Genomic DNA, 110,846 nt, shown 5'->3' on the forward strand with positions numbered 1-110,846 from the left:
CCTGTCCCATGGCTCTCCTCCAGCTCTGCCGGAGGCCTAACGCCGCCGGTGGGTTGGAGAGCCGTCCACAGCATCAAGAGCGAAGGCAAGTCGATCACCGAACTGGTGGAGACGATGCTGGCTGAGCGCATCGCGGCGGACGAGGCTCGAGCCTCCGACGACAGGGAGAATCGTCGCGCGGCGGTCGAAGCCATCCTGGCTCGCGTCAGCGCGATGCCGAGATTGGCGACATGGCCAACGGACGACGATTTTTATGACGAGGACGGCCTTCCAAAATGATCGTCGTCGATGCGTCGGCTTTGGTCGTCATCTTGGCCGGAGAGCCGGAGGCAGACGCTTTTATAAAGTTGCTGGTTGAAACACCGTCGCTGTTGTCGCCGCTCGGGTTTTGGGAGACGACAGTCGCCGCGCGCCGCGTCCTCGGCCCCGACGGCCAGCAAAGTCTGCTCGCGCTGATGGATGCTCTTCGCATTGAGATCACTGCCGCAGGCGGAGAGACGGCGCGGATCGCGGTGGAGGCCGAGACAAGGTTCGGCAAACGCACGCCAGCCAGGCTGAACCTGGGCGACTGTTTCGCCTACGCCCTGGCGAAGGAACGCAACCTGCCCCTGCTCTACAAGGGCGACGATTTCAGCCGGACCGACATCGAACCGGCCTTGCCCGTCTGAGATCAGTCGTCGCGGTGGACGCGTTCGCGGCGTTCGTGGCGTTCCTGGGCCTCGACCGACAGGGTCGCCGTCGGGCGGGCCTCGAGACGTCCCAGGCCGATCGGTTCGCCGGTGTCCTCGCAATAGCCGTAGGACCCGTCCTCGATCCGACGCAGGGCGTCATCGATCTTGGAGATCAGCTTGCGTTGACGATCACGGGTGCGCAACTCAAGCGCGCGATCTGATTCCGACGAAGCCCGATCCACCAGATCGGGGTGGTTTTCGGTCTCGGCCTTCAGATTGACCACCGTGCCCTTGGACTCTCGAAGGATGTCGTCCTTCCAGTCCAGAAGCTTTTTCTTGAAATAGGCAAGCTGCCGTTCACTCATGAACGGCTCGTCGTCAGACGGCCGATACGGACCGGTTTCGTCGGACACAACGGACGCCAAAGCGTTCATCGCACTCACGCTCTCTAAGCACGCCCCCCTGTGGCGTATGGGCCGTATAGTGGGGTCCGCGAGTCCCGGCAACGGCGTTCGCGATTCCGTGATCATGATTAGGCGAAGCGTTGAACCGCGTGACATTTGGCGCGCAGTTTTCGCGCTCCGATTTGAAATACTGAAGCTTTCAGCTTTCGGAGCTGCGGCGGCGCATCTCCGCCTTGGCCAGTTCCACCGATGCTCTCAGGTCGATCTGGTCCAGCAGGTCGTTCAGTCCTGCATCCCCGTCATCGGGCCGATCCTCGCGCAACGTCCGGGAGAGTTGCTGCAGCACGGCCTCGTCCGGCTCGCCGGACAACAGGGCCATCTTCATCTCGTCCAGCCGGTCCAGCAGACCTGCGCCCCGTTTCACCGCGCGGCGTCGCTTCTCCAGCGGTCCCTCGATCCCCTGGAGCGCCATCAGGGCCGAGACGTCATTGACCCCCGATGTCGCCGCACTGGCGGAGGCGGCGGACGGCGCGGCGGTCGCGCCGGTCTGGCCCAGCGAAAATCCGGCGCTGGCGCGCGCAGGCTTGCCGCCCGTCGGCGCGCTGGGTCCCGTAGTCCCTGTGACCTTCATCGGCGGAGGCTCCGTCTCATGAGGCCACCCTTTGGCGAACGGAATGACCTTTTGGTTAACGCCCAGGCAAAAACTGCCGCCGCTCCCGCTCTCACCACAGAACGAAGTCAGTTATTTCAGCAACTTGAGCCACGGCACGATCTTCGCATCATAATGAATGAAACGCCTTTGGGACGTCCGACCGATGCAGAATCTGCTTGCCCGCCTTGTCGCGCCTCTCACCGCCTTTGCTGCGCTGGGCCTCGTCGCGTCTCCAGCCCTGGCCCAGTCACGAATCAAGGATATCGCCGCCGTCGAGGGCGTTCGCGGCAACCAACTGGTCGGATACGGCATGGTCATGGGGCTGAACGGAACCGGCGACTCGCTCCGCAACTGCCCCTTCACCCGTCAATCGCTGGAAGGCATGACCGAACGTCTCGGGGTCAATATCCGCGGCGCCAACGCCAACACCAAGAATATGGCCGCCGTCATGGTCTCGGCCGAGCTGCCGGCCTTCGCTACGCCCGGCTCGCGCATCGACGTCAATGTCTCATCCATGTGCGACGCCAAGAGCCTCCTGGGCGGGGCGCTGGTCGTCACCAGCCTCCAGGGCGCCGACGGTCAGGTCTATGCGGTCGCCCAGGGTTCGGTTCAGACCGGCGCCGTCTCGGCTTCGGGCGGTTCAGGCTCGTCGGTGACGCGCGGCGTGCCGACCGCCGGCCGCATCGCCTCGGGGGCCTCGGTCGAGCGCGAGACCGGGTTCGAGATGTCCAATATGAACGAGGTGCGCCTGAACCTCCGCAACCCCGACTTCACCACGGCCCAACGCGTCGCCGCCGTGGTCAACGCCGCCTATCCCGGCACGGCCCTGGCCGAGAACGGCACGGTCGTAACCCTGCGCGCGCCCGGCCAGCTGGGCATGGCGGGTTTCATCAGCCGCGTGGAGAATCTGGCGGTCACGGTCGATTCGCCGGCCAAGGTGATCATCGACGAGGTCAACGGCGTCATCGTCATGGGCGATGCGGTGCGGATCTCGCGCGTCGCCATCGCCCAGGGCAATCTGACCATATCGGTCGATGAACAACTGTCCGTCAGTCAACCTGCCCCCTTCAGCCAGGGCCAGACCGCCGTCATCCCCGACTCCCAGGTCAGCGTCGAAGAGGATCTGGGCACCCAGATGCGGATCGTCGGCGGTGGAACCAGCCTGTCCACCCTGGTCAACGGCCTGAACGCCCTGGGCGTCAGCCCGCGCGACATGATCAGCATCCTGCAGGCCATCAAGGCGTCGGGCGCCCTGCAGGCCGACATCGAGGTGATGTGACCATGACCGACCTGTCTGTCCCTACCGACCTGATCCGCCCCGTGCAGGGCCTGGCCGCCGGCGTCGGCGATGCGACCAAGGCCAAGATCAAGGAAACCGCCGAGGCCTTCGAAGCGTCCTTCCTGTCGCAGATGCTGAAGCCGATGTTCGAAGGCCTGTCGACCGACGGCCTGTTCGGCGGCGGTCAGGGCGAAGCGACCTGGCGCAGCTTCCTGCTGGACGAGATGGCCAAGAAGACGGTCGCAGCGGGCGGCATCGGCCTGGCGGGGCCGGTGATGAACGAAATGCTGAAGATGCAGGAGGGCGCGCAATGAGCGACGCCGAACTCGCCACCGCCCGCGTCCGCCAGTTGCTCGACTTGACGCGCCGCCTGACGGATCGCCTGGCCGCCGAAACGCGGGCCTTCGAAGAAGGCAGGCCCCAGGACGTCGCCGCCAGCCTGGCCGAGACCCAGGAGATGGCCAACCTCTATCGTCGCGACTCCGGCCATGTGAAGGCCAATCCCGCCCTGCTCAGCGGCGGCCTGGCGACCGATCGGATGGCGTTGATCGAAGCCACGCGCGCCTTTGACGCCGTTCTGTCTCGCCATGCCAGCGCAGTCGAGGCGGCGCGGAAGATATCGGAAGGCCTGGTGCGCGCCATCGCCCATGAGGTCGCCGCCGCCCGCACGCCCGCCTCGGCCTATGCCGCCGACGGCCGCGCCGCACAGGGCGATGGTCGCGCCGTCGCCTTCAACCGCAAGGCCTGACTTCGGCGCGTTTCGACAACCGCGGTCGTTGTCGCCGTTGCCGATTTTTTAAGCGCCGCCATGCATGCTGTCGGCATGTCGATGACTGCTCGTCTTCTGGGTCTGGCCTTTGCATCTGCGGATGCGCTCGTCGAGATCGACGCCAAGGGATCCGTGGCCTTCGCCTTGGGGGCCGGACCGTCTCCGGGCCAGGATGTCGGCGCCCTGTGGACCGGCAAGCCGCTGCTCGATTTCCTGCATGAAGGCGCAGGGGCCGTCGAAACTCTGCTGGCCACCAAGCCGGGCGGGCGCAGTCCCGCCACACAGATCCTGATCCGCGTCGGAACGGACCGGGTTCGACGCGCCTCGCTCCGGGCCTTCATCCTGCCTCAGCTGGCCCCCGCCATATCCTGCTCGATCTCCTATGAAGGTCCCGCCATCGCACTGGCGGACGTCGAGACCCCGCCCCTGTCGGATGCGGAAGGATTTCTGGCTCAGGCGGCCTGTATCGTCGAGGGCGCCCCAGGTCTGTCTCTGGCCTTTCTTGATATCAGAGGCCTCGAATGCCTCGGCGGCGAAGTCGCCGACAAGGTGTATCGCCGCATCGAGGCGACGCTGCAGTCCGCCGCCGCGCAGGGCTCCTCAGCCGCCCAGATCACGCCTGAACGTTTCGCCGTCCTGCGTCCCAGCGGCGACACGCGTGACCTGGCGGCCGAGATCGTCGAGGCTGGCCGCGCGGAAGGCGTGGACCTGGGCGCCGAGTCCTTTATCTCCAGCGTTCCCAAAGGCGCCGACACCCTTTGCGTGTTGCGCGCCATGCGGTTCGCCATCGAAGGCTGCCTCAAGGATGACGGCCTGGCCAATCCGCAGATCGCTTTCTCGGACTCGCTGAAACGCACCTTCCGAGACGCCGAGGCCTTCCGCAGCGTGGTCAAATCGCGTGAGTTCCAGGTCCACTACCAGCCCATTGTTCATCTCGCCTCTCGCTCGGTCCACCATTTCGAGGCCCTGGCGCGGTTCAGCTCCAACAACAACGGCCCGGCCAACGCCATCCGCATGGCCGAGGAGCTGGATCTGATCGAATCCTTCGATCTCGCCGTCGCCGAAAAGGTGCTGAAACGCATGCGGGCGCCGGGCGCCGGCCTGCTGAAGATGGCGATCAACGTCTCCGGATCCTCCCTGGGCGACGACACCTATGTCGAACAGTTGCTGCACATGACCGCCGGATCGCCGGCAGAGCGCAAACGCCTGATCGTCGAGGTCACCGAGACGTCAGCCCTGGCCGACATAGAGGCGGCCAACCGCCGCCTGGCCGCCCTGCGCGAAACCGGGATCAAGGTCTGTATCGACGACTTCGGCTCCGGCGCCGCTTCCTACGACTACCTCCGCAAGCTGACGGTCGATGCGGTCAAGATCGACGGCTCCCTGGTGCGCGATCTCGAGACGGACGAATTGGGCCGCGACTTGCTGCGCAATATCGTGGAGCTGTGCCGTTCCATGAAGCTCGAGACCATCGCTGAAATGATCGAGACCGAAGGCGTCGTGACCGAGTTGAAGGCGCTCGGCGTGGAATACGGCCAGGGTTGGCTGTTCGGCCGGGCCGAGGCGGAGCCCCGCACCCAGTTGGCCAGCGCCGCGCCCGTCCGCCGCCGTGGGGCGGTCGAAGCCTGGGGCTGAGATCAGGGATATGACGTATTGACCTGATCAGTCTTCATCGGGCTTGACGCGAATCGCTCCATATACCATCGGTATGCGCGGCCAAGTCCGGGTTGGATGCAGGCCTGAAAACGGCCCGTTCCGAACCTTCATTGGCTCCGGGGCGGGCCGTTTTGCATGACCTCACAGACGCCTTGTTTCACAAGGCCGCCCTTAGTGGGCCGCCGCCGTCGGCAGGTGTTCCTTCTCGAACCGGCCCACCTGATCCACCAGGGTTCGGGCGGCCTGGTTCATGCCGATGACCTCCACCTGGGCGCCCTGGCGGCGATAGCGGAAAACGACCTTGTCCACGGCGGCGACGCCGGTCAGGTCCCACAGATGGGCGTCGGTCATGTCGATCTCGACGCGCTTGGGATGGCCGTGGTGTTCGAAGCTGGCGGCGAACAGATCGGCTGAGGCGAAGAATAGCTGGCCGGTCACGCGATAGCGCAGCACGCCCTCCTCCGGGGTCTCGATCTCGGTCACGGCGATGGTCTTGCCGACCTTGCGCATGAAGAAGACCGCCGAGAGCAGCACGCCCAGGATGACGCCCTTTGACAGGTCATGGGTGGCGACCACGGTGACGGTGGTGGCGATCATGACGACGGACGACTGGAACGGGGTCGAGCGCAGCTTCAGCACCGAGCCCCAGTCGAAGGTGCCGATGGAGACCATGATCATCACGGCGACCAGGGCCGCCATCGGGATCTGGGCGACCCAGTCGCGCAGCACCAGGATCAGGAACAGCAGGAACAGGCCGGCCCACAGGGTCGACAGCCGCCCGCGCGCGCCGGAGGTGACGTTGATGATCGACTGGCCGATCATGGCGCAGCCCGCCATGCCGCCGAACAAGGGCGACAGGATGTTGGCGATGCCCTGGCCGCGGGTTTCGCGATCCTTGTCCGACGGAGTGTCGGTGATGTCATCCAGCAGATTGGCGGTCAGCAGGCTTTCCAGCAGACCGACGAAGGCCAGGGTCGCCGAGATCGGAGCGATGATGGCCAGGGTTTCCCAGGTCAGGGGCACAGCCGGCAGGTGGAACATCGGCAGGGTCGAGGGCATCTGGCCCATGTCGCCGACGGTGCGGACGTCCAGCCCGGTCATCATGACGAAGACGCTGATCAGGATGATGGCGACCAGGGGCGACGGCACCGCCCTGGTCAGGCGCGGGAAGCCGTAGATGACGACCAGGGCGGCCCCTACCAGGGCGAAGGTCTGCCAGTTGGCGCCGATCAGCTCGGGAATCTGGGCCAGGAAGATCAGGATCGCCAGGGAGTTGACGAAGCCGGTCATCACGCTGCGGCTGACGAACCTGATGTAGCGGCCCAGTTTCAGCAGGCCGATGATGATCTGGAACACGCCGCACAGGATCGAGGCGGCGAACAGGTATTCCAGGCCGTGGTCGCGGACCAGACCGACCATCAGCAGGGCCATGGCCCCGGTGGCGGCCGAGATCATGGCCGGACGGCCGCCGACGAAGGCGATGGTCACGGCGATGACGACGCTGGCGTAGAGGCCGACGGCGGGATCGACGTCGGCGATGATCGAAAAGGCGATAGCCTCGGGGATCAGGGCCAGGGCGACGACGGTCCCCGCCAGCAGGTCGCGGCGAGGGTTGGCGAGCCATTGCTGGCGCGCGGAGGCGATAAGGGACATGTGGGGTTCATCTGGGGTCTGCCGCCGACCTGGCGCGCGGCCATGGGTCGTGTGCGGCGGGTTTCCCGGCGGATCGGCGGCCGGGATAGCCACCCGACGCTTCAATCAGGCCGGGTCCAAGGTGAGGCGCGCCTGATGCCCGGTCCCGGCGCGAAAGGCAAGCCGCCTATCCGGCGGTCGGCTTAGCCAGCGAGGGTCGCTCGGCGGCTTTGGCGGCGGCGGTCGCTTCGACGGCGCGCATCACACGCAGCAGGTTCTCGCCCGCCAACTTGCGGATGTCGGCCTCGGTCCAGCCGGCGTCCATCAGGGCGGCGAGGATGCGGGGATAGGCGTCCACCCCGGTCATGCCCTCAGGCAGGCTGCCGATGCCGTCGAAGTCGGCGCCCAGGCCGACGTGATCGATGCCCGCGACCTGACGCACATGCTGGATGTGGGCGACGACGTCGGCCAGGGTCGCCTCAGGCGTCGGGTGGGCGGCGGACCAGGCGGTCAGACCGGCCTCGACGGCGGTCGGATCGCCGGGGTTCAGGGTCTTCAGCCGCGCCTCCTCGCCCGCGCGGTCGGCGTTCCAGGCGCGGACCCGTTCGGAGACGAAGCCGGGAGCCAGGTTGATCATCACGATCCCGCCGTCTTCAGGCATCATCCGCAGCACCCGGTCGGGGACGTTGCGGGGATGGGCCGTGATCGCCCGGGCCGAGGAGTGGGAGAAGATGACCGGGGCGTCGGACACCCGCATGGCGTCCAGCATGGTGTCCTCGGACACGTGGCTGAGGTCCACCATCATGCCCAGGCGGTTCATCTCGCGCACCACATCCTCGCCGAAGGGGCTGAGGCCGCCCCATTTGGGGGCGTCGGTGGCGCTGTCGGCCCAGGTGGTGGTCTTGGAATGGGTCAGGGTCATGTAGCGGGCGCCGGCGCGGTGGAACTCGCGCAGCAGGGCCAGGGAGTCGTCGATGGAATAGCCCCCCTCCATGCCGATCAGGCTGGCGATCCGGCCCGAGGCGAAGACGGCGTCCACCTGATCCGCCGTCGTGGCCAGGCCGAAGACGTCGGGGTGGGCGGCGATGATCCGCTTGGCCGTGTCGATCTGTTCGAAGGTCTCCTCGACCGCCTCCAGCGGGGTCAGGCTGGCGGGGACGTAGACCGACCAGAACTGGCCGCCGACGCCGCCGGCGCGCAGGCGGGCGATGTCGGTGTGGAGCCGGGTCGTCGCCTCGAGATCGGTCGTCAGATCAACGGCGTAGACGTCGTTTCCATACTGCTGGCGCAAGGCCCAGGGCAGGTCGTTGTGGCCGTCGATCAGGGGGGTGGTCTTCAGGATTTCGAGCACGCGGGCCTCACCGGCCGACTGGGCGTGGGCGGCGGTGGCGAAGGCGGCGATGGCCACGCCGGCCAGCAGACGACGGATCATGATGCGACTCCCTGATGTTGCGACGCACACTGACAGACGTCTCAGCCTGCGCAAACCCGACAAACGCTTCCCTGAAATGACATGCGCCGATTCACCTTGATCGTTAGCCGAGCGACAATCACCAATCGTTCATTTCACACTCCTGGATTATTTCGGGGAAACGCGATGACCATTGCGAACACGATCACACTGGCGGTTGTCACCTTCATCGCCATCATAGCGATATGGGAAGTGTTTCGTATGCGCAGCCAAAGGCCTGCTCGCCACGCGCGCCCGAAATGGAGGGGCCAGTACGTCAAGCCGAGGCTGTCGCCCGATACAACTGTGAAACCGAACCTGGCGACGTCCCAGTTAGAAACGGTCATGTCGGCCAAGTTCGAGACGCGGCGGCTGATGTCGCGAAGCGAGGCGACGGTCTTCTATGCCGTTGAGCGCGCGCTCAGGCAATTGAACGTCAAGGGTCGCGTTATGGCCCAGGTGAGCATGGGCGAGATCTTGCGTTCGCCTGACCCCAACGCCTACAGCGCCATCAACAGCAAGCGCGTCGATATTCTGGTGATCTCAACCGACGGCCTCCCTCTAGCGGCCGTAGAGTATCAAGGCGAAGCTCACTATCAGGGCTCAGCCTATGCTCGCGACGCCGTGAAAAAGGCGGCGCTGCAGCGTGCGGGCGTCGCCTATGTCGAGATTACGCCTCAGCACGACGATCAAGACATCCAGCGCGATCTGGCGCGCGTTCTCAAGGCACGTATAGCGACCCCATCGACCGAGCCAGTCTAGCGACTAGCCCGCGCCGACCCTTCCCCCAGATGTAAGAGAAGGGCTAAGACGCACCATGAGCGACGCCGCCTTTTCCGATCCGCTCGACCTGAAGAAGGTCGAGACCCGCGCCTGGTTCGAGCATCTGCGCGACCGCATCCATTCGGCCTTCGAGGCGCTGGAGGATGCGGCGCCCGATGATCTGTTTCCGGGGGAGCCGGGGCGGTTCGTGCGGACGCCGTGGGACCGCGAGGCAGGCGGCGGGGGCGTCATGGGGATGATGCACGGCCGGCTGTTCGAGAAGGTCGGGGTCCATGTCTCGACCGTCCACGGATCGTTTCCGGCCGACTACGCCAAGACGGTGCCGGGGGCGGCGGAGGATCCCCGGTTCTTCGCCACCGGGATCAGCCTGATCTGCCATCCGGTCAGCCCCCGGGTTCCGGCGGTGCATATGAACACCCGTTTCATCGCCACGACCCGGAGCTGGTTTGGCGGCGGGGGCGATCTGACGCCGGCGCTGGACGCGGATCGGCGCCCGGACCACCCGGACACCCTGGCCTTCCACGCCGCGATGAAGGCGGCCTGCGACGCCCATGATCCGGACTGGCACGCCAAGTACAAGGCCTGGTGCGACGAGTATTTCTTCCTGCCGCATCGGCAGGAGCCGCGCGGGACCGGCGGCATCTTCTATGACCACCACGACAGCGGCGACCATGACCGGGACTTCGCCTTCACCCGCGACGTGGGCCTGGCCTTCCTGGACATCTATCCGAAGATCGTGGCCGGGCGGATGGGCGAGGCCTGGACGCCGGAGGAGCGCGAGGAGCAGCTGGTGCGGCGCGGGCGCTATGTGGAGTTCAACCTGCTGTACGACCGTGGCACCATGTTCGGCCTCAAGACCGGCGGCAACGTCGATTCGATCCTCAGCTCCATGCCCCCGGTGGTGAAATGGCCGTGAAGTCCCCCCTTGCGAAGATCCTGCTGCGCCCCCTGGCCACCTCGGCCCTGTTTGCGGTGCTGTACGGGATCTATCTGACCCTGTCGCACCAGCCGCAGATCCCGCTGACCCTGTTCGTTGTGATCGGCTTCTATTTCGCAGCCTCGCTGCTGCTGGAGCGGTTCGTGTTTCCCCGGTTCGGACTCTGATCGAAAAAAGACAGTCTAGATCGTCTAAATCGTCTGAATTCGGCGGCCCGCCCGCCCTTGAAACCGCGTCCCCGAATTGCACTGCGCCGGCGAAAACCGGTGCGATACGCAAAAGCGTGCAGTTTGGCGGCGTGTTTTCCGTTCGATTGTCAAAGACCTGGCGGCCAGTCTAACCGCGCCCGGAAGGGCGATGGGTCGATTGTGGGGATTTCATTGAAAGCCCTTAGAATTCAGAATGCGGTGGAGCGGAATTAGGGGTGCATCCCCCGTCCGCTCATTCCATGGCGGCGACAAAAGCGTCGCCCGCCTTGCTGCGATAGCGTTCGCGATGCCGCAGCAGGCGGAACGGGCGTTCCGGCAGGCTGAAGGCCGCCGTGACCAGACGGCCGGCGGCGACCGAACCATAGGCCACGCTTTCGGACAGGGCCGTGGCCCCCGCCCCCGCCTCGGCCGCCGCCAGCACCGCCTCGTTCGACGGCAGGGTCATGGCGATGGACAGGGCGGCGGGGTCCACGCCCGCGTTTCGCAGCGCCGCCTCCAGGGTCGAGCGGGTGCCGGATCCCGCCTCGCGCAGGACCCAGGCCTGGGTCGCCAGGGTCTGGGCCTCCAGTCGGCGCAGTCCGGCCCAGGGATGGTCGGGCGTGACCAGAACCGCCAGCCGGTCCGAGCCCACCACCGTCTGATCCAGCAAGGGCTGGTCGATCTCGCCCTCGACCAGACCCAGTTCGGCCGCGCCGCTCAACACCCCCTCGGCCACCTCGCGCGTATTGCCGATGGCCACGTCCAGTTCGACGCCGGGATGGGCCGCATGAAAGGCGGCCAATCGGCGGGGCAACCAGGCGCTGGCGATGGTCTGGCTGGCGAAGAGGGTCAGGCGGCCGCGCCGCAGGGCGCTCATGTCCGCAAGCGCCGCCTCGGCCGCCGCTGCGCGGGCCAGCACGGCCCTGGCCTCGGGCAGGAAGGCCTGGCCGGTCTGGTTCAGGACGACGCCCCGGCCGACCCGGTCGAACAGATGCACGTCATGTTCGGCCTCCAGCGCCGCGATGGCGTTGGAGACCGCCGACTGGGTCAGGTTCAGCGCCCGCGCGGCCGCCGTCACATGCTGACGCTCGGCCACGGCGACGAAGATGCGCAGGCGTTCCAGGGTCACGATCAATCTCCAAATCGGATTGAAACGACCATAACAATCCGTTGGACCGGGGTCGAGGGGCCGCCCATCAAGCTGGACCATGAAATCCGCTGCCCCTGACGCCGTTTTGAGTCCTCCCCTGCCCCGCATGATACGGTTGGGCGCGTTCGGGCGCGCGGTGTGGCCCGGCCTGATGATAAGCTTGGTGGTCGCCCTGGCGGCGGTGGGCCTGGGTGGCCTGGAACGCGGGGCGGTCGGCAAGGTCTGGCTGGAGCCGCTGGTGCTGGCCATCCTGCTGGGCGCCGGCGTGCGGGCGGCCTGGACGCCGGACGCCCGGTTCAGGGTCGGGATCGATTTCAGCGCCAAGATTCTGCTGGAGGTCGCCGTGGTCCTGTTGGGCGCCTCGGTCAGCGCGGCGACCCTGTCGTCGCTGGGGCTGGGGTTCGTCGCGGGCGTCTTCGCCCTGGTCGCCGCCGCCATTCTGGCCGGGTTCGGGATCGGACGTCTGCTGGGGCTGAACCCACGCATGGCCCTGCTGGTCGCGTGCGGCAACGCCATCTGCGGCAACTCGGCCATCGCCGCCGTGGCCCCGGTGATCGACGCCGATGGCGAGGAGGTGGCCGCCTCCATCGCCTTTACCGCCGTGCTGGGGGTGGTGGTGGTGCTGACCCTGCCGCTGCTGGGCGGGCTGATGGGGATGAGCGGTTTGCAGTTCGGCGCCCTGGCGGGGCTGACCGTCTACGCCGTCCCTCAGGTGCTGGCCGCCGCAGCCCCGTTCGGCGCGGTCGCGACCCAGACGGGGACGGTGGTCAAGCTGGCGCGGGTGCTGATGCTGGGGCCGGTGATCCTGGTGCTGTCGCTGATCTTCCGGGATCGGGCGGAGGGGGCGAAGGGGCCGGGTCTGCACCGGCTCCTGCCGTGGTTCATCGTCGGTTTTCTGGCGATGATCGCGCTGCGGAACCTGGAGCTGATCCCGCAGGCGGCGCTCGAACCGATGGCGGCGGCCTCCGGCCTGCTGACCGTGGCGGCCATGGCGGCCCTGGGCCTGCAGACCGACATCCGGGCCGTGGCGCGGGCCGGCGGGCGGGTGGTCGCGGCGGTGGTGTTGTCGCTGGCGGCCCTGGTGGGGCTGAGCCTGGGGCTGATCGCGGTGTTGGGGGTTTAGTCCCTTCACGTTCACCCCGAGGAACGAAGCTCTAGGAGATCGCGCGGCCTACAGACTGATCGTCTGCTCAGAATGATAAGCTGAGCCTAGCGCCGCTCGATCGGCCATTTCACAAAGGCCAGAATCCATAAGCCGACAACGTTGACGTAGGGGATCAAGGCGACCACGACCCACCAGCGCGAAAAGCCTATACGTTTCAATACTCGCGAGGCTGGGTAGCCCAACACGAACAGGACGACGCCTACGATAGCCCAGTGAGAAATGCTGAAAGTGCCCACGAAACGCTCTCCACGACCAACTGAGGCTTACGACAATCTTGAGCAGCTTCATGGCCCGCCTGGATTGAAAGCATGCTCTGTTAGAGGTGTCGATGTCCCCCGGTCTGCGCCGCAAAGACGCGGCTTGCCAGAGGATGACGAAAGTAAGGATCAGATCCCGCTGCCCTGGTCCTCGACCGGGGGCGGGGTCAGCAGCAGGAAGGCGCGGATCCAGGCGGTGAGGACGGCGCGGTCGTTGGGGCGTTTCAGGCTGTCGAGCGCGGCCTCGGCCAGGGGTTCGGGGATGCGCGAGCCGCGCCGGACCTCGACCAGGGCGGCGGCGTAGTCGGGCTGGAATTCCGGGTGACACTGGAAGGAGATGGCGTCCTGGCCCCAGGCCAGGCCGGCGTAGGGGGTGAAGCCGCTGGAGGCGATGACGCGGGCGTCGGGCGAGACGGCCACGACCTGATCCTGATGCGAGACGGGGATGGCGAGGGTGCGGGCGCGGGGGTGCATCCAGGGCTCGGTCCCGTGCACGTCGTAGCGGTGCAGACCGACGCCCCAGCCCTTGTCCGACTTCTCGACCGCGCCGCCGAAAGCGTGGGCCAGGACCTGATGGCCGAAACAGATGCCGACGATCCGGGTCCGGCCGCGCGCCGCGCGCAGCCAGTCGATCAACTGGGGAATCCACGGCAGGTCGTCATAGACGCCGGCGGCCGAGCCGGTGACGATCACTCCCTGAAAGGCGGCGGGGTCTGACGGCAGATGGCCGGACTGGACGTCGAACCGGGTGGTCGGGACGTTTTCGCCCAGCAGGGCGCGGAACCGGGCCGGATAGTCGTCGAAACTGTCCTTCAGGGCCTCGGGCGGATGGCCGGTTTCCAGAATGGCTATGCGGGTCATGACCCGACCATAGACAAGGGGCGCGCCGATCAGAAGGACCAGATTTCAGCCCGGCCGCCCGGATCGCCCAGACGCTCGGCGACCCAGCCGCACACCTGGCGCGCCGCGTCCTCGGCGCCCGGCGGCGGATTGACGATCACCAGGGCGCAGCCGTTCATCTTCATCGGATTGGTCAGGGGACGCAGGCGGGCCTCGGCGACCAGGGTCGGGCCGGCCTTGGGCTGCAGCCGGCGGATGAAGCCGTCGAAGGTCTCCAGATCCTTCAGCGGGGTCCAGATCGCCACGGTCGCGGTCGGGTCGCGGCGGACCACCGCCAGGGCGGTTTCGGCCGAACGGATATAGTCGTCGGGCTTTTCGAACGGGGGGTCGATCAGGATCAGGGGCGCCTTGGCCCGCGCCGCCTCGGCCGTGGCCAGGGCGTAGCCGTCGCCCTCGCGCGCCTCGGCGTTTGGGCGATCCGCGAGGGCCTGATCCAGCAGGGCGCGGACGGGCGGGTTCAGCTCATAGCCGACATAGGTTCCGCCCGCCCCGAGGGCGTCAGCGATCAGCAGGGGCGAGCCGGGATAGAAGCGGGCGCCGCCGTCGGGGTTCAGCGCCGCCACTCGGTCCGCCAGAGCCTGCATCAGGGGCGGCAGATCCGGGTCGGTCATCAGACGCGCGACTCCGGCCTCGGCTTCCTTGGACCGGACGGCGTCGCCGGACAGATCATAAAGGCCGGCGCCGGCGTGGGTGTCGAGCACCGTCAGCGGGCCCGCGGCCGCGCGGGTCTTCACCAGCCACAGGACCAGGGCGTGTTTGACCAGGTCGGCGAAGTTTCCGGCGTGGAAGCTGTGGCGATAATTCATGCCGCCTCGTGTCGCGCCGGGCGCGCGGGGTCAAGGGGAAGCGGCGGCTGGAACCCGGCGACCCCACCCGGCGTTCGTTGCTGGTCTTGGGGCGGGTCTGGGGCAAGCCGCTGAAAGACCAATGAAAAGGAAGGCCGCTGATGGCGGACGGATCGCACGGCGTCGATATTGCGGTCGAGGTTCCGCAGGGGCTGAGCTGGTGCAGCGACGACAACCCCGGCCTGACCCGCCGCCGCGCCGGCAAGGGCTGGTCCTATCGCGACCCCAAGGATCAACCGGTCAAGGACGCCAAGGTTCTGGACCGGATTCGCGCCCTGGCTATTCCGCCCGCCTGGACCGACGTCTGGATCTGCCCCAAGGCCAACGGCCATATCCAGGCGACCGGGCGCGACGCGAAGGGGCGCAAACAGTACCGCTATCACGCCGGCTGGAGTTCGGCCCGGTCGGAGAACAAGTTCGACAAGCTGCCGGCCTTTTCGCGCGCCCTGCCCCGGCTGCGCGCCCAGGTGGAGCATGATCTGGGTCTGAGGGGGCCGGTGAAGGACAAGGTGCTGGCGACCGCCGTGCGCCTGTTGGAGATCACCCTGATCCGGGTCGGCAATGCGGCCTATGCGCGGGAGAACCGCAGCTATGGGCTGACCACCCTGAACAAGCGGCATCTGGAGGTGGACGGCGCGGCCCTGACGTTCGAGTTCCGGGGCAAGAGCGGCAAGGACCACCGGGTCAGCGTCCGCGACCGGCGACTGGCGCGGGTGGTGCGGGCGCTGGAGGAACTGCCGGGCCAGCACCTTTTCAAATACCGCACGGCCGACGGGGAGCTGTGCCCCGTCACCTCGGACGATGTGAACGCCTATATCCGCGCGGCCATGGGCGACCAGTTCTCGGCCAAGGATTTCCGCACCTGGGCGGGCACGGTCTCGGCGGCGCGGGCCCTGCGCGAGATGGAGCCCCCGACCTCGCCGACCGACGCGAAGCGGAAGATCACCGTCTGCGTCAAGGCGGTGGCGGGCCTGCTGGGCAATACGCCGACAGTGTGCCGGACCTCCTACGTCCATCCGAAGGTGATGGCGCTGTACGAGAGCGGCGGGCTGAAGAACGCCCTGCCGGGACCGGACACCAAGGGGTTCGAGACGGCGCTGATCCGGCAGTTGGCCGCAGCCTGAGCGTCAGCCCTTCATCCGCCAGGTCGCGCCGTCGGGGCCGTCCATGACGACGACGTTCAGTGCGTTCAGGCGGTCGCGGATGCGGTCGGCCTCGGGCCAGTCCTTGGCGGCGCGGGCGGCGGCGCGTTGCTCCAGCAGGGCCTCGACCTCGATACGCAGGGCGTCGGAGACGTCGCCCTCCAGCCAGGCGGCCGGGTCGGACTGAAGCACCCCCAGAATGGAAGCGCAGGCCATGAGGCGGGCGCGGGCCTGGGCCACGGCGTCCAGATCGCCCGCCGTCATGCCGCGCTCGATCTCGCTGGACAGGGCGAACAGGCTGGCCATGGCGCCGGGGGTGTTCAGGTCGTCCTCGATGGACTTCATGAAGTCGACGGGGGGATCGAGATCCAGAACCTCGACGCCGTCGGAGCGGTGCAGGGCGCCGTACAGGCGATCCAGCGACTTCTTCGACTGGTCCAGCAGCCCCTGGTTCCAGTCCAGCGGCTGGCGATAGTGAGCCGACAGAAGCGCCCAGCGGACGACCTCGCCCGGCATGGCCTGGACCAGGTCGTGCAACAGCAGGACGTTGCCGACCGACTTGGACATCTTCTCGGCGTCCACGGTCAGGAAGCCGTTGTGCATCCAGTAGCGGGCGTATTCGTCGTGGGCCTTGTCGCCGTGGGCATGGCCGCGGGCGCAGACGCCCTGGGCGATCTCGTTCTCATGGTGAGGGAAGACCAGGTCGATGCCGCCGCCGTGGATGTCGATGGGCAGGCCCAGGGCCTGTTCGATCATGGCCGAGCATTCGATGTGCCAGCCGGGACGCCCCTCGCCCCAGGGCGAGGGCCAGGAGGGCTCGTCCGGCTTGGACGGTTTCCACAGGACGAAGTCGTGCGGGTTCTTCTTGTAGGGCGCGACCTCGACCCGGGCGCCGGCGATCATGTCGTCCAGGTTCCGGCCCGACAGGGCGCCGTAGGACGGATAGGAGGAGACGTCGAACAGGACGTGGCCCTCGGCCGCATAGGCGCAGCCGGCGTCGACGATGGCCTGGATCTGGGCGACGATGGCCGGGATATAGTCGGTGACGTGGGGGGCGAGGTCGGGCGGCGAGACGTTCAGCAGGCCCATGTCGGCGAGATAGGCGGCCTCGTAGCGGGCCGTGACCTCGCCGATCGGCACGCCCTCGCGGGCGGCCTTCTGGTTGATCTTGTCGTCCACGTCGGTGACGTTGCGAGCGTAGATCACATGATCCGCGCCATAGGTCCGGCGCAGCAGCCGCACCAGGACGTCGAACACCACCGGCGGGCGCGCATTGCCGATATGGGCGTAGTCATAGACCGTCGGGCCGCAGACATAGAGGGTCACCCGGTTCGGATCGCGCGGTTCGAACAGGCGCTTTTCACGGTGCAGGGTGTCGTGGATGTGCAGCGGCATAAGATAGGTGGACTTCGTTTTCTTGCAGGACGGAGGGTCCGTCCCATATAGCGGCCTGATATACAGTCCCGACGGATTGTAGAAGCTATACCGGGCGGCTCCGACCGCCCCGGCCGGAAAATCGAGTTCATGAGCGTCATCCCCGCCAAGCCCGTCCTCGTCAGCGACGAAACCGCAACGGTTCAGAAGTCTGGCCGCCCGTCGCGCGAGCAGGCGCTGGATGCCGTGCGCACCCTGATCGCCTGGGCCGGGGACAATCCGGACCGTCCGGGCCTGATCGACACGCCCAAGCGGGTGGTCGACGCTTACGGCGAATGGTTCGACGGCTATGAGGCCGACGCGGCCAAGGAGCTGTCGCGCACCTTCGAGGACGTGACCGGCTATGACGACATGGTCATCCTGCGCGAGATCGAGGTGGAGAGCCATTGCGAGCACCACCTGGCCCCCTTCCTGGGCAAGGCCTATGTCGCCTATCTGCCCGGCGAGAAGGTTGTCGGCATCTCCAAGCTGGCGCGGGTGGTGGAGATCTTCGCCCGACGTCTGCAGAATCAGGAAACCCTGACCAACGACATCATCGAGGCCATCGAATCGCACCTGCAGCCCAAGGGCGTCGCGGTGATGATCGACGCCGCGCACCAGTGCATGACCACGCGCGGGGTGCATCACCGGCATGTTTCGACCGTCACCACCCGGTTCACCGGCGCCTTCAAGTCCGATCCGGCCCTGATGGACCGTTTCCTGAAGCTGGCGAAGGCGTAAAGCCTCGCCTGTCGCGGGTAATTGACATTCCGGAACGCCGGATCGTTTAGAACCGCTTTACAAGCACGCATCGGGACGCCAAGAACCGAACAAGCTCTCGGGCGATCCATAGGGAAATGTCGGCGCGGATCGCGGCCGGCGGTAACGGAGATTAGGCATGGCTGCGAAGATCGGCGGTTCCGGTGGGGACAAGCACACGATCGAACAGACGGCGGATATCAACATCACGCCGTTCATCGACATTCTGCTGGTGCTGATGATCATCTTCATGGTCGCCGCGCCCATGGCGACCGTGTCGATCCGTCTGGACCTGCCGCCCGCACAGCCGCCGTCACCGGACAAGCCCGAGAAGGAGCCGGTGTACATCACCATCCAGGAAAACGGTCAGCTGTTCCTGTCGGACAAGCAGACCTCGATCGACAATCTGGCCGCCGACGTCTGCACCGCCCTGGGCGGCGGCGCCTGCCAGGAAGAGCGCGTCTTCGTCCGCGCTCAGCCGGAAGTGAAATATTCGCAGTTCATGGAAGTCATGAACAAGATGCAGGAGAACGGCTTCTTCAAGGTCGGCCTGCTGAACGAAGACATCGAATAGGACCGAGGTTCTATCCCGGATCAGGGCCGCGTTCCGAAAGGGACGCGGCCTTTTTCTTTGCGGCAAGGCTTGCTCCCGCGCACGCTGACCGCCTTGATGCCAAATCGGCTGTTCGAGGAGTCCGCCCATGCGTCGTCGCACCTTCCTGTCCGCCCTGCCTGCCGGAGCCCTGGCGGCGACGGCCGTCCAGGCGCGACAGTCGTCTCCGACCGCCAAGCCGACCGAGGCGGTCCCCGCCCCTGCCCGTCCCGCCGATCCCTATGCCGGCGTCGGCATGGGCGACCGGGTGACGGGACCGAAATTCATGGGCCGCTCGACCGTCTGGGGCGCGAACGGGGCGGCGGCGACGGCGCATCCGGCGGCCAGCCTGATCGGGATCGACACCCTGAGGCGCGGCGGATCGGCCATCGACGCGGCCATCGCCATCAATGCGGCCCTGGGCTTCCTGGAGCCGGTGGCCAACGGCATCGGCGGCGACGCCTATTGCCTGCTGTGGGACCCGAAACAGAAGACGGTGGTCGGGCTGAACGGGTCCGGCGCCAGTCCGCGAGGCCTCAGCCTGGAGATCGCGCGGTCCAAGGCCATCGAAGGCTATCTGCCGCGTTATGGGGCGGTGACGGTGAATGTGCCGGGCACGGTGGACGCCTGGTGGAGCGCGCATCAACGCTACGGCAAGCTGCCGTGGAAGGATGTGCTGCTGCCGGTCGCCGAGCTGTGCGAACAGGGCGCGCCCGTGCCCCAGGTCATCGCCTATTACCTGGAACGCAATATGGCGGCCTTCGACCGGGGCGTGATCCCCATCGAGGAGAACGACAATAGGAAGCGCATCTGGGCCGCCGGCGGGGCGACGCCCAAGGTGGGCGAGGTTTTCGCCAACCCCTTCCTGGGCCGGACCCTGCGGATGATCGCCGAGGGTGGGCGCGACGCCTTCTATGACGGCCCCATCGCCGACAGCATCGAGGCCTATTTCAAGCGGATCGGCGGCTGGATGACCCGCGCCGACATGGCCGCCCACCGCACCGAATGGGTCGAGCCGATCCGGACCAATTATCGCGGCGTGGACGTCTTCGGCCTGGGGCCCAACACCCAGGGCCTGTCGACCAATCAGATCCTGAACATCTGCGAACAGTTCGACCTGAAATCCATGGGCTTCCAGTCCGCCGCCTCGCTGCACGTCCAGGCCGAGGCCAAGCGGCTGGCGTTCGAGGACCGGGCGCGCTGGTTCGCCGACGACCGATTCTCCAAAACCCCGGTCGAATGGCTGAACTCAAAGGCCTATGCCGCCGAACGGGCCAGGCTGATCCGGCCGGACCGGGTGATGGACCGGGTCATGCCCGGCGACGCCCCGCACCATGGCGACACCACCTATTTCAGCGTGGCCGACAGCGACGGGATGATGGTCAGCTGGATCCAGTCCAACTATCGCGGCATGGGCTCGGGCCTGGCGCCGGACAATGGATCGGAGCCCCTGGGCTTCATGTTCCAGGACCGGGGCGAGCTGTTCGCCCTGAGCGACGGCCATCCCAACGTCTATGCGCCCGGCAAGCGGCCGTTCCAGACCATTATTCCCGGTTTCGCGGTCAAGGACGGCGAGCCCTGGATGGCCTTCGGCGTCATGGGCGGCGCCATGCAGCCCCAGGGCCAGGCCCAGATCATCATCAACATGGTCGATTATGGGCTTGAACCCCAGGCGGCGGGGGATGCGCCGCGCTGGCAACACTATGGCTCGTCCGAACCGACCGGCCAGGCGCAGGAGGGGACCGGGGTGCTGCACCTGGAGAGCGGCGTGCCCGAGGCGACCAAGGCGCAGTTGCGAGCGATGGGCTGGACCCTGGGCGAGCCGGACGGCGGGTTCGGCGGCTATCAGAACGTCATCAAACAGATGAACCCCGGCGGACGCTGGACCTATGGCGCGGCGACCGAGATGCGCAAGGACGGGATCGCCATCGCCTATTGAGGGCGGGGATGTTATGATCGGGTCATGAAGATCGGCGCTCAGGGTCAGGTCATTATTCCGGCGGAACTGGTGGAACAGGCCGGTTTCGGGCCTGACGACGAGTTGTCGGTCCGGATCGACAGCGGCGTCCTGACCATTCGCGCGGCCAACGACCGACCGCACGCGGCGAAAGACCGCGGGCGCGCACTGATTGAGCATATGCAACGGTATCGTTCCGCCCTGAACATGACGACGGACGACGTCATGGCGATGACGCGGGGCGAATGAGGGTTCTGATCGACAGCAATGTGCTGATCGACCTGATCGACGAGACGCTGTCTTGGCATGACTGGTCTGCGAGCCAAGCCTCAGCGATCCTGAATGCGGAAGGGACGCTGGTGATCAATCCGATCATCTATGCGGAGGTCTCAATTCCGTTTCTTAATGCAGACACGGTGGAAGCACTGCTGGCTCCGTTTGATCGCGAAGGCCTGCCGTTCGAAGCCGCCTTTCTGGCCGGCAAGGCTTTTCAGGCCTATCGTCGGCGGGGCGGTGTTCGGACTTCGCCCCTGCCTGACTTCTTCATCGGCGCCCACGCCCTGGTCGCCGGATACAGGCTGCTCACGCGCGACGGAGCGCGGTATCGTACCTATTTTCCCGAGCTTGAGCTGATCGCGCCATGACCCGTGACGAGGTCCGCGCCCTGCTGCTGTCGTTTCCCGGCGTCGAGGACGGCGTCTCCTATGGCGAGCCATCGTTCAAGGTGGCGGGGAAGTTCTTCACCTGGCTGCGTCCGAAGCTGGACGACAGTATCGTGGTGCATCTGGATAACCTGGATGAGCGCGAGCTGCTGATCGAGATGGACCCCGCGACCTTTCACTTCACCGACCACTACCGCGACCACCCGATCGTGCTGGCGCGGATCGCTGCGGTCGATCCCGTCTGGCTGAAGGCGGCGCTGGAAAGGCGGTGGCGCAAGGTGGCGCCGAAGCGGCTGGTGAAGGACCACGACGCCGCTTGACCTGACGTTGGGGAAACCATGCAGGGTCCGTTGAAAATAACAACGGACAGAAACGACATGGGGCGGGCGGTTGAGGATCGGGTCATCAAGGCTCAGGACGGCTGGCCGCTGGAGGCGACGCTGTTCCGGGGCGATGCACCGAGGATGGCGGTGCTGGTCTCGGCGGGCACGGGGTTTCCGCGCGGCTTCTATGCGCGGTTCGCGCGCTGGATGGCCGAGCGGGGCTGCGTGGTCCTGACCTATGACTATCGCGGAATCGGCGGGTCGCGGCCCGAGGATCTGGCGGCGATGGAGATGGACTATCCCGACTGGGGTCGGCTGGACATGCCGGCGGCGCTGAAGGCGTTGAAGAAGGCGGCGCCGGGTCTGCCGATCTTCCACGTCGGACACAGCGTCGGGGGCCATTTCGTCGGCTTCATGCCGAACCAGGCCGAGATCGGGCGGCACGCCTTCGTCTCGGTCGGGACCGGATGGTGGGGCGGACACCACCGGACCTATAATCCGATCGAGCTGTTCTTCTGGTTCGGTTTCGGGCCGCACCATCTGCGACGCCACGGCTATGTCCGCGCCGGCAGGCTGTGGCGGGGGACCGACCTGCCGCGCGGGGTGTTCGAGACCTGGAAACGGTGGTGCCTGAAGCCGGCCTATTTCCTGGACGAGCTGAAGTCCGGCGCGCTGGAGCCCCAGGGGTTCGATGCGGTCCGGGCGCCGATCCGGTCCTGGATCTTTCCGGACGACCCCATCGCCACGCCGGGCACGGGGGCGGCCCTGCTGAAAGCCTATCCCAACGCCCCGTCCGAGGTCGTGGTGCGTGACGGCCCCGACTATGGGGTGCGACGGGTCGGCCACGAGGGCGCCTTCCGCAAGGGGCTGGAGCCGCTGTGGCAGGAAATTCTGGATTGGTTCGACGCAGGGGTTACGAAGACCGGAGCCGGCGCCTAACTGTGCTGCTCCCGAAAACGAAGGATTTCCCCATGGCTTACGGCGATCAGCCCACAATCACCGTCGATGGCGTCGAGATCCCCCTGCTCGGCTTCGGCACCTGGCAGCTGGAGCCGGCGGACGCGCGCCGGATGGTCGCGGAGGCCCTGCGGATCGGTTATCGCCACATCGACACGGCCTGGATCTACAAGAACGAGAAGGCGGTCGGCGAAGGCATCGTGGATTCGGGCGTGGCCCGCGAGGACATCTTCCTGACCACCAAGATCTGGGTCGAGCATTTCACCCATGACGCCCTGCTGAAACAGGCGAAGGAATCCGCCGAAAGCCTGGGCACGACGCCGGATTTGCTGCTGCTGCACTGGCCCAAGCCGACGCCGACGTTCGAAGAGACTCTGGGGGCGCTGAACGAAGCGAAGGACCAGGGTCTGACCAAGTCGATCGGCCTGTCGAACTTCCCGTCCAAGGAGTTCCGGCAGGCGCAGAGCCTGTCCAAGGCGCGGCTGATCACCAACCAGGTCGAACACCATCCCTATCTGGGGATCGACCAACTGGTGGCGACGGCGGCCGAGCTGGGGTCGTCGATCACCGCCTGGTCGCCCCTGGCCCAGGGCAAGATCGCCGACGACAGGACGATCTCCGAAATCGCCGAGGCCCACGGCAAGACCAACGGCCAGGTCACCCTGCGCTGGCTGATCCAGAACCGGATCATCGCCATTCCGCGCACGACCAAGGAAAGCCGGGCGCGTGAGAATTTCGACATCTTCGACTTCGAACTGTCGGGCGAGGAGATGCAGCGGATGGACGCCCTGGATCGCGGCGAGCGGCTGGGCGACTGGCTGGATCCGGCTTACCAGTGGGACAAGGCCGCCGCTTGATCAGGGGAGGCGCGCATGTTGCGTGAACGGGATCGCCCGCGTCTTTGGCGCGCCGCCTTCGCCGTGACCGGCTGGGCGGCGCTGGTCCTGCAGTACCTGCTGATGGCGGGGCCGGCGGACGGCTGGGCGGTGGTGACGCGCACCGTCCAGTACTTCAGCTTCTTCACCATACTGACCAACATCCTGGTCGCCCTGGCGCTGACCGGGCCGTTGCTGAAGCCCACAAGACCCCTGGCGCGCTGGACGGCGTCGCCGGCCTTCCGCGCCGCCGTGACGACCTACATCCTGATCGTCGGGGTGGTGTATCATTTCATGATCGCCCCCTACTGGAGCCCCGAGGGGCTGACCCTGGGCGTCAATCTGGTGCTGCACTACGTCATGCCCGCCGCCTTCCTGCTGGACTGGCTGTGGTTTACGCCGAGAGGCCGACTGCGATGGATCGATCCGGTGAAGGCCCTCGGGTTCCCGCTGATCTTCGGCGTCTGGACGCTGGTTCACGGACTTATGACCCACTGGTGGCCCTATGGGTTCGTCAATGTTGATGAGCTGGGACTGGGCCGGGTGCTGGCGATCTTTGGCGGGCTGCTGATCTTTTTCCTGGGGGTCGGGCTGGCGCTGGTCGGGCTGGATCGAATGTTCGGTCGAACGGTGCGTGACAGTTCAGCGCCGGCGCTTTAGGCGGAGGCATGGCCTACAAATCCCTGCGTGACTTCATCGACCAGCTGGAAGCCCAGGGCGAGCTGGTGCGGGTTTCCGAGCCGGTATCGACCGTGCTGGAGATGACCGAAATCCAGACCCGCCTGTTGAGGAACGGCGGGCCGGCGGTGCTGTTCGAAAAGCCGGTCATGCCGGACGGCACCATCAGCCCCATTCCCTGCCTGGCCAATCTGTTCGGCACGGTGAAGCGGGTCGCCATGGGGGTGACGCTGGAGGGCAAGAACCGGACGACGACCGGGGAATTGCGCGAGGTCGGGGAGCTGCTGGCCTTCCTGCGCAATCCGACCCCGCCGCGCGGCCTGAGCGACGCGATGGAAATGCTGCCCCTGGCGCAGACCGTCATGTCGATGCGACCCAAGACGGTGAAGAAGGCGCCGGTGCAGGAGGTGGTGCTGAAAGGCGACCAGATCGACCTGACCGCCCTGCCCGTCCAGTCGTGCTGGCCCGGCGAGCCGGCCCCCCTGATCACCTGGGGCCTGGTCGTGACCAAGGGGCCGAGCGAGGATCGCGAGGACGACTTCAACCTTGGCATCTACCGGATGCAGGTCCTGGGCAAGGACAAGGCCATCATGCGCTGGCTGGCCCATCGCGGCGGGGCGCAACACTATGCCCGGCACAAGAAGGCCCGGCCGAAGGAGCCCCTGCCCTGCGCCGTCGTCCTGGGCGCCGATCCGGGGACGATCCTGGCGGCGGTGACGCCGGTGCCGGACACCCTGTCGGAATATCAGTTCGCCGGCCTGATGCGGGGCGCCAAGGCCGAGCTGGTCCCGTGCAAGACCGTGCCGCTGATGGTGCCGGCCCAGGCCGAGATCGTGCTGGAGGGCCACGTCCTGCTGAACGAGTTCGAGGACGAAGGCCCGTACGGCGACCACACCGGCTATTATAATTCGGTCGAGAAGTTCCCGGTCTTCCAGGTCAGCGCCATCACCATGCGCAAGGACCCGATCTATCTGACGACCTTCACCGGCCGGCCGCCGGACGAGCCCAGCGTGCTGGGCGAGGCGCTGAACGAGGTCTTCATTCCGCTGCTGCGCCAGCAGTTCCCCGAGATCGTCGACTTCTGGCTGCCGCCCGAGGGGTGCAGCTATCGGATCGCGGTGGTGTCGATGAAGAAGGCCTATCCGGGCCACGCCAAGCGGGTGATGCTGGGCGTCTGGAGCTATCTGCGCCAGTTCATGTACACCAAATGGGTCATCGTGGTGGACCACGACATCGACGCCCGCGACTGGAAGGACGTCATGTGGGCCATCTCGACCAAGATGGATCCTGCGCGCGACATCACCGTGATCGAGTCGACGCCCATCGACTATCTGGACTTCGCCAGCCCCGAGAGCGGCCTGGGCTCCAAGATCGGCCTGGACGCCACCGACAAATGGCCGCCCGAAACCAAGCGCGAATGGGGCGAGGAAATCCGCATGGATGAGGCGGTGATCGAGCGGGTCAACGACCTGTGGGGCCGGCTGGGTCTGCCGGGCGACGGGACGCCGATCTGGAAGTAACGCGGCCGCCATGTTATAACTTTGTTGTAACGGAGCGCGATCATGACCAGCAAGGTTCGCAAGATCGGGAATTCGGCCGGGATCATCCTGCCCAAACCGGTGTTGGCCGCGCTGGGCGTCAGCGAGGGCGCCGCCGTCGAGTTCGTCTATGAGCCCGGCAAGGTCACCATCGTGCCGGTGAAGCGCAAGGTGCGCGAAGGCTGGGCGGAAGACTTCGAGGCCTTGGCCAAGGAGGGGCTGACCGAAGAGGATCGGGAATGGCTGGATGCCGACCTGACCAGCGAGACGGACGATGAGTGGGACGCCTCGTCAGAAGAGGATATGGCGCGCATAGAGGCGCAACTGCGGGCTGACGGCGTGGTAAAGCCCTGAGATGGTCCAGCGGGGCGAGATCTGGTGGATCAAGCTGGATCCGACCGTGGGGCATAAGATCCGCAAGACCCGCCCATGCGTGATCGTGTCGCCGGATGCGATGAATCGTAGCGGAGCTTCAATCATCGTGCCGCTCACGGGCAGTGGAGCGCATCGGCGGTTTCGCGTTCCCGCCTCCGTTCAAGACAAGCCGGGCTCAGCCGCCGTCGATCAGGTCCGCACCGTCGACCATACGCGTCTGGGACGACGGATCGGCGAGGCGGACCCGCGCCTGTTGCGTGAAGTTCTCGCCGTCCTGCGTGAGATGTTCGAAGATTAGGTCGCAAAAGGGCGCCCGCGCTGGGCGGCGCGGGTCATACTTGTCAGGCCGAGGCAATCGGCTCACGAAAGGCCATGCGATCCACTTCCCTGATTGCGGCCCTTCTTGCCGCCCTTGCCTGTAGCGTGAGCCCCGCCATGTCCCAGACGCTTCCCAACACCGCGCCGTGGGACCAGGCCTTCCTGCCGCCCGCACCTCAATGGAACGGGGCGTCCAAGGCCTTGCTGCGCGACGCCTCCGATCCCTGGGTCACGGCGTTCGAGGCCGATCCGGCGCATGATTTTTCGCCCAACTACGCCGACACCCGGGCCTGGTTCGACCGGCTGGATCAGGCGAGCGACCTGATCCGCATCGAACAGTTCGGCGTCTCGCCCGAGGGTCGGCCGATCTATGCAGTGATCGCGTCCAAGGATGGCGCGACCTTAGATCCGGCCAAGCCGGTGCTGATGGTCCAGGCGGGCATCCACCCCGGCGAGATCGACGGCAAGGACGCGGGCATGATGGTGCTGCGCGACATCGCCTTCTACGGCAAGGACGCCCTGCTGGACCGGGTCAATCTGATCCTGATCCCGATCCTGAGCGTGGATGGCCATGAGCGGGCCAGCGCCTATTCCCGCCCGAACCAGCGCGGGCCGCGCATTCAGGGCTGGCGCAATACGGCGACGAACCAGAACCTGAACCGCGACTATCTGAAGCTGGACCAGCCCGAGATGCGGGCGGTGCGCGGCCTGATCCTGAAATACCGGCCGGACCTGTATGTGGACGTCCACGTCACCGACGGCCTCGATTACCAGTACGACGTCACCTACGGCTTCAACGGCGAGGACGGGACGTTCAGCCGGTCGCCGAACGGCTCGGCCTGGCTGGACACGGTGTTCAAGCCGGCGATGAACGGAGCGCTGGAGCGCGAGGGTCATATCCCCGGCGAGCTGGTGTTCGGGATCGACGACGACGAGCCGAAGAAGGGGCTGTCGGACGGCGGCCTGGGCGAACGGTTCTCGAACGGCTGGGGCTCTGCGGCCCATGTGCCGACCATCCTGATCGAGAATCACAGCCTGAAGCCGCACGAGCAGCGGGTGCTGGGCACCTATGTCTTCATCGAGGAGGCGATGCGGCTGCTGGCGGATCAGGGCGTAGCGCTGAAGGCGGCGACGGATCAGGACCGGGCCCTGCGTCCCGCCGAAATCCTGGCGAACTTCGAGGCGGAAGAGGCCCCCTCCTCCACGCGGCCGTTCAAGGGCGTTCTGTACGAGATGTACCACAGCCCGGCCTCGGGTCGCGACGAGGTGCGCTGGCTGGGCCGGCCCGATCCCGAGTTGTGGTCGATGCCCTTCTATGGGTCCAAGCCGACGCTGACCCTGACGCGCCCGACGGCCTATTGGATTCCCAGCTATCGCACCGACATCATCGAGCGGCTGAAGATTCACGGCGTCGAGATGGAGACGGTCGAGGCGCCGCGGACGATCAACCTGTCGATGTTGCGCCTGGTCGAGCCGAAACTGGCGACACGGGCCAATGAGGGGCACGTCCAGGCCTCGCTGAAGACGGTCGAGGTCGAGCGCCGTGACTGGACCTTCCCGACCGGTTCGGTGCGCGTGCCGACCGATCAGCCGCTGGGCGACATCGTGGTGCTGCTGCTGGAGCCGCAGTCCAGCGAGAGCTTCTTCGCCTGGGGCATGTTCCCCGAGGTCATGAGCCGGGTCGAATATATCGAGGCCTACGCCATCGCGCCCCTGGCGGAAAAGATGCTGGCCGCCGCCCCGGCGCTGAAGGCCGAGTTCGAGGCCAAGCTGGCCGCCGAGCCCGCATTCGCCGCCGATCCGCAGGCGCGGCTGGCCTGGTTCTATGAGCGGACGCCCTTCTACGACGACCGCTATCTGCTCTATCCCGTCGGCCGCGAGGACTGATCGATGACCACACCCCTGATGCAAGCCGTCCAGGCCGCCGCCCTGTGGAGCGGCCTGCTGATCCTGCTGATGCTGGTCCTGTCGGGGATAGTGGTCAGCGGGCGGCGCAAGCACATGGTCTCGTTCGGCGACGGCGGGAACCCCGATCTGGCGGCCGCGACCCGCGCTTTCGGCAACTGCGCCGAATATGCGGCGCCGGGCATGATCGCCATGCTGTTGCTGGCCGCCGTCGGCGCTCCGGCGTGGATGGTGCATGCCGTCGGCGCGACCCTGCTGGTCGGGCGCGTGGTCCATGCCCTGGGCCTGCTGTTCCAGACAGGGCCGTCGCTGGGCCGTGTCATCGGCATGTTGCTGACCTGGGTCGCGCTGCTGACCGCCGCCGTCGGCCTGATCGCCTTCGCCGTCGTCTGATCCTGTTGCAGCGCAACAGGTTGCGGCGCGGCGGAGCGTCCGCCATATCGGGGCATGACCGACACCCTAGATGCGCCTGTTTCCACCGATCTTCTGCCCGATCTTCTGAATGACATCGTCCAGGCGGCCCTGAGGGCCGGCGCCGACGCCGCCGAGGCGGTCAGCGCCGATCGTCGGTCCCTGTCGGTCGGGGTGCGCAACGGCAAGCTGGAAGACGTGGAGCGTGAGGAATCGCGCGATCTGGGCCTGCGGGTCGTCGTCGGCCAGCGTCAGGCCTCGGTGTCGGCGTCGGACCTGTCGCCCGAAACCCGCACCCGCCTGGTGGAACGCGCCGTGGCCATGGCGCGCCTCGCGCCGGAAGATCCCCACGCCGGTTTCGCCCCCGAAGATCGGCTGGCGCGCGGACCCTTCGTCGATCTGGACCTGTTCGATCCCAGCGAACGGAGCGCCTTGATTCTGGAACAGATTTCCGCCGAGGCCGAGACAGCGGCCCTGGCGGTCGAGGGCGTCGCCCGATCCGAGGGCGGGCATGCGTCCTGGTCGTCCAGCCAATGGCGACTGGTCACCTCGCACGGGTTCGACGGCGACTATCGGGGCTCGACCTTTTCGCTGGGCGTCGGGGTGATCGCCGAAAAGGACGGGGCCATGGAGCGTGGCGGCGAGAGCCGTTCGACCCGGCATCTGGCCGACCTGCCGGGCGCCGAGATCATCGGGCGTACGGCCGGCGAGCGCGCCGTAGCCCGAACCGGGGCGCGCAAGATCGCCTCGACCACCGCCCCGGTCATCTTCGACAACCGCATGGCCGGCCAGATCGTCTCGCCGGCCATAGGCGCCATTTCGGGGCCGTCGATCGCGCGGGGCACCTCCTTCCTGAAGGACCGGATGGGCCAGAGGGTGTTCGCCGAAGGGGTGACCCTGATCGACGATCCGTTCCGGCCGCGCGGCCTGGGATCGACGCCGTTCGACGACGAAGGGGTCGCGGTCGAGCGGCGCGCCCTGTTCGACGACGGCGTCCTGACCACCTGGCTGCTGAACAGCGCCTCGGCCCGCCAACTGGGGCTGCAGTCCACCGGTCACGCCTCGCGCGGCCTGGCCGGACCGCCGGGGGTCGGAACCCACAATCTGCACATGGAGCCGGGCGACCGCGATCTGGCCGGCCTGATGGCCGATGCGGGGACGGGTCTGCTGGTCACGTCGATGTTCGGGCCGTCGCTGAACGGGAACACCGGCGACTGGTCCGCCGGGGTGTCCGGCTTCTGGTTCGAGAACGGCGAGATCGCCTATCCGGTCAACGAGGTTACTGTGGCCGGCAAGCTGCCCGAGCTTTATCTGCGCCTCCAACGCGGGTCGGACCTGGAGTTCCGGGGCGGGTTCAATGTGCCCAGCCTGATGTTCGACGCGGTGGCCATAGCGGGCAAATGATCGATCTAGCCTCAGATCTGGAGCTGATCCGCCAGGCGGCGATCGACGCCGGGGCGCTGGCGGTCGCAGAGCGCGAGGCCGGGCTGAGGATCGAGTCCAAGGTCGGCGGGTCGCCCGTCACCAGCGGCGACCTGGCGGTGGACGCCATGCTGAAGGACCGGCTGCTGGCCGCCCGGCCCGACTATGGCTGGCTGTCGGAAGAGACGGCGGACACGCCCGAACGCTTGTCGAAGCGCCGGATCTTCATCGTCGATCCGGTGGACGGCACGGTGGCCTATATGAAGCGCCAGCCCTGGTGGTGCGTGCCCATCGCCGTCGTCGAGGACGGCCAGGTGGTCGCCGCCGCCATCCATGCGCCCGAGGTTCAGGAAACCTATGCGGCGGCGCGCGGCGGCGGCGCGCAGCGCAATGGGGCCGTGATCCGGGCGTCCGACGCCGAGACCCTGGACGACGCCTCGGTGCTGGGCGATGCGCGGATGATCGAGGGGTCGCATTGGGACGAGCCCTGGCCGGTGCTGCGGTTCGCCAAGCGCAACGCCCTGGCCTACCGGATGGCCCTGGTCGCCGCCGGCGCCTTTGACGCCGCCCTGGCCCTGACGCCCAAATGGGACTGGGACGTGGCCGCGGGTAGCCTGATCGCCGAAGAGGCCGGCGCCCGCGTCACCGACCATCACGGCCGGCCGTGGCGGTTCAACCGACCCGATCCGCGTCAGGCCAGCCTGGTCTGCGCCGCCCCGGCCCTGCACCCGCTGATCGTTCGGCGCTGTAAAAACGTGCCGCTATCGACCTAGGGCTTGGGTTGAAAAACCCTGTCATACATTGATCCTTAGGCGTTCTGGGCCTATGCCCCGGCAAAAGCCCTCCCCAGACTTCAAGGACACCCGATGGTCGATCAATCCTCCGTCCCGCCCCAGCTGCTTCACCTCGTCATCGGCGGCGAACTGCGTCACCTGGGCGAGCCGACGTTCCGCGATCTTTCGCAAATCGAATTCGTCGGCGCCTTCGGCAGCTACGACGAAGCCAAGAAGGCCTGGAAGGCCCGCGCTCAGGCGACGGTCGACAACGCCCACATGCGCTATTTCATCCTGCACGCCCACAAGCTGATCGACCCGCGCGGCGACGCGGCCTGATCCTGCGACATCAGGGAGCCGAACCGGCTCCCTGATCCGACGTTGAAGTCTGGATGCGAGGAAGAACATGAACCTGGAACCGCAACAGATCTTCCAACTGGTCAGCCTGCTGGCGGTGCTGGCGCTCTTCAGCATCTCGCTGCGCGGGCAGATCGGGTATGCGCGCTGGTTCAAGAAGTGGGAGGCCGACCGCAAGGCGCGGCGCGACGCCGAGCTTGAAGCTGAGGCTCGAGAACGCGGGGACCAGCCCCCGAAAGGCCCCTGGGGCTGAGCCGCCGCTCCTTCACGCCCGTAACCCGGACTTGTTCCTAGGGTGACGGATGCAGAGACAGCGTGGCCTACTCCCGCTTCAGCAACTTCTCGGTCAGCAGCGTGCCCCACCAGCCGGCCTTGAACTCGGCGCGGATCGCCTTGGGGTCGTAGTCGGGGCTGTCGATCCAGTCGATGAAACTGATCCCGCGCGGCTCGATCTCGCTGACGAATTTCTCCAGCGTATAGTCCAGCACGCCGGTGAGGCCCTCGCGCGAGTGGAGGTACTTCTTCGACAGCTCCGCCATGGCGACCGAGATCGGTTCGCCCAGATGGAAGTGGCGATAGAAGACGGCCATCATGCCCGCCCGGTCCGCACCCGACTTGCAGTGGATCAGCACCGGGTATTCGATGGTCGTGAACAGGCGACGCGCGCGGTGAATCCGGTCCGTCTCGGGCGGGTCGCGCGAATCCAGCGGCGCGTCGATCAGGGTCAGGCCCAGGCGTTCGCAGGCTTCCTTCTCCAGCCAGTAATAGCCCTCGTCGCGTTGGCCGCGCAGATTGATGACGGTCTTGACGCCCTTCTTCTTCCAATAGGCCAGCTGGCGCGGCGACGGCTGGTTGGTGCGCACAAGGTCTGGCCCCAGCCAGTGGGCGTTGGAAAACGCCAGGCGCAGGAAGGCGTGGTCCGCCCAGAAATAATGCCAATGCGCCCGGAAACGGCCCATCGCGGTCGAAAGATCAAAGCGCGCCATGGCCGCCAGATAGCGATCCTGAGCCGCCGCGTCATCCTCCGCTTGCGACGGGGGCCGTGGCGGCCCCGCCCTGCGGCGCCCGACCCTCGATCCAGAAGATGAAGATCGAGGCGCCGACGATCAGGGCGGCGCCCGGCCAGAACCAGATCGAGGGCGTCTGGCCCAGCAGAAGCCAGCCCACGAGACCGGCCAGCGGCGCTTTCAGATCGGCGAAGGGCTGAAGATAGGCCGCGTCGGCCAGCCTGTAGGCGGAGGCCAGGAGATATTGCGCAGCGGCCGTCAGGCCGCCCAGGGCCAGCAACAGCAGCAGACCCGCGCCCTGCGGCAGGGCGAAGGCCAGGTCCGTCGCCACCCCGGCCGGAAGGGCGAAGGAGAAGGCGTTCGCCAAGAGCAGAAGCGCTAGATGGCTGGGCGTGATCAGGACCAGCAGGGATACGGTCAGGGTTTCGGGCGTCTCCTCCCGGGCCAACCAGCGGGTCATCACATCGGTGACGGCCCAAAGGGCGGCGGCCAGGACCGGGGTCAGGGCGGCCCATCCCAGGCCTTCGGCTCCGACGCCTGAGACAATGACGGCGCCGATGAAGCCGATCACCGCTGCGCCGATCCGCGAGGCCGACACCCGCTCCCCCAGAAACAGGGTCGAGCCGATGATGACGAACAGGGGGCCGGTCGCCAACAGCGTCACCATCTGCCAGATCGGCACGCCCGACACGAAGCCGTAGACGAAGACGTGCACACCCAGGGCCGATGCAAAGGCGCGGATTAGATGCGCCAAGGGCCGGCGCGTCTTCAGCTTGTCCAGTCCGATCCGCACCACGATCGGCAGCATCAGGACCGAGGCGATCAGATATTGCCAGAAGGCCATGCCCGTCGAACTCATGCCGAACTGGCGCGGCAGGACCGATTGCAGGGTGTTGCCACCGGCGAAGACAAGACTGGCCGACAGCATCAACAGCGCGCCCCAGGCGGCGGCGCGGGAGGAAGGCGAGGAAATCTGGTTCAATGGTCGTCCTTTCCGTAACCAGTTTTCCAGGGTTACGGGCGACGACGCGCCGCGCCCGCCGCTCAAGCACGAGCGACGAACGCCGCGAGGCGTTGGATCCCGTTCTCTTTCATCCGGACTATACCGTCGGCCCCGGAATCACACCGGATCTGCTGACCTCCCCAAGCCGGGGGAGCGCTCGCGGGCTTGGCGTCGCCGCCTTACCGCCGGTGGGGAATCGCACCCCGCCCTGAGAACACTGCAGGCGAACCTGCGCACCCTACTTAGAAAAAGGCCGCTCGATCTTCAACCATCTCGACGTTCAGGCGTTCAGGCGTCGAAGCCCGTCACGCCGGAAGCGCCGCCATGAAGATCCTCGCCACCGTCATCGCCGTCGCCTTGCCGGCCGGCGGCGCCATCGCCCAGACCACGCCGCCTGAAGACCCGTCCCTGATCGCCTATCTGCAACAGCGCGCCGGCGACGCGACGGCCACGACCCGCTACACCGCCGCCATCACCCCCGACGGCAAGACGGCTCTGGTCTATCTGACCGGACCGGCCTGGTGCGGCTCGGGCGGATGCCGCCTGCTGGTTCTGGACCGCGACGGACCGGCCTATCGCTCGGTCGGAGAGATCAGCGTGGCCCGCGCGCCCATTCGTCTTCTGGAACGCGAAAACCACGGCCGCCGCGCGCTGGGGGTTCAGGTGGCGGGCGGCGGGATCGTCCAGGGCTATGAGGCCGCCGTGCCGTTCGACGGGCGACGCTACGCCTCCAATCCGACCGTCCCCCCGGCGGTCAGGATCGACGACGCGCCAGGCGAAACCCTGATCCGAGCCGACGAGGAGCGGCGGTCTCTTCCGCCGTCGCCTGACAAGCCTTGACTTGAGGGGCGGCTCGGACGACCGAAGGCCGATGACCGCGCCCGCTTCCGAGACCATGCCCCTGAGCGCCCTGCTGGCGCGGATCTGGCGCGATTACCTGTCCCGGCACAAGGGATCGCTGATCCTGTCGGTCCTTTGCGCGGCGATGACGGGCTTGCTGACGGCGGCCCTGCTGAAACTGCTGGAACCGGCGGTGAACGGCCTGTTCCTGGGCGGGACCGAGCCGATCAGCCTGTTCGGGGTCGTCAGCTTCCCCGCAGACAAGGCTATCATCTGGATTCCGGCCGCCATCCTGGCGGTCGCGGTGATGCGGACCCTGGCGGCGCTGGGCCAGGCGGCCCTGGTCAACCGGCTGGGTCACACGATCGTCGGCGACATCCAGATCCGTCTGTTCGGGGCCATGATCCGCGCCGACCTAGCCCGGCTGCGCAGCCAGCATTCGGGGGGCTTCGTCTCGTCGGTTCTGTTCGACGCCAATATGGTGCGCGAGGCCTTCACCTCGGGCGTGGTCAACTACACCCAGAACCTGCTGACCCTGATCGCCGTGCTGATCTACATGGGGTTCATCGACTGGCAGCTGACCATGGTCGTGCTGCTGGGCGTGCCGCTGGTGGCGCTGGTGCTGCGCCGGTTCGGGCGCAAGACCCGCAAGGCCGCGCAAGGCGCCATGGCCGAGACCGAGAACCTGTCCACCGCCCTGATGGAGAATCTCGACGGGGTTCGCCTGATCAAGATCGAGAACCGCGAGGCCGCCGAGCAGGACCGTGTCGCCGAGGTGGTGGCGCGTCGCCAGCGCCACGTCATCAAGGGCGCCAACGCCCGCGCCTTCGCGGGACCGTCCAGCGATCTGGTGGCCTATATCGTTGTCGCTGCCGTCATGGCCTATGCCGGATGGCGGGCGCAGTCGGGCGAGATGACGGTCGGCGGTTTCGCCGCCTTCATCGGCATGTTGCTGGCCGCCGGTCAGGCCCTGCGGCAGGTCACGAACCTGGCGACGGTCATGAGCGAGGGCTTCACCGCCGCGCGCCGCCTGTTCGGCGCCCTGGACATTGAGGCCGAGATCCGCGAGGCGCCTGATGCGGCGCCCCTGTCCCCCGGGCCAGTCGAGGTGGTGCTGGACCAGGTGTCGTTCGCCTATGGGCCGGGCGGGGCGCCGACGCTGGATCAGGTGTCGTTGCGGGTGGCCCCCGGCGAGACCGTGGCCCTGGTCGGCCCGTCGGGCGGAGGCAAGAGCACGATATTGAGCCTGTTGCCGCGTTTCTATGACGTGACGGGCGGGGCGGTGACGATCAATGGGCGGGACGTGCGTGCGCTGCGGATCAACGATCTGCGCGACCATATCGCCCTGGTGACGCAGGAGCCCTTCCTGTTCGACGACACCATCGCCGCCAATATCGCCTATGGGCGGCCGGGCGCCACGCAAGCCCAGATCGAGGAGGCCGCGCGTTCGGCCGCCGCCCATGACTTCATCACCGCCCTGCCCGAAGGGTACGAGACCCGCGCCGGCGAGGCGGGCCTGCGGCTGTCGGGCGGGCAGCGCCAGCGGATCGCCATCGCCCGCGCCTTCCTGAAGGACGCGCCGATCCTGCTGCTGGACGAGGCGACCAGCGCCCTGGACACCGAGAGCGAGGCCCTGGTCCAGGCGGCGCTGGAGCGGCTGATGGAAGGGCGCGCCACCCTGATGATCGCCCACCGTCTGTCGACCGTTCGCAACGCCGACCGCATCTATGTGATCGAGGCCGGGCGCGTGGTGGAGGAAGGCCCGCACGTCGTCCTGGTCGCGCGCGGCGGCCTCTATTCCCGACTGGCCCGCCAGCAGTCTCTGGACGGGACGCCGCCCACGGTCGAGACCGTCGCGTGAGGCCGCTGCGCAACCCGGTGATCCAGTCCGTCCTGGCCTGGACGCTGGCGCAGTGGATGCAGTTCTGCTTCGCCACCATCCGCTGGACCCACGAGAACCAGACGGTCGCCGAACAGGTCTGGGCTCAGGGCGGCGGCGTGCTTTGCGTCTTCTGGCATTCGCGGATCGGCCTGGCCCCGGCGTCGTGGCCGCTGGACCGGGCGCAACCGGCGAAGGGGCTGATCTCGCTGTCGGCCGACGGCGAGTTCATCGCCAAGGCCGTGGCGCGTCAGGGCTTTCCCGCCGTCCGCGGTTCGTCGGCCAACAAGGACAAGGCCGACCGGGCCAAGGGCGGGTCACAGGCCCTGCGCGACGGCTTGAAACAGTTGAAGATCGGCGCCCTGGCCGTGACGCCCGACGGGCCGCGCGGCCCGGCCAATACCATGGCCGAAGGCCTGCCCCTTATGGCGAAACTGTCGAAGGCGCCGGCCCTGTTCATCGGCCTGTCGTGCAATCCGGCGATCCGCCTGAACAGCTGGGACCGCGCCGTCCTGCCCCTGCCCTTCGGCAAGGGGGCGATCGTCTGGGACCGCGCCGAGTTCCCCGAGGGCGGCGACATGGCCGCCGTCATCGAGGACTGGACGGCCCGCATGAACGGGGTCGAGGCGCGGGCTGACGCGATCACGGGGCTGAAGCCGTGACGCCCCTGCCGCTGCTGGCCTATCGACTGCTGACCCGCGCGCTGGAGCCGCTCGCCCCGCGCCTGCTGGACGCCCGCGCGCACAGGGGCAAGGAAGACCCCGCGCGCGTCGACGAGCGGCTGGGTTTCACCCGCGCCGAACGACCCGCCGGCGATCTGGTCTGGCTGCACGGCGTCAGCGTGGGCGAAACCCTGTCGCTGCTGCCCCTGGTCGAACGGTTCGTGAAGACCCGGCCGGACCTGACGGTGCTGGTGACGTCGGGCACCGTGACCTCGGCCCGGATCCTGGCCGAACGGCTGCCCAGGGGCGCCATCCACCAGTATGCGCCGGTCGACGGGCCCGGCGTCGTGGCGCGGTTCCTGGATCATTGGCGGCCCAGCCTGGCGATCTTCGTCGAGAGCGAACTGTGGCCGAACATGCTGCTGGAGGCGCATCGACGCGGCGTCAAACTGGCGCTGGTCAGCGCACGGATCACCGAGAAGACGGTCGAGGGCTGGGCGCGGTTTCCGGCCTCGGCGCGGGCGCTGACCAGGGTCTTCGACCTGGTCCTGCCCCAGGATCAGGCGTCGGGTGAGCGATTGGAGCGCCTGGGCGCGCGGATCGACGGCCTGGTCAATCTGAAGCTGGCGGGCGACGCCCTGCCCCATGACGCCGCCGCCTTCAGCCGCCTGAGCGCCGCCATCGGCGACCGGCCGGTGGTCGTCGCCGCCAGCACCCATGAAGGCGAAGAAATCGCCATTGTCCGCGCCCTGGATAAGCTGGCGGACCGCGCCTGCCTGATCCTGGCGCCGCGTCATCCGGAACGGGGACCGCATATCGCCACAGCCCTGCAGCGAGAGGGCGTGGCCTTCGCCATGCGGTCGCGGGGCGAGACCATCGGTCGAGACACCGACGTCTATCTGGCCGACACCCTGAACGAGATGGGGCTGTTCCTGCGTTTGGCGGATGTGGTGGTGATGGGCGGATCGTTCGCCCCTGCCCTGGGCCTGCCGGCGGTGGGCGGGCACAATCCGCTGGAGCCGGCGCGGCTGGCGCGGCCGACCATCACCGGACCCGACGCCTCCAACTGGGCCACCGTGACCTCGGCCCTGGCCCAGGCCGGAGGGTTGGTCCTGGTTCAGGCGCCCTGGGACCTGCCCGGCGCGGTCGAGCCCTTGCTGGCCGATCCTGCGGCGGCCAAGGCCATGGGCGAGCGCGCCCGGCGCGCCGCCGCCGAAGCGGGCGGCGGATTGGACCGGTTGTGGGCCTTCCTGTCGCCGCTGACGCCGAAGACGGCGACCAGGACGGGTTCGGGCCGATGAAGCTGAACACCCCCCGCTGGTGGTATGTCCGCGATCGCAGCCACGCCCGGCTGACCCGCACCCTGCTGAAGCCCCTGGGCTGGATCTGGGCCGGGGTCACGGCGCGGCGGATCGCGCGGGCGGTCCCGGTCGATCCGGGCTGTGCGGTGATTTCGGTCGGCAATCTGACCGTCGGCGGATCGGGCAAGACGCCGGTGGCGCGCGAGGTGTTGCGACTGCTGCGGACGGCAGGCGTAGAGGCCCAGGCCCTGTCGCGCGGCTACGGCGGGCGGCTGGAGGGGCCGGTGCGCGTCGATTTGCAGATCCATACCGCCGAGGACGTCGGCGACGAGCCCCTGATGCTGGCGCAAGCCTCGCCCGCCTGGATCGCGCGGGATCGGGTCGCGGGCGCGCGGGCGGCGGGGGCCGAGGGCGCGCAGGTGCTGGTGCTGGACGACGGCCATCAGAACCCGGCCTTGAAGAAGACCGTCAGCCTGATCGTCGTGGACGGCGAGACGCGCGAGGACGAATGGCCGTTCGGCGACGGCTCGGTGTTTCCATCCGGCCCTATGCGCGAGCCCCTGGCGGCGGGACTGGCGCGCGCCGACGCCGTGGTGGTGATGCTGCCCGCCGATGTCGAGACGGCCGATCCCGAACTGGTCGCGGTCTTCGGCGCCCTGCCCGTCTTCCTGTGTCGCCTGACGCCCGAAGGTCCGCCGCCGGCCGGGCCGCAGGTCGGCTTCGCCGGCATCGCCAAGCCCTGGAAGGTCGAGCGGTCGCTGAAGGCGGCCGGCTGCGACCTGGCGGACTTCGTCCCCTTCCCGGATCATGCGGCCTATAGACCCGAGGACATGGCCTTCCTGCGGGCGCGGGCGGCGGTGTTCCAGGCCGGTCTGGTCACGACGGAAAAGGACTGGGTCCGGCTGACGCCCGACCAGCGGGCCGATGTGACGGCCTGGCCGGTGGTCGCCCGCTTCGAGGATCAGGCGGGGTTCGCCGCCTTCCTGAACGCGCGGCTTCAGTCGGCGCGATAGACCACCCCGCCCTTCATCACGAACTTCATCCGCTCCAGTTCGGTCACGTCCGTCAGCGGATCGCCCGACACCGCGACGATGTCGGCCGGCATGCCGGGCGCGATCTTTCCGGCCTCATTGGCGATCCGCAGGTGATCTGCGGCCCCGACGGTGGCCGCCTGGATCGCCTCCAGGGGCGTCAGGCCAGCGCGGACCAGGAGCGCGAACTCCTGAGCATTGTCGCCATGGGCCGAGACGCCGCTGTCCGTGCCGAAGGCGATCTTCACCCCGCCCTCATGCGCGCGGCGCGCCATGTCCAGCATCTTTGGCCCCGCCTCCAGCGCCTTGGCGGTCTGGGCCGGTGTGAAGAAGTTGTTGGGGCCCGAGGCGATGCGGGCGACGAAATCGCCGGCCAACAGCGTGGGCACCAGCCAGGCGCCGTTGGCCTTGAAAAGGCGGATCGACTGGTCGTCCAGATAGGTGCCGTGTTCGATGGAGTCGCCGCCCGCGCGCAGGAAGGCGTTGATCCCGTCCACGCCGTGGGCATGGGCCGTGACCTGGCGGCCCATGCGGTGGGCGCTGTCGACGATGGCGGTCAGTTCGGGGTCGCTGAACTGCTGGCCCAGACCGGCGGCGGTGTTGGACAGGACCCCGCCCGTGGCCGTGATCTTGATGATGTCGGCGCCGGCCCGGACCTGGGTGCGGACGGCGCGCATGCAGTCGTCCGCCCCCGAACAGATGCTCTCGGACGACAGCAGATGCATGACGTCGTCGCGATAGCCGTTGATGTCGCCATGGCCGCCGTGGATGGAGACCGAGGATCCGGCTGCGATGATGCGCGGTCCCGGCACGTCGCCGTTCCGCACTGCGTTTCTCAGGGCGAAGATCGCCTGATTGCCGGCGCCCAGGTCTGCGACGGTGGTGAAGCCCGCCATCAGGGTGCGGCGGGCGTAGCGGGCGCCCACCATGGCCTGATCCGCGTCGGACAGGGTGACCTCTTCCAGACGGGAATTGGGGTTCTGCTGGCCCGTCAGATGGACGTGGCTGTCGATCAGTCCCGGCAGGACGAAGGCGGTCCGCAGGTCGATGACCTGCCCTTGCGCCGGGTCGCCGACGAAGCCGTCACGCACCTCGACGACCTGGTTCCCTCTGATCACGAGAGTTTTACCGCGCTGCACAACGCCGTTCGACGGGTCGGCCAGCAATCGCCCGACCTCGACGAACATCGTCGTCGGCTCTGGAGAAACCCCAACCCCTGCGGGGCTTTGCTGCGCCGCCGCGCCTGCGGCCAACGCCCCCCATGCCGCCATCGCCAGACCGAAACGCTTCATCGATTTCTCCCCCAAACAGGTGCGCCGCAAAATCGCCCCACAAGGCCAAGGTTGCTTCGCCCGTAACCATTTGAAACAAACACGCCTGAAGACCAACCGCAACGAGGGCGTCGCATGCGGCTATCGAGACGAGGGCTTATTCTGGGCGGATCGGCCATGTTGGCGGGTTGCGCCAGCGCGAGCGCCAAGGCCCCGCTCACCACCGCCGCGACAGTCGCGCCGGTCGTCCCCCCTGCGGCGCCGATCCAGACCGTAAGCGTGACGCCTCCGCCTCTGGATCCGCGCGGTCATGTTCGCAAGGAACTGATGGAACGCGCCATGACGGCGTTGGACGTCCACCACCACAAGATCCCGCTTCGCGACCGCATGTATCTGGTCGATTTTCAGAAATTCTCGGGCGAAGAGCGGCTGTACGAGGTCGATCTGGTCGCCGGCGAGGTCAAGGTCCTGCGCACCTGCCACGGTCGCGGTTCCGACCCCAGCCATTCCGGCTACGCCCAGCGCTTCTCCAATACGCCGGATTCCAACATGTCCTCGGTCGGCGCCTACGCCACCGCCGGCGCCAGCTGGGGGTCGCAACAGGGGCCGAACGTCCTGCTGGACGGACTGGAATATTCAAACGACAAGGCCCGCGAGCGGGCCATCATCATCCACGGCGCCGACTACGCCGACCCGGACTTCCTGGCGCGCGAAGGCAAACTGGGTCGCAGCTACGGCTGTTTCTCGGTCGCCCACACCGATCTGCCCGAACTGCGCGAACGCATGGGCGAAGGCCGGCTGCTGTTCGCCTGGGCGTAAGGCTCAGGTCCGGGTTTTAGCCTTTGGCTGACGGCCAAGGCCCAAACGCCATACGCGTAAACACCGGCACCTCGACGCCTTTGCTGCGGTCAAAACGCGAAACATGCACCGCCGGCGCGTTGACGTGCGCCAGCCATATGTCGCCGCCTCCAGGCCCGAACGCCTGGATTTCTACGATCTCGCCTCGGAAGACGTCCTCCAAAATTCCAACGGCTTCGGTAACGGCTTCCACGCGAACTCGCGCTCTTCGCAGGAAGACGAAGGCGCCACCGACCGATGGACCGATTACCACGCCAGTTTTGACGCCCTTGTCGCGCCAGATAAGCAGACCCTCGTCCCCGAAGACCTTCAGACGCGGAAGCGGCGACTGGTATTTGAACTCGGACGCAATCCGCTCAAGGAACTCGCCTGCCGTGAGTTTGCGACGAACTGACATGGGCCGAGTGGGAAGCTTTGCCGCTGTTTCGTCAAATCAAAACCGAAGGTTGGTTGTTGGAGTCAGCCCCGGTCTAGGGCCCGCCAGCCGATGTCAGAGCGGTTGAAGCCGCCGGGCCAGTCGATCTTGCGGATGGCGGCATAGGCGCGTTCGCGGGCCTGGGCGATGTCGTCGCCCTCGGCGCAGACGTTCAGGACGCGGCCGCCGGCGGCGCACAGCTGGCCGTCTTCGCGGCGTCGGGTCCCGGCGTGGAAGACTTGGACGTGGGGGCCGAAGTCCTGGTCGACGCCGCGAATGATCGACCCCTCCAGCGGGCTGTCGGGATAGCCCTTCGCCGCCATGACGACGCAGATCACCGTCTGGGGCTTGAAGGCCGGGGACGGCAGGCCGGAGACGTCGCCCCGCGCGCAGCCCAGCAGATAGGGGACGATGTCCCCGGCCATTCGCATCATCAGCACCTGGCATTCGGGGTCGCCGAAGCGGGCGTTGAACTCGACCACCTTGGGACCGTCGGCCGTGGCCATCAGGCCGGCGTAGAGGACGCCGCGATAGGGGGCGCCCTCCTCGGCCATCTTGCGGATGGTGGGCTGGACGATCCGTTCGTCGGCCTGTTGCACCAGGTCGGCGGTGAAGACCGGGGCCGGCGAATAGGCGCCCATGCCGCCGGTGTTGGGACCGGTGTCGCCGTCGAAGGCGCGCTTGTGGTCCTGGGCGCCGCCGAACAGGACGGCCTGCTTGCCGTCGCACAGGGCGAAGAGGGAGCCCTCCTCCCCGTCCATGAACTCCTCGATCACGACGCGGGCCCCGGCGGCGCCGAAGCGGCCGCCCAGCATGCGCTCGATCTCGGCTTCGGCGTCGGGACGGTCGGGGCTGATGGCCACGCCCTTGCCGGCGGCCAGACCGTCGGCCTTGATGACATAGGGAGGCTTGAACACGTCCAGAGCGGCCTTGGCGTCCTTGACCGTGTCATAGACGCCGTAGCCGGCGGTGGGGATTTCGTGGCGTTCCAGGAAGGCCTTGGAGAAGGCCTTGGACACCTCCAACTGGGCCGCCTTGGCGGTGGGGCCGAAGCAAGGGATGCCGGCCGACGCCAGACGGTCGGCGAGACCGGCGGCCAGGGCGACTTCCGGCCCGACCACGACGAGGTCCGCCTTGATCTCGCGGGCCAGGGCGGCGAGGCCCTCCGCGTCGTCGGCCTTGACCGAACGGAGCTCGCACAGCTTCTCGATGCCCGGATTGCCGGGGGCGGCGACGAGGCGGGTGACCAGCGGCGACTGGGCGATCTTCCAGGCCAGGGCGTGTTCACGCCCGCCCGATCCGACGAGAAGAATAATCATGAAGTCGGCAATGACGGGCCTGCGTCGGGCGGTCAAGCGTCCGCCGGGCTGAAGCGTCAGAACAGGGCGGAAAGCATGTAGACGACTAGGCCGAGCAGGGCGATTCCGCCGATGATCAGCTAGGGGCTCATAGCCCCGCCGGCGCCGCTGCGCCGCATCAGGCCGCGTTCGCGCGGGTCGCGGTTTTCCGGATCGGTACCTTGCGGATCGGCGGCCATGAAAGGCGAACGTAACGGCGCGGTTCCTGTTCCCGCGTGAAGCGAGCCGGTCTAGGATGGGCCGATGAGCGACGACTCCTATGTGTTCGAAGGCCCGGCCGAGGCCGCCGCCCCGCGCGACAACAATCCGCCCCTGTCGATCTCCGAACTGTCCTTCGCCCTGAAGCGGACGCTGGAGGAGCGATTCGGCCATGTGCGGCTGAGGGGCGAGGTGTCCAAGGTCAATCGTCACGCTTCGGGCCACATCTATCTGACCCTGAAGGACGACAAGTCGGCCATCGACGGGGTTATCTGGAAGGGATCGGTGCGCGGCCTGGGCGTCCAGCCGGAGGCGGGGCTGGAGGTCATTGTCACCGGCAAGATCACCTCGTATCCGGCGCGGTCGTCGTACCAGATCGTGATCGAGAGCATGGAGGCGGCCGGGGCCGGCGCCCTTTTGGCGCAACTCGAGCGGCTGAAGGTCCGGCTGCGCGAAGAGGGCCTGTTCGAGCTGGGGCGCAAGAAGCCCCTGCCCCAGTTTCCCCGCACCATCGGCGTCATCACCAGCCCGACGGGCGCCGTGATCCGCGACGTCCTGCACCGGATCGCCGAACGCTGGCCCTGCCGGGTGATCGTCTGGCCCGTGGTGGTCCAGGGCGAGGCGGCGTGCGGCCAGGTGTCGAACGCCATTCGCGGCTTCGACGCGATGACCGTCGATGGGCCGATCCCCCGCCCCGACCTGCTGATCGTGGCCCGTGGGGGCGGCTCGGTCGAGGACCTGTGGTGCTTCAACGACGAGGGACTGGCGCGGACGGTGGCGGCGGCGCGGATCCCGATCATCTCGGCCGTGGGGCATGAGACGGACACCACCCTGATCGACTTCGTGTCCGACCGGCGCGCGCCGACGCCGACGGGCGCGGCCGAGATCGCCACGCCGGTGCTGGCGGACCTGAGATATGCGGTCGCCGACCTGGACCGGCGGATGGTCCTGGCCGGCGGGCGGCTGATCGAGGATCGGCGTACCCGGCTGCGGTCCGTGGCGCGGGGTCTGCCGGCGCGGCCGGAGGATCTGCTGGCCCTGGCGCAGCAGCGACTGGACAACGCCGCCAGCCGGCTGGGTTCGGGGCTGCAACGCAATGTCGCCCTGCACGAACGGCATCTGGCCGTGACGGGCGGCAAGCTGAGCCCCGCCCTGTTGCGGGCGCGGATCGAGCGAGGACAGGACCGGTTGCGCGGCGCGGGCGACCGGCTGGGCGCCGCCTTGCAAGCCGGCGTGGCGCGCGGCGAGCGGCGGCTGCTTCAGGTTTCGGCGCGACTGTCGCCCGCCCCCCTGCATCGTCGGCTGGACCAACGCGAGGCGCGGTTGCAGGCGCTTGGGGCGCGGCTGGACGGCGTCATGCCGCGTCGGCTGGAACGGGACGCGGATCGGCTGGCGGGCCTGACGCGCGCCCTGGCCACGCTGGACCCCGGCCGGCCCAAGCCCGGCTTCGCCCGCGTGGAAAATCCGGACGGCGACTGGATCACTTCCGCAGCGACGCTGGAGGCGGGCCAGGCGGTGCGTCTTGTGTTCGGTGACGGCGCAAGGGGCGCGATCATCGACGGCGGCGACGGCCGTACAGCGTCCGCCCCGGCGCGGCCGGCGCCTCGGCCCAAGCCTGCCGCGCCGGGGCAAGGCGACCTGTTCTGACCGGTTCCGTCCGTTTTCCGCTTCGCCCCGGCGGCGCTTCCTGCTAACCGCCGCCCCATGAATATCCCTCGCATCGCCCTGGCCGCCTATGGCTTCGCCCTTCTGATCATCGTGCTGGACCAGTGGACCAAGGCCTGGATTCTGGGCCTGCCCGACGTCGCATCGATCAGCCAGATCCCGCCCGGCTATGTCTTCGCCGAGGTGCTGCCGCCGATCCTGCGCTTCACCTTTGTTCAGAACACCGGCGTCAGCTTCGGCCTGTTCGGCGGGGGCGAGGCGCGCTGGGGGCTGACCATCTTCTCGGTCATCGTCTCGGCCGGCTTGGCCTGGTGGGCGACCCAGTCGAATCGCCGCCTGCTCATCACCGCCATCGGTTTCGTCATGGGCGGGGCCCTGGGCAATGTCATTGACCGGGTCCGCTTCGGCTATGTGGTCGATTTCATCGACTTCTCCGGCACGGGGGTCTTCCCCTGGGTGTTCAACATCGCCGACAGCGCCATCACCATCGGCGTCATTCTGCTGATTCTGGACAGCTTCCTGTCCGACAAGGCCGCCAAGGCCTGAAACCGGCTTTCGACTGATCCAAAGCCCGTTTCACGGCCTCGGCGAGATCGCCGGCGCAGCGGATCAGGCTCGAAGGTTGGCGCGGCCCCCGAAAAGTCGTAATCACCCCGTCTTCACTATGCCAACAACGCCCGTAGAGGCGTTTCGAGCATCAGCCGATCAGAGCCTGAATCCATGCGTATCCGCAGCGTCGCCGTACTGACCCTCGCCGCCTCCGCCGCGCTCGCCGTGTCGGCCTGCGGCAGCCTCAAGCAAGGCATTGGCCTGACCAAGGTCGTGCCGGACGAGTTCGTGACCGTCTCCACCGCCCCGCTCAGCGTCCCGCCCGAGTACGGCCTTCGCCCGCCCGCGCCCGGCCAGCCGCGTCCGCAGGAACTCGCGCCTGAAAGCGCCGCCCGTCAGATTCTGCTGGGTCAGCGCCAGGCCGTCACCCGCACCCCGGGCGAGCAGGTCCTGGTCGCCCAGGCCGGCGCCGACCAGGCCGATCCCCTGGCCCGTTACGTCGTCGACGACGAGTTCGGCGACATCGCACATAAGGACGAAAGCTTCGCCAACCGCCTGATGTTCTGGCGCAAGGATGACGCATCGACCCAGGCGCCGACCGTTCGCCAGACCTCGGAAGGTCAGACGACGATCGACGCCACGACCGAGGCCGCGCGTCTTCAGGCCCTGACCGGCGGCCAACAGGCCATCACCATCACCCCGCGTCGCAGCGGCGGCTTCAAGCTGCCCGGTCTCTAAGACCTCTTCGCCTCTTTTCTAAGGACGCCTGCCACGGCGTTGGTCCTCTCGCTGTCGGAAGATAACTGATGCGTCGCGTGCTCTCCGCCCTGGCCGCCGTCTCCATTGCGGCCGCTGTCCTGCCCGTCGCCGCCGAGGCGCAGACCTCGCAGCGCCAGCGTGATCGCAGTTCCAGCGGCCAGCAGGCCGATGGTGCTGAAAACGCTCCCAGCCGAGCGCCGCGCATCGCGCCCCTGCGCCGCCGGCCCAACGCCGGCCCCTGCCCCTTCGTGAAGGTGCTGTACGACGCCGCCCGCTACGTCGAGCTGGAAGGCGGCCGCGCGGCCGTCTCCAACGTCGGCTACACCGGCGAGATCGAAGGCGTGTCCGCCGACTGCGAATACCGCGAGGCCGATCCGATCCGCCTGGATATGGACATCCTGTTCGAGCTGGGCCGTGGCGAAAAGGCGGCGGGTGACCAGAAGACCTATCGCTACTGGGTCGCCGTGACCGAACGCAACAACGCCATCCTGGCCAAGGAATATTTCGACCTGCCGGTGGATTTCGACGGCCAACGCACCGCCTCGGTCCATGAACAGCGGACCATCGTGATCCCCCGCGCGGGCATCGACACCAGCGGCGGCAATTTCGAAGTCCTGATCGGCTTCGACGTCACGCCGGAAATGGCCGAGTTCAACCGCTCGGGCAGCCGCTTCCGCGTCAACGCCGGCGTGCCGGCCCAAGCCTCTGCGCCGAACCAATAATGGCTGATCTGAAGACCGTCCTCAGCGAAGCGGTCGCCGCCGCCTTCGCCGCCGAAGGCGTGGATGCGGCCCTGGCCCGCGTCACCCCGTCCGACCGCCCCGACCTGGCCGACTTCCAGTCGAACGGCGCCCTGGCGGCCGCCAAGGCGTTGAAGGCCAATCCGCGCGAACTGGCGAGCAGGATCGCCGAACGCCTGACCGCCGATCCTCATTTCGCCTCGGTCGAGGTGGCGGGACCGGGCTTTATCAATCTGAAGCTGGCCGATGCGCTGCTGGCCGAACGCGCCGCAGAGGTGGCCGCCGACGCCGAGCATGCGGGCGCCGCCGTAGTGGCCGATCCGCGCAAGGTGGTGATCGACTACGGCGGTCCGAACGTGGCCAAGCCGATGCACGTCGGCCATCTGCGCAGCGCCATCATCGGCGAGAGCCTGAAGCGGTTGTTCCGGTTCAGAGGCGACCACGTCACCGGCGACGCCCATTTCGGCGACTGGGGCTTCCAGATGGGGCTGCTGATCGTCGCCTGCGGCGATGAAGGCCTGGCGGAAGGCTTCCTCGTCGAGGGCGACGGCCCGTTCCCGGCCGACAGTCCGGTGACCCTGGCCGATCTGGACCGGCTGTATCCGCTGGCGGCCGGCAAGGCCAAGGAAGACCCGGCCTTCCGCGACCGCGCCCGCAAGGCGACGGCGGAGCTGCAGAACGGGCGTCCCGGCTATCGCGCGCTTTGGAAGCATTTCGTGGCGGTCAGCCGCGAGGCGCTGAAACGCGAGTACGGCGACCTGTCGGTCGATTTCGACCTGTGGAACGGCGAGAGCGACGCCGATCCCCTGATGCCGGAAATGCTGGCGCATCTGAAGGCGACCGGCCTGCTGGTCGAGGACGACGGCGCCCAGGTGGTGCATGTCGCCAAGCCGGGCGAGACCCGCAAGAAGAAGCTGGCCGACGGTTCAGTGATCGAGGCCCCCTCGCCCCCGCCCCTGCTGGTGATCAGCTCGGAGGGCTCGGCCATGTACGGCACGACCGACCTGGCCACGATCCTGGACCGCAAGAAGGCCCTGGCGCCGGACCTGGCCCTGTATGTGGTCGACGAACGCCAGGCCGAGCATTTCGAACAGGTGTTCCGCGCCGCCTATCTGGCCGGATACGCCGCCGAAGGGGCGCTGGAGCATCTGGGCTTCGGCACCATGAACGGCCAGGACGGCAAGCCCTTCAAGACCCGCGCGGGCGGGGTGCTGAAGCTGCGCGACCTGATCGACCAGGCGACGGACAAGGCGCGCGAGCGGCTGAAGGAAGCCAAGCTGGGCGACGACCTGTCGCCGGAAGAATTCGAAGCCATCGCGCACAAGGTGGCCATCGCCGCCCTGAAGTTCGCCGATCTTTCGAACGCCCGCACCACCAGCTACGTCTTCGATCTGGACCGGTTCATGAGCTTCGAGGGCAAGACGGGCCCCTATCTGCTGTACCAGTCGGTGCGGATCAAATCCCTGCTGCGCAAGGCCGCCGAACAGGGCGCGACGCCCGGCGCCATCGTCATCGCCGAACAGGCGGAACGCGATCTGGCCCTGACGCTGGACGCCTTCTCGACCGCCGTGTCGGACGCCTATGACAAGCGGATGCCGCATCTGGTGGCCGAGCACGCCTATCGGGTGGCCCAGTCCTTCTCGAAATTCTACGCCGCCTGCCCGGTGCTGGTCGCGCCGGACGAGGCGACGCGGGCTTCGCGCTTGGCCCTGTCGGCCGCGGCCCTGCGTCAGCTCGAGACGGCCCTGACCCTGTTGGGGATCGAGACGCCCGAACGGATGTGACCGCCGTTCTGTGACCTGAAAGACGCGGACTCCGCTGCGCTCCTCTGATTAACCTTTACGGGGGACAGGGGGCGGACGACGGATGGGGAAACCCTACGGTCAGCATCACGGGCGCATTCGCATGGCCGATGGGGCCATTCGCGGCTTCGGTCCCGGCGATTTCACGCCGCCGTTCCTGAAACGCCGCGCCGTCCTCTATGTCGACGGCTATAACCTGTTCCATGCCCTGCTGGACCAGAAGCGGCGCGAATGGCTGTGGCTGGATCTGCAGGCCCTGGGACGGGGGCTGATCGATCCGATGGAGCGGCTGACCGGCGTGGTCTGGGTCAGCGCGCACAAGCCCCAGGCCCGGGCGCGGATGGAGGCGCAGTTCCGCTATGAGACGGCGCTGAGAGCCCGGCGTGTGCGCTGCCTGATGGGCCATTTCGTCGTCCACGGCGAACATTGCCGCGCCTGTGGCCACGGCTGGAGTTCGGCGACGGAGAAACAGAGCGACGTCAACCTGGCCCTGGCGGTGGCGGACGATGTGGCGGCGAACCGGGTCGACAGCGTTTATCTGCTGACCACCGACGGGGACCATGCGGCCACCGTGCGGTTTGTGCGCGAAGCCTATCCGGACAAGCGGATCGTCAGCGTCGCCCCGCCCGGCCGGCTTCACAACCGCCAGATCGCCAACTGGACCGACGAACTGGTGGGCATCGGCTCTAATCTGCTGGCCCAGTCGATGCTGCCCGACCGGCTGAAGACGGCCAGGGGCTGGATCGAACGGCCCGAGGCCTGGAGCGCCCGTCCCAGCCTGCCCCCGCCGCCCGATCCGCCGCCGACCGACGACGCAGGGAAGACCAAGGCTGGACATCTGCGGCTGGTGGTGTCGAACGCCTAGTCGTCGCAAACTCCTCATGCTATATATGCTAGCACAAGGAACGCGAACATGCCTGTCAGCCTCCACGTCCGAAACATCGACGATGACATCGCCATCGCCCTGAAGAAGCGCGCCCAGGAAAACAATCGCTCGGCCGAAGCGGAGCATCGCGAGATTCTCCGCAAGGCTTTGACGCCTCGCATCGACGCGGATTGGGACCGTCGCGCCGCCGCTCTGCGGGACGCGACCAAGGGCAGGCTGAGCACGCCTTCTGAAGTCTTGATCCGCGAAGATCGGGATTCTCGTTGATCGTCGTGGACGCGAGCGTGGCGATCAAGGTCGCGCTATACGAGCCCGACAGCCCCATCGCCGTCGCCGCCCTGCGCGCTCAGCCCTGGTCGGCGCCCGATCTGATTCTGTCGGAATGCGCCAACATCATCTGGAAGCGCTGTCGGATGGGCGACATCACTCGCGAACAGGCGATGCAGGCGGTGGCGCTGATCGAAACCATGAACCTGGATGTAGAGCCCGGTCGCAGGCTGATCGAACGGGCGGTGGAATTGGCGATCGCTCTGGACCATCCGGCTTATGACTGCTTCTACATCGCCCACGCCGAACAGTTGGGCGCGCCCCTTCTGACGGCGGACAAGAAGCTCATCGCCAAGACGCGGGCGTCTGGCGCGACGACCATCCAGATCATGGGTCTGGACGACTATGCACGAGAGAACGGCCTATGAACGTACAAGCTGACACCACCCTCGACGCCTATATCGCCGGCCTGCCCAAAGCCGAGTTGCACCTGCATATCGAGGGCTCGCTGGAGCCGGAGCTGATGTTCGAACTGGCGCAGCGGAATGGGGTGTCCATCCCCTATGACAGCGTCGAGGCGGTGCGGGCGGCCTATGATTTCTCGAACCTGCAGGACTTCCTGGACATCTATTACGCCGGGGCGGCCGTGCTGCTGACGCGCAAGGATTTCGAGGATCTGGCCTTCGCCTATTTCCAGCGGGCCGCCGCCGATAATGTGCGCCACGCCGAGATCTTCTTCGACCCCCAGACCCATACCGACCGGGGCGTGGCCTTCGGCGTGGTGGTCGAGGGGCTGATCGCGGGGATGGACCGGGCCAAGGCGGAACTGGGCGTGAGTTCGGGCCTGATCCTCAGCTTCTTACGCCACCTGACCGAGGAAGAGGCGTTCGCGACCCTGGAGGCGGCCAAGCCTTATCTGCATCATTTCATCGGGGTGGGGCTGGATTCGTCGGAGGTCGGCCATCCGCCGTCCAAGTTCCAGCGAGTCTTCGCCGCCGCGCGTGAGCTGGGCCTGAAACTGTGCGCCCACGCCGGCGAGGAAGGCCCGCCGGCCTATGTGCACGAGGCGCTGGACCTTCTGCACATCGACCGGATGGACCACGGCAATCGCTCGATGGAGGACGAGGCCCTGGTGGAGCGGCTGGCGCGCGAGCAGATGACCCTGACCGTCTGCCCCCTGTCGAACCTGAAACTGTGCGTGGTCAACGACCTGAAGGATCACCCCGTGCCCGAGATGCTGCGCCGGGGCCTGCACGTCACCCTGAACTCGGACGACCCGTCCTATTTCGGCGGGTATGTGAACGACAACTACAGCCGGCTGGCGGCGGCGGTGGGGCTGACGAAGGATCAGGTGACGCTGTTGGCGCGGAACAGTTTCGAGGGGTCGTTCCTGGGCGAGACTGAAAAGGCGGCGTTCCTGGCTGAGGTGGATGCCTACGCGGCGGTCTGACGCCATCCCATCCCCACCCGTCATCCTCGGCCTTGTGCCGAGGATGACGGATCAAAGAGTGCGCCAAACATCACTTTATCTTCCCGACGCTAAATGTTCCTGATATGTTCCGTTTATGGAACAGGCGAACGAAGACAGCGCGGGCCTACGCTGGCTGTTCGTCGATCTGAACGCTTTCTTCGCCAGCGTCGAGCAGCAGATGAACCCGGACTGGCAGGGCAGACCTGTCATCGTCCGGCCAGCGATGAGCGAATACACCGGGGCCATCGCCGCCAGCTATGAAAGCAAGGCCTGGGGCGTCCACACGGGGATGCGGGTGTCAGAGGCGCGCAAACTGTGCCCCGGCCTGATCGTCGCCGAGGCGCGGCCGGACCTCTATGTCGCGGTCCACAAGAAGATCATGGCCGAGATCGACCGCCACGTGCCTGTGTGGAAGGTCGGCTCCATCGACGAATGTTCGTGCGAACTGCTCGGCCCCGAACGGCAGGAGGCGAACGCCGTCGCCCTGGCTCGACGGATTCAGGCCGGCATCCTGGAGAATGTCGGCGACTGTCTGCGCTCGTCCATCGGGCTGGCCCCGTCGCGGTTCCTGGCCAAGACCGCCTGCGGCATGAAGAAGCCGGCCGGGTTGACCATCCTGAGAGCGAACGAACTGCCCGGCCCGCTGCTGGACCTGCCGCTGTCGAAATATCCCGGCATAGGCCCGCGGATGCGACTGCGGCTGGAGGCGGCGGGCGTCGCGGACACCGCAGGCCTGTGGACCATGAGCGCCCGGCAGGCGCGCGCGGTCTGGAACAGTATCGAGGGCGAACGCATCTGGCGTGGCCTGCATGGCCTGGACAGCGAGCCGACGCCGGAGAAGCCCCCGGCCTCCATCAGCCACAGCCACGTCCTGGCCCAGGCCATGCGGACCCCGGACAAGGCGCGCGCCGTGGCGCGGCGGCTGGTGGTCAAATGCGGGGCGCGGCTGCGGCGAATGGGCCTGACGGGGGCGAGCCTGACCCTGCATCTGGACATGGGACCGAAGGCGACGCCCAGAAGCGACCGGCGAGGCTGGGAGACGGCGGCTATGAGTTGCCCCGTCGCGCCGACGCAGGACACCTTCGCCCTGCTGACCGCGCTGGATGGCCTGTGGCGCAAGGTCGAGCCTGAGTTGGAGGCCGGACGGCTGAGCTATGTGGGTGTCGGGGTTCACGGGCTGAAATCCCGTGACGCCTTCGAGACGGACCTGTTCGATACCGGGCCGGATCAGGGCGGCGAGGCCCCGTCCCTGCGCCTGTCCCAGGCGCTGGACGCCCTCAATCGCCGCTATGGCAAGGACACCGTCAGCATCGGTCCCAAGGCGGGCCTGCCCGAATTCATTGGCGCCAAGATCGCTTTCACCCGCATTCCGGAGGCGGAGGATTTCTGGGAGTGAGCTGAGATCAACCCAGCAGGGCCGCAGCCTCAATGTCCGACACCCCCAGCGCCCGGAAACTGTCCCGCGCCGCCGCCGCCGTCTCAGGCGCGATCGCGCGGCTGGCGTCGGAGATGACCACGGCCTCGAAGCCTTCGCGGACCGCATCTTCGGCGGTGAAGCGGACGCAGTAGTCGAAGGCCAGGCCCGCCAGGAAGACACGCGTCACGCCCAGGTCGCGCAACAGGCCGGCCAAGCCCGTCGGGGTGCGATGGTCGTTCTCGAAGAAGCCGGAATAGGAATCGACCGCCGGATTGTAGCCCTTGCGGATTACGGCCAGGGCCTTTTTCACCGTGGGCGCGACGTCGGGATGGAAGTCGGCGCCGGGCGAGCCCTGGAGACAGTGGTCCGGCCACAGCATCTGGCGGCCGTAGGCGACCTCAATCTCGGTGAAGGGGGCGGCGCCGGGGTGGTTGGAGGCGAAGCTGATCTGGTCCGGCGTGTGCCAGTCCTGGGTCAGGATCACGCGGGTGAACCGTTCGGCCAGTTGGTTGATCAACGGCATGATTCCCGCCCCGCCCGCGACCGCCAGAGCGCCGCCCTCGCAGAAGTCGTTCTGCGGGTCGATGACCAGGAGGGCGTCGGTAGGGCGGATAAGCATCACACGCCCGCATAGGCGTTGATCTCGTTGGCCGAGCCCAAGGCGACCGGGATGCGCTGGTGCAGATGCTCGGGCTGGATGTCGAGGATGGGTTGAACCCCGTCCGTCGTCGCCTTTCCTCCGGCCTGTTCGACCAGGAAGGCCATGGGATTGCCCTCGTACATAAGGCGCAGCTTGCCGGGCTTGGTCGGCTCGCGGCTGTCCCACGGATACAGGAAGACGCCGCCGCGCATCAGGATGCGGTGGACGTCGGCGACCATGGCCGCGACCCAGCGCATGTTGAAATTCTTGCCGCGCGGGCCTTCGTCGCCCTTCAGCAGGTCGCCGATGTAGGTCTGCACCGGCTGGGACCAGTGGCGCAGGTTCGACATGTTGATGGCGAACTCCTTGGTGTCCGGCGATATGGCGATGTCGTCGTGGGTGAGAATCCAGTCGCCGTCGTTCGACAGGGTGAAGCCCTTCACGCCCGCACCCGTGGTCAGGACCAGCATGGTCTGGGGACCGTACAGGGCATAGAGGGCCGCGACCTGGTTGCGGCCCGGCTGCATGAAGTCGGCCTCGGTCGGCGTCGGCGTGGTGGACTTCAGCACCGAGACGATGGTGCCGACCATGGCGTTGATGTCGATATTGGACGAGCCGTCCAGCGGGTCGAACAGGACCAGATATTGGCCGGTGGAATGGGCCGCCGGCTGGACCTCGTCCATCTCCTCCGAGGCGACGCCGGCGACGGCGGGGCTGGCCAGAAGGGCGTCGGTCAGCAAGTCGTTGGTCATGACGTCGAGCTTCTTCTGCTCCTCGTCCTGGACATTGATCTGGCCCGAGGCGCCCAGGGCGCCGGCCAGGGCGCCGCCGGCGACGACCTTGCTGATTTGAACACAGGTGGCGGCGACGACGGTCAGGACCGTCTTCAGACCCTCGGGCGCGTCCAGGGCGGCGATATGGGCGTCGAGGCGGGTGCGGTCGGCGGTCATGCGGTCTGTCCGAAGCGGCGGGAAGCGTCGCACCGTTCTTGGCGGGCCTACGGCGTAAGGGCAAGGGCGACGCAACAACAGGCGATGCGAACGGCGACAATGACGCCGCCGGACGGCCTCCGAAAGCCGCCGACGCTTGACTTGGGCCCGGAGTCGGTGGCTTAGGTCGGATGCTCTCGCGGGAGAGTTCGGGACCGGCAGGCCGGCCCCCGACGCCGAAGGCGCAACCGCCCCGGAAACGCTCAGGCAAACGGACCGCGACAGCATACGGACGCTGGAAAGTCGCCCCCTTCTCGGGATCAGGGCGCGCCGACGGAGCAAGGCGGTCTGACCGCCGGAATCTCTCAGGCTTCAGGACAGCGGGGGCGCGAAGACGGCGGAGCTCCGCCACCAAACGCGACCGTGAAAGCCTGAACCATGACCGACCAAGCCCTGAAGACCACGCCCCTGAACGCCGCGCACCGCGCCCTGGGGGCCCGGATGGTGGGCTTCGGCGGCTATGACATGCCGGTCCAGTATGAGGGTGTCCTGGCCGAGCACCGCTGGACCCGCGAACACGCCGGCCTGTTCGACGTGTCGCACATGGGCCAGTGCAAGATCACCGGCGAGGACGCGACCGCCCAGTTCGAGCGGTTCGTGCCCGGCGACTATGAAATCCTGAAGGCCGGCAAGCAGAAATATTCGCTGCTGCTGAACAAGGACGGCGGGATCATCGACGATCTGATGGCCGGCCGTCCCGACCATGACGGCCTGTTCGTCGTCGTCAACGCCGGCAACAAGGACGAGGACTTCGCCTTCTGGGAGGCGAATCTTCAAGGCGACGCCAAACTGACGGTGCTGGACCGCGCCCTGATCGCCATCCAGGGACCGGAAGCCGCCGAAGTCATGTCGGCGTACGAGCCGCTCCTGGCCGAGATGGGCTTCATGGAATGCGCCCGGCTGATGCTGTTCGGCGTCGACTGCTATGTCTCGCGCTCGGGTTACACCGGCGAGGACGGCTATGAGATTTCGGTGCCGGCGGACCAGGCCGAGCGCGTCTGGAACACGATTCTGGAAGACGCCCGCGTCAAGCCGATCGGCCTGGGCGCTCGCGACAGCCTGCGGCTGGAAGCCGGCCTGCCGCTGCACGGCCATGACATCGACCCGACCACCAGCCCGGTCGAAGGCGCGCTGACCTTCGCCCTGTCCAAGTCGCGCAAGGAGCGCGCGGACTTCAGCGGCGCCGACCGCATCCTGAAGGAACTGGCCGACGGTCCTTCGCGAGTCCGCATCGGCCTGATCGTCAAGGAAGGCGCCCCGGCCCGTGAAGGCGCCGAGATCGCCGACGCTGACGGGAACGTCATCGGCAAGGTCACCTCGGGCGGCCCCTCCCCTACGCTGGGCAAGAACATCGCCATGGGCTTCGTGCCGCCGGCGTATGCCGCGCTGGGTACGGAGTTGAAGGTCGTCGTGCGCGGCAAGTCCGCCGCCGCCGAAGTCGTCGCCATGCCCTTCGTGGCGCAACGCTATTACCGCAAACCGAAGACCGTCTGAGGATCAGATCATGAAGTTCACCAAGGATCACGAGTGGGTCAGCCTGGACGGCGACATCGCCACCGTGGGCATCTCGAAGCACGCCGCCGACGCCCTGGGCGACGTGGTGTTCGTGGAAACGCCTGAGGTCGGCAAGACCGTCGCCAAGGGCGCCAGCTTCGCCGTGGTCGAGAGCGTCAAGGCCGCCTCCGACGTCTACGCCCCCGTCTCGGGCGAAGTGGTCGAGGCCAATGACGCCCTGTCGACCGCTCCGGAAACCGTCAACTCGGCCCCGCAAGCCGACGGCTGGTTCGCCAAGATCAAGGTGTCCGACGCCTCGGAGCTGGACGCCTTGATGGACCAGGCCGCTTACGACGCCTTCCTCGCCAGCCTGTAAGCGCTAGTGTTCACCGTCTTCTTCCGCAACTCGACGACGACGCCGTCCCAGCCCGGTCTAGGCCAGCTGGTGCAGGCGGCGCTCGCCGAGGCGGGTGCGGAATGGACGGGCATGGAAGCAGAACTGCGCCTTACGGACGGCGCGGCCCTTTACCTGTTCGGCGAGGACCTGAACGACGGCATGCTGGCCGAGTATCCGATCCTCACCAATGCCGTGGCCGAGGCCCTCTACCGCATAGCGGACCGGACGAGCGCCTTCATCATAGCCGATGTCTTCGATCCCGTCGCGCTTCGCACCCATTCCAGCGTGGGCGAAGTGCGGGCTGCGGACATGAATGTCATAGGTCCCGACACGCTGGAAGGCCCGGAACAGCTTCATGCTGTACTGGCTGAACTCTCGCCTAATGCCGCGCAGCAAGAGGTTGCGGCTCCGCGTAGCATATTGCCGGCTCGCAGGACTGAACGGCCCCCTTCTCTACTCTCAAGACTATTTGACCTCCTCTTCGGAAAATCCGTCTGATGCGCTACCTCCCCCTGACGCCCGACGACCGCACGGCGATGCTCGCCGCCATCGGCGCGAAATCGATCGACGACCTGTTCGTGGACGTGCCCGAGGCGGCGCGACTGGACGGGCCGGTGGACCTGCCCCGCGTGGCCGGCGAAATGGAGGTCGAACGCGCCCTGTCCGCCATGGCGGCCAAGAACGCCACGGCCGGCGCCGTGCCCTTCTTCTGCGGCGCAGGGGCCTACAAGCACCATGTCCCGGCGACGGTGGATCATGTGATCCAGCGGTCCGAGTTCCTGACCAGCTACACCCCCTATCAGCCGGAAATCGCCCAGGGCACCCTGCAGTACCTGTACGAATTCCAGACCCAGGTCGCGAACCTGACCGGCATGCCGGTGGCCAACGCCAGCCTCTATGACGGCTCGACCGCCATGGCCGAGGGCGTGCTGATGGCGACCCGCGTGACCCGCCGCAACAAGGCGGTGATCTCGGGCGGCGTGCACCCCCACTACGTCAAGGCGACCGAAACCGTGGTCCACGCCGTCGGCGTCGAGACCCAGGTCCTGGCCGCCGCCATCGACGCCGAGGCCGCCGTGATCGACCAGATCGGTCCCGACACGGCCTGCGTCGTGGTTCAGACCCCCAACGTCTTCGGCACGGCGACGGATGTGACCAAGATCGCCGAGGCCGCCCACGCCGCCGGCGCCCTGCTGATCGTCGTGGTCACCGAGGCGGTGTCGATGGGTCTGCTGAAGTCGCCCGGCGAGATGGGCGCCGACATCGTCGCGGCCGAGGGCCAGTCGATCGGCAACGCCCTGAACTTCGGCGGCCCCTACGTCGGCCTGTTCGCCACGCGCGAGAAGCTGATCCGCCAGATGCCCGGCCGCCTGACCGGCGAGACCGTGGACGCCGACGGCGAGCGCGGCTTCGTCCTGACCCTGTCGACGCGGGAGCAGCATATCCGCCGCGACAAGGCGACGTCGAACATCTGCACCAATTCCGGCCTCTGCACCCTGGCCTTCACCATTCACATGAGCCTGCTGGGCGAGACGGGCCTGCGCAAACTGGCCCTGCTGAACCACGAGAAGGCCGTCGCCACCCGCGACGCCCTGGCGGCCATTCCGGGCGTCGAAATCCTCACCGACCGGTTCTTCAACGAGTTCGCGGTTCGCCTGCCCAAGAACGCGGCCGAGGTCGTGGATGCCCTGGCCAGCCACCACATCCTGGCCGGCGTGCCCTACAGCCGCCTGGCCCCCGCAGCCGGCATGGACGACGTCCTGCTGGTCGCCGCGACCGAGACGACGCTGGATGCCGACATCCAGATCCTCGCCAAGTCGCTCTCCAAAGTCCTCGGCGCGTAAGGGATAACGACCATGAGCACCATGAACACCGTCGGCCGTCCGACCGCTCCGAACGCCGTGACGACCAAGCCCGCCACCCTGACCGGCGGCCGCGGCCTGTTGCAGAACGAAGCCCTGATTTTCGAAGGCGACGGCTGGGGCAAGACCGGCGTCGATCTGGCTGAGCCCAAGACGGACGGCTCTGACCTGGGCGACCTGGTCCGCAAGGATCCGATCGGCCTGCCCGGCCTGTCCGAGCCCGAGGCCATGCGCCACTATGTGCGCCTGAGCCAGAAGAACCACGCCATCGACCTGGCCATCTATCCGCTGGGTTCGTGCACGATGAAGCACAACCCGCGCCTGAACGAGAAGATGGCGCGCCTGGCCGGTTTCTCGGACATCCACCCCTTGCAGCCGATCTCGACGGTGCAGGGCGCGCTGGAACTGATGGACACGCTGGCCCACTGGCTGAAGACCCTGACCGGCATGCCCGCCGTCGCCCTGTCGCCCAAGGCGGGCGCGCACGGCGAGCTGTGCGGCCTGATGGCCATCCGCGCCGCCCACGAGGCCTCGGGCCAGCATGAGAAGCGCCGCAAGGTTCTGGTGCCCACCAGCGCCCACGGCACCAATCCGGCCACCGCCGCCTTCGTCGGCTACACCGTCGTCGAGGTCGCCCAGACTGAGGACGGCCGCGTGGACGTCGCCGACCTGGCCGCCAAGCTGGGCGACGACGTCGCCGCCATCATGGTGACCAACCCCAACACCTGCGGCCTGTTCGAGCGCGACATCCTGGAGATCAGCCGCCTGACGCACGCGGCCGGCGCCTATTTCTACTGCGACGGCGCCAACTTCAACGCCATCGTCGGCCGGGTTCGTCCGGGCGATCTGGGCGTAGATGCGATGCACATCAACCTCCACAAGACCTTCTCGACGCCGCACGGCGGCGGCGGTCCGGGCGCGGGTCCGGTGGTCCTGTCGGAAGCCCTGGCGCCCTTCGCCCCGGCCCCCTGGGTCGTGCATGACGACGGCGGCTATCGCCTGATCGAGCGCGAGGAAGACGAGGCCGAGCAGGCCTTTGGCCGGCTATGCGCCTTCCAGGGCCAGATGGGGATGTATGTCCGCGCCCTGTCCTACATGATGTCGCACGGCGCTGACGGCCTGCGTCAGGTGGCCGAGGACGCGGTGCTGAACGCCAACTACATCAAGGCCCGCCTGCAGGACCTGATGAGCCCCGCCTTCCCCGATGGCCCCTGCATGCACGAGGCCCTGTTCGACGACGCATGGCTGAAGGGCACGGACATCACCACGCTCGACTTCGCCAAGGCGATGATCGACGAGGGCTTCCACCCGATGACCATGTATTTCCCTCTGGTCGTCCACGGGGCGATGCTGATCGAGCCGACCGAGACCGAGTCCAAGGCCGAACTGGACCGCTTCATCCACGCCATGCGCCTGTTGGCCGAGGCGGCGACAGCCGGCGACGTCGACCGCTTCAAGGGCGCGCCCTTCCACGCCCCCTTGCGCCGCCTGGACGAAACCCGCGCCGCCCGCTCGCCGGTGCTGCGCTGGACCGCGCCGGCAAGGTCGAACCAGGCGGCGTAAGGGCGACGGATAGGCCCCGTCATCCCAGGGCTTGTCCCTGGGATCCATACTCCCAGCGCCTGACGAAGGCGCATTCTGCGGAAACATCGGGAGTATGGATCCTCGCCACAAGGGCGAGGATGACGAAGGTTGAGGAGGGGTGATCGCCCCTTATTGTGTCCTGGCGGCAACAGCCAGAAGCCCTTGATCAATCATGACCAAAGCTTCACGCCGTAGACACGGATCGGCCATGGACACACGGTCTTAACGAGCCTGTGGCAGGCTGGCCACGGTCGCTCTTTCCTCTCCCGAGTCGGGATCGGGCGGTCGTGACGATCATTGTCACAGGACCTCCCTCCTCTCTGTCTGGCGCCGACTTGACCTTCGCAACTGCGATCCGCCTTCCGTCCTACCGCGCGCGCAGCCGTACGCTTCGCGCGCTGAAGCGTTGGGCGCTGATGGCGGGCGGGCTGTTCGTGGTGCTTCTGGGAATTCTGATCGCGCCCTTGCCGGGTCCGGGCGGCATTCCCGTCATCGCCGTCGGCCTGATGCTGATCCTGAAGAGCTCCTTCTGGGCCAAGCGGCTGTTCATTCGTGCCCAGTACGCCCGGCCCAAATGGGTCTATCCGTTCCGGCGGCTCATGCGCAAAAAGCCGGAGTTCGCTCCTGTCTTCTGGCAGCAGGCCCTGCGCGCCGAGAAGGTCGTGCTTAAGAGACCCCGCCGACGTCTGACGCGGTTGCGGAAGATGCTTCGTCGCTATTTCCGGAAGCTTTTCCGCTAGTTGACAGACCGTCTCGCGGTTGCGTTGTCGCAACTGCTAACCACATCATCGTGAACGCCCTTCTCCCTCCACAGGCGTATTCTGTCTGGGCGTTATCAGAGAACCACCAAATGCGTTGGGAGGCGCTAAGGTCATGATGTCACGCGTACAAAAGGGCATGATCGCGGGCGTCGCCGCGACCGTCGCCGTTTCCTTGCTTGAAATACCCAACCTGTTCCTGAACTGGTTCGACCCGTTCCAGGGGGTCATCGCCACAATGATCGGCATGCCTGGAAACATGGCCGTCGGCTGGGCGATCCACGCCTTCAGCGGCGTCTTCATCCTGGGGCCGCTGTTCGGTCTGATGTGTCCCCGCCTGCCCACCGATACCCCCGAGACCAAGGGCATCGTCTTCGCCGTCGGCGCCTGGGTGGTGATGATGGGGGCCATCCTGATGCTGGGCGATTACCGGACCTTCTCGGCCGCCGCCGGCTTCGGCACCATCGGCTGGCTGCTGATCACCCATGCGGTGTTCGGCATCGTGCTGGGCAATGTCTACGCCCGGCTGGTGACACGCGAGAAGCGCCAGGCGGCGCATTTCATGGGCGGCGCCACCGCCCACTGACAGCGGCCGTTCGGACATAAGAAAAGGCCCCCAGCGACGCCGGGGGCCTTTTTTCGTTCGGCTAAGCCGGCCGTGCTCAGTTCAGGCGGTCGCCGATCTGGGCGATGGCGGCGTCGAGCAGCGGATCCTTGGCGCCGCCGGCGAGGCGGGCGGCCAGGATCTGTTCCGCGGCCTTGGCGGCCAGGTCGGCGGCGGCCGCCTTGACCTCGGCCGAGGCCTGGGCCTCCGCCTGGGCGATGCGGGTCTCGGCCATCTTCTGGCGACGGGCCAGGGTCTCTTCCAGCTTGGCCTTGGATTCGACTTCCAGACGACGGGCGTCGGCTTCCGCCTGGGCCATCATCTCGGCGGCCTGAGCCTCGGCCTCGGCCTTTTCCTTGCGGATCTGGGCCAGCAGGGCCTCGGCCTCGGCGCGCAGACGGGCGGCCTCGTCCAGGTCGGCCTGGATCTTGGCGCCCTTGGCGTCCAGGGCGGCGCCGGCCATCTTGGGCACGCCGACGGCGACCAGGATGCCGAAGAAGATCAGCAGGCCGATCCCGACCCAGATCTCCGCATTGGCGAAGCTCCAGATGCCGTGTTCGAAGATCAGGTTCATCAGACGGCTCCCTTGGCCGTAGCCAGCTCGCCCGAGGTGGCGGCCTTGCCGGTCAGGCGCTCGACCATGGCGGCGGCGGCGTCGGAGGCGATCACGGCGACATTGGCCATGGCCGCGTCGCGGGTCTTGCCGATGGCGGTCTCTGCCTCGGCGATGCGGGCGTTGACGACGGCTTCTTCCGCAGCCTGGCGGGCGGCGGCGTCTTCGGTCACGCGGGCCTTGGCGGCGGCGGCCATGGCGCGGGCGTCGGCGCGGGCCTTGGCGACTTCAGCCTGGGCTTGAGCAGCCTGGTCGGCGGCCTCGGCCTGAACCTGACGCGCGGTGGCGACGGCGTTGGAAATCGTATCGGCCCGCTCGTCCATCACCTTGCGAAGGCGAGGCGCGAAGACCTTGGAGACCAGAACATACAGGATGACGAACAGGATCAGCAGATAGCCGATCTGTCCCGCCCAGTGTTCGAACTGGAATTGCGGCAGGCCGCCCGAGCCGTGCTCGGCGGCGGTCGCCGTCTCGGCGTGCAGGTCCGCTTCGACCGAAGCCGGAACCGCATGATTGGTGTGGGTGCTGGCCATGAACCGTCTGCTGCAGGATCAGATGAAACGGCGCGCGGGCGAGCCCCGCGCGCCGGTATCGGCTGATATCAGCCGAAGATCATCAGGATGCCGAGCACGAAGGCCAGGATGCCCAGGGCTTCGGCGAGGGCGGCGCCCACGAACAGGTTGCCGACCTGGCCGGCGGCGGCCGACGGGTTGCGCAGGGCGCCGGCCAGGAACTGACCGAAGATGTTGCCCACGCCCAGGGCCGAACCGATCATGCCCAGGGTTGCGAGACCGGCACCGATGTACTTGGCGGCTTCAGCGTCCATGATTGTATTCCTAGATTTAAGTCGTTGGTGGTTGGGGTGAAGAGACTGGTCCTGCCCTTAGTGGGCGTGGTCCAGGTTGACCACATCATTCAGATAGATGCAGGCCAGAACGGCGAAGACGAAGGCCTGAAGGAAGGCCACGAGAAACTCCAGCGCAGTCAGCGCCACGACCATGCCCAGCGACAGGGCCGCAACCGGGAAGGCCAGCAGGCCGACGCCGCCGCCCAGGCCCAGCAGGCCCAGGGAGACGACGAAGCCGGCGAAGATCTTCAGCGCCACGTGGCCGCCCAGCATGTTGCCGAACAGACGAAGCGCCAGTGTGACCGGACGCAGCAGGAAGGAGACGAACTCGATCAGGCCGACGACCGGACGCAGCGCCAGCGGTGCGCCCATCGGCCAGAACAGCTTGAAGAAGCCCAGGCCGTTCTTGGCGAACCCGACCACCAGCACCAGACCGAAAGTGATCAGGGCGAAGGTGACGGTGATGGCCAGTTGCGACGTCGCCGTGAAGGTCAGGAACAGACCCAGGATGTTCATGCCCAGAATCAGCATGAACAGGGTGAAGACGAACGGGAAATACTTGCGGCCTTCATGACCGATGATGGAATCGGCCAGATTGTCGATCAGGCCGAACACGCCCTCGCCTGCGGCCTGCAGACGACCGGGCACGACCTGGGCGTTCGAGGTCACGGCGGCCAGGAAGCCGACGATCACGACGAAGGCGGCCGTCATGGCGATGTGCGAATTGGTCACGGCCAAATCGACCGTACCCAGAAGGGGCAGGGTCACGTCAGGAAGATCGATGACCTTCTGAATCTGAAACTGATGAATCGGATCGGCCATGAAGCCCTATCGTTCCCCGTCTTCGTCGGCCTCGACATAAGGATCGGCCGGAGCCGACGTCCCTAACGCCTTGGCCTGCGCCATCAACCGGTTGGCTGTGCGACGCGCCATGTAAATCGACAAGGCGAAGCCCAACAGGACCCCGCCGATCAAACCCCACGGACGGGTCCCGAAGACCCAGTCCGCGATGAAACCCGCCGCAAGACCCACGAAGACGCCGCCGAGAAGCTCGGCGATGATCTTGTAGGCCTGACCCGACACCTGATGGCCGGTCAGCTCGGCGGATTTCTCCACCGTGGTCCGCGCCTCCAATGCGGATGCGCTGTCTTGGAGGCGTTTGATCGCCTCTTCGCGCGATTCCGACATGGGGGACAGGACCTGTGCTCTCAGCGCTCAAACAATGTGTTTGGGCGGGTCTGAATTCGGCGCGGAAACTAATCGTGAGCGGCCAAGAGGTCAAGGCGTCGTGAACGGAGGTTAAATCTTTGTTCGAACTCGATTTTCGCCGGATAAGGCCTGACCGTGGCGATGCGTCGCTGTTCAAGACCAGGGATTCGGTCGCCCTGCATGGCGATATGTCGCGCGAACGACTAGGTTGCGGCCATGAACATGCACGTCCCCGCCCCCTCGCCCGAACGCCGCCCCATCGCGGTGCGGCTGGCGACGCCGCGCGGCTTCTGTGCGGGCGTGGACCGGGCGATCCAGATCGTCGAGCGCGCGATCGAGAAATACGGCGCCCCCGTCTATGTGCGCCACGAGATCGTCCATAACCGCCATGTCGTCGAGCGGCTGAAGTCCATGGGCGCGATCTTCGTCAAGGAACTGGACGAATGCCCGGACGACCGGCCGGTCGTCTTCTCGGCCCACGGCGTGCCCAAGTCGGTTCCCGCCAACGCCCAGGCGCGACAACTGCTGTTCCTCGACGCCACCTGCCCCCTGGTGTCCAAGGTCCATGTGGAGGCGGAGCGTCATCATGACGCGGGCCGCCATATCATCCTGATCGGCCACGCCGGCCATCCGGAGGTGATCGGCACCATGGGTCAACTGCCGCCGGGCGCCATCAGCCTGATCGAGACCGAGGCCGACGCCGAATCGTTCGAACGGCCCGGCGACGCCCCCCTGGCCTATGCGACCCAGACCACCCTGTCGGTCGACGACACGGCGGGCATATTGAAGGTGCTGAAGCGGCGCTTCCCCGAACTGCCCGACCCGCACAAGGAAGACATCTGCTACGCCACCACCAACCGCCAGGACGCGGTCAAGGTGCTGGGCGAAGGGTGCGAGCTGGTGCTGGTGGTCGGGTCCAAGAACTCGTCCAACTCGGCCCGGCTGGTCGAGGTGGCGATGCGCGCCGGCGCCCGTGACGCCCGGCTGGTCGACGACGCCTCCCAGGTGGACTGGAGCTGGTTCGACGGGGTTCAGACGGTCGGCGTGACCGCCGGAGCGTCAGCGCCTGAACCTCTGATCGCCGCCCTGGTGGACGCCATCGCGGAACGGTTCGACGCCACCGTCACCGAGGACGGGGGGGCGCGCGAGACCGTGACCTTCAAGCTGCCTCGGCTGCTGACGACCTGACGCCCCTCTATCGATCCCGCCTAGCGTTCCTCGCCGACAAAGTCCTGCGCGAACTCCGGCGCGTCGTTTTCGTTCGTCAGACTGTCCTCGTCGACGTCCGCGCCTCGTCCGGGATCCGGCAGTTCAAAGCCGACGGGCAGCGACAGGTCCAGCAGGCCCGCCGCCTTCATTTCCTGCACGCCCGGCAGGTCGTACAGGGTCGCCAGGCCGAAATGTTCAAGGAACCGATCTGCGGTGGCGTAGGTGACGGGCCGGCCCGGCGTCCGTCGGCGCCCGCGCAGACGCACGAACCCCATCTCCAGCAGCAGGTCCAGCGTGCCCTTCGACAGGGTGACGCCCCGCACGCTCTCGATCTCGGCGCGGGTGACGGGCTGGTGATAGGCGATGATGGCCAGGGTCTCCAGCGCGGCCTTGGACAGGCGGCGGGGCTCCTCTCGCTCCTCGGTCATCATGAAGGCCAGATCCGCCGCCGTGCGGAACCGCCAGCGGTCGGCGACGCAGTCCAGCTCCACGCCCCGCCCCTCGTATCGGGCGCGCAGGCCCGACAGGGCGCGGGCGACGTCGGCGCCTTCGGGCAAACGGCCGGCGATCTCGGCGGCGCTCAAGGGACCGGCGGCGGCGAACAACAGCGCCTCGACCCGGCGCTCGATCTCGCCATCGTCGGGTTGGAAGGAGAGATCGCTCACGGCGTCAGCTCCACCGGATGTCCGCCTCCACGGCGTTTCAGATACAGCTCCGCGAAGGGCGCCGTCTGGCGAATGTCCATGGCGCCCTCCTTCACCAGCTCCAGGCTGGCCGACAGGGTCGAGGCGGTATAGCTGGCCTGGCTGGGCCCTTCGTCGTCTTCGCGATGGGGCGCCACCTGGTCCAGCGGGGTCCAGTCGGCCAGCCGGGGCATGATCTCGCGCAGCCAGTCGCGCGCCGCCTCCAGCGGAAAGGCCTCGACCCGCTGGCCGGGCGAATAGCGCCGCCCCTCCTCGCGGCGGCGCTGGGTCACATAGGCGCTCATCAGGTCATACAGGCTGGCGTCGATCCGGTCGGACGGGACGATCACCGTCGCCTGGGGATCGCCCCGCGTGAAGACGTCGCGCTTCAGCTGGGGCCGCGCCATCAGCTGGTCCACCGCCTTGCGCATGGCCTCCAGCTTTTGCAGCCGGAAGGCCAGGGCGGCGGCCATGGCCTCGGCCGGCGGCTCCTCGCCCTTGTCCTTTTCGGTGCGCGGCAACAGCAGGCGAGACTTCAGATAGGCCAGCCAGGACGCCATCACGAGATAGTCCGCCGCCAGGGCGAAATTCCTGCGCCGCGCCTCGTGCACGAAGGCCAGATATTGTTCCGCCAGCCGGGTGATCGACAGTTTCAGCAGATCGACCTTCTGGGTCCGCGCCAGGGCCAGCAGAACGTGCAACGGCCCCTCGTAGCCGTCCAGATCGACGACGAAGGCCTCGCGCTCCTCGACCTCGGCGGCGGCGCTGAAATCAAGATTGGGCTGAAAGGCGTCGGTCATCCTTGTCGGCCTACCGCGCTTCGCGCGGCTTGGGGCCGATCAGGTCCAGGCGGCTCATGCCTGCGCCTCGCCCACGTCCGGCCCCTTGGCCGCGTCCGTCTTGCCCGCCATCGCCCGGAAGAAGCGTTCGTGGCCCGCGACCGGATCAAGGGGTTCTGGAACCCGCACGATCCGCGCCATCGCCGCCTCGGCCCGGCGAAGCGCCCCGCCCTTCAGCGGTCCGACTCCCTCGGCGACCTGACGCATCTCATCCATGTCGCCGTTCCAGTGGATCACGACGTCGCATCCCGCCTTGAGCGCCTTGTGCGCCCTCTGGGTCAGACTGCCGGACAGGGCGTTCATCACCAGGTCGTCCGACAGCAGCAGACCGCCGAAGCCAAGACGCTCGCGGATCAGTCGGATCGCTTTCTTGGACTGGGTGGCGGGGCGTTTTGCGTCGATGGCGGTGAAGACGATGTGCGCCGTCATGCCGATCGGCATGTCGGACAGGGCTTTGAACGGCGCGAAATCCCAGGCGTCCAAGGTCTCTAGATCGGCATGGACCGTCGGCAAGTCCTTGTGGGTGTCGGCGAAAGCGCGACCGTGGCCCGGCATGTGTTTGACGCAGGGCAGCACCCCGCCCGCTAGTAATCCTTCCGCCGCCGCGCGACCCAGCAGGGCCACGGTCTGCGGATCGCGGCCATAGGCGCGGTCGCCGATGATGTCGTGGGCGCCGGGCACAGGTACGTCCAGCACCGGCAGCAGATCAATATTGATTCCCACCTCGCGCAGGTCGTGCGCCATCAGCCGCGCACCCAACCGCACCAGTTCTCGGGCGGCGTCGATATCTCCGGCCGCCTTCAGATAGGCGCTCGCGGGGGGGTATTTGGGCCAGTGGGGCGGTCCCATCCTCTGGACCCGCCCGCCCTCCTGATCGATCAGGATGGGCGCGTCGGCGTCGCCGATGGCGGCGCGCAGTTCGTCGGTCAGGGCCCGCACCTGTTCCGGCGTGTCGATATTGCGCCGGAACAGGATGAAGCCCCAGGGCCGCGCCTCGGCGAAGAAGGCGCGTTCCTCCTCCGTCAGCCGGTGGCCCGAACAGCCGTAGATGGCGGCGGAGGTCACCGAACGATGCAATCCCGTCCGGCGGCCTTCAGGGCGTTGCAGAAGGCGACCGCCCGCTCGCGCGACAGGCCCGAGAAGGTGGTGCGGTACAGGGTCGAACCGCTGGACGAGGTGACTTCGGTCACCCGCTTCTGGGCGCCCGAGGCGTACTGGCCGAAGCGACCCGCGACGGCGGCGTATTCGCGGTCGGCGATCTCGGTGGAGGAGAAGGCGCCGATCTGGACCGAGGCGGAACCCGTGGCGGCGCCGGCGGCCGGCGCAGGCGTCGCCGCTGCGGGGGCCGGGGCGGCCGGACGCGGCGCAGGGGCGGCCGGGGTTGCAGCCGGGGCGGCCTTGGCCGGCGGCAAGCCCCGTCCGGTCGGGGCGGCGGCGGGCGGTGCGGCCGGACGCGGCTTGGGCGCCTCGGGCGGCGGGGTGAAGGTGACGGGCGCGTCGGTCGTCTCGGCCTCATCGCGATAGACCCGCACCCCGTCGGCCGGATCCACCGGCTGGGCGTCCACGGGCGGGGCGGTCTTCATCTCGCCGACGGGCTGGCCCACGGCGGGCGGCGCGTCGGTCGAGGCGCGCATGCCCGAACGATAGAAGAAGATCACGGCGATGATCAGGACCAGCAGGACCACCGCGCTGATGATCAAAGTCACCGGCGGCGCCTTGCCCCCGCCCGAACCGACGTTGCGGCCGCTGCGCGGATCATAGGAGTTGCGACGGAAGGGCAGGTCGTCGTCGGTCGGGGGCGTATAGGCGCCCCGGCCCGGTCGGTTTTCGTCATCGAAAGACATGGTCGCACTCCGCCGTGGGTCCGGCGCTGCGAATCGGCGCGCCGAATAATGAGTTTAACGCCCCGCCGCCGTCTTTCGAATCACAGATCGAGGGCCAGGTCGAGGCTGAACAGTTTCTGGTGGACTTCTATCGCGTAGCGGTCGGTCATCCCGGCGATGTAATCGCACACGGCGCGCGCCCTTTGGGTCCGATCTTCGGTGGCCGCCGGCACGGCCCACTCCGGCGGCATCACCTCCGGCTCGGCCATGAATAGCTCGAACAGCTGCGACAGCACCCGTCGCGCCTGGCTGCGCGTCCGGTTGACCCGGTAGTGGCGATACATCCGCTCGAACAGGAACTTGCGCAGGACGGCCAGGTCCGCGTGCATGGACCGCGAGAAGTCCACCATGGTCCGCTTCGCCGTGCGGACATCCTCGGTCGAGCCGATCCGGTCCTCCTCCAGCCGCCGCGCCGTCTCGGCCAGGACGTCCTCGACCATGACGCCGATCATCCGCCGCACGGCCTCGATCCGCAGCATCCGGTCGTCGATGGCCGGCCAGTCGCGCCGCACCTCGGCCAGCATGGGTCCGATCAGCGGCACCTGATCGAGGTCTTGCAGGGTGATCAGCCCCGCCTGCACCCCGTCGTCCACGTCGTGGTTGTTGTAGGCGATGTCGTCGGCGATGGCGGCGCACTGGGCCTCCAGCGAGGCGAAGGTGCCCAGGCGCAGATCCCAGCCCGCCTCCCCGCCCGTCCGGTAGGGCCGCACCACCGACCAGGCCGGCTCGTCCAGCCGGTGCGACACCGGGCCATTGTGCTTGATGACCCCCTCGACGGTCTCCCAGCTCAGGTTCAGCCCGTCGAACTGCGGATAGCGGTTCTCCAGCTCGGTCACGACGCGGAAGCTCTGGACATTGTGGTCGAAACCGCCGTGGTCGGCCATCTGGATCACCAGCTCGTCCTCGCCCGCATGGGCGAAGGGCGGGTGGCCCAGATCGTGGGCCAGAGCGACCGTCTCGGCCAGATCGTCGTCCAGCCTCAGCGCATGGGCCAACGACCGGGCGATCTGGGCCACCTCCAGCGAATGGGTCAGGCGGGTGCGATAGTGATCGCCCTCATGCGCGACGAAGACCTGGGTCTTCTCCTTCAGACGCCGAAACGCCGTCGCATGGATGATGCGGTCGCGGTCGCGCGCAAAGGCCGTGCGGGTGCGGCTGGGGGGCTCGAAGAAGCGGCGGCCCTTGGTCAGATCGGCGCGTTCGGCGTAGGGGGCGAGAGGTGTCTGGCTCAAGTCATCAACTTTGAGGCTGCTTTGATGCGGGCGGCCCTTTGCGAACGCCCTTGCGCGCCTCATATAGACAGCCGTGAGCACCGTCCAATCCACAGAACCGTCCACACCCGCCTTCAGTGTCGCCACGCGCGCGCCGGAAGGCATCATATTGGCCGCCAGCGCCGCCAAACGCCTGGCCAAACTGGGCGCGGCCGAGGGCAAGGCGCTGATGCTGCGCGTGGCGGTGGACGGCGGCGGCTGTTCGGGCTTCCAGTACCGGTTCGAACTGGTCGAGACGGCCGAGGACGACGACCTGCGAATCCAGGCCGACGGCCAGACCGCCCTGATCGACCCCGTCTCGGTCCCCTTCCTGAAGAATTCCGAGATCGCCTATGTCGACGAACTGGCCGGCGCCCAGTTCGTGGTCCGCAATCCAAACGCCGCCTCCAGCTGCGGCTGCGGCGTCAGCTTCTCGATCTGACCGCGGTCAGCGTCGGCGTCGGATCAAGGCCCAGACGGTGACGATCACTGTCGAGGCCAGCAGGGCCGAAAAGACCGCATCCCAGACGCCGTCTCCCAGCAGGGCGCCGATCAGCCCCGTCAGGCTGAGCACGAAGACCGCGACGGGCGCGCCGAAGATGGCCCAGATAGTCAGATCCTTGCGGCTCATGCCGGTTTCCGCCGTCCCTTGACCAGCCAGAGGTAGAGGCCGGACCCCAGGATGACCATGGTCGCCAGGTCCAGCAGCGCCCACAGGATTTTCAGCCCCAGCCCGCCATAGTCGCCGAAGTGCAGCGGCTGGGACAGCGACAGGGCCTTCACATACCAGGGCGTCGGGGCCACGGCCGCCAGCGCCCCGGTCCGGGCGTCGATCAGGGCCGGCGTGGTCAGATGGGTCGTCAGCGGCGTGTCGCCGTGGAAGAAGACGGCGTAGTGGTGGTCGGTCGAATAGTCGGTCCCCGGAAACGCCACGAACTGAAGCGTCTTGCCCGGCAGCGCCCGTTTCGCCCGCTCCACCGCCGCATCCAGCGAGGCCCGCTCGCCGGTCGGCGCGGGGGCGTCATAGGCGACGGTCAGCTCCTTCAGCGCCGTGTTCTTCCAATAGGCCAGGATCGGCGTGGCCAGGGTGTTGACGACGCCCGTCGCACCGACCACCAGCACCCAGGCCACGGTCACCACGCCCAGCAGGTTGTGATAGTCCAGCCACCGCGTCCGCGCCGACTTGGCCGCGCGCACCGTGCCGAATGGCAGCCGCCGCATGAAGGGGGCGTACAGCACCACCCCCGACACCACCGCCACGATCAGCATCAGGCCCATCAGCCCCAGGAACAGCATCCCCGGCAGGCCCAGGAACATGTCGGTGTGCAGCTGAAGCAGGAACTCCATCACCGGATGGCCGGCCACCGGCGGGGCGACCGCGCCGCTGGTCTGGTCGATCGGCTCGAAGCTGTAGGCGCCGGTCGGGCCGTTCGGATCCACGCTGGTGACGTTCACCACCGGTCGGTCCTCGTCGAAACTCATGAAGGCGGGGACCTCGCCCGGGTGAAGCGCCAAGCCTGCGGCCAGCACTTCGTCCAGGCTCAGCAGCGGTCCGCCCGGATTGGCCGGCGTCCACGCCTGCTCCAGCAGGACCTCTTCGATCTCATGGGAAAAGACCAGCGGCAGGCCCGTGACGCACAGCATCAGCAGGAAGAGCGTGGAGACCAGGCTCGACCATTTGTGCGTCCAGGACCAGGCGCGGATGGTCCGCGTCTTCATCCGATCAGAATTCCGCCGAGACCGACAGGCGGAAGGTACGCGGCGCGCCCAGGGTCAGATAGTTCGAACCCGGATAGCCCCCGACGGCGACCCACTGGTCCTCGTCCGCGAGGTTCTCGACCCGCGCCCGCACCGTCAGATCCTTGCCGCCGGCGACGAAGGCGTAGCGCAGGCCGGCGTCGAACCGGGTCCACTCTTCCAACTCCAGCGTGTTGGTCGCATTGGCGGGCTGCGCGCCGGTATGGACCGCACGGCCCTCCAGCGTCAGGCCGCTGACCATCGGCACGTCCCATTCGACATTGGCGTTGATCTGGAAGTCCGGCACGCCGATGGCGGATTTGCCCGCGTTCGCGGCGGTCAGCGAGCGGTTGATCTCGGCGTCCAGCCAGGTCGCGCCGCCGATCAGGCGCAGGCCGGCGACCGGCTCGCCATAGACGGTCAGTTCGACGCCCTGGTTCTCCTGCTCGCCGCCGTCGGTATAGACGCCTGTAGGCCGGGCGTCCGCGACGGGATCTCCGTTGGAGGTGATCGAGACCAGCGCGCTGGGCAGGGTCGTGCGGAAGACGCTCAGCGTGCCGCCGAACGACCCCGCGTCATACTTCACTCCGACTTCGGCCTGTTCAGCGCGAAAAGGTTCCAGCACTTCGCCGCCGTTGGTGACGGTGACTGGCACGGCCGCGTCTCCCCAGCCTGCCACCACCGCGTTCGCCAGCGTCGGCGCGGTGGTTCCTGGCACGAGGGCTTCGGCATAGTTGGCGTACAGCGAGATCTTGTCGCTGGGCTTGTAGACCAGGGCGAAGGCCGGGGTGGTCGCATCGCTGGAATAGCCCGAGCCGAAGGCGCCGTCGGCATAGGCGTAGGACTTGGTCTCGATCTCCTGATAGCGCACGCCGACCGTCGCCAGGACGCGGCCGTCCAGGAAGGACAGCACGTCCGCCACGGCGACGCTGGTGTGCTTGACCCGCTCGGTCACGTTCGGATCATCCAGATCGCCCGATACGCTGGTGATGGCCGGCGCAGGCGACAGGGTCGGGTTGCTCAGCGTCCCGAACGCATAGCCGCTGAAGCTCGAGGCCGCCCAGGCGTTCTTCGACTTCGACTGGATCTGCGAGGCCGATGCCACCAGACGGTGCTCGACCGGCCCGGTCGTCAGGTCGGCGCGCACGCCGATATCGCCGGACCAGACCGTGTCCTCGCGGATGTTGTCAAAGCGATAGCCGCGGATCGCGCCAGCGGCGTCAGCGCGCGGATTGGCCAGGCTGTTGTCTTCATTGCCTTGACGCCCACCGAAGGCCGCCCAGGCGGTCACGCTGTCGGTCAGGTCGAACTCGCCGCGCACCGCGCCGAACAGTTGCTCCTCGTCGGTGTAGGTCCAGCGCTGCGCGAAATTCTTGTCGGCCGACGGGGCGTCCGGGATGGCGGTCCCCGGCGTCACGCTGGGACGCGGCGCATCGATGCGGTGGTCCTGCCAGCCCAGGTCGGCCGAGAATCGGGCGCGCTCGCCCCGGCGGTCCAGGCCCAGGCCGACGACGCGCAGCTGGCCGTTCTCGTTCTCGACCGAGCCCTCGCCGTCGCGGCTGACCAGATTCAGGCGGGCGCCCCATTGGTCTTCTGCGCCGAAGCGACGGGCCAGATCGGCCGCGGCGTAGATCTCGTCATTGCCCGACACCCCTGCCGTCAGGCGCGTCAGGGGTTCGCCGGCGCGCTTGGGCGTCAGGTTGAAGGCGCCGCCTACGCCCGTCCCGCCCGGCGCGGCGCCGTTCAGGAAGGCGCTGGCGCCGCGGAACACCTCGACCCGCTCGATCAGTTCGGCCGCCACGAACTGACGCGGCAGCACACCGTACAGGCCGTTGTAGCTCATGTCGTCCGAGAAGACCGGGAAGCCCCGGATCACATACAGCTCCTGGAAATTGCCGAAGCCCTTGGACACCCGCACCGTCGGATCGTTCTGCAGCACGTCGCCGATGCCGCGCGCCTGCTGATCGCGGATCAGCGTTTCGGTGTAGTTGCTGGTCGAGAAGGGCGTGTCCATCACGTCCATATTGCCCAGCAGGCCGACCCGGCCGCCTCGCGCCACCTGCCCGCCGGCATAGGCCGAGGTCAGTCGCACCTGCGATCCCGTCACGACGATCTCATCCAGTTCGGCAGGCGCGGCCGGCGCCTCCTGGGCCAGGGCGGGCGCGGCGACGGCAAGGGCCAGCAGGCTGGAGGCGCAGGCGAAACGGCGGGTCGGGCGGGTCATGACTTGCAAAATATTCTCAAAATCAGGGAGTGGCGGCTGCATACGCCCCGATGCGATTGCTTTGCAATGGCGAACGCCTTCTCGTGGCCGCGCGTCTTGCCGCACCCGACTTGCAATTAGCTATTTCCCTAATTAGGGTGAGACCTATGAATGCCCTGTTCAAAGCCCTGTCGCATCCGGTGCGCCGCCGCATCATCGCCATGCTGCGCGCCGGCCCCCTGGCGTCGGGCGACATCGCCGCCGGCTTCGACATGAGCTGGCCGACGATCACCGGTCATCTCAACGCCCTGAAGGAGGCCGGCCTCGTCAGTCCCGAGCGCGAGGGCCAGACCATTCGCTACCGGCTGGAGATCTCGGCGGTGGAAGAGGCCATGGCCTTTCTGATGGACATCGCCGGAACGGGCGAGACCGCCCAAGTCCTGCCCGTGGCCCAAAAGGAGCCCCGTCGATGAAGGATCGCCTGTCGCTGCTGGACTATCTGACCCTCGCCGTCTTCGCGGTCCAGGCGGCCTTCGCCCTGCATGTCGGCCTCAACGGCCCGACCACGCCGATGCCGATGCACTGGAACGGCCAGTTCCAGGTGGATCGGTGGGGCAGCCGGGTCGAGTTCGCGACCTTCCTCGGCGGGATGACCCTGATCGGCTTCATCGCCACAGCGGGACTGGGCCTGGGCGCCCTGCGCGCCGTGTCAGAAGGCGACGCCTCGCGCGGCCGTTCCTTGCGGATCGGCCAAGGCATAAGCCTGTTCGTCTTCACCGTCATCGGCCTGCTGATCAGCTGGACGGGCCTGGGCGACGCCACGGTCGAGACCGGGCCGGTCGTGACCATGGCGGGGGTATCGCTGATCCTTCTGGTCCTGGGCGCCTTCCTCGGCCGGGTCGCGCCCAATCCGGTGGTCGGGGTCCGCACGCCCTGGAGCTACAAGAGCCGCCTGGCCTGGGACCGTTCCAACCGACTGGCGGGACGCCTGTTCTTCCTGCTGGGCCTCATCGGCCTGATCGCCGCGCCGCTCGCGCCTCAGCCGCTCGGCGCCCTGTCCCTGATCGTCGCCGTCCTGATCGTCGCCGCCCTGTCGGTGTTCGAGAGCTGGCGCGTCTGGCGCAGCGATCCCGACCGCCAGCCCTTCTGAACCTCGTCCAACCAAGGAGACCGCCATGTTCAGCCTCGCCCTCGCCCTGCTCGCCGGCCCGGTCTCGACCGAGATCGCCCTGCCCGCCCAGCCCGCGCCCCTGCACGGAACCCTGCTGGCGCCCGACACCGCGACCGCCGTCGCCGTCATCCTGCCCGGCTCCGGCCCGACGGATCGGGATGGGAACAGCCCTATGGGCGTCTCCGCCTCGACCTACCGCCTGCTGGCCGAGGGGCTGGCGGCCCAGGGGATCGCCACGGTCCGCATCGACAAGCGCGGTGTCGCCGCCAGTGCTGCGGCGGGCCCGGCCGAGGCCGATCTGCGCTTTGCCGCCTATGTCGCCGACGCCCGCGCCTGGGCCGCCGAGGCCGCCAGTCGCGCCGGCAAGCCCTGCGCCTGGCTGATCGGCCACAGCGAGGGCGCCCTGATCGCCCTGAAGGCCGTCGAGGGCGGCGACGGCCCCGAATCCAGCAAGGTCTGCGGCCTGATCCTGCTGTCCGGCGCCGGTCGTCCGGCGGGCGCGGTCATCCGCGAACAACTGGCCGCCCTGCCCGAACCAATGAAGGCCCAGGCCTTTTCCGCCCTGACCGAACTGGAAGCCGGCCGCACCGTGGCCGATACGCCGCCCGCCCTGGCGGCCCTGTTCCGTCCCTCGGTCCAGCCCTATCTGATCTCGTGGCTGCCTCTGGACCCCGCCGTCCTGATCGCCGCTTACGGCGGCCCCGTCTTCATCGGCCAGGGGACCACCGACATCCAGGTCGGCGTCGCGGACGCCCAGGCCCTGGCCGCCGCCGACCCGCAGGCGACGCTGAAGCTGTGGGACGGCGTCAATCATGTCCTGAAGACGGCGCCCGCAGACCGGGCCGCAAACATCGCCGCCTATTCCACCCCCGACCTGCCCCTGGCGCCCGGCGTGGTCGAGGATGTGGCGGCCTTCATCCAGGCCCGAACGCCCCACTGACGGCTTGCGGCGACAACAGGTCTGGAGCCCAGGGGTCCGCGTCCCTATCTTGGCGCCATGCCCATCGCCCGCCTCTCCTCCCGCGCCCTCATCTCAATCACGGGCGAGGAAGCCCGGCCCTTCCTGCACAATCTGCTGACCCAGGATGTGGAGACGCTGGGCGACGGCGAGCTGCGGTTCGGCGCCCTGCTGTCCCCGCCCGGCCGGCTGCTGTTCGACCTGTTCATCCTGGGCGAGGCCGAAGGGGTTCTGCTGGACGTGGCCGCCGAGCGCCGCGAGGCCCTGATCCAGCGGCTGTCGATGTACAAACTAAGGGCCAAGGTCCAGGTGGCCGCCGACGACCGCCCGGTTTTCGCCGCCTGGCCGGACGCGCCCGCCGGCTTCATTCCCGACCCCCGCACGCCCCTGATGGGCGGCCGCCTGTACGGCGAAGCGGCTGCGGACGCGACCGAAGCCGACTATGACGCCCACCGCCTGTCGGTCGGCGTCCCCGATCCGACCGCCGACGCCCCGCAGGACAAGACCTATCCGATCGAGGCCGATTTCGACCTGCTGAACGGCATCGACTTCCAAAAAGGCTGTTTCGTCGGCCAGGAGACCACCTCGCGCATGAAACGGCGGGGCTCGATCAAGAACCGCATGCTGGCCCTGGACTTCGACGGCCCCCCGCCCCCCTTCGGCGCCGAGGTTCTGAAGGGCGAACTGCGCGCGGGCGAGGTGCTGTCGGGCCGACAGAGGTCGGATGGCGGGGGCTCGGCCATGGCCCTGTTGCGCATCGACCGTCTCGACGGCGACCTGACCGTCGAGGGCCGCCCCGTGCGCTTGCGCAAACCCTCATGGATGGGCCAGGACGTCCTCCCCGCATCAACCGACTGAGACCCTCCCATGAAGATCGCCGACCAGATCGTCCTCGTCACCGGCGGCGCACGCGGCGTCGGCGCGGCCGCCGTCCGCGCTTTCGCGCGCGAAGGCGCCCGCGTGGTGATCAACTGGCGCGCCAGCGGCGAGGCCGCGACCGCCCTGGCGGCCGAGATCGGCGACCGCGCCGTCGCCCTCCAGGCTGACGTGACCGACCGCGCCGCCGTCGACGCCCTGGTCGCCGCCGCCCAGGCCCATTTCGGCGCCCCCGTCACCACCGTCGTCAACAACGCCCTGGACTACAGTTTCAACGGCGACGCCCGGTCACAGATGACCGACATCGCTTGGGACGAACTGGCGGCCCAGTTCTCGACCGTGGTGCGCGGCGCCCTGAACACCATCCAGGCCACGGCGCCGGGCATGGCCGCCGGCAAGTTCGGCCGCGTCATCAACATCGGCACCAACCTGTTCCAGAACCCGGTCGTGCCCTATCACGACTACACCGCCGCCAAGGCCGCGCTGCTGTCCCTGACCCGCACGGCGGCCGGCGACCTGGGTCCCGACGGCGTCACAGTCAACATGGTCTCCGGCGGCCTGCTGCGCACCACCGACGCCAGCGCCGCCACGCCGGACGCCGTCTTCGACTTCATCGCCGGCATGACCCCGCTGCGGTCTGTGACGACGCCGGAGGAATTCGCCGACGCCGCCCTGTTCTTCGCCTCGCCCTGGAGCCGGGCCGTGACGGGTCAGAACCTGGTGGTGGACGGGGGACTGGTCAGGGACTGAGCCGCAAGACCTTCCCCCGCTTGCGGGGGAAGTGTCAGGTCGTGGCGCGAAGCGACACGCCTGACGATGGGGGAAGTCTTCTTTTTAGCGACACTTCCCTCTCCGACCCTGGTCCGCTGCGCGGACGCCGGGCCACCTCTCCCGCAAGCGGGAGAGGGTCGCGCCCCTTCCCCCACTTCGAACAAACTGGCAACATCGCCGCATGACCGACTCACATACCTCGGGCCGCTGCGGCTGGTGCGGGACCGACCCGCTCTACATCGCCTATCACGACACCGAATGGGGCGTGCCCGAACGCGACCCCCGCGCCCTGTGGGAAAAGCTGGTCCTCGACGGCTTCCAGGCCGGCCTCGCCTGGATCACCATCCTGCGCAAACGCGAAGGCATCCGCGACGCCTTCGACGGCTTCGACCCCGATATCGTCGCCCGCTATGACGAGACCGACATCCAGCGCCTGCTGGGCGACGCCCGCATCATCCGCTCGCGCGCCAAGATCAACGCGGCCATTCGCGGCGCCCAGATCTGGCTGGAGATGCGCGACAACGGAGAGGACTTCTCCGAATGGCTCTGGTCCTTCGTCGGCGGCGAACCGATCCACACCCCCTTCGCCGACTTCCGCCAGGCCCCGACCCAGACCGAACAGTCCGTCGCCATGGCCAAGGCCCTGAAGAAGCGCGGCTTCAACTTCTGCGGCCCGGTCATCGTCTACGCCTTCATGCAGGCCGTAGGCATGGTCAACGACCACCAGACGACCTGCTTCCGTCACGCCCAGGTTCGTGCGATGGCGGGCCATGGCTAGAGCCCCTGCGAATCCGAAAGCCTTCCCCACCCTGGCGCTCGAGACTGTGCTGATCCAGCGCGTCAACGGCCCCGTCTGCGGCGTGGACGAGGCGGGGCGCGGTCCCTGGGCGGGGCCGGTGTCGGCGGCGGCGGTGATCCTGAACCCCGACGATCTGCCGCCGGGCATCGACGACTCCAAGGCCCTGACCGAAAAGCGCCGCGCGGCGCTGGAGCCCGAGATCAAGGCTCGCGCCGTCGCCTGGGGCGTCGGCTTCGCCTCGGTGGAGGAGATCGAGGACCTGAACATCCTGCACGCCACCGGCCTGGCCATGTGTCGGGCGGTGGAGCAGTTGGCGGTCCAGCCGGTGGCGGCTCTGGTGGACGGCAATTACCGGTTCAAACTGCCGTGCGAGATTCAGACCGTGGTCGGGGGCGACGGCCTGTCCCTGTCGATTGCGGCGGCGTCAATCCTGGCGAAGACGGCGCGCGACCGGCTGATGATCGATCTGGACGCGCAGTATCCCGGCTACGGCTTTGCGCGGCACAAGGGCTACAACGCCCCCATTCATCAGGCGGCGTTGAAGACACTGGGTCCGTGCCCCGCCCACCGACGCGGCTGGTCGCCCATCAGGGCTTTGCTGGAACAGGTCTGAAGCGCGGAACCGCGCGTCAGATGTGCATGAAGCCGCCGAGCAATGCGCCCATCAGGGCGGCGACGGCGGCGCCCGCCAACATCATCATCCAGTGTGGCGGCTGCGCCAGACTGGGCTCCACGTCATCCTGAGCGGTCTCGACCGCCACCGGCTCGCGCCGTCCATACCGTTCGGCGTTGTGGGTATAGACGCGCGGCGCCAGCCGGTCCGACGAAATCTCTATGACCGGTTCAGCCGAAATCCATGACTTCGGCTCGGGCGCGGACCGCAGGCGGTAATCCTCTTCGCGCGTGGAGGCCGGGGTGTGAGAGACGAGCGGTTGCATGTCTCTTCAACGACACCGGCTGTGTCGGGTTCCCGACAGAGTCTGCCAAAACCCATTTGTAGTCAGGCGGCCACGGGAAGCTCGACCGGCCGATCCGTCACGACGAACAGGTGTTCGACATTCTTCAGCCGGCCCACCTGGCCCACCTTGACCCCCTTGGGATTATGGATGCCGATCCGGGCGCCGACATAGCGGGGGTGGGCGATTTCGACCACCTGAACATGGCCACGCGACGACAGCATCTCGACCAGGTCGGCCCGGCTCAGATAGCCTTCGTCGTTGAAACTGACGATCAGGTTGGGGGCGCGCAACCGTTCGATCACGGACCGCAGGGCCGGGCCGATGCCGGGCCGGCTGTTGAAGGCGCTCTTGCGCGTCCTCACGTCCACCCGCTTGTTGGCGACGCCGTAGGTTTCCGGCCGGTCCCACAGGACCAGGCTTTCCCAGCAATGGTAGTTGCCCAGATAGGAGTGCTGGTTATAGGGCGGGTCGAGATAGACGAGGTCCGCCTCGACCTGTTCGGCCATTTCGACCGCATCCCCCTGGGTCGCGCGACAGGCGCCGCCCACCGAAGGCAGGATATCGGGCATGCGCAGTTCAAGCGGCTTCAGCGCGCGCGGGGCCCACTGTTTCATATAGGCCATCTGAACCCCGGCGGTGGAATCCACCCGGTCGGCCGCCTCCATCAGGCTGACCAGGGCGACGGCCTTCAGTTCGGGCTCCAGACCCATGGCCTCGATCCGGTCGCGCATGGCGTCGATGCGCGCGCCATTGTCCGGGTGAAAATACCGGGCGTCGTGGCAGAAGGCCTGGGTGAACCAGCCGGCCTGGGGCGTGACCGCCCGCAACTCGCCCAGCACCGTCTCCGCCCGCTCGACCCAGCGCTCGCGATCCGCCTGGACATAGGCCGTCGCCAGGATGTGCGCATAGGCGTTGTGGTCATTCGACCAGACCTGGAACCCCTGCTTCTTCAGGGCGTGACCCACGCGAGCCGTGCCGGAAAACAGGTCGCAGACCTGGCCGCCCTGCGGCAGAAGCCCCGCGACCACGCCGGTCACATGCCCCAGCAGGGCGCGCTTGGAGCCGATGTATTTGATCATTCGGGCCGCCGATTCATCAGCGCACAGTAGCGTTATAGTTCGCCCGCGCCAGCCTTCCGAAAAAGCCCCCCTCAGCCCTTCTTGCGCCCCTTGGCCTTGGCCGCCGGCGCATGGGCGAGACGCAGCAGATTGGCGGCCCCGGGCGCGCCGAAGGGCGTGCCCGCCAGGATCAGGATGCGTTGGCCGGGCTCGGCCAAACCGTATCGGACCGCCCCTTCCACGGCGTCGTCGGTGACGGCTTCCAGCGAATCGGGCTGGTCGCCCAGGCGCGGCTCCAGCCCCCAGACCAGGGCCAACCGGCGCGCCGTATTCGGATTGGGCGTCAGGACCAGGATCGGCTTCAGCGGCCGCTCGCGCGCCATCCGCCGGGCGGTGCCGCCCAGGGTGGTGAAGACCACCAGACAGCCGGTCGACGGCGCGCTGGCCGCCATGGCTGCGGCCCCGACCAGGGCGTCCACGTCGTGTTCGTCCATGCCTGCGTGTTCGGCGCCCATCAGCTTGGGCCACATCGGATCGCGTTCGACCCGTTCGATGATCCGGCTCATGATCTCGACCGATTCCAGCGGATAGTCGCCCGACGCCGTCTCGGCCGACAGCATCAGGGCGTCGGCGCCTTCATAGACCGCATTGGCCACGTCGGTGGCCTCGGCGCGGGTCGGCGACGGGGCGCTGGTCATCGACTCCAGCATCTGGGTCGCCACGATCACCGGCACCCCGCGATTACGGGCCGCGCGGACGATCTGCTTCTGCGCCACCGGCACGTCCTCGGGGTCCAGCTCGACGCCCAGGTCGCCGCGCGCCACCATCACCCCGTCGCAATAGTCGAGAATGGCCTCCAGATCGGCCAGGGCCGCCGGCTTCTCGATCTTGGCCAGGCAGGCCGCCTGGCCGTTCACGATCCGCTTCAGCTCGGCCATGTCCTCGGGCTTCTGCACGAAGCTGAGCGCCACCCAGTCCACGCCCTGACGCAGGGCGAAGGCCAGGTCCTCGCGGTCCTTGGGGGTCAGGGCCGAGACGGGGATGACCGCCTCGGGCACGGCCACGCCCTTGCGGTCCGACAGTTTCGTGCCGCTCTCGACCGTCACATCGGCCCAGTCGTCGGTCCGGTCGTTGACCCGCAGCCGCACCCGGCCGTCGTCCAGCAACAGCAGCATGCCGGTGCGCAGGGCCTTGAAGATCTCGGGGTGCGGCATCTGCACCCGGGTTTCATCGCCGGGCGTCGGGTCCAGGTCGAACCGCATCTTGTGGCCCGGCTTGACGGCGATCTCGACGTCCTTGAACCGGCCCAGCCGCAGTTTGGGCCCCTGCAGGTCGGCCAGCACGCCCAGCGGACGCTGCAGCGCCATCTCGGCCCCACGCACGGCCTTCAGGGCGGCGGCGTGATCCTCGTGCGTACCGTGGCTGAAGTTCAGACGGAAGACGTCCACCCCCGCCTGGGCCAGGGCCTTGACCGTGCCGGGGGCGCGGCTCGCGGGACCCAGGGTCGCGACGATGCGGGCGCGGCGGGCTCTGTTCATGGGGACGTTTCCTGTTCGCTTCCGAGGCCGCCCAAATCACGCCCCGAAAGGGACGGTTGGACGATTTGCCCCCTTCTGCCGATGAAACGTCCCCGACGTAAGGTCACGCCCCCGCTGGGAAACACGAGTTTACGACGCGAAACAGGAGTTTATCGCGCCGGGGTCGTCTCCGTCGCCGGGCAGTCGGCCACGGCGAAGCCGTTCAGGTCGATACAGCGCCCCTCGACCTTGGGCGCCGGCACCCCGATCACATGCGCCAGGGTGGGGGCGATGTCGATGGTGCGGATAGGCAGGAAGCGCTCTTCGCCGGTCGCGCCGGGCCACCAGAAGATGATCGGCACGCGGCGGTCATATTCAAACGGGCTGCCGTGGCCGGCCAGGGTGCTGCCGACGCGGCCGCCTGCCACGACGTTCTGGGCGAAGGAAAATTGGATGTCGGGCGACCGCGCCGCCACGGTGGACAGACGCATCCGCTCGCGCAGGCTCATCATCTCGGGCTCGCGGCTGTCCGGCAGGGGTTCGGCCAGCAGACGGTCGCGCGTTTCGGCGAAACCGACGTCCGGAAGGGCGCGCAGCAGTTCGACGGCGGCCTCGGCCACCTGGGTGCGCAGCGGATCGGGCAGCGACCGATGCTGGGCGTCTGCGACCATCAGGCCGCTGCCGCCGGCCTGAAGCGGATCGGCGTCCAGATTGAAGCGGGCCTTCAGGACGTCGTTCACGCCCTGGATCTCCGACAGGTCGGCGCGGCGCGCGTGGGGATAGCCGTGGTCGTGCAGCCGCTCGACGAAGTCCGAACCGCCATGGTCCGCCGTCAGCACCACCAGGGCGCCGCCGGGAACCTGGGCCAGCCGGTCCAGGAACTCGCCCAGGGCCGCGTCCAGCCGGTGCATCTGCTCGCACATCTCCGGCCCCTGGGTGCCGTACATGTGGCCGATCCGGTCCGTCGCCGACAGGCTGACGCCCAGCATGTCGGTCGTCGCGCCCTGGCCCAGCTTCTGGGTGTCCAGCAGGTATTCAGCGGCCTTCAGCGTCTGCTCGTCCAGCAGGGGCGAGGTGTCGAACTTCAGCCCCGCCGGCGGCAGGGTCGAATGGAAGGTCTGGCCGCGAATGGTCCAGTCCCCGGCCAGCGCCCGGCACTGGTCATTCGTGTAATCCCAGGCGACCGGCGCCAAGCTCATGCCCAGGCGGAAGTCGCGATTGAAGTCCGCCACGGGCGCCAGCTTGGCCTGCGCCGTCTCGCCCGGCTCGACATAGGTGGTCAGGCCGAAGCCCTCGGTGAACCAGAAGGCCTGACCCTGATGGCCGGCCAGATTGATCGCGCCCCGGTCCTTGCCCGAGACGGCGAAGACCTTGCTTTGCGGGCTGACGACCTTCAGCCAGTCGCCCAGGGTCGTGGCGCGCAGTTGTTCTGGGCCGACCGGGCCGTTGTCGACGTCGTCGCGTCCGTTCGCCAGGTGGTTGGCGGGCGCGGCCAGGCAATAGACTTCCTTGCCGGTCTTGCCGTCGATCCAGTCGTTGGCCGGGATTCCGGTCTCGGTCGGATGCATGCCCGTCAGAACCGTCGAGTGGCCGGGGCAGGTCTCGGTCAGGCCGTGGGTCTGATAGCCGTTGATCGACACCAGCCCCTGGTCCGCCATCCGGCGCAGGCCGCCCGTGTAGCGGCCGCGGTACTGGTCGAACAGATTAGCGCTGAACTGGTCCACCACGATGGTGACGATCAGCTTCGGAGGCGTCAGGGCCGCAACGGAGGCCTGTGGAGCCGGGGTCGGCGTCTGGCTCTGTCGCGCCATCGCTGGAACGGCGGCGCCGACAAGCGAAACAGCGGCCAGGGCCGCGAGGGCGGTGCGCGACAGGGACATGAGCTTACTCCGGAGACAGGCGTGGGGGTCTAGCGGGCCGGGATTGCAACAGCGTGACAGCTACGGCCCTGGGAGATTTAGTGCGCGGGCTTGGCCCGCAGCCGGCCCAGTTGATGGACCAGCACGGCGATCAGGCCGCCGACGATCACGCCGATGATCGCCGACCCCAGGGCCGTCACGAACCAGCTGACGATCCCATGAAGCGGACCGGTCGCGGCCCCGACCGCATGGGCCAGATGCTCAAGCGGTTCGGCCGGCCAGTGCAGGCCCAGCTTATGGGTTCCGTGAACCAGAATGCCGCCGCCGACCCACAACATGGCGGCCGTGCCGATGGCCGACAGGGCGTCCATCACCACCGGCATCCCCTTGACCAGGCCGCGGCCCAGGGCGCGCACTCCGCCGTTGGGGCGCTCGGCCAGATGCAGGCCGATGTCGTCCATCTTCACGATCAGGCCGACAGCCCCATAGACCGCGACCGTCATCGCGATCCCGACCACGGCCAAAACCGCCGCCTGGGTGAGGATCGGCTGGGCGGAGACGTCGGCCAGGGCGATGGCCATGATCTCGGCCGACAGGATCAGGTCGGTCCGAACCGCCCCCGCCACCGTCGTCTTCTCCAGGGTCGCCGGGTCGCCCACGACCGGGGCGGCGTCAGCGTGGCCGCCGTGCCCGAAGGCCTCCATCAACTTCTCCGCCCCTTCGAAACAGAGATAGGCCCCGCCGCACATCAGCAGCGGCGTGATGGCCCAGGGAGCGAAGGCGCTCAGCAGCAGGGCGGCCGGCAGGATGAAGATCAGCTTGTTACGGAACGACCCAAGGGCGATCTTGCCGATGATCGGCAGTTCGCGGCTGGGCGACAGGCCGGTGACATAGCGCGGCGTCACCGCCGCATCGTCCACCACGACTCCGGCGGCCTTGGTCGAGGCCTTGCCCGCCGCCGCCCCTACGTCGTCGATCGACGCCGCCGCCATCTTGGCGATCCCCGCCACATCATCGAGCAGAGCGATCAGACCGGAAGGCATGCGGAAATCCCGAGATTGCGCCGCAACAAACGGCTCGTCTCCCGCCTAGGGCGCGCCGCCCGTTTTGTCGAGCGCATCCGCACAAGAGCGAAAGCCCCGCCGGCGAACCGGCGGGGCTTCCATTTCGAACGCATTTCCGATGTCGATTTTTCTTAGAACTTACGGCCTACCCCCACAGAAACGACCCACGGGTCCAGATCCACATCGCTCTTCAGAGCGCCGTCGTTGATGTCGGCGTCGATATTGACCCAGACCTTCTTGACGTCGACGTTCAGGTTCCACGGCCCCTGGATGCCGATGTCGGCGCCCGCCTGCAGGGCGTAGCCGAAGTTGTCGTCCAGATCGACTTTGAAGCCGTTCTTGTCTTCGCCGCTGTAGAACAGCATGTAGTTGACGCCCGCGCCGACATAGGGGCTGAAACGACCCTCGGTCAGCGGGCGGTATTGCAGGGTCACGATCGGCGGCACAACCCAGGTTTCGTGCACGGCGACGTCGGTGGTTCCGCCCTGGGCGCGGATTTCGTGCTTGGTCGTGCCCAGGATCGCCTCGACCGCCAGATGGTCGGTCAGGAAGTAGGTGAAGCCCAGTGTCGGCATGACACTGTCGCCCACATCGACCTTCAGGCCGGAATCGACGCCGGCGGCCGTGGTGATGGCGTTGTCAGCCTCAGAGAAGACATCCGTCACGCGGCCGGTGATGATCCAGTCGCCCTTCTTGGGCATCTCCCAGGCGGCCGGGCTCTGCGCCAGGGCCGGCGCAGCGAAGGCGGCGGCGGCGACGGCTGAGAGGATCAGGGTTTTCAGTTTCATCTTGCTCATCCCCGACGCCCGCTGCCGCCTCATGCGACTTGTCCGAGCGTCTTGACGGGGAAATGCGCCCCCTGCCCCGCCTCGGCCTTGATTTAGCGCAAACCCCGCCACGGGTTGGACAATCTGTCCATTCAGACCACGCGGGCGTGGCGTTTCTCGATGTCGGCGGCGCCCGGATCAAAGGCGGCGCAGACGGCGCGAACGAACGGCCGGCCCAGATCGGTGACGGTCACGGTCGTCCCATTCACCTCGATCAAGCCGTCCAGTTGAAACCGCAGCAGCCTCGTCCAGACCGCAGCGACTTCCGCAAGATCACGACCGCGCATGCGGGCGATCTCGGCCACGTCGACGGTGAAGTCGCACATCAGCCGTTCGATGATCTCGCCCACAAAGGCGTCGCGCGGATTCAGGGCCACGCCGCGCGCGACCGGCAAGGTTCCGGCGGAAACGTCCGCGCGCCAATCCCGCTCCTGCGCATGGTTCTGGACAAAGCCCTGGGGGGTGCGGCTGATCGACGAGGCGCCCAGGCCGATGAGCACCGGGGCCTCGTCGGTCGTATAGCCCTGGAAATTGCGATGCAGCCGACCGGCGCGGACAGCGGCGGCCATGGAATCATGCGGCAGGGCGAAATGGTCCAGACCGATGGCTTGCCAACCCTTCTGCACCAGATACCGCGCCGCCGCCTGGCTCTGGGTGAAGCGCTCCTCGGGTCCAGGCAGATCGGCTTCCTTGATCAGTTTCTGGTGCGGTTTCATCCACGGCACGTGGGCATAGCCGAACAGGGCGATCCGTTCGGGCCGCAAGACAGCGATCTGCGCCACGGTCGTGACGACATGCTCAGCCCCCTGAAGCGGCAGGCCGTACATCAGATCCAGATTCAGCGACGTGACCCCCTGGCCGCGCAGCGCCTCGGCCGCCCAGCGGATAGTCTCGAAGGATTCCGGCCGGTTCACCGCCGCCTGGACCGTGGGCGACAGGTCCTGCACCCCCAGGCTGGCGCGGCTCAGACCGATACGGCCGGCTGCCTCGACCCATCCCTGGGTCAGGACTTCGGGATCCAGTTCAGCGGCGATCTCGAAACAGTCGCCCAGGTCGAACCGGGCGGCCAGACCGGCGAACAGCCGCTCCAGCTCATCGGGGGGCAGCATGTTGGGCGTGCCGCCGCCCAGGTGGATCGAACCGACCCGCACGGGGCGGCCGATCCGTTCGAGCACGAGATCGGCTTCCTTCAGCAGCAGGTCCACATAGCTGCTCATGACCCCGACGCGGTTCATCGCCCGGGTGTTGCAGCCGCAGTACCAGCACAGCCGCTTGCAGAAGGGGATGTGCAGATACAGAGACGCCGCACGATCAAGGGGCGCGGCGCCGAGCCACGCCCCCCAATCGGCGGCCCCGACGGCGGGCGTGAACTGCGCCGCCGTCGGATAGGAGGTGTAGCGCGGCGCGTGGGCGTCGTAGCGGGCGATAAGCTCGCGCGTCGTCAGCGCGCCGGTGGGGCTAGAGAGGGACATCGACCTCTTTCGACGCATCGACCGACAGGCCCTCGTCGCCCTCGTCGAACAGGTGGAACTCGTGCCACAGGCCGTTCAGCACGCCGAAGCCAACCGCCAGTCCGACACCCAGGATCCAGGAAAAATACCACATGGCTTGATGCTCCTTGAGCTCAGTAGAGGTCGGGGTTGGTCTTGAGGGCGGCGGTCGAGGTGCGGCCCCACAGGACGGAATAGACCCAGGTCGTGTAGATCAGGACCAGCGGCAGGAAGATCGCCGTACAGATCAGCATGACGAACAGGGTCAGGTGGCTGGACGAGGCGTTCCAGACGGTCAGGCTGGACTGGGGATCGACCGAGCTGGGCAGGATGAAGGGGAACATCGACAGGCCGACGGTGGAGATGATGCCCACGGTCGACAGCGAGGAACCGCCGAAGGCCAGGGGGGCCGACCGAAGCCACATGCCCGCCAGACCGACCACCGCGCCGACGAAGCCCAGAGTCGGGGCGATCATCATCCACGGATAGCGGCTGTAGTTGTCCAGCCAGGCGCCGGGCGCGGCTTCGACCGTCGTGCGCAGCGGGTTGGAGAAGCCCTGCATGTCAACGGCGCCGGTGATCCGGAAGCCCACGCCGCCGTAGGCCATATAGAGGCCGCCGGCCGCGAACAGGACCAGGGCCAGGACGCCGGCGACGGTGCCGATCAGACGCGTCCGGTCCAGCACGGGGCCTTTTTCAGCCTTGATCGACAGCCAGGCCGCGCCGTGCAGCAGCAGCATGGCCACCGACAACAGGCCGGCGATCAGGCTGAAGGGGGTGAACAGGCCCAGCAGATTGCCCTCGTAGAAGGAGCGCAGATCGCTATCCAGGCGGAAGGGCGCGCCCAGCAGGACGTTGCCGACCGCGACGCCGAACACCAGGGCCGGAACGAAGCTGCCGGTGAACAGCGCCCAGTCCCAGAAGGACCGCCACTTGGGCGACGGACGCTTGGAGCGATACTTGAACGACACGGGCCGCAGGATCAGGGCCGACAAGACCAGGAACATGGCCAGGTAGAAGCCCGAGAAGCTGACGGCGTAGACGAAGGGCCAGGCGGCGAAGATGGCGCCGCCGCCCAGGATGAACCACACTTGGTTGCCCTCCCAGGTCGCGCCGACGGTGTTGATCACCATACGGCGCTCTTCATCTGTCTTGGCGACGAAGGGCAGGAGCGAGCCGACGCCCAGGTCGAAACCGTCGGTCAGGGCGAAGCCGATCAGCAGTACGCCGAGCAGCCCCCACCAGATCAGACGTAGGGTGGCGAAGTCGAGGGGAAGATCCATGGTCGGATGTCCTAAAATCTCTCTGGGTCAGGCCACGGCGGGCGCGGCAGGGCGCTGGCTGGGCGATTGGGCCGGGGCTTCAGGCGTAGGTTCGCCGAACAGTTCCTGCTCGTGGAACGGCCCCTTCTTGATGGCGTAGAGCATCAGCCGAATCTCGACCACGGCCAGGGCGCCGTACAGGGCGGTGAAGCCGATGATGGTCGCCCACAGCTGAGGCACGCTCAGGGACGAGGCGCCCAGGAAGGTCGGCAGCACGCCTTCGACCGCCCAGGGCTGACGTCCGAACTCGGCCAGGATCCAGCCGAACTCGATGGCCACCCAGGGCAGCGGCAGGCACAGGACGGCCAGACGCAGGAACCAGCGGGTTTGATGCTTGCGCACGGTGCAGAGGTAGAAGGCCGTGGCGAAGAACAGGATCATGAACATGCCGATGCCGGCCATGATGCGGAAGCTCCAGAACAGGGCCGGCACGTTCGGCACCGTTTCCCACGCCGTCTTCTGGATCAGTTCGGGCGAGGCCATGCGCGGATCGGCGACGTGACGCTTCAGCAGCAAACCATAGCCCAGGTCGCGACGATGGGTTTCGAACACGCCGCGAGCGACGGGATCGGCCGGATCGGCCTTGACCTTCTCCAGGGCGTCATAGGCGATGACGCCGGATTCGATACGGTCCTCGGCGGTGGCGACCAGTTCGAAGATGCCTTCGACCGGCTTGTCGATGGTGCGGGTCGCGATCAGGCCCATGACCCACGGCACATGGACGCCGTAGTGGGTTTCGCGATCCTTCATGCTGGGAATGCCGATCAGGGTCAGGCCAGCCGGTGCGGGCTCGGTGTGCCACATGGCCTCGAGCGCAGCGAGCTTCATCTTCTGGTTATCGGTCAGGTTGTAGCCCGACTGGTCGCCCAGGACGACGACGGACAGGGACGCGGCCAGACCGAAGGCCGAGGCCACGGTCATCGAGCGCTTGGCGAAGCCGACGTGCTTGCCGCGCAGCAGGTAGAAGGCCGAGACGCCCAGAACAAAGACCGAGGCGCAGACATAGCCGGCGCTGACGGTGTGGACGAACTTGGCCTGGGCCACCGGGTTGAAGACCACGGCCATGAAGTCCGTGACTTCCATTCGCATGGAGTCCGGATTGAAGGCCGAGCCCACCGGGTTCTGCATCCAGCCGTTGGCGACCAGGATCCACACGGCCGACAGGTTGGTGCCGAGCGCCACCATGAAGGTGACGAACAGGTGCGCCGACGGCTTCAGCTTTTCCCAGCCGAAGAACATCAGCCCGACGAATGTGGCTTCAAGGAAGAAGGCCATCAGCCCTTCGATGGCCAACGGGGCCCCGAAGATGTCGCCGACATAGTGGCTATAGTAGCTCCAGTTCATGCCGAACTCGAACTCCATAGTGATGCCGGTCGCGACACCCAGCACGAAGTTGATGCCGAACAGCACGCCCCAGAAGCGGGTGATCGTGCGCCAGATCGGCCGGCGGGTCATGACATAGATCGACTCCATGATGACCAGCATGAAGGACAGCCCCAGGGTCAGGGGCACGAAGAGGAAGTGATAAAGGGCTGTCAGCGCGAACTGCAGCCTGGATAGGTCGACGACCGCGAGGTCGATCATGGCTCAAGGCTCCTTGTAGCCGGCCCCGACGACCGACGTTTCATACGCCCTTAAACGAAGGCGGGGCGGTCGCCTTGATTTCGATCAAAGCCCTCTGTAGCCCCAGGTCGTAGTGGACTGATCGTCCTTGGACATTTCGCCCAACGACGGTTTGTCCAATGGCTTTTGGGGCCGCCCCACGGCTGGAGTCCGCAAATGACATCGGCGCCGATCACAGCCTCCTCCCCTGCGGCCTGGCTGAAACAGACGGCGGCGCCCTGGCGTCGACTGACGATCCTGGCGGGCCTTCTGGCTGTCGCTGACGTGGCGCCGGCCGTGGGTTTCGCGGGCGGCCTGGCCATGACGGTCGCGACCTTCGGATCCTCGCCCTTGGCCGCCGCGCCCTGGCTGCTGCTGGCCGTGTTCAGTCTGATGGCGCGCGGCCTGATCGGCCAGGCGGCGGTGGTGGTCGGCGCACGCCTGGGCCGGTCGATCAAGACAGACGTGCGCGACCGGCTGCTGGCCGACCTGTTCGGACGCGGCGGCCGCGCCGACGACCGGCTGACCGCCGTGGTCGAGGGCGTCGGCGCGTTGGACGGCTATGTGTCGCGGTTCACGCCTCTAAAGATGGCGGCGGGTCTGTCGCCCCTGCTGATCATCGCCGTGGCCGCCGTCGCCAGCCCGTTTTCGGCCGGCATATTTCTGTTCACCCTGCTGCCCTTCATCTTCGGCATGATCCTGGCCGGCACGGCTGCGGCGGGTGAAAGCCGCCGCCAGTTCCAGGCGCTGGAGCGTTTGTCAGGTCTGTTCATCGACCGGGTGCGCGCCCTGCCCGCCATTCTGGCCTTCGACGCCCGCGCCCGCACCACCGCCGACATCGCCCGCGCCTCCGACGAGTTGGAACGCCGCACCAACCGCGTGATGCGGATCGCCTTCCTGTCGTCCGGCGTGCTGGAGTTCTTCTCGGCCCTGGCCGTGGCCTTGATCGCCGTCTACTGCGGTTTCAACCTGCTGAAGCTTCTGCCCTTCCCTGCGCCTGAAACGCTGGACCTGCCGCGCGCCTTCTTCGTTCTGGCCCTGGCGCCCGAAGTCTATCAGCCGCTGCGCCGACTGGCCGCCGCCTATCACGACCGCCAGGCCGCCGAATCCGCCGTGCCCGCCCTGGTCACGCCGGAAAGCCCCACGCGGGATCGCCACATCCTGCCCGAGGAGGCCCCGGCGATTCGCTTCACCAGGGTCGCCATCGCCTATGGCGAGGCCGCGCCGGTGATCGCCGATTTCGACCTGGAGGTCCGTCCCGGTCAGATCGTGGCCCTGGTGGGCGCCAGCGGCTCCGGCAAGTCCAGCCTGCTGCATCTGTTCCTGGGCCTGTCGCCGCTGACGGCCGGCGAGGTCGAGGTCGGTGGGGCGCGCCTCAGCGAGGCGGGCGATTTCGCCGGCCAGATCGCCTGGGCCAGCCAGAACCCCATCGTCGTGCCCGGCAGTCTCGGTGACAATATCCGCCTGGCCGACCCGTCCGCCTGTCCCGGCCGCATCCTGGTGGCCGCCGGTGAGGCCGGCCTGTTCGGCGACCTGGACCGCCCTATCGACGAACGCGGCGGCGGCCTGTCGGGCGGCGAACGTCGGCGGCTGGGCCTGGCCCGCGCCATTCTGAAACGCGCGCCCATCCTGTTGCTGGACGAGCCGACGGCCAATCTGGACCCCGCCTCCGAAGAGGCCATGCTGGACCTGATTCGTCAGGCGACGCGCGGCCGCACGACCCTGATCGCCACCCATTCCGCCGCTGTCGCGGCCATGGCCGACCGCGTGGTGCGCCTGTGACCATGACTGTGAACACGACCTCGCCCTCGCGCATCGGCGAACTGATCGCGGCCCAGCGGCGCGCCCAGCGCGGCCGCCTGCGCATCGCCGCAGCCGGCGGCGCGTTCGTCGCGGTGGCCGCCACCTGCCTGCTAGGTCTCTCGGGCTGGTTCATCACGGGCGCCGCCATCGCCGGCGTCGCCGGATCGGCGGCGGTCCAGGCCTTCAACTATATGATGCCCAGCGCGACCATTCGCATGCTGGCCATATTGCGCACCGGCGCCCGCTATATCGAACGGGTCGCCGGTCACGAGGCTGCGTTGAAAGCCCTGGCGCGGCTGCGCCCGCAACTGTTCGACGCCCTCGCCTCCGCCCCGCCCGCCCAGGCCCTGGCCTTGTCGTCCGGCGAGGCCTCGGCCCGACTGGTGCAGGACGTGGATGCGGTCCAGACCCTGTTCGTGCGTCTGTCGGCGCCCTGGGCCTTGGGTGCGGGCGCCGTTTCGGCCGCCCTGCTGGCCGGCATGGCCAGCCCCATGGCGGGCCTGATGCTGCTGCTCGCCATGGGACTGAGCGCTGCGGGTTCGGTGCTGATCGCCCGTCGCCTGGCCGCCCCCGCCGGACGAGAGGTTCAGATCGCCACGGGCGTTCTGAAGGATCGGCTGACCGCCCTGGAAGCCGTTTCTCCGGAACTGAAGGCCTATGGCCTGGACCGCTGGGCGGCCGGCGAGGCTGCCCAGGCCGCCGCCCGTCTCGACCGGAGCCAGATCGTCCTCAGCCAGGCCGGCGGCTGGATGGCCGCCTGGCAGGCGACGGTCACGGGCCTGGCCGTCGCCGCAGTCGTGCCCGCCACCCTGGGCGCCGCCCTGCCGATGACGGCCCTCGCCGCCCTGGCCGCCGTCATGGGGATCGAGGCCGCCGCCGGACTGGTCGGCGCCCTGCAACAGAACGGCGCCGCCGTCGAAGCCGCCCGGCGGCTGGACGCCCTGGCCTCGGCCCCGTCGCTTGCGTCCTCGCCCGCCCCCTCGGAGGCGAGCCTGGTCCTGTCGGCGGACGGCGTTCAAATGGCCCCGCCGATGCGCCTGGGCCTGATCGGCCCGTCCGGGTCGGGCAAGACCACGCTGGCTGAACGACTGGTCGGCCTGCGCGACGCCCTGGCGGACGAGGCGCGCTTGGGCGGATTGGACATCGCCGGCCTCGCCCCGGACGACCGCCGCCCGCTGTTCGCCTACGCCGCCCAGGACATCCGCCTGATCGACGGCACGATCCGCGACAATCTGCTGCTGGCCGGCCCCGCCGAAGACGGCGCGCTGTGGCGCGCGCTGGAGGATGCGGCCCTGGCCGAACGGGTCCGCGCCGATCCGGCCGGCCTGGACGCCCGCGTCGGCCCCAATGGCGAGAGACTGTCTGGCGGCGAGCGGCGACGGCTGGGCCTGGCTCGCGCCTATCTTCGGTCCGCGCCCTGGCTGGTGCTGGACGAACCGACCGAAGGCTTGGACCCGACGACCGAGGCCCAGGTGCTGACCGCGCTCGACCGGCGTCTGAAACACTCGGGCCAGGGCCTGATCGTCGTCAGCCACCGCCCCGCCCCGACACAGCTGTGCGACCGGGTCATCCGGGTGGAGGGGATCGCCGAAGACGGAAAGGTCCGCCTGACCGTCACGCGTCAGCTGGCGCCGGTCTAGACGGTTCTATCGCTGGACGACGAAACGGGTTTCAGACTTCGCCTTCGGCGATGTCGCGAAGGCGGTCGGGCTGTTCGATCCGCAGTTCGTTCAGCGACAACAGACGGATCACGCCGGTCGTCTTCAGCTTGGTCAGAACCCGGCTGACGGTCTCGATGGTCAAACCCAGATAGTCGGCGATTTCAGACCGGGTCATCGGCAGTCGGACCTGGTCCTCGGTCGACGGCCGCAGGGGATCGCGCGTCGGCAGGTCCAGCAGGAAGGAGGCGATCCGTTCCTGGGCCGTCTTGCGGCCCAGCAACAGCATCTGATTCTGCGCCGCCGCCAGTTCATGGGTCGCCCGATCCAGCAGGGCCTCTTCCAGCAAGGGTCGCTCACGGATCAGGGCGCGATAGTCGGTCTTGCGGAACCGACACAGGGTCGCGTCCTCAATGGCCTCGCCGGAAAAGGCGTAGTCCTGGCCCGTGGCCAGACCGACGAAGTCGCCGGCGAACAGGAAACCCGTGATCTGGCGCCGCCCATCCGGCAGCAGCTTGTAGATCCGCACTGAACCCGAGGTGATGTTGAACAGATGGACCGCCGGATCGCCTTCGCGGATCAGGGACTCGCCCGCCTTCAGCGACACCCGCTCGGCGATGGAGTCCAGCCCGGCCAGATCGGCCGGGTCCAAACTGCTGCACACGCTGAAGGCCCGCGCGCCACAGGTTGAACACACCGAGTCCTGTCGGCGCTGGGCGCAGTCCGTGGGCAGGGATCTGAGTTCGAGCATGGTTCGTAGAGGTTAGGCCTGACGACCGACACACGCAAACGGATTGATGGAGATCAAGGCGGCCATTTCGTCCATGGCTTATGGGGGCGAAAATGAGCGCCCTCCAGTATCGCCGCCTGAACAGCGACGAAGCCGACCAAGCCTATGTGTTGGCCCACATGGGGAACCCCAGTCTGACTCTGGAATCCTGGCGCGCTGTCGTGGATTCGGCCCCGGCCGTCGGCGGGGTCATCGCGGCCGTGGCGAATGATTGCGTCCGGGCCATACTGGCCTATTCCATCTCAACGACGTCCTCGGGCGAGCGGCAGTTCATGGTCGACACCCTGGTCGCCTTCGATCTTTTGCGGCCGGAAAAGCTGATCGAACCGCTCGTCGCCGCCGCCTGCGATCTGGCGCGCAAGGGGTGCAGCTCCATCGGCCTTTCCAGCCGAATCGACGCGCCGGGCTATGACGCCGTCATGCGCCAGATATCCGACGCCGCCGTGCTTCACCGCGTCATCTGATTCCGTCCTGCGCAGCTTGGCCGTAGCGTCGCGCCAGGACGGCGCAGGCGAACAGCTGGATCTGGTGAAACAGCATCAGGGGAACGACGATCAGGCTGACGCTCTGCGCCGCAAACAGGATGGCGGCCATGGGCAGGCCGCTGGCCATGCTCTTCTTCGAGCCGCAGAAGACGATGGCGATCTCGTCCTCGCGCGAAAAGCCCAGCCGGCGGCTGACCAGGGTCGTAACCGCCAGAGCGACCGCCAGGATCATAACGTCCAGAACCACCACCAGCCCCAGGTCCAGATGAGACAGGCGGGTCCAGACCCCGGACACCACCCCGGCGCTGAAGGCGACATAGACGACCAGCAGAATCGAACCCCGATCCACCACCGAGGTCAGACGGCCGTGCCGCGTCAGCCAGCCGCCGATCAGGGGCCGCGCGGCCTGCCCGACGACAAAGGGCGCCAGGATCTGCAGGGCGATGCCTTCGATGGACGACAGCGACACGCCCGCGCCGCCCACGGGCAGCAGCAGCATCACCAACAGGGGCGTGATGACCACTCCGGCCAGATTGGACACCGAGGCGGCGCACAGGGCGGCCGGCACATTGCCCCGCGCGATGGCGGTGAAGGCGATGGAGGATTGGACCGTCGACGGCAGCAGGCACAGATAGAAGAGGCCGATCCTCAGATCCTGAGCCAACCACGGCCCCGTCGCCCAGAACACGGCCAGGCCCATCAGCGGGAACAGCAGGAAGGTGGAGGACAGCACCATCCCCTGCAACCGCCAATGCGACAGTCCCGCCCAGACGGCGCCGGGCGACAGACGCGCGCCATAGAGGAAGAACAACAGGCCGATGGCCGCCGTCGCCACCCCTTCGGCGACGTTCGCGCCCGCGCCGCGAGCCGGAGCCAGGGCGGCCAGAACCACCGTGCCGATCAGCATCAGCAGGTAAGGGTCGATCCATCGGCGCAACGCGTTCATGGCCCGGTCCTAGGCCGCGCCTCAGGCGAACGGCAAGCCCCGCATCAGATCGTCATCGGAGGCGAACCGATTCTGATCGTTCAGTTCGCACGCTCGGATCGGGCGACAAAATAGGGCAACAGCCCCGCCACCACCCGCCGACTGGCGTCCTCGTCCTGGTCGAGCATGTTCCTGAGCGGAGTTCCGATCAGGGCCTCGCCGAACGCGCTCAGCGCGATGAAGAGGACCGCCGAAGACAGTCGGTCCCGGCTGGCGTCGGACGGGTCGCCCAGTTTCTCCTGAATCACGTGGACCAGCCCGTTGACGGCGTCCCGAACGGGTTCAAGATGAGAGAGATCGCCCTTCAGCACGATCCAGGCCGCCAACTTGCCCGCCCCGCCTTCGGCGAAGGCGTCGAATACGGCGGTGACCAATTCCAGCGGCGCCCCTTCATCGGTACGCAGGCGCGCGATCGCCGCCTCGAGGTCGCGAGACAGATCCGCCACCATCGACCCCATCAAGGCCGACTGGAGCCCCTCGGCCGACCCGAAGTGATGGATCAGATTGGCGTGGGTCATTCCGAGGTCATCGGCGACGGCCTTCAGGGTGACGGAGTCCGGCCCTCCGGACAGCAGTCGCGCACGGGCGCAGACCAGGGCCTCCAGACGAGCTTCATCAGGGGTGCGACGACGACGACGAACGCGCTCTATTGACATCAGTGTTAGTTACATCCATGTAGATAGCAACTGGTTAAGCTCAGTCCTGGGAGAGAGCAAGTGACAGCCGAACTAATGGTCGCGGACGCCAAATTCGATCCGCAAACCCGCACGCCCAGCCGGCTGCGTCCCCGACGCGTCGAGCCGCTCCGGGCGCTTCGCGCCTTGCGCCGTCTCATCGCCGACAAGGAAGATACGACTCAGGTGTTCGAGATCATGAACGCTCTGGCCGGGCGTTCCGTCCGCCGGGGCTATGAGAAGATGCTCGAACAGCCTGAAGGCGCTCGGCAGGCCTATATGATGGTGGAATTGGCGGACCGCCTGCATGATCGGGCGTGGCTGGAGTCGCTCCCGCCGGGCACGGTCGGCCGCGCCTATCTGGACTTCATCGACGAGCGGAACCTCTCGGCCTACGGTCTGGCCGGGGAAAGCCGCAAGGTCGCGGACTCCGAGATCGAAGCGGCTCACCCCTACGCCTGGTATGCGCGCCGACTGCGCGACGTGCACGATCTTTGGCACGTTCTCACCGGCTATCGCACCGACGCGCTCGGAGAAGCCTGTGTGGTCGCCTTCTCTCTCCCGCAGACTCGAAGCGCGGGCTTTGGTCTGATCGCGGCCGGTGTTGCGATCGAAGCCGCCCGGGCCCGCACGGGCCACCCGTGTGCGCGCGCCGTTCTTCAGGCCTGGCTTCGGGGCCGCCGGGCGGCCTGGCTGCCGGCGCTGGACTACGAGGCGCTGATGTCGGTGCCGCTGGAGCAGGCCCGCGCCCGTCTCGGCCTGTCCGGACCGACCCTCTACGACCGGATTCCGGTCGAACTTCGCAACAGCCTCCTGGTCGCGGCTTGATGGCGCCCCTTTCAGCCGTCCTGATCGCCGGACTTCTGTGCACGGCGGTTGCGGGGCCGGCTGCGGCGGCGGACAGTCGGCTTTTGGGACGATGGCGCACCGCCGCCCAGGGGGGCGTGGTCGAGATCCACGCCTGCGGCTCGGCCCTGTGCGGTCGGCTGGTCGATGCCGCGCCGCTCCGGCGCAATCCGGACCAAAGGGACGTTCGTAATCACGATCCCGCGCTGCGCGACCGTCCGCTGCGCGGGCTGAGGGTTTTGGAGGGATTTCGGGGCGGCCCGACAACCTGGACCGGCGGGCCGCTTTACGACCCGGACAGCGGGCGGCGCGCCGCCAGCGGGCGTCTGGTCCTCATCGATCCCGATCACCTTGCGGTGCGAGGCTGCATCGCTCCCCTGCTCTGCCGAACCCAGACCTGGGTGCGGCTGCCCTAGGGCCGCCGGTCAGGCCATGGCCCGACCGGCGGCGCGACCCGTAAAGAGGCATCCGCCCAGGAAGGTGCCTTCCAGGGCGTTGTACCCATGGGCGCCGCCGCCCCCGAACCCCGCAGCTTCGCCGGCCGCGTACAAGCCTTCGAGCACTGTTCCGTCAGGCTTGAGAACGCGACTGTCCAGATCGGTCTGAATCCCGCCCAGGCTTTTGCGCGTCAGGACATGCAGCTTGACGGCGATCAACGGACCGGACCCGGGATCGAGAAGACGATGCGGTTTTGCGACCCGGGCGAGACGATCGCCCAGGTATCGGCGGGCGTTGTGAACGCCCTGGATCTGGAGGTCCTTGGCGTAGGGGTTGTCGATCTGCGCGTCCCGGGCCGCGATCACCCGCCGCACCCCCTCGACGTCCAGCAAGGGCGTCGGGGTCAGAGCATTCATCCCTGCGACGAGGTCGCCGAGTGCGTCGGCGACCACGAAGTCGGCGCCGTGCGCCTTGAACGCCTCGACCTCCGGCGACGCGCCCTTGCCCAACCGGGTTCTGAGCACTCTCAGCCAGTCTCCAGAGGTGATGTCGCCATTCTGCTCCGATCCGGAAAGCGCGAACTCCTTTTCGATGATCGCCTGGGTCAGAACGAACCAGGAGTGATCGTGCGCCGCCAGGTCGGGCGTGGTGCGCAGGTGGCGAAGAGTCGAAAGCGTATCGTAGCCCGGCAGGGCCGGGAACGGCAGGCGGCGCCCAAGGGCGTCGAGCCAGAGGGACGACGGGCCGGGCAGGATGCGGATGCCGTGCCCTGGCCAGATCGGGTCCCAATTCCGCAGACCCTCGACATAGTGCCACATCCGGTCACGGTTCACGACGCGGGCCCCGGCCGCCTCGGCGATGTCCAGCCCCCGTCCATCGACATAGGCGGGCACGCCCCTGACCATCTCGCGGGGCGGACTTCCCAGGCGCGCGGGCCACAGACGCCGCACCTTGTCATGATCCCCGCCGATCCCGCCCGTCGCGATCAGCACCGACAGAGCCCGCAGGGTGAAGGACCCCACCGCATCCCGATTGGAGGCCCGGCCGCGCCCCGCCGCGTCCGGCGCCAGTCGAACGCCTGACACCCCTGTGACCCGCCCCGCTTCAACGATCAGGTCGTCGACGCGACAGCGCGGGTGATACGTCAGCCTGCCGCGTGTCTCGGCATCGCGCACGCGGGCTGCGAACGGGCCGCTCACGCCGGTCCCGGTGCCCCATGCGACATGGAACCGGGGGACCGAGTTGCCGTGACCGTCAGCGCGACCGTCCCCCCGCTCGGCCCAGCCGACCATAGGCGTCAGTCGTATCCCGTGACGCCGTAACCAGGCGCGTTTCTCGCCGGCCGCGAATTCGACATAGGCCTTTCCCCACCGCACCGCCCACTCATCCTCGGCAAGCGGGCCGTCCAGCCGATCCCAGGCCGCGCTGCCCCGCCAGTCCGACCAGGCGAGATCAAAGCCGTCGCGGACGCCCAGGCGACGCTGCTCGGGGCTGTCGACCAGGAACAGACCGCCGAATGACCAGTGGGCCTGCCCGCCCAGGTTTGCGGCGTTCTCTTGATCCACCAGCGCCACTCTGCGGCCGGCCTGAACCAGCTCGTTGGCGGCGACCAGGCCCGCCAGTCCGGCGCCGACGATCACGGCATCACAGTCCATCCTGTTTCCCCTTTTTCGCGACGCGCGCGGGCGAAGATCGACATCCGAACTCCCCCGTTCCGGATGACCGTCAACCAACACTGCTGTCAATATGTATTGACATGACGGTGAGTAGTGCGAAGTTGCCGACAACCGCCGGTGGCCCCGCCCCGTCGAGCGGAAACATCAGGCGGGAGGAAACGCACATCACGCGCCGCCGACAGACCGGCGCGCTTCGGGAGGATTTCATGGCTTCAGCGGTCAGCATTCGCGCGCGCCTCGCGCTCTCGGTATCGGCGACAGCCTTCCTGATGACCGGCGCGCCCGCGCTGGCGCAGACAACCCCGCCTCAGCCGGATTCTGCTCCCGTCGTCGTGGACGACATCATCGTCACCGCCCAGAAACGCGAACAGTCGGTGCAGGACGTGCCCATCGCTGTCACCGCCCTGTCGGCCGAGGCCCTGCAGTCGCGTCAGATCGATGGGGGTTCGGAACTGCTGCGCGCCGTGCCGAACGTGGCCTTCTCCAAGTCCAACTTCAGCATGTACAACTTCTCGATCCGCGGGATCGGGACCAAGGCGGTGTCGGCCTCCAGCGACCCGGCCGTGGCCGTCAGCTTCAACAACACTCCCCTGATCCGCAACCGCCTGTTCGAGCAGGAGTATCTGGACGTCGCCCGGGTAGAGGTGCTGCGCGGGCCGCAGGGTACGCTTTACGGCCGCAACGCCACCGGCGGGGTCGTCAACATGTTCCCCGAACTGCCCAAGTTCCGGTCCGAAGGCTTCGCGGCCGGCGAACTGGGCAACTATGACAGCCGGCGCGGCCAGGCCATGCTCAACGTCCCCTTCGGCGATACGTTCGCCGTGCGCGGCGCCTTCGGCTTCACCCAGCGCGACGGCTTCGACTACAACAGCTTCAACGACACCCATGTGAACGACCGCGACCTGTTCACCACCCGTCTGTCGGCCCGCTGGGAACCGACAGCGCGGTTCCGCGCCAATGCGATCTGGGAGCATTTCGAGGAAGACGACAATCGCTCGCGCACCGGCAAACAGCTGTGCACCACCGATCCGGGTCCGACCCAGGTCGGTTCGGCGCCTATCCCCGTCTCCTATAATCAGGACCAGTTGAGCCAGGGATGCCTGCCCGGCTCTCTGTATTCCGACGCGGCCTATGGCGTACCCAACGGCGGTTCCTTCGGACCTATTCGGCTGCTGTCCGGCTTCTTCAATCTGGGCGGCTTCGACGCGAATGGCGCCAGCGTCTATCCGATCCCCCAGGGCTTCGACCCCTATGAGGGCGTCGTGCAGTCGCGAGACCTGCGTGAGATCGCCACCAACTACGATCCCGTCTTCCGGGCCGAGAACGACGTCGTCCAGGTCAATCTGGAATTCGACCTGACCGACACCCTGACCCTGTTCTCACAGACTGCCTACGCTAAGGACGACTATTATGCGTCGCAGGACTATGCGCGCTACGTCTCCAATCCCGCCTTCTCGGACAGCAGCCAGGTGTTCGACTTCTTCGGCGACCTGATTCCGTCGCCGGCCGCGCCGGGCGGCGTCTACACCGATCCGCAGCTGGGGCCGTCAAGCAGGATCCTGTCGGCCGACATCAGCCAGTCGGACAATCGCCAATGGTATCAGGAGTTCCGCCTTCAGTCCGACATGGAGGGTGATTTCAACTTCAGCCTCGGCGCCAACTATTTGGATTTCAAGTCCCAGGACGATTACTACGTCTTCAACAACACCTTCTCCTACCTCGCCGAGTATTTCTACAACTTCGAGCTGGGACCGGACGGCAGTTCCCAAACCGTGCCCTGCGATGATGATCGCGTGTTCGAATGCGTCTATGTCGATCCCAATCCGCTGAGCGAGATCGACGGCGAAGGTCACAACTATTTCCGCAGCAAGAACGTTGTCCACACACGGTCTTGGGCGGTGTTCGGCGAGGGCTATTGGGATCTGACGCCGGAACTGCGGCTGACGACCGGCCTGCGCTACACCGAGGACCGCAAGGACACGACGCCCTATCCCAGCCAGCTGCTGCTGGGCGCGCCGCTTGGCGGCGGGTCTGGTCCGGGGTCGGGCGGATTCGTGCGTCGGGGCTATTACGCCCTGCCGGATATTGAACAGAAGTGGGAGGCGGTCACCGGCCGGATCGTGCTGGATTGGACGCCCGATCTGTCCTTCACCAACGACACCCTGATCTACGCCTCGTTGTCCCGCGGCTACAAGGGGGGCGGCACCAACCCGCCTCGCCTGGAGCTGGACCCCAAGGTCGTCCAATATCAGCCCCTGGCCAGCACCTTTGAGCCCGAATACGTCAACGCCTTCGAAATCGGCGTCAAGAACACGCTGATGGACGGGGCGCTGCGGCTGAACGCGACCGGCTTCTACTATGATTACAAGGACTATCAGGTTTCCCAGATCGTCGATCGCATCTCATTGAATGAGAATTTCGACGCCGAAATCTGGGGTCTGGAGTTAGAGGCGGTCTACAGACCGACGCCCAGTTTCCAGATTGACGGCAATTTCGGCTATCTGAAGTCCCGCATCGCCGACGGCGAACGGTCCATCAACGTCATGGACCGTACCCAGGGCGACCCCGACTGGATCACCATCCGTCCCTGGATCCAGGTGCCGTCGAACTGCATCGCTCCTCGCGCCTTCGCCGAAACCATCCTCAACAGTCCGTTCGGACCCGAGGCGGCCAATCTGGCGCTGAGCGCCCTGTGCGCCGGCTCGTCGCGGTTCGGCACCTTCAACCCCAACTTCGAGTCCAGCCTTCCCTTCTGGGCCTTCTACGGCTTCACCTATGATCCGCTGACCGAGGCGCCGAACGGCGGGCGGGGTTTCGAGGCCGACCTGAGCGGCAACGAACTGCCCAACTCGCCCAACTGGACCGCCAACATCGGGGCCCAGTACAGCTGGTTCCTGGGCGATTGGGACCTGACCCTGCGCGGCGACTACTATCGCCAGGGCGAGAGCTTCTTCCGCGTCTACAACACGGAATATGACCGGCTGGAGGGCTGGGACAATCTGAACCTGTCGGTGTCCCTGACCAACGAGGCGCGGGGCCTGAGGCTCCAGGCCTATGTCAAGAACGTCTTCGACGATGCGCCCATCGTCGACGCCTTCACCAACTCGGACGACACGGGACTGACGACCAACGTCTTCACCCTGGACCCGCGGCTGTTCGCCGTGCGGCTGACCAAGTCGTTCTGAGATCGCCGACAGGCCGGTCGACGACCGGCCGCCCTGCAAGGCCGTCCCCGGCGTCGAGAGACGCCGAGCGGACGGCTTTATGTGGTTTTATGTTATTGAAAACTATACGTATTTTCCCTTGACTCCAGGTTGCTTACGGCGCTGTAAGTAGGTTGCCCCTAGCGGGTGAACACACGCACAACGGGTCCACTTTAAGGACCATTCAAAGGGAGGACTATCATGATCAAGACGCTTTCCATCGCCGCCGCGGCGCTCGCTTCCGTCGCCCTGGCTTCCCCCAGCTTCGCCCAATCCTTCTCGCCCAGCTCGGGCAGCGTATCGGGATCGGGATCGGTGACCCTGTCGCAATCGATCACCGTCACTTGCAACGTCTCCATCACCGCCAGCCCGCTGAGCGCGACCAGCGCGCCCATTCCGACGCGCAGCATCTCGCCCGGCGGCATCGCCTGCTTGGCGGTCGCCCCGACGGGCGCCTGGAGCGCGGCTGTGGTGCCGGGATCGACCACCTCGATCTCCCTGACCATCGGCGCCAACACCGTGGCCAACGACCCCTGCTACGGCACCGTCGTCGTCGCCTGGAACAATGCGACCAGCACGGCCACCTTCAACAACAATGTGCTGCCGCCCGTGAACGCCGGCGGCCGGAACTGCACGATCCGCAGCGGCTCGATCCGCATTCCCGGCCTGCAGATTCTCTAAGGCCGGCGTTCCCCTGGATCCCAAACCTGAAAAACCTCGCCGGGCGTCTCTGACGCCCGGCATTTTTCGCTTCCCTCCGCGGCGAGGCGAACTGGATCGTCATGCCGTGATCAAGGCCGCGTATTTCATGGGCCTTGCGATCCAGGACGGGGGTTGATCGTCCATGCTGGCCCTTCTGGCTCTCATCGCCGTCCAGGAGGCGCCGCCCGCTCCTCCCTCGCCCGCCCAACTGGAAGAAGTCGAAGTGGTCGGACGGCGCGGTGCGGCCAGGGTCGCGCCAGAGCAGGAGCTTGGGCCCGAAGAAATCGACAACCTCGGCGCCTATGACATAGGCGAGGTGATCGCTCGCCTCAGCGAACGTCTGGGCTTCCAGCAACCGCCCGTTGTGATCGTGAACGGCCGCCCGGTCGTGGACGCCCAAAACTTCACGGGCTTCCCGCCCGACGCCCTGGTCCGCGTCGAAGCCCTGCCGCCGCAGGCGGGCGCCCTCTACGGCGGCGATCCTGGGCGGCGGGTCGTCAACATCGTCCTAGAGCCCGAGTTCAGAAGCCGTGACGCTCTGGCGAAGGCGTCCCGGCCGACAGCCGGCGGAACGACGACCCTCTCGCTCGACGCACGCCAATCACAAATCCAGGGATCCTCGACCTTCCAGATGGGCCTTCAGGGCGCGAGGACCACGCCGCTCTGGGCGGACGAGCGGCCAGGCTATGGTCGAGACCATCCGGGCGGTGGCGAAAACACGCTCCGCCCGCAGGCGCAGACGGCCTCGGTGAACCTATCGGCGACCGGAACCCTGTCAGACTGGTCGACCTCGTTCAGCGCAAGTCTGCAGACCCGGCAGGACCGCTTCGTCTCAAGTTCGGTCGCAACGGCGGACAGGGCGGAGACCCGACAGGAAACAGACGCCCTGACCATGGCCGGGGGCCTGGCGGGGCGCGCCCTGGGATGGTCGGTGAGATGGGGGCTCGATGGTCTGGTCTCGGAAGGCCGGCAAAGGGGCGCGACGGATGTGACGGCCCGCACGGTGTCGGCCGTCGCGAAGCTCTCGGCCGACCGGACCCTGATCGACCTGCCGGCGGGGCCCGCCCAGATGACGGTCGATACGCAGTATCTTCGCTCCAGATCCGACATCAGGGCCGCCCGCGTAACCGCACCCCCCTCGTCTCGCGCGCTCGAGCTCCGATCCGGCCTGACCCTGCCGGTCACGTCCTCGCAGTCGGACGGGGACGAGCCCCGGCGGTTGCTCGGCGACCTGGCGCTCAATCTGGGCGGCCGCCTGAGACTGCTCGACGAGGCCGACGCCCAGGGGACGGGGCTGAACGCCGGCGTCGCCTGGGCGCCGTCCGGGAGAGTCCGTCTGGGCGCGCAGTTCGCTCAGGCGACCGATGCGCCCACCCGTGAACAGCGGTTCGACCCGATCCGCTATGGGCCGCCGCGCACCTTCTATGACTTCCGCCGCGGCGAAGCCGTCGAGATCCAGCCGATTCTCGGCGGCGCCCCGGATCTTCAGGCCCAGGAGACGCAGACCCTGTCCCTCTCGGGATCGACGGGCCCCTTCGGCGCGTGGGGTCTTCAGGCCAGTGTCGATCTTCAGAACACGCGGGCGACGAATGCGATCGGAGCCCTTCCCGCCCTGACGCCGGCGACCGAGACGGCCTTTCCGGACCGTATCCTGCGCGACGCCTCAGGCCGCCTGACGGGCATCGACCAGCGGCCGATCAATCTCAAGGCGATCTCGTCCCAAACCCTCTCGTCGGGCCTGACCGCCAATATTCCGCTCGGGAGCGGGGCGCCGGAGGCGTCCAGGCGGGGCTCCGTCCAGGTCGCCTTCAACCACACCTGGCGGCTGGAGGATCGCATCACGATAAACGAAGCCCTGCCCCGCCTTGATCAACTCGCCGGAGACGGCGGCGGCCTGTCGCGTCATCAGTTGGCGTTGCGGCTCGACGGACGATACGCGCGTTGGGGTTTGAACCTTGCGGCGACCTGGCGAAGCGGCGCGCGCCTTCGTCGCGATCTGGGGCAGGACGGCCCTGACGATCTGCTTCTGTCGCCCCTGACCCTGATCGGCTTCACCCTCAGCACCGTCCTGTCGTCGCCCGGGAGCGAGGCCTCGGACACGGGGCCGCGCCGTCGCACCCAGGGCTTGCGGCTGGAACTGGGGGTGGAAAACCTCTTCGACGCGCGGCCGACCGCGACCCTGGGAGATGGCCGCCCGGCGCCGGCCTATGGTCGCGACGATCAGGACCCCCTGGGCCGCGTCATTCGCCTCAGCCTCAGCCGACGCTTCTGAGCCTCGAGCCCAGCCCCGCCGAGGCGGCCCGGCCCCTAGCCTTGCGTCGACTTGCGCGACGCCAGGCTTTCGTAGACGGCGTCGCGCAGAGACTTGAGGCGGATGTTGAGGTCGCTGAGTTCGGGCATGGTCTGGCCTGAGGCGTCCAGCAGGGCTTCGCCCAGACACCCGGCGCGTTCGCGCAAGGCTTGGCCCTCGCTGGTCAGGGTGATCACCACCTGGCGCTCGTTCTCGGGGTTGCGCGCCCGCCGGACAAGGCCGGCGACCTCCAGCCGTTTCAGCAAGGGCGTCATGGTGCTGGGCTCCAGCGCCAATTCGTCGGCGATATCGCCGACCGTCCGGCCGTCCTCCCGCCACAGGACGTTCATCACGAGATACTGCGGATAGGTGACGCCCAGATCGTCCAACAGGGGCTTGTACGCCCGCTGGATGGCCATGCCGGTCGAATAGACGGTGAAGCAAAGCTGGTCCTCCATCGGGACCGGACCTTTGGATTTGGACATTCCGACCTACTCGCTCCTGCACAGGACGAGAGTTATATCGCGATAATTATTCTCTTAACAAGCCCGACAACCTGCCTCGCCAGGCCCGTCTCGTCGTGGGCCGGTCGCGGGATTGGATGCGGCGCGCTTCGGAGTGGACGCGCGAAAGGTGCAGCCGGCGGGAATAATTGGCCCTGTTGAGACGTCTAACGTCAGAGCCGCCCGCCCGAGCCAAGGCCGACCATGCCGAACACCTTACTTGTGCATATCCGCAGCGGCCCTCGCAGCCCTGCGACGGTGTTGTGGACCAGCCGCCGCTCTTGGCCAGCTTGGCGTTCATTCCGACCATTACGGAGGGCTGACGCCATGCCCGGCGCTCCGCCTCAGACCGGGAGGCGACAGAAAGTTATATATCGCGATAAATATTGGCTTGACAGAACTCCGGCGCTTCATGCATCTTCTTTTAGCGCGATAAATGTTATCGCGATTTCGCCTTCACTCTCACGTCCGCCACCACCGTCCCAACCCAGTTCCAAAGGAAACGACCATGATCAAGTTCCGCAACATCCTCCTCGCCGCCGTCGGCGCCGCCAGCATCGGCGGAGCCGCTCAGGCCCAGTCCGTCCAGACGATTCCGGCGGCTCAGACCGTCCGCAACGTCGTTCTCGTCCACGGCGCCTTCGCCGACGGCTCGGGCTGGAGGGCCGTCTATGACGACCTGACCGCTCGCGGCTACCGGGTGACCATCGTCCAGAACCCCCTCACCTCCCTGGCCGACGACGTGGCCGCCACGCGGCGCGCCCTCGCCCGCCAGGACGGCGGAACCATTCTTGTCGGCCACTCGTGGGGCGGCGTGGTGATCACCGAGGCCGGCGTCGACGAAAAGGTGAAGGGCCTGGTCTATGTCTCCGCCCTGACCGCCGATGTCGGCGAGACGGCCGGGGACCAGTATAAGGGCTTCGGCATCCCCTCGACCTTCGTGATCGAGGAACAGGCCGACGGATTCGGCTTCATCAGCGCCGAACGCTTCCAGGAGGGGTTCGCCGCCGACGTCGGCGATGCAGACGCCGCCTTCATGCGCGACTCTCAAGTGCCCATCGCTATGTCGGCCTTCGCCACGCCGGTCACCCAGGCCGCCTGGAGGACGCGCCCGAGCTGGTTCATCGTCGCCACTGAAGACGCCGCCATCGCCCCGGCCATGCTGCGTCAGCAGGCTGAGAAGATCGGCGCCGTCAAAGTCGAGATTCGCGCCAGCCACGTCCCGATGATCTCACAACCGCACGCCGTCGCCGACGTGATCGATCAGGCCGCCCGCAGCGCCGGCGGCCGGCCGAACTGACGCCTGCAACCCGACCGAAACCTTCGCTTTCAAACCACCCTCTCAAAGGACATAGCCATGACCTACCTGACCCTCTCCGACGACACCCGCCTGTTCTACAAGGACTGGGGCCCCAAGGACGCTCAACCCATCGTCTTCCACCACGGCTGGCCGCTCAGCGCCGACGACTGGGACAACCAGATGCTGTTCTTCCTGGACAAGGGATTTCGCGTCATCGCCCATGACCGCCGCGGCCACGGCCGTTCGGACCAGACCGACACGGGCAATGACATGGACACCTACGCCGCGGACGTCGCGGAACTGGCCGAGGCGCTCGACCTGAAGAACGCCATCCATATCGGTCACTCCACCGGCGGGGGCGAGGTGATCCGCTACGTCGCCCGCAGCCGGCCCGGCCGCGTCGCCAAGGCCGTGCTGATCGGCGCCGTGCCGCCGATCATGCTGGCTACGGCGGCCTATCCCGGCGGTCTGCCGATGGCGGTGTTCGACGGGTTCCGCGACGCGTTCAAGCAGAACCGCGCGCAGTTCTTCCTCGATGTGCCGTCGGGTCCCTTCTACGGCTTCAACCGAGAAGGGGCGGAGGTGAGCGAAGGCCTGATCCGCAACTGGTGGCGCCAGGGCATGGCCGGCGGCGCAAAGGCTCAATACGATTGCATCACCGCCTTCTCCGAAACCGACTTCACCGAGGACCTGAAGGCCGTGTCCCTGCCGGTGCTACTGCTGCATGGCGAGGACGATCAGGTCGTGCCGATCGACGCGTCCGCGCACCAGGCTGTCAAGCTGCTGTCGAACGGAACCCTGAAGACCTATCCCGGCCTGTCCCACGGGCTGTTCGCCACCCATCCGGACGTCGTCAACGCCGACCTGCTGGCGTTCATTCAAGGATAGGCAGGGTCTAGCGGCCGAATGCAGGGAACCGGGCCTCTCTGCATTCGGCCGTCGCCCTTCGCGTGAAAGCAGCTGGCCGAGGCGTCGGGCCAAAACCGCGACAATTCGGCCGTTCATTTGAGCAATATGATGGTCTGGGCGGCTAAGCGCCCAGACCATCTGGTTTCGCCCTCAGGCGGCTGGGGTCACCGCCTCCAGGTCCGGAATGATGGAGAGCTTGTCCTCCACGGCCCCGGGTTTGACGCCCGCATCCGCCAGCTGGCCAGCCGCGGTAACCGGCTATCCCCGAACGATCCGTGTCGACAACGGGCCCGAGTTCGTCTCGCGTGACCTGGATCTATGGGCGTTCCAGCATGGCGTCACACTGGACTTCAGCTGCCCGGTAAGCCGACGGACAACGCGCTCGCCGAGTCCTTCAACGGCAAGGTCCGGGCCAAATGCCTGAATACGGCCTGGTTCCTCTCCCTCGACGACGCCCGCCGAAAACGCGAAACTTGGCGTAGAGACCGAGGCCCGGTCCATCATCGGGGTCAAGGTCACGATGCAGAGGGCGGCCGGCCCGAGTGCAGCCCCTCCTCAGGTATCAAACTGGGTCCTAAACAGCGCTTCATCGGGCCTCCAGTCGATCCCGCGCGCTTCCAGCCAATTGTCATCATAGTAGGTGCAGCCGTATCGATCTCCCCCGTCACAGAGGATCGATACGATCGAGCCCGCTTCGCCCTGGCTCGCCATCTCGTCGGCTAGACGGACAACGGCTACCATATTTGTGCCGGTGGAACCGCCTACCCGGCGCCCCAGACGACAAGACAGCGCCCGCATTGCGCCGATGCTGGCGGCATCGTCGACCGCGATCATTCGGTCGATGACTGAAGAGATGAAGCTTGGCTCGACACGCGATCGCCCGATCCCTTCAACGCAGCTCGCGCTCCCTTTCGGCAGAGACACGACCGCCGGATCGGCGAAATGGCGATGGAAGACCGAGTGAACCGGATCGGCGACGCAAAGCCGTGTGGCATGGCGCTGATAGGCGATGTAGCGGCCGATCGTGGCGGATGTCCCGCCCGTGCCGGCGCCGCACACGATCCAGGCCGGGACCGGAAACGCCTCCGCCGCCATCTGCGAGAAGATGCTCTCGGCGATGTTGTTGTTGCCGCGCCAGTCCGTCGCGCGTTCGGCATAGGTGAACTGGTCGAGATAGTGGCCTTTCGTCTCGCCCGCGAGGCGGTGCGCGACGTCGTAGACGGTGCGGGGGTCATCGACCGCGTGGATTTCCCCGCCATGAAAGCGGATCGCCTCGAGCTTGGGCGCGGCCGTCGACGCCGGCACGACCGCAATGAAGCGCAAGCCCAGCAAATGCGCGAAATAGGCCTCGCTGACCGCCGTCGATCCCGATGACGCCTCGATCACGCAGGTATCGGGACCGATCCAGCCATTGCACAGGGCGTAGAGAAACAGTGATCGCGCCAGCCGGTGCTTCAGGCTGCCGGTCGGATGGCTGCTCTCGTCTTTCAGATAGAGCGTGATCCCGGGATACCGGGGCAGGTCCAGCCGGATAAGGTGCGTGTCGGCGGACCGGTTGAAATCCGCTTCGATCTGGCGGATCGCCTTGGCGCGCCAGGCGCGTGCGGCGTCGTTTGGGTTGAGGATCATTGGTTCACCAGCCCGTGCCGCACCAGCATCGCGGCCAGATCCGCGTCGCGTCCGCGGAAGGCGCGGAAGCTCTCCGCCGCCGGACGGCTCGCGCCCCGGGAGAGGATTTCCTCGCAAAAGCTCGCCGCGACGCCGCGGTCGATCAGCCCGGCCTCGGCGAAGCGCTGGAACCCGTCGGCGGCCAGCACCTCGGCCCAGAGATAGCTGTAATAGCCCGAGGCGTAGCCGCCCGCGAAGATATGGGTGAAGGCGTGCGGAAAGCGGTGCCATGACGGCGGCCGCACCACCGCCACCTCGTCACGCACAGTCTCGATCACGTCGATGGGGTCGTCGCCGAGCACGCCCAGATGCAGCAACAGGTCGAAAAGCGCGAATTCGACCTGACGTACGACGAACATCCCCGACAGGAAGTGGCGAGCGGCGAGCAGCGTCTCGAACAGCGCATCGGGCAGCGGCGCGCCCGTCACATAGTGGCCGGACATGTCGGCCAGCACGGCGCCGTCCCAGGCGAAATCCTCCATCAACTGGCTGGGCAGTTCGACCGCATCCCATTCGAACCCGCTGATGCCGGCGATATTGGGCCGGTCGACGCGGGTGAACAGGTGATGCAGGCAATGCCCGGTCTCGTGCAGGAAGGTAACGACTTCCTTGTGGCTGAGCAGCGCGGGATTGCCATCGGTCTTCGGCGCGAAGTTGCAGACGAGATAGGCGACCGGCACGCGCTGGAGATTCCCGTCGTTGAGCCGGGGTCGCGCCTGCGCCATCCAGGCGCCGCCACGCTTGCCCGGGCGCGCGTGCAGGTCGAGATAGACGCCCGCGAACACCGCGCCACCTTCGTCCGCCACGTCATAATAGCAGGCGTCGGGATGGTAGACGGCGACGTCGGGCCGCGCAATCAGACGGATGCCGAACAGCCGGTCGAGCAGCCGCCGCCACCCGGCGAGGACGCGCTCGACCGGGAAATGGGCGCGCACCGCCTGCTCGTCGACGGCATAGAGGGCCTGCCGCATCCGCTCGGCGACATAGGCGACGTCCCAAGGCTGAAGATCGGCGATGCCCAGATGCCTGGCGGCATGATCCGCCAGCGCCGCCATCTCCCGCTCGGCGGCCGGCTTCGCGCGGGCGGCGAGATCGCGCAGAAAGGCCAGGACCGCATCCGCATCGGTCGCCATCTTGGTGGCGAGCGACCATGCGACCGGATCGGCAAAGCCGAGCAACCGCGCAGCCTCGCGCCTCCGGTCGAGAATATCGATGATCCGCCCGGAATTGTCGAACTGGCCGGCGTGCGGCCCCTGGTCGGACGCGCG

At 67.4% G+C, this 110,846-nt stretch carries 115 protein-coding genes, 2 pseudogenes, 3 riboswitches and 1 other annotated feature (1 of these 121 running past the window's edge); of the genes and pseudogenes, 73 read left to right on the plus strand and 44 right to left on the minus strand.

The window, feature by feature from the left end:
- On the plus strand, positions 1-279 hold a 279-nt coding region (locus AC07NC_RS11050; RefSeq protein WP_494569574.1), incomplete at its 5' end, for a type II toxin-antitoxin system VapB family antitoxin.
- On the plus strand, positions 276-668 hold the full coding sequence (locus AC07NC_RS11055) for a type II toxin-antitoxin system VapC family toxin (protein WP_494569575.1): 393 nt from the start codon (positions 276-278) through the stop codon (positions 666-668). The genes AC07NC_RS11050 and AC07NC_RS11055, both read left to right, overlap by 4 nt.
- A 2-nt stretch (positions 669-670) precedes the next feature.
- Here AC07NC_RS11055 and dksA read toward each other — a convergent pair whose 3' ends face one another.
- Both dksA and AC07NC_RS11065 read right to left on the minus strand, forming a co-directional pair.
- Positions 671-1,105, minus strand: coding sequence for an RNA polymerase-binding protein DksA (gene dksA, locus AC07NC_RS11060; protein WP_081836181.1), 435 nt, complete (start codon positions 1,103-1,105; stop codon positions 671-673).
- Positions 1,106-1,274: 169 nt separating this feature from the next.
- Entirely contained in the window at positions 1,275-1,706 is a 432-nt protein-coding gene (locus tag AC07NC_RS11065) for a flagellar assembly protein FliX (RefSeq protein ID WP_008260169.1), read from the minus strand.
- Positions 1,707-1,890: 184 nt separating this feature from the next.
- On the opposite strand from AC07NC_RS11065, the gene AC07NC_RS11070 reads away from it, so the two are divergent.
- From AC07NC_RS11070 to AC07NC_RS11085, 4 genes are all read left to right on the plus strand, one after another.
- Positions 1,891-3,006 carry a flagellar basal body P-ring protein FlgI gene (locus AC07NC_RS11070; protein WP_035308278.1) on the plus strand — a complete coding sequence of 372 codons (1,116 nt, stop codon included), beginning with the start codon at positions 1,891-1,893 and terminating at the stop codon, positions 3,004-3,006.
- Between the two features lie 2 nt (positions 3,007-3,008).
- A complete protein-coding gene (locus AC07NC_RS11075) occupies positions 3,009-3,320 on the plus strand; it encodes a rod-binding protein (protein WP_008263546.1) in 312 nt (103 codons plus the stop codon).
- Entirely contained in the window at positions 3,317-3,754 is a 438-nt protein-coding gene (locus tag AC07NC_RS11080) for a hypothetical protein (protein WP_008259237.1), read from the plus strand. The genes AC07NC_RS11075 and AC07NC_RS11080 overlap by 4 nt, the downstream gene beginning before the upstream one ends.
- An 81-nt stretch (positions 3,755-3,835) precedes the next feature.
- Complete coding sequence (locus AC07NC_RS11085) at positions 3,836-5,410, plus strand: EAL domain-containing protein (protein ID WP_230307527.1); 1,575 nt, start codon at positions 3,836-3,838, stop codon at positions 5,408-5,410.
- Positions 5,411-5,602: 192 nt separating this feature from the next.
- On the opposite strand, the gene AC07NC_RS11090 is transcribed toward AC07NC_RS11085, so the two are convergent.
- Together AC07NC_RS11090 and AC07NC_RS11095 are read right to left on the minus strand one after the other, a co-directional pair.
- Complete coding sequence (locus tag AC07NC_RS11090; RefSeq protein ID WP_494569576.1) at positions 5,603-7,084, minus strand: SulP family inorganic anion transporter; 1,482 nt, start codon at positions 7,082-7,084, stop codon at positions 5,603-5,605.
- A 59-nt stretch (positions 7,085-7,143) separates the two neighbouring features.
- Positions 7,144-7,205: a sequence feature (sul1 is cis-regulatory element that is thought to sense ions involved in sulfur or methionine metabolism; They are found in Alphaproteobacteria), on the minus strand.
- A gap of 45 nt (positions 7,206-7,250) precedes the next feature.
- Complete coding sequence (locus AC07NC_RS11095) at positions 7,251-8,495, minus strand: dipeptidase (RefSeq protein ID WP_494569577.1); 1,245 nt, start codon at positions 8,493-8,495, stop codon at positions 7,251-7,253.
- A 165-nt stretch (positions 8,496-8,660) separates the two neighbouring features.
- Between AC07NC_RS11095 and AC07NC_RS11100 the strand changes: the two genes are divergently transcribed.
- From AC07NC_RS11100 to AC07NC_RS11110, 3 genes are read left to right on the plus strand one after another with little or no spacing between them, the layout of a single operon-like run.
- Positions 8,661-9,275: a DUF2726 domain-containing protein gene (locus tag AC07NC_RS11100; protein ID WP_494569578.1), complete on the plus strand. Its 615-nt coding sequence runs from the start codon at positions 8,661-8,663 to the stop codon at positions 9,273-9,275.
- 55 nt (positions 9,276-9,330) lie between these two features.
- On the plus strand, positions 9,331-10,212 hold the full coding sequence (gene hemF / locus AC07NC_RS11105) for an oxygen-dependent coproporphyrinogen oxidase (RefSeq protein ID WP_494569579.1): 882 nt from the start codon (positions 9,331-9,333) through the stop codon (positions 10,210-10,212).
- A complete protein-coding gene (locus AC07NC_RS11110) occupies positions 10,209-10,400 on the plus strand; it encodes a hypothetical protein (RefSeq protein WP_494569580.1) in 192 nt (63 codons plus the stop codon). Before hemF ends, AC07NC_RS11110 begins: the two co-directional genes overlap by 4 nt.
- 274 nt (positions 10,401-10,674) lie before the next feature.
- Here the strand turns inward: AC07NC_RS11110 and AC07NC_RS11115 are convergent, their stop codons facing one another.
- A complete protein-coding gene (locus tag AC07NC_RS11115; RefSeq protein ID WP_494569581.1) occupies positions 10,675-11,550 on the minus strand; it encodes a LysR family transcriptional regulator in 876 nt (291 codons plus the stop codon).
- Positions 11,551-11,722: 172 nt separating this feature from the next.
- On the opposite strand from AC07NC_RS11115, the gene AC07NC_RS11120 reads away from it, so the two are divergent.
- Positions 11,723-12,694 carry a YeiH family protein gene (locus AC07NC_RS11120; RefSeq protein WP_494569582.1) on the plus strand — a complete coding sequence of 324 codons (972 nt, stop codon included), beginning with the start codon at positions 11,723-11,725 and terminating at the stop codon, positions 12,692-12,694.
- Between the two features lie 428 nt (positions 12,695-13,122).
- Here AC07NC_RS11120 and AC07NC_RS11125 read toward each other — a convergent pair whose 3' ends face one another.
- Positions 13,123-13,854 carry a glutamine amidotransferase-related protein gene (locus tag AC07NC_RS11125; protein WP_492070951.1) on the minus strand — a complete coding sequence of 244 codons (732 nt, stop codon included), beginning with the start codon at positions 13,852-13,854 and terminating at the stop codon, positions 13,123-13,125.
- Between the two features lie 29 nt (positions 13,855-13,883).
- On the minus strand, positions 13,884-14,699 hold the full coding sequence (rlmJ, locus tag AC07NC_RS11130) for a 23S rRNA (adenine(2030)-N(6))-methyltransferase RlmJ (RefSeq protein ID WP_494569583.1): 816 nt from the start codon (positions 14,697-14,699) through the stop codon (positions 13,884-13,886).
- Positions 14,700-14,839: 140 nt separating this feature from the next.
- Between rlmJ and AC07NC_RS11135 the strand changes: the two genes are divergently transcribed.
- Entirely contained in the window at positions 14,840-15,862 is a 1,023-nt protein-coding gene (locus AC07NC_RS11135; protein WP_494569584.1) for a DNA topoisomerase IB, read from the plus strand.
- 3 nt (positions 15,863-15,865) lie between these two features.
- On the opposite strand, the gene cysS is transcribed toward AC07NC_RS11135, so the two are convergent.
- Entirely contained in the window at positions 15,866-17,275 is a 1,410-nt protein-coding gene (cysS, locus tag AC07NC_RS11140) for a cysteine--tRNA ligase (protein ID WP_494569585.1), read from the minus strand.
- Between the two features lie 129 nt (positions 17,276-17,404).
- Between cysS and folE the strand changes: the two genes are divergently transcribed.
- The 18 genes from folE to AC07NC_RS11230 all read left to right on the plus strand — a co-directional run bounded on the left by folE (position 17,405) and on the right by AC07NC_RS11230 (position 31,448).
- Positions 17,405-18,034, plus strand: a complete 630-nt coding sequence (folE, locus tag AC07NC_RS11145; protein ID WP_494569586.1) for a GTP cyclohydrolase I FolE — start codon at positions 17,405-17,407, stop codon at positions 18,032-18,034.
- Between the two features lie 157 nt (positions 18,035-18,191).
- The gene (locus tag AC07NC_RS11150) at positions 18,192-18,626 is read left to right on the plus strand and encodes a biopolymer transporter ExbD (protein ID WP_494569587.1); all 435 of its coding nucleotides are present in this window, start codon (positions 18,192-18,194) and stop codon (positions 18,624-18,626) included.
- A 127-nt stretch (positions 18,627-18,753) separates the two neighbouring features.
- Positions 18,754-20,583, plus strand: coding sequence for a gamma-glutamyltransferase family protein (locus AC07NC_RS11155; protein WP_494569588.1), 1,830 nt, complete (start codon positions 18,754-18,756; stop codon positions 20,581-20,583).
- Between the two features lie 24 nt (positions 20,584-20,607).
- A complete protein-coding gene (locus tag AC07NC_RS11160; protein ID WP_494569589.1) occupies positions 20,608-20,850 on the plus strand; it encodes an AbrB/MazE/SpoVT family DNA-binding domain-containing protein in 243 nt (80 codons plus the stop codon).
- Positions 20,847-21,245, plus strand: coding sequence for a type II toxin-antitoxin system VapC family toxin (locus tag AC07NC_RS11165; protein ID WP_494569590.1), 399 nt, complete (start codon positions 20,847-20,849; stop codon positions 21,243-21,245). The genes AC07NC_RS11160 and AC07NC_RS11165 overlap by 4 nt, the downstream gene beginning before the upstream one ends.
- A complete protein-coding gene (locus AC07NC_RS11170; protein WP_494569591.1) occupies positions 21,242-21,583 on the plus strand; it encodes an MmcQ/YjbR family DNA-binding protein in 342 nt (113 codons plus the stop codon). Before AC07NC_RS11165 ends, AC07NC_RS11170 begins: the two co-directional genes overlap by 4 nt.
- A gap of 57 nt (positions 21,584-21,640) precedes the next feature.
- A complete protein-coding gene (locus AC07NC_RS11175) occupies positions 21,641-22,525 on the plus strand; it encodes an alpha/beta hydrolase family protein (protein WP_494569592.1) in 885 nt (294 codons plus the stop codon).
- Positions 22,526-22,557: 32 nt separating this feature from the next.
- A complete protein-coding gene (locus tag AC07NC_RS11180; protein WP_052004932.1) occupies positions 22,558-23,400 on the plus strand; it encodes an aldo/keto reductase in 843 nt (280 codons plus the stop codon).
- A 15-nt stretch (positions 23,401-23,415) separates the two neighbouring features.
- Positions 23,416-24,078, plus strand: a complete 663-nt coding sequence (locus AC07NC_RS11185) for a Pr6Pr family membrane protein (protein ID WP_494569593.1) — start codon at positions 23,416-23,418, stop codon at positions 24,076-24,078.
- Between the two features lie 8 nt (positions 24,079-24,086).
- The gene (locus tag AC07NC_RS11190; protein ID WP_494569594.1) at positions 24,087-25,616 is read left to right on the plus strand and encodes a UbiD family decarboxylase; all 1,530 of its coding nucleotides are present in this window, start codon (positions 24,087-24,089) and stop codon (positions 25,614-25,616) included.
- Positions 25,617-25,658: 42 nt separating this feature from the next.
- On the plus strand, positions 25,659-25,988 hold the full coding sequence (locus AC07NC_RS11195) for an AbrB/MazE/SpoVT family DNA-binding domain-containing protein (RefSeq protein ID WP_292148303.1): 330 nt from the start codon (positions 25,659-25,661) through the stop codon (positions 25,986-25,988).
- A gap of 1 nt (position 25,989) precedes the next feature.
- Positions 25,990-26,307, plus strand: coding sequence for a type II toxin-antitoxin system PemK/MazF family toxin (locus AC07NC_RS11200; protein ID WP_494569595.1), 318 nt, complete (start codon positions 25,990-25,992; stop codon positions 26,305-26,307).
- A gap of 74 nt (positions 26,308-26,381) precedes the next feature.
- Complete coding sequence (locus AC07NC_RS11205; RefSeq protein WP_494569596.1) at positions 26,382-28,214, plus strand: M14 family metallopeptidase; 1,833 nt, start codon at positions 26,382-26,384, stop codon at positions 28,212-28,214.
- A gap of 3 nt (positions 28,215-28,217) precedes the next feature.
- Positions 28,218-28,625, plus strand: coding sequence for an MAPEG family protein (locus AC07NC_RS11210; protein WP_035307697.1), 408 nt, complete (start codon positions 28,218-28,220; stop codon positions 28,623-28,625).
- A 54-nt stretch (positions 28,626-28,679) separates the two neighbouring features.
- Positions 28,680-30,047: a TldD/PmbA family protein gene (locus AC07NC_RS11215; RefSeq protein ID WP_494569597.1), complete on the plus strand. Its 1,368-nt coding sequence runs from the start codon at positions 28,680-28,682 to the stop codon at positions 30,045-30,047.
- Positions 30,044-30,838: a 3'(2'),5'-bisphosphate nucleotidase CysQ gene (locus AC07NC_RS11220; RefSeq protein ID WP_494569598.1), complete on the plus strand. Its 795-nt coding sequence runs from the start codon at positions 30,044-30,046 to the stop codon at positions 30,836-30,838. Before AC07NC_RS11215 ends, AC07NC_RS11220 begins: the two co-directional genes overlap by 4 nt.
- 93 nt (positions 30,839-30,931) lie before the next feature.
- The gene (locus AC07NC_RS11225) at positions 30,932-31,177 is read left to right on the plus strand and encodes a DUF4170 domain-containing protein (protein WP_008262601.1); all 246 of its coding nucleotides are present in this window, start codon (positions 30,932-30,934) and stop codon (positions 31,175-31,177) included.
- Positions 31,178-31,244: 67 nt separating this feature from the next.
- Positions 31,245-31,448 (plus strand): hypothetical protein, encoded by a 204-nt coding sequence (locus AC07NC_RS11230; protein ID WP_183194831.1) that lies wholly within the window; start codon positions 31,245-31,247, stop codon positions 31,446-31,448.
- A gap of 67 nt (positions 31,449-31,515) precedes the next feature.
- Here AC07NC_RS11230 and AC07NC_RS11235 read toward each other — a convergent pair whose 3' ends face one another.
- Together AC07NC_RS11235 and AC07NC_RS11240 are read right to left on the minus strand one after the other, a co-directional pair.
- Positions 31,516-32,181: a protein tyrosine phosphatase family protein gene (locus AC07NC_RS11235; protein ID WP_494569599.1), complete on the minus strand. Its 666-nt coding sequence runs from the start codon at positions 32,179-32,181 to the stop codon at positions 31,516-31,518.
- Between the two features lie 31 nt (positions 32,182-32,212).
- Positions 32,213-33,184 (minus strand): DMT family transporter, encoded by a 972-nt coding sequence (locus tag AC07NC_RS11240; RefSeq protein WP_494569600.1) that lies wholly within the window; start codon positions 33,182-33,184, stop codon positions 32,213-32,215.
- A 97-nt stretch (positions 33,185-33,281) separates the two neighbouring features.
- A riboswitch (FMN riboswitch) is annotated at positions 33,282-33,425 on the minus strand.
- Positions 33,426-33,529: 104 nt separating this feature from the next.
- Between AC07NC_RS11240 and AC07NC_RS11245 the strand changes: the two genes are divergently transcribed.
- From AC07NC_RS11245 to lpxK, 5 genes are read left to right on the plus strand one after another with little or no spacing between them, the layout of a single operon-like run.
- A complete protein-coding gene (locus AC07NC_RS11245; RefSeq protein ID WP_494569601.1) occupies positions 33,530-34,045 on the plus strand; it encodes a COG3650 family protein in 516 nt (171 codons plus the stop codon).
- Between the two features lie 31 nt (positions 34,046-34,076).
- Positions 34,077-35,906, plus strand: a complete 1,830-nt coding sequence (locus AC07NC_RS11250) for an ABC transporter ATP-binding protein (RefSeq protein ID WP_494569602.1) — start codon at positions 34,077-34,079, stop codon at positions 35,904-35,906.
- Positions 35,903-36,586: a lysophospholipid acyltransferase family protein gene (locus AC07NC_RS11255; protein WP_494569603.1), complete on the plus strand. Its 684-nt coding sequence runs from the start codon at positions 35,903-35,905 to the stop codon at positions 36,584-36,586. Before AC07NC_RS11250 ends, AC07NC_RS11255 begins: the two co-directional genes overlap by 4 nt.
- The gene (locus tag AC07NC_RS11260; protein WP_494569604.1) at positions 36,583-37,887 is read left to right on the plus strand and encodes a 3-deoxy-D-manno-octulosonic acid transferase; all 1,305 of its coding nucleotides are present in this window, start codon (positions 36,583-36,585) and stop codon (positions 37,885-37,887) included. Before AC07NC_RS11255 ends, AC07NC_RS11260 begins: the two co-directional genes overlap by 4 nt.
- Positions 37,884-38,900, plus strand: coding sequence for a tetraacyldisaccharide 4'-kinase (gene lpxK / locus AC07NC_RS11265; RefSeq protein ID WP_494569658.1), 1,017 nt, complete (start codon positions 37,884-37,886; stop codon positions 38,898-38,900). The genes AC07NC_RS11260 and lpxK overlap by 4 nt, the downstream gene beginning before the upstream one ends.
- On the opposite strand, the gene AC07NC_RS11270 is transcribed toward lpxK, so the two are convergent.
- A complete protein-coding gene (locus AC07NC_RS11270) occupies positions 38,885-40,210 on the minus strand; it encodes a metal-dependent hydrolase family protein (protein WP_494569605.1) in 1,326 nt (441 codons plus the stop codon). The two genes, lpxK and AC07NC_RS11270, sit on opposite strands and share 16 nt — an antisense overlap.
- A 114-nt stretch (positions 40,211-40,324) precedes the next feature.
- Between AC07NC_RS11270 and AC07NC_RS11275 the strand changes: the two genes are divergently transcribed.
- Together AC07NC_RS11275 and AC07NC_RS11280 are read left to right on the plus strand one after the other, a co-directional pair.
- Complete coding sequence (locus AC07NC_RS11275; RefSeq protein WP_035307683.1) at positions 40,325-41,008, plus strand: murein L,D-transpeptidase catalytic domain family protein; 684 nt, start codon at positions 40,325-40,327, stop codon at positions 41,006-41,008.
- 103 nt (positions 41,009-41,111) lie between these two features.
- A complete protein-coding gene (locus AC07NC_RS11280; RefSeq protein ID WP_492070982.1) occupies positions 41,112-41,441 on the plus strand; it encodes a hypothetical protein in 330 nt (109 codons plus the stop codon).
- A gap of 65 nt (positions 41,442-41,506) precedes the next feature.
- Here AC07NC_RS11280 and purD read toward each other — a convergent pair whose 3' ends face one another.
- Positions 41,507-42,781 (minus strand): phosphoribosylamine--glycine ligase, encoded by a 1,275-nt coding sequence (purD, locus tag AC07NC_RS11285; RefSeq protein WP_494569606.1) that lies wholly within the window; start codon positions 42,779-42,781, stop codon positions 41,507-41,509.
- Positions 42,782-43,063: 282 nt separating this feature from the next.
- Here purD and xseA point away from each other — a divergent pair, with 282 nt between their 5' ends.
- From xseA to AC07NC_RS11335, 10 genes are all read left to right on the plus strand, one after another.
- Positions 43,064-44,665 carry an exodeoxyribonuclease VII large subunit gene (xseA, locus tag AC07NC_RS11290; RefSeq protein WP_494569607.1) on the plus strand — a complete coding sequence of 534 codons (1,602 nt, stop codon included), beginning with the start codon at positions 43,064-43,066 and terminating at the stop codon, positions 44,663-44,665.
- A gap of 57 nt (positions 44,666-44,722) precedes the next feature.
- Positions 44,723-45,229, plus strand: a complete 507-nt coding sequence (lspA, locus tag AC07NC_RS11295) for a signal peptidase II (RefSeq protein WP_494569608.1) — start codon at positions 44,723-44,725, stop codon at positions 45,227-45,229.
- A gap of 174 nt (positions 45,230-45,403) precedes the next feature.
- On the plus strand, positions 45,404-45,970 hold the full coding sequence (locus tag AC07NC_RS11300) for a DUF3035 domain-containing protein (protein WP_008261403.1): 567 nt from the start codon (positions 45,404-45,406) through the stop codon (positions 45,968-45,970).
- 68 nt (positions 45,971-46,038) lie between these two features.
- Complete coding sequence (locus tag AC07NC_RS11305; RefSeq protein WP_492070988.1) at positions 46,039-46,713, plus strand: Tat pathway signal sequence domain protein; 675 nt, start codon at positions 46,039-46,041, stop codon at positions 46,711-46,713.
- Positions 46,713-48,515, plus strand: coding sequence for an arginine--tRNA ligase (argS, locus tag AC07NC_RS11310; protein ID WP_494569609.1), 1,803 nt, complete (start codon positions 46,713-46,715; stop codon positions 48,513-48,515). The genes AC07NC_RS11305 and argS overlap by 1 nt, the downstream gene beginning before the upstream one ends.
- Before the next feature lie 82 nt (positions 48,516-48,597).
- Positions 48,598-49,398 carry a PIN domain-containing protein gene (locus tag AC07NC_RS11315; protein WP_494569610.1) on the plus strand — a complete coding sequence of 267 codons (801 nt, stop codon included), beginning with the start codon at positions 48,598-48,600 and terminating at the stop codon, positions 49,396-49,398.
- A 48-nt stretch (positions 49,399-49,446) separates the two neighbouring features.
- Entirely contained in the window at positions 49,447-49,686 is a 240-nt protein-coding gene (locus AC07NC_RS11320) for a FitA-like ribbon-helix-helix domain-containing protein (protein ID WP_494569611.1), read from the plus strand.
- Between the two features lie 5 nt (positions 49,687-49,691).
- Entirely contained in the window at positions 49,692-50,114 is a 423-nt protein-coding gene (locus AC07NC_RS11325) for a type II toxin-antitoxin system VapC family toxin (protein ID WP_494569659.1), read from the plus strand.
- Entirely contained in the window at positions 50,111-51,136 is a 1,026-nt protein-coding gene (locus AC07NC_RS11330; protein WP_494569612.1) for an adenosine deaminase, read from the plus strand. Before AC07NC_RS11325 ends, AC07NC_RS11330 begins: the two co-directional genes overlap by 4 nt.
- A gap of 115 nt (positions 51,137-51,251) precedes the next feature.
- Complete coding sequence (locus AC07NC_RS11335; protein WP_494569613.1) at positions 51,252-52,553, plus strand: Y-family DNA polymerase; 1,302 nt, start codon at positions 51,252-51,254, stop codon at positions 52,551-52,553.
- A 7-nt stretch (positions 52,554-52,560) separates the two neighbouring features.
- On the opposite strand, the gene pncA is transcribed toward AC07NC_RS11335, so the two are convergent.
- A complete protein-coding gene (gene pncA / locus AC07NC_RS11340) occupies positions 52,561-53,193 on the minus strand; it encodes a bifunctional nicotinamidase/pyrazinamidase (RefSeq protein WP_494569614.1) in 633 nt (210 codons plus the stop codon).
- Complete coding sequence (locus AC07NC_RS11345; protein WP_494569615.1) at positions 53,193-54,164, minus strand: class 1 fructose-bisphosphatase; 972 nt, start codon at positions 54,162-54,164, stop codon at positions 53,193-53,195. Before AC07NC_RS11345 ends, pncA begins: the two co-directional genes overlap by 1 nt.
- Before the next feature lie 169 nt (positions 54,165-54,333).
- A riboswitch (glycine riboswitch) is annotated at positions 54,334-54,432 on the plus strand.
- 4 nt (positions 54,433-54,436) lie between these two features.
- Positions 54,437-54,526, plus strand: a riboswitch (glycine riboswitch).
- A gap of 55 nt (positions 54,527-54,581) precedes the next feature.
- Here AC07NC_RS11345 and gcvT point away from each other — a divergent pair.
- The 7 genes from gcvT (at position 54,582) to AC07NC_RS11380 (ending at position 60,884) form a co-directional block, all read left to right on the plus strand.
- Positions 54,582-55,697 (plus strand): glycine cleavage system aminomethyltransferase GcvT, encoded by a 1,116-nt coding sequence (gene gcvT, locus AC07NC_RS11350; RefSeq protein WP_494569616.1) that lies wholly within the window; start codon positions 54,582-54,584, stop codon positions 55,695-55,697.
- 10 nt (positions 55,698-55,707) lie between these two features.
- The gene (gene gcvH, locus AC07NC_RS11355) at positions 55,708-56,073 is read left to right on the plus strand and encodes a glycine cleavage system protein GcvH (RefSeq protein ID WP_494569617.1); all 366 of its coding nucleotides are present in this window, start codon (positions 55,708-55,710) and stop codon (positions 56,071-56,073) included.
- A gap of 6 nt (positions 56,074-56,079) precedes the next feature.
- The gene (locus AC07NC_RS11360) at positions 56,080-56,592 is read left to right on the plus strand and encodes a hypothetical protein (protein ID WP_494569618.1); all 513 of its coding nucleotides are present in this window, start codon (positions 56,080-56,082) and stop codon (positions 56,590-56,592) included.
- A complete protein-coding gene (gene gcvPA, locus AC07NC_RS11365; RefSeq protein WP_494569619.1) occupies positions 56,592-57,938 on the plus strand; it encodes an aminomethyl-transferring glycine dehydrogenase subunit GcvPA in 1,347 nt (448 codons plus the stop codon). The genes AC07NC_RS11360 and gcvPA overlap by 1 nt, the downstream gene beginning before the upstream one ends.
- 12 nt (positions 57,939-57,950) lie before the next feature.
- Positions 57,951-59,519 carry an aminomethyl-transferring glycine dehydrogenase subunit GcvPB gene (gene gcvPB, locus AC07NC_RS11370; protein WP_494569620.1) on the plus strand — a complete coding sequence of 523 codons (1,569 nt, stop codon included), beginning with the start codon at positions 57,951-57,953 and terminating at the stop codon, positions 59,517-59,519.
- A gap of 356 nt (positions 59,520-59,875) precedes the next feature.
- Positions 59,876-60,280 (plus strand): hypothetical protein, encoded by a 405-nt coding sequence (locus AC07NC_RS11375; protein WP_154725560.1) that lies wholly within the window; start codon positions 59,876-59,878, stop codon positions 60,278-60,280.
- Between the two features lie 133 nt (positions 60,281-60,413).
- Positions 60,414-60,884 carry a DUF6789 family protein gene (locus AC07NC_RS11380; protein WP_035309002.1) on the plus strand — a complete coding sequence of 157 codons (471 nt, stop codon included), beginning with the start codon at positions 60,414-60,416 and terminating at the stop codon, positions 60,882-60,884.
- A 76-nt stretch (positions 60,885-60,960) separates the two neighbouring features.
- On the opposite strand, the gene AC07NC_RS11385 is transcribed toward AC07NC_RS11380, so the two are convergent.
- From AC07NC_RS11385 to AC07NC_RS11405, 5 genes are all read right to left on the minus strand, one after another.
- On the minus strand, positions 60,961-61,476 hold the full coding sequence (locus AC07NC_RS11385) for a F0F1 ATP synthase subunit B (RefSeq protein ID WP_494569621.1): 516 nt from the start codon (positions 61,474-61,476) through the stop codon (positions 60,961-60,963).
- Complete coding sequence (locus AC07NC_RS11390) at positions 61,476-62,048, minus strand: F0F1 ATP synthase subunit B family protein (protein WP_008263958.1); 573 nt, start codon at positions 62,046-62,048, stop codon at positions 61,476-61,478. Before AC07NC_RS11390 ends, AC07NC_RS11385 begins: the two co-directional genes overlap by 1 nt.
- A gap of 68 nt (positions 62,049-62,116) precedes the next feature.
- Positions 62,117-62,341, minus strand: coding sequence for a F0F1 ATP synthase subunit C (locus tag AC07NC_RS11395; protein ID WP_008261286.1), 225 nt, complete (start codon positions 62,339-62,341; stop codon positions 62,117-62,119).
- Between the two features lie 57 nt (positions 62,342-62,398).
- Positions 62,399-63,184 carry a F0F1 ATP synthase subunit A gene (locus AC07NC_RS11400; RefSeq protein ID WP_494569622.1) on the minus strand — a complete coding sequence of 262 codons (786 nt, stop codon included), beginning with the start codon at positions 63,182-63,184 and terminating at the stop codon, positions 62,399-62,401.
- A 6-nt stretch (positions 63,185-63,190) separates the two neighbouring features.
- Positions 63,191-63,550, minus strand: coding sequence for an AtpZ/AtpI family protein (locus tag AC07NC_RS11405; protein WP_008261665.1), 360 nt, complete (start codon positions 63,548-63,550; stop codon positions 63,191-63,193).
- A gap of 237 nt (positions 63,551-63,787) precedes the next feature.
- Between AC07NC_RS11405 and ispH the strand changes: the two genes are divergently transcribed.
- On the plus strand, positions 63,788-64,759 hold the full coding sequence (gene ispH / locus AC07NC_RS11410) for a 4-hydroxy-3-methylbut-2-enyl diphosphate reductase (protein ID WP_426026300.1): 972 nt from the start codon (positions 63,788-63,790) through the stop codon (positions 64,757-64,759).
- A 20-nt stretch (positions 64,760-64,779) separates the two neighbouring features.
- Here ispH and scpB read toward each other — a convergent pair whose 3' ends face one another.
- From scpB to AC07NC_RS11435, 5 genes are all read right to left on the minus strand, one after another.
- Positions 64,780-65,445, minus strand: coding sequence for an SMC-Scp complex subunit ScpB (scpB, locus tag AC07NC_RS11415; RefSeq protein ID WP_008262461.1), 666 nt, complete (start codon positions 65,443-65,445; stop codon positions 64,780-64,782).
- Positions 65,442-66,263: a segregation and condensation protein A gene (locus AC07NC_RS11420; RefSeq protein ID WP_494569623.1), complete on the minus strand. Its 822-nt coding sequence runs from the start codon at positions 66,261-66,263 to the stop codon at positions 65,442-65,444. The genes scpB and AC07NC_RS11420 overlap by 4 nt, the downstream gene beginning before the upstream one ends.
- Before the next feature lie 54 nt (positions 66,264-66,317).
- On the minus strand, positions 66,318-67,367 hold the full coding sequence (gene nagZ / locus AC07NC_RS11425; protein WP_494569624.1) for a beta-N-acetylhexosaminidase: 1,050 nt from the start codon (positions 67,365-67,367) through the stop codon (positions 66,318-66,320).
- Positions 67,364-68,146, minus strand: coding sequence for an SPOR domain-containing protein (locus tag AC07NC_RS11430; RefSeq protein ID WP_494569625.1), 783 nt, complete (start codon positions 68,144-68,146; stop codon positions 67,364-67,366). The genes nagZ and AC07NC_RS11430 overlap by 4 nt, the downstream gene beginning before the upstream one ends.
- Before the next feature lie 80 nt (positions 68,147-68,226).
- Positions 68,227-69,417, minus strand: coding sequence for a deoxyguanosinetriphosphate triphosphohydrolase (locus AC07NC_RS11435; protein ID WP_494569626.1), 1,191 nt, complete (start codon positions 69,415-69,417; stop codon positions 68,227-68,229).
- 142 nt (positions 69,418-69,559) lie between these two features.
- Between AC07NC_RS11435 and erpA the strand changes: the two genes are divergently transcribed.
- On the plus strand, positions 69,560-69,877 hold the full coding sequence (gene erpA, locus AC07NC_RS11440) for an iron-sulfur cluster insertion protein ErpA (protein WP_494569660.1): 318 nt from the start codon (positions 69,560-69,562) through the stop codon (positions 69,875-69,877).
- A gap of 6 nt (positions 69,878-69,883) precedes the next feature.
- On the opposite strand, the gene AC07NC_RS11445 is transcribed toward erpA, so the two are convergent.
- The 3 genes and pseudogenes from AC07NC_RS11445 to AC07NC_RS11455 all read right to left on the minus strand — a co-directional run bounded on the left by AC07NC_RS11445 (position 69,884) and on the right by AC07NC_RS11455 (position 73,396).
- Positions 69,884-70,066: a hypothetical protein gene (locus tag AC07NC_RS11445; RefSeq protein ID WP_035308374.1), complete on the minus strand. Its 183-nt coding sequence runs from the start codon at positions 70,064-70,066 to the stop codon at positions 69,884-69,886.
- Positions 70,063-71,249 (minus strand): annotated as a pseudogene (locus tag AC07NC_RS11450) (PepSY-associated TM helix domain-containing protein). The gene AC07NC_RS11445 and the pseudogene AC07NC_RS11450 overlap by 4 nt, the downstream one beginning before the upstream one ends.
- Complete coding sequence (locus tag AC07NC_RS11455) at positions 71,159-73,396, minus strand: TonB-dependent receptor (RefSeq protein ID WP_494569627.1); 2,238 nt, start codon at positions 73,394-73,396, stop codon at positions 71,159-71,161. The pseudogene AC07NC_RS11450 and the gene AC07NC_RS11455 overlap by 91 nt, the downstream one beginning before the upstream one ends.
- A 146-nt stretch (positions 73,397-73,542) precedes the next feature.
- Between AC07NC_RS11455 and AC07NC_RS11460 the strand changes: the two genes are divergently transcribed.
- The 7 genes from AC07NC_RS11460 to rnhB all read left to right on the plus strand — a co-directional run bounded on the left by AC07NC_RS11460 (position 73,543) and on the right by rnhB (position 78,563).
- Entirely contained in the window at positions 73,543-73,848 is a 306-nt protein-coding gene (locus AC07NC_RS11460) for a metalloregulator ArsR/SmtB family transcription factor (RefSeq protein ID WP_035308367.1), read from the plus strand.
- Positions 73,845-74,525 carry an SdpI family protein gene (locus AC07NC_RS11465; RefSeq protein WP_494569628.1) on the plus strand — a complete coding sequence of 227 codons (681 nt, stop codon included), beginning with the start codon at positions 73,845-73,847 and terminating at the stop codon, positions 74,523-74,525. Before AC07NC_RS11460 ends, AC07NC_RS11465 begins: the two co-directional genes overlap by 4 nt.
- A gap of 25 nt (positions 74,526-74,550) precedes the next feature.
- Positions 74,551-75,486: an alpha/beta hydrolase gene (locus AC07NC_RS11470; RefSeq protein ID WP_494569629.1), complete on the plus strand. Its 936-nt coding sequence runs from the start codon at positions 74,551-74,553 to the stop codon at positions 75,484-75,486.
- A gap of 57 nt (positions 75,487-75,543) precedes the next feature.
- The gene (gene ygfZ / locus AC07NC_RS11475) at positions 75,544-76,362 is read left to right on the plus strand and encodes a CAF17-like 4Fe-4S cluster assembly/insertion protein YgfZ (protein ID WP_494569630.1); all 819 of its coding nucleotides are present in this window, start codon (positions 75,544-75,546) and stop codon (positions 76,360-76,362) included.
- A gap of 9 nt (positions 76,363-76,371) precedes the next feature.
- A complete protein-coding gene (locus tag AC07NC_RS11480; RefSeq protein ID WP_494569631.1) occupies positions 76,372-77,130 on the plus strand; it encodes a 3-oxoacyl-ACP reductase in 759 nt (252 codons plus the stop codon).
- Positions 77,131-77,332: 202 nt separating this feature from the next.
- Positions 77,333-77,929, plus strand: a complete 597-nt coding sequence (locus tag AC07NC_RS11485) for a DNA-3-methyladenine glycosylase I (protein ID WP_494569632.1) — start codon at positions 77,333-77,335, stop codon at positions 77,927-77,929.
- Positions 77,922-78,563 carry a ribonuclease HII gene (rnhB, locus tag AC07NC_RS11490; RefSeq protein ID WP_494569633.1) on the plus strand — a complete coding sequence of 214 codons (642 nt, stop codon included), beginning with the start codon at positions 77,922-77,924 and terminating at the stop codon, positions 78,561-78,563. Before AC07NC_RS11485 ends, rnhB begins: the two co-directional genes overlap by 8 nt.
- Before the next feature lie 16 nt (positions 78,564-78,579).
- Here the strand turns inward: rnhB and AC07NC_RS11495 are convergent, their stop codons facing one another.
- The 10 genes from AC07NC_RS11495 to AC07NC_RS11540 all read right to left on the minus strand — a co-directional run bounded on the left by AC07NC_RS11495 (position 78,580) and on the right by AC07NC_RS11540 (position 89,627).
- Complete coding sequence (locus tag AC07NC_RS11495; RefSeq protein WP_292148176.1) at positions 78,580-78,888, minus strand: hypothetical protein; 309 nt, start codon at positions 78,886-78,888, stop codon at positions 78,580-78,582.
- A gap of 62 nt (positions 78,889-78,950) precedes the next feature.
- A complete protein-coding gene (locus AC07NC_RS11500; protein ID WP_492071033.1) occupies positions 78,951-79,988 on the minus strand; it encodes a DNA adenine methylase in 1,038 nt (345 codons plus the stop codon).
- 71 nt (positions 79,989-80,059) lie between these two features.
- Complete coding sequence (gene pyk, locus AC07NC_RS11505; protein ID WP_035308358.1) at positions 80,060-81,505, minus strand: pyruvate kinase; 1,446 nt, start codon at positions 81,503-81,505, stop codon at positions 80,060-80,062.
- 149 nt (positions 81,506-81,654) lie between these two features.
- Entirely contained in the window at positions 81,655-83,364 is a 1,710-nt protein-coding gene (locus AC07NC_RS11510) for an alkaline phosphatase family protein (RefSeq protein WP_494569634.1), read from the minus strand.
- Between the two features lie 77 nt (positions 83,365-83,441).
- Positions 83,442-84,386: a DUF808 domain-containing protein gene (locus tag AC07NC_RS11515; RefSeq protein ID WP_008264144.1), complete on the minus strand. Its 945-nt coding sequence runs from the start codon at positions 84,384-84,386 to the stop codon at positions 83,442-83,444.
- Between the two features lie 152 nt (positions 84,387-84,538).
- Positions 84,539-85,204 carry an OmpW/AlkL family protein gene (locus AC07NC_RS11520; RefSeq protein WP_494569635.1) on the minus strand — a complete coding sequence of 222 codons (666 nt, stop codon included), beginning with the start codon at positions 85,202-85,204 and terminating at the stop codon, positions 84,539-84,541.
- 122 nt (positions 85,205-85,326) lie between these two features.
- Entirely contained in the window at positions 85,327-86,706 is a 1,380-nt protein-coding gene (hemN, locus tag AC07NC_RS11525) for an oxygen-independent coproporphyrinogen III oxidase (protein ID WP_494569636.1), read from the minus strand.
- Complete coding sequence (gene cydX, locus AC07NC_RS11530) at positions 86,693-86,839, minus strand: cytochrome bd-I oxidase subunit CydX (RefSeq protein ID WP_008259678.1); 147 nt, start codon at positions 86,837-86,839, stop codon at positions 86,693-86,695. Before cydX ends, hemN begins: the two co-directional genes overlap by 14 nt.
- A 19-nt stretch (positions 86,840-86,858) precedes the next feature.
- Positions 86,859-88,007: a cytochrome d ubiquinol oxidase subunit II gene (cydB, locus tag AC07NC_RS11535; protein ID WP_494569637.1), complete on the minus strand. Its 1,149-nt coding sequence runs from the start codon at positions 88,005-88,007 to the stop codon at positions 86,859-86,861.
- A gap of 27 nt (positions 88,008-88,034) precedes the next feature.
- Complete coding sequence (locus AC07NC_RS11540; protein WP_494569661.1) at positions 88,035-89,627, minus strand: cytochrome ubiquinol oxidase subunit I; 1,593 nt, start codon at positions 89,625-89,627, stop codon at positions 88,035-88,037.
- A gap of 198 nt (positions 89,628-89,825) precedes the next feature.
- Here AC07NC_RS11540 and cydD point away from each other — a divergent pair, with 198 nt between their 5' ends.
- Positions 89,826-91,430, plus strand: coding sequence for a thiol reductant ABC exporter subunit CydD (gene cydD, locus AC07NC_RS11545; RefSeq protein ID WP_494569638.1), 1,605 nt, complete (start codon positions 89,826-89,828; stop codon positions 91,428-91,430).
- A 2-nt stretch (positions 91,431-91,432) separates the two neighbouring features.
- Positions 91,433-93,091, plus strand: a complete 1,659-nt coding sequence (locus AC07NC_RS11550; RefSeq protein ID WP_494569662.1) for an amino acid ABC transporter ATP-binding/permease protein — start codon at positions 91,433-91,435, stop codon at positions 93,089-93,091.
- Between the two features lie 31 nt (positions 93,092-93,122).
- Here AC07NC_RS11550 and AC07NC_RS11555 read toward each other — a convergent pair whose 3' ends face one another.
- The gene (locus AC07NC_RS11555; protein ID WP_183196322.1) at positions 93,123-93,773 is read right to left on the minus strand and encodes a helix-turn-helix domain-containing protein; all 651 of its coding nucleotides are present in this window, start codon (positions 93,771-93,773) and stop codon (positions 93,123-93,125) included.
- A 179-nt stretch (positions 93,774-93,952) separates the two neighbouring features.
- Between AC07NC_RS11555 and AC07NC_RS11560 the strand changes: the two genes are divergently transcribed.
- Positions 93,953-94,363, plus strand: coding sequence for a hypothetical protein (locus AC07NC_RS11560; protein WP_155988139.1), 411 nt, complete (start codon positions 93,953-93,955; stop codon positions 94,361-94,363).
- Here AC07NC_RS11560 and AC07NC_RS11565 read toward each other — a convergent pair.
- A complete protein-coding gene (locus tag AC07NC_RS11565) occupies positions 94,356-95,330 on the minus strand; it encodes a bile acid:sodium symporter family protein (protein ID WP_494569639.1) in 975 nt (324 codons plus the stop codon). The genes AC07NC_RS11560 and AC07NC_RS11565 overlap by 8 nt on opposite strands.
- 80 nt (positions 95,331-95,410) lie before the next feature.
- Positions 95,411-96,025 (minus strand): TetR/AcrR family transcriptional regulator, encoded by a 615-nt coding sequence (locus AC07NC_RS11570; protein WP_008261603.1) that lies wholly within the window; start codon positions 96,023-96,025, stop codon positions 95,411-95,413.
- A gap of 60 nt (positions 96,026-96,085) precedes the next feature.
- Here AC07NC_RS11570 and AC07NC_RS11575 point away from each other — a divergent pair, with 60 nt between their 5' ends.
- On the plus strand, positions 96,086-96,871 hold the full coding sequence (locus tag AC07NC_RS11575; protein WP_231492528.1) for a Coq4 family protein: 786 nt from the start codon (positions 96,086-96,088) through the stop codon (positions 96,869-96,871).
- A complete protein-coding gene (locus AC07NC_RS11580; RefSeq protein ID WP_008261622.1) occupies positions 96,871-97,305 on the plus strand; it encodes a DUF2147 domain-containing protein in 435 nt (144 codons plus the stop codon). The genes AC07NC_RS11575 and AC07NC_RS11580 overlap by 1 nt, the downstream gene beginning before the upstream one ends.
- Positions 97,306-97,314: 9 nt before the next feature.
- On the opposite strand, the gene AC07NC_RS11585 is transcribed toward AC07NC_RS11580, so the two are convergent.
- Positions 97,315-98,982: an FAD-binding dehydrogenase gene (locus AC07NC_RS11585; protein ID WP_494569640.1), complete on the minus strand. Its 1,668-nt coding sequence runs from the start codon at positions 98,980-98,982 to the stop codon at positions 97,315-97,317.
- 227 nt (positions 98,983-99,209) lie between these two features.
- On the opposite strand from AC07NC_RS11585, the gene AC07NC_RS11590 reads away from it, so the two are divergent.
- The 3 genes from AC07NC_RS11590 to AC07NC_RS11600 all read left to right on the plus strand — a co-directional run bounded on the left by AC07NC_RS11590 (position 99,210) and on the right by AC07NC_RS11600 (position 105,180).
- Entirely contained in the window at positions 99,210-102,188 is a 2,979-nt protein-coding gene (locus tag AC07NC_RS11590; RefSeq protein ID WP_494569641.1) for a TonB-dependent receptor, read from the plus strand.
- Positions 102,189-102,407: 219 nt separating this feature from the next.
- The gene (locus tag AC07NC_RS11595) at positions 102,408-102,887 is read left to right on the plus strand and encodes a PraA/PraB family alkane oxidation protein activator (RefSeq protein WP_494569642.1); all 480 of its coding nucleotides are present in this window, start codon (positions 102,408-102,410) and stop codon (positions 102,885-102,887) included.
- A 163-nt stretch (positions 102,888-103,050) separates the two neighbouring features.
- Positions 103,051-105,180: a TonB-dependent receptor gene (locus tag AC07NC_RS11600; RefSeq protein WP_494569643.1), complete on the plus strand. Its 2,130-nt coding sequence runs from the start codon at positions 103,051-103,053 to the stop codon at positions 105,178-105,180.
- Positions 105,181-105,215: 35 nt separating this feature from the next.
- On the opposite strand, the gene AC07NC_RS11605 is transcribed toward AC07NC_RS11600, so the two are convergent.
- Positions 105,216-105,683, minus strand: coding sequence for a MarR family winged helix-turn-helix transcriptional regulator (locus tag AC07NC_RS11605; RefSeq protein ID WP_494569644.1), 468 nt, complete (start codon positions 105,681-105,683; stop codon positions 105,216-105,218).
- Between the two features lie 526 nt (positions 105,684-106,209).
- On the opposite strand from AC07NC_RS11605, the gene AC07NC_RS11610 reads away from it, so the two are divergent.
- The 3 genes and pseudogenes from AC07NC_RS11610 to AC07NC_RS11620 all read left to right on the plus strand — a co-directional run.
- A complete protein-coding gene (locus AC07NC_RS11610; protein ID WP_494569645.1) occupies positions 106,210-107,001 on the plus strand; it encodes an alpha/beta fold hydrolase in 792 nt (263 codons plus the stop codon).
- Between the two features lie 57 nt (positions 107,002-107,058).
- The gene (locus AC07NC_RS11615) at positions 107,059-107,889 is read left to right on the plus strand and encodes an alpha/beta fold hydrolase (protein WP_494569646.1); all 831 of its coding nucleotides are present in this window, start codon (positions 107,059-107,061) and stop codon (positions 107,887-107,889) included.
- A gap of 277 nt (positions 107,890-108,166) precedes the next feature.
- Positions 108,167-108,420: pseudogene (locus AC07NC_RS11620) on the plus strand (integrase core domain-containing protein); the annotation flags it as partial.
- Between the two features lie 45 nt (positions 108,421-108,465).
- Here AC07NC_RS11620 and AC07NC_RS11625 read toward each other — a convergent pair.
- Positions 108,466-109,539, minus strand: coding sequence for a PLP-dependent cysteine synthase family protein (locus tag AC07NC_RS11625; protein ID WP_494569647.1), 1,074 nt, complete (start codon positions 109,537-109,539; stop codon positions 108,466-108,468).
- Positions 109,536-110,846 carry the 3' portion of a M3 family metallopeptidase gene (locus AC07NC_RS11630; protein WP_494569648.1) on the minus strand. It continues 720 nt past the right edge of the window, so the window shows 1,311 of its 2,031 coding nt (coding positions 721-2,031); its start codon lies off the right edge, out of view; it ends in the stop codon at positions 109,536-109,538. Before AC07NC_RS11630 ends, AC07NC_RS11625 begins: the two co-directional genes overlap by 4 nt.

Source organism: Brevundimonas sp. GW821-FHT10A07, assembly GCF_059415785.1.

Bases quoted from the DNA above. Each gene is read 5' to 3' on its own strand.
- AC07NC_RS11455 (WP_494569627.1), bottom strand. From the start codon at position 73,396: ATGACCCGCCCGACCCGCCGTTTCGCCTGCGCCTCCAGCCTGCTGGCC.
- AC07NC_RS11055 (WP_494569575.1), top strand. From the start codon at position 276: ATGATCGTCGTCGATGCGTCGGCTTTGGTCGTCATCTTGGCCGGAGAG.
- AC07NC_RS11180 (WP_052004932.1), top strand. From the start codon at position 22,558: ATGGCTTACGGCGATCAGCCCACAATCACCGTCGATGGCGTCGAGATC.
- lspA (WP_494569608.1), top strand. From the start codon at position 44,723: ATGAATATCCCTCGCATCGCCCTGGCCGCCTATGGCTTCGCCCTTCTG.
- purD (WP_494569606.1), bottom strand. From the start codon at position 42,781: ATGATTATTCTTCTCGTCGGATCGGGCGGGCGTGAACACGCCCTGGCC.
- AC07NC_RS11520 (WP_494569635.1), bottom strand. From the start codon at position 85,204: ATGAGCAAGATGAAACTGAAAACCCTGATCCTCTCAGCCGTCGCCGCC.
- AC07NC_RS11605 (WP_494569644.1), bottom strand. From the start codon at position 105,683: ATGTCCAAATCCAAAGGTCCGGTCCCGATGGAGGACCAGCTTTGCTTC.
- AC07NC_RS11625 (WP_494569647.1), bottom strand. From the start codon at position 109,539: ATGATCCTCAACCCAAACGACGCCGCACGCGCCTGGCGCGCCAAGGCG.
- AC07NC_RS11300 (WP_008261403.1), top strand. From the start codon at position 45,404: ATGCGTATCCGCAGCGTCGCCGTACTGACCCTCGCCGCCTCCGCCGCG.
- AC07NC_RS11580 (WP_008261622.1), top strand. From the start codon at position 96,871: ATGGCGCCCCTTTCAGCCGTCCTGATCGCCGGACTTCTGTGCACGGCG.
- AC07NC_RS11125 (WP_492070951.1), bottom strand. From the start codon at position 13,854: ATGACCCGCATAGCCATTCTGGAAACCGGCCATCCGCCCGAGGCCCTG.
- cysS (WP_494569585.1), bottom strand. From the start codon at position 17,275: ATGCCGCTGCACATCCACGACACCCTGCACCGTGAAAAGCGCCTGTTC.
- AC07NC_RS11595 (WP_494569642.1), top strand. From the start codon at position 102,408: ATGATCAAGACGCTTTCCATCGCCGCCGCGGCGCTCGCTTCCGTCGCC.
- AC07NC_RS11460 (WP_035308367.1), top strand. From the start codon at position 73,543: ATGAATGCCCTGTTCAAAGCCCTGTCGCATCCGGTGCGCCGCCGCATC.
- AC07NC_RS11080 (WP_008259237.1), top strand. From the start codon at position 3,317: ATGAGCGACGCCGAACTCGCCACCGCCCGCGTCCGCCAGTTGCTCGAC.
- AC07NC_RS11315 (WP_494569610.1), top strand. From the start codon at position 48,598: ATGGGGAAACCCTACGGTCAGCATCACGGGCGCATTCGCATGGCCGAT.
- AC07NC_RS11250 (WP_494569602.1), top strand. From the start codon at position 34,077: ATGACCGCGCCCGCTTCCGAGACCATGCCCCTGAGCGCCCTGCTGGCG.
- AC07NC_RS11225 (WP_008262601.1), top strand. From the start codon at position 30,932: ATGGTCGATCAATCCTCCGTCCCGCCCCAGCTGCTTCACCTCGTCATC.
- AC07NC_RS11585 (WP_494569640.1), bottom strand. From the start codon at position 98,982: ATGGACTGTGATGCCGTGATCGTCGGCGCCGGACTGGCGGGCCTGGTC.
- ispH (WP_426026300.1), top strand. From the start codon at position 63,788: ATGAACATGCACGTCCCCGCCCCCTCGCCCGAACGCCGCCCCATCGCG.
- AC07NC_RS11175 (WP_494569592.1), top strand. From the start codon at position 21,641: ATGGGGCGGGCGGTTGAGGATCGGGTCATCAAGGCTCAGGACGGCTGG.
- AC07NC_RS11205 (WP_494569596.1), top strand. From the start codon at position 26,382: ATGCGATCCACTTCCCTGATTGCGGCCCTTCTTGCCGCCCTTGCCTGT.
- rlmJ (WP_494569583.1), bottom strand. From the start codon at position 14,699: ATGAATTATCGCCACAGCTTCCACGCCGGAAACTTCGCCGACCTGGTC.
- gcvH (WP_494569617.1), top strand. From the start codon at position 55,708: ATGAAGTTCACCAAGGATCACGAGTGGGTCAGCCTGGACGGCGACATC.
- AC07NC_RS11270 (WP_494569605.1), bottom strand. From the start codon at position 40,210: ATGAAGCGTTTCGGTCTGGCGATGGCGGCATGGGGGGCGTTGGCCGCA.
- gcvPB (WP_494569620.1), top strand. From the start codon at position 57,951: ATGAGCACCATGAACACCGTCGGCCGTCCGACCGCTCCGAACGCCGTG.
- AC07NC_RS11480 (WP_494569631.1), top strand. From the start codon at position 76,372: ATGAAGATCGCCGACCAGATCGTCCTCGTCACCGGCGGCGCACGCGGC.
- AC07NC_RS11165 (WP_494569590.1), top strand. From the start codon at position 20,847: ATGAGGGTTCTGATCGACAGCAATGTGCTGATCGACCTGATCGACGAG.
- AC07NC_RS11610 (WP_494569645.1), top strand. From the start codon at position 106,210: ATGATCAAGTTCCGCAACATCCTCCTCGCCGCCGTCGGCGCCGCCAGC.
- AC07NC_RS11220 (WP_494569598.1), top strand. From the start codon at position 30,044: ATGATCGATCTAGCCTCAGATCTGGAGCTGATCCGCCAGGCGGCGATC.
- AC07NC_RS11230 (WP_183194831.1), top strand. From the start codon at position 31,245: ATGAACCTGGAACCGCAACAGATCTTCCAACTGGTCAGCCTGCTGGCG.
- ygfZ (WP_494569630.1), top strand. From the start codon at position 75,544: ATGCCCATCGCCCGCCTCTCCTCCCGCGCCCTCATCTCAATCACGGGC.
- AC07NC_RS11065 (WP_008260169.1), bottom strand. From the start codon at position 1,706: ATGAAGGTCACAGGGACTACGGGACCCAGCGCGCCGACGGGCGGCAAG.
- AC07NC_RS11210 (WP_035307697.1), top strand. From the start codon at position 28,218: ATGACCACACCCCTGATGCAAGCCGTCCAGGCCGCCGCCCTGTGGAGC.
- argS (WP_494569609.1), top strand. From the start codon at position 46,713: ATGGCTGATCTGAAGACCGTCCTCAGCGAAGCGGTCGCCGCCGCCTTC.
- AC07NC_RS11195 (WP_292148303.1), top strand. From the start codon at position 25,659: ATGACCAGCAAGGTTCGCAAGATCGGGAATTCGGCCGGGATCATCCTG.
- AC07NC_RS11155 (WP_494569588.1), top strand. From the start codon at position 18,754: ATGCGTCGTCGCACCTTCCTGTCCGCCCTGCCTGCCGGAGCCCTGGCG.
- AC07NC_RS11185 (WP_494569593.1), top strand. From the start codon at position 23,416: ATGTTGCGTGAACGGGATCGCCCGCGTCTTTGGCGCGCCGCCTTCGCC.
- AC07NC_RS11570 (WP_008261603.1), bottom strand. From the start codon at position 96,025: ATGTCAATAGAGCGCGTTCGTCGTCGTCGTCGCACCCCTGATGAAGCT.
- AC07NC_RS11345 (WP_494569615.1), bottom strand. From the start codon at position 54,164: ATGACCGCCGACCGCACCCGCCTCGACGCCCATATCGCCGCCCTGGAC.
- AC07NC_RS11190 (WP_494569594.1), top strand. From the start codon at position 24,087: ATGGCCTACAAATCCCTGCGTGACTTCATCGACCAGCTGGAAGCCCAG.
- AC07NC_RS11100 (WP_494569578.1), top strand. From the start codon at position 8,661: ATGACCATTGCGAACACGATCACACTGGCGGTTGTCACCTTCATCGCC.
- AC07NC_RS11215 (WP_494569597.1), top strand. From the start codon at position 28,680: ATGACCGACACCCTAGATGCGCCTGTTTCCACCGATCTTCTGCCCGAT.
- cydD (WP_494569638.1), top strand. From the start codon at position 89,826: ATGACATCGGCGCCGATCACAGCCTCCTCCCCTGCGGCCTGGCTGAAA.
- hemN (WP_494569636.1), bottom strand. From the start codon at position 86,706: ATGTCCCTCTCTAGCCCCACCGGCGCGCTGACGACGCGCGAGCTTATC.
- AC07NC_RS11500 (WP_492071033.1), bottom strand. From the start codon at position 79,988: ATGATCAAATACATCGGCTCCAAGCGCGCCCTGCTGGGGCATGTGACC.
- AC07NC_RS11120 (WP_494569582.1), top strand. From the start codon at position 11,723: ATGATAAGCTTGGTGGTCGCCCTGGCGGCGGTGGGCCTGGGTGGCCTG.
- AC07NC_RS11510 (WP_494569634.1), bottom strand. From the start codon at position 83,364: ATGTCCCTGTCGCGCACCGCCCTCGCGGCCCTGGCCGCTGTTTCGCTT.
- gcvPA (WP_494569619.1), top strand. From the start codon at position 56,592: ATGCGCTACCTCCCCCTGACGCCCGACGACCGCACGGCGATGCTCGCC.
- AC07NC_RS11320 (WP_494569611.1), top strand. From the start codon at position 49,447: ATGCCTGTCAGCCTCCACGTCCGAAACATCGACGATGACATCGCCATC.
- AC07NC_RS11280 (WP_492070982.1), top strand. From the start codon at position 41,112: ATGCACCGCCGGCGCGTTGACGTGCGCCAGCCATATGTCGCCGCCTCC.
- AC07NC_RS11095 (WP_494569577.1), bottom strand. From the start codon at position 8,495: ATGATCCGTCGTCTGCTGGCCGGCGTGGCCATCGCCGCCTTCGCCACC.
- AC07NC_RS11615 (WP_494569646.1), top strand. From the start codon at position 107,059: ATGACCTACCTGACCCTCTCCGACGACACCCGCCTGTTCTACAAGGAC.
- xseA (WP_494569607.1), top strand. From the start codon at position 43,064: ATGAGCGACGACTCCTATGTGTTCGAAGGCCCGGCCGAGGCCGCCGCC.
- AC07NC_RS11400 (WP_494569622.1), bottom strand. From the start codon at position 63,184: ATGGCCGATCCGATTCATCAGTTTCAGATTCAGAAGGTCATCGATCTT.
- cydX (WP_008259678.1), bottom strand. From the start codon at position 86,839: ATGTGGTATTTTTCCTGGATCCTGGGTGTCGGACTGGCGGTTGGCTTC.
- AC07NC_RS11495 (WP_292148176.1), bottom strand. From the start codon at position 78,888: ATGCAACCGCTCGTCTCTCACACCCCGGCCTCCACGCGCGAAGAGGAT.
- AC07NC_RS11330 (WP_494569612.1), top strand. From the start codon at position 50,111: ATGAACGTACAAGCTGACACCACCCTCGACGCCTATATCGCCGGCCTG.
- AC07NC_RS11420 (WP_494569623.1), bottom strand. From the start codon at position 66,263: ATGACCGACGCCTTTCAGCCCAATCTTGATTTCAGCGCCGCCGCCGAG.
- AC07NC_RS11335 (WP_494569613.1), top strand. From the start codon at position 51,252: ATGGAACAGGCGAACGAAGACAGCGCGGGCCTACGCTGGCTGTTCGTC.
- cydB (WP_494569637.1), bottom strand. From the start codon at position 88,007: ATGGATCTTCCCCTCGACTTCGCCACCCTACGTCTGATCTGGTGGGGG.
- AC07NC_RS11150 (WP_494569587.1), top strand. From the start codon at position 18,192: ATGGCTGCGAAGATCGGCGGTTCCGGTGGGGACAAGCACACGATCGAA.
- AC07NC_RS11600 (WP_494569643.1), top strand. From the start codon at position 103,051: ATGCTGGCCCTTCTGGCTCTCATCGCCGTCCAGGAGGCGCCGCCCGCT.
- AC07NC_RS11485 (WP_494569632.1), top strand. From the start codon at position 77,333: ATGACCGACTCACATACCTCGGGCCGCTGCGGCTGGTGCGGGACCGAC.
- AC07NC_RS11275 (WP_035307683.1), top strand. From the start codon at position 40,325: ATGCGGCTATCGAGACGAGGGCTTATTCTGGGCGGATCGGCCATGTTG.
- AC07NC_RS11160 (WP_494569589.1), top strand. From the start codon at position 20,608: ATGAAGATCGGCGCTCAGGGTCAGGTCATTATTCCGGCGGAACTGGTG.
- hemF (WP_494569579.1), top strand. From the start codon at position 9,331: ATGAGCGACGCCGCCTTTTCCGATCCGCTCGACCTGAAGAAGGTCGAG.
- AC07NC_RS11470 (WP_494569629.1), top strand. From the start codon at position 74,551: ATGTTCAGCCTCGCCCTCGCCCTGCTCGCCGGCCCGGTCTCGACCGAG.
- pyk (WP_035308358.1), bottom strand. From the start codon at position 81,505: ATGAACAGAGCCCGCCGCGCCCGCATCGTCGCGACCCTGGGTCCCGCG.
- folE (WP_494569586.1), top strand. From the start codon at position 17,405: ATGAGCGTCATCCCCGCCAAGCCCGTCCTCGTCAGCGACGAAACCGCA.
- AC07NC_RS11170 (WP_494569591.1), top strand. From the start codon at position 21,242: ATGACCCGTGACGAGGTCCGCGCCCTGCTGCTGTCGTTTCCCGGCGTC.
- AC07NC_RS11085 (WP_230307527.1), top strand. From the start codon at position 3,836: ATGACTGCTCGTCTTCTGGGTCTGGCCTTTGCATCTGCGGATGCGCTC.
- AC07NC_RS11560 (WP_155988139.1), top strand. From the start codon at position 93,953: ATGAGCGCCCTCCAGTATCGCCGCCTGAACAGCGACGAAGCCGACCAA.
- AC07NC_RS11405 (WP_008261665.1), bottom strand. From the start codon at position 63,550: ATGTCGGAATCGCGCGAAGAGGCGATCAAACGCCTCCAAGACAGCGCA.
- AC07NC_RS11465 (WP_494569628.1), top strand. From the start codon at position 73,845: ATGAAGGATCGCCTGTCGCTGCTGGACTATCTGACCCTCGCCGTCTTC.
- gcvT (WP_494569616.1), top strand. From the start codon at position 54,582: ATGACCGACCAAGCCCTGAAGACCACGCCCCTGAACGCCGCGCACCGC.
- AC07NC_RS11200 (WP_494569595.1), top strand. From the start codon at position 25,990: ATGGTCCAGCGGGGCGAGATCTGGTGGATCAAGCTGGATCCGACCGTG.
- rnhB (WP_494569633.1), top strand. From the start codon at position 77,922: ATGGCTAGAGCCCCTGCGAATCCGAAAGCCTTCCCCACCCTGGCGCTC.
- AC07NC_RS11395 (WP_008261286.1), bottom strand. From the start codon at position 62,341: ATGGACGCTGAAGCCGCCAAGTACATCGGTGCCGGTCTCGCAACCCTG.
- AC07NC_RS11390 (WP_008263958.1), bottom strand. From the start codon at position 62,048: ATGGCCAGCACCCACACCAATCATGCGGTTCCGGCTTCGGTCGAAGCG.
- AC07NC_RS11235 (WP_494569599.1), bottom strand. From the start codon at position 32,181: ATGGCGCGCTTTGATCTTTCGACCGCGATGGGCCGTTTCCGGGCGCAT.
- pncA (WP_494569614.1), bottom strand. From the start codon at position 53,193: ATGCTTATCCGCCCTACCGACGCCCTCCTGGTCATCGACCCGCAGAAC.
- AC07NC_RS11550 (WP_494569662.1), top strand. From the start codon at position 91,433: ATGACTGTGAACACGACCTCGCCCTCGCGCATCGGCGAACTGATCGCG.
- AC07NC_RS11075 (WP_008263546.1), top strand. From the start codon at position 3,009: ATGACCGACCTGTCTGTCCCTACCGACCTGATCCGCCCCGTGCAGGGC.
- AC07NC_RS11430 (WP_494569625.1), bottom strand. From the start codon at position 68,146: ATGTCTTTCGATGACGAAAACCGACCGGGCCGGGGCGCCTATACGCCC.
- AC07NC_RS11135 (WP_494569584.1), top strand. From the start codon at position 14,840: ATGGCGGACGGATCGCACGGCGTCGATATTGCGGTCGAGGTTCCGCAG.
- AC07NC_RS11445 (WP_035308374.1), bottom strand. From the start codon at position 70,066: ATGAGCCGCAAGGATCTGACTATCTGGGCCATCTTCGGCGCGCCCGTC.
- dksA (WP_081836181.1), bottom strand. From the start codon at position 1,105: ATGAACGCTTTGGCGTCCGTTGTGTCCGACGAAACCGGTCCGTATCGG.
- AC07NC_RS11385 (WP_494569621.1), bottom strand. From the start codon at position 61,476: ATGAACCTGATCTTCGAACACGGCATCTGGAGCTTCGCCAATGCGGAG.
- AC07NC_RS11305 (WP_492070988.1), top strand. From the start codon at position 46,039: ATGCGTCGCGTGCTCTCCGCCCTGGCCGCCGTCTCCATTGCGGCCGCT.
- AC07NC_RS11590 (WP_494569641.1), top strand. From the start codon at position 99,210: ATGGCTTCAGCGGTCAGCATTCGCGCGCGCCTCGCGCTCTCGGTATCG.
- lpxK (WP_494569658.1), top strand. From the start codon at position 37,884: ATGAAGCTGAACACCCCCCGCTGGTGGTATGTCCGCGATCGCAGCCAC.
- AC07NC_RS11515 (WP_008264144.1), bottom strand. From the start codon at position 84,386: ATGCCTTCCGGTCTGATCGCTCTGCTCGATGATGTGGCGGGGATCGCC.
- AC07NC_RS11380 (WP_035309002.1), top strand. From the start codon at position 60,414: ATGATGTCACGCGTACAAAAGGGCATGATCGCGGGCGTCGCCGCGACC.
- AC07NC_RS11565 (WP_494569639.1), bottom strand. From the start codon at position 95,330: ATGAACGCGTTGCGCCGATGGATCGACCCTTACCTGCTGATGCTGATC.
- AC07NC_RS11070 (WP_035308278.1), top strand. From the start codon at position 1,891: ATGCAGAATCTGCTTGCCCGCCTTGTCGCGCCTCTCACCGCCTTTGCT.
- AC07NC_RS11090 (WP_494569576.1), bottom strand. From the start codon at position 7,084: ATGTCCCTTATCGCCTCCGCGCGCCAGCAATGGCTCGCCAACCCTCGC.
- AC07NC_RS11245 (WP_494569601.1), top strand. From the start codon at position 33,530: ATGAAGATCCTCGCCACCGTCATCGCCGTCGCCTTGCCGGCCGGCGGC.